Source organism: Flavobacterium orientale (assembly GCF_014638005.1).
GTDB lineage: Bacteria > Bacteroidota > Bacteroidia > Flavobacteriales > Flavobacteriaceae > Flavobacterium > Flavobacterium orientale.
In genome coordinates this window covers 1-115,343 of the sequence record NZ_BMFG01000010.1, presented here as the reverse complement: position 1 = coordinate 115,343, position 115,343 = coordinate 1, and the positions used below count along the sequence as shown (strand labels likewise).

Below are 115,343 nucleotides of genomic sequence, written 5' to 3'. Positions count from 1 at the left end.
TCTTTTTTGAACTATTTCCGTATTGGTAGGTTTTGATGGTTTTATTTATTGAAGGAATCAAAATATCTTGTTGAATACTTTGTTTATCCATTTGAAATTCCCGTTTCGGAATCTTGTGTTTTATGGGTGTTGTAAAAAGTTTTGCAGCAAATTGTGTCGCTAATTTTGGTGAAATTGCTTGCAAAAATTTAGCGGTTAAGAGAATTGGCTTCGGAATCTGCAAGGATTGATTGTCAGATTTGGGTTTTTTTGACATTTCAATAAATTTTAACGAAAGATAAGATTTAATTTTATTTTTTATAAATTTAGAGTTCATAAAAATTACTTAAAATGCAAAATCAAACGCGAATCATTATTGAAAGTGTGAAGCCTCAGTTGGATGGAGGTTCTTTTTTTATAAAGCGAATTATCAACCAAACAGTTAACGTATCAGCTCACGTTTTTGCCGACGGTCACGATGTAGTGGAGTGCTGTGTGAAATTTAAACACGAAAAGGATAAAAAGTGGAGCGAAGTGCGAATGTCTCCTACTGAAAATGATGAATGGGAAGCCGAATTCGTAGTTGAAAAACAAGGTTTTTATTCTTATTTAATTGAAGGTTGGGTTGATTATGCATTGAATTGGCAACACGGAACCGAACGAAAAATCAATGATAATCAACACGTTAAATCGGAATTGTTAGAAGGAGCAGAGTACTGCCAAGCCATTTTGAAAGAAGTTACAAAAGAAGAAAAAGTATATTTGAATGCAGCCATCAAAGCATTTCAAGATGCAAAATTATATGATTCAGCGATTGCGATTGCGTTGTCGGATGAATTACATCAAATTTTTAAAAAATATCCGACTAGAACATTAGCGAATTCATCTGCGGAGTTGAAGGTTTATGTAGATCGTAAAAAAGCGTTGTTTAGCACATGGTATGAATTTTTTCCACGTTCGGCATCAGAAATTCCCGGTAAACACGGAACGTTTAAAGATTGCGAACGATTGTTGCCGCGAGTGGTGGAAATGGGTTTTGATACGTTGTATTTTCCGCCGATTCATCCGATTGGAGAAGTAAATCGCAAAGGAAAAAACAATGCCACTACGGCTGAAAAAGGCGATGTAGGTTCGCCCTGGGGAATTGGTTCGAAGTTTGGCGGACATAAATCGACGCATCCTGAATTGGGAACAATTGACGATTTTAAAGCGTTGATTAAAAAAGCCCAATCGATGGGAATTGAAATTGCGATGGATTACGCATTGCAAGCCGCTCCCGATCATCCTTATGTGAAGGATTTTCCGCAATGGTTCAAATGGCGACCGGACGGAACCGTGCAATATGCCGAAAATCCACCAAAAAAGTACCAAGATATTCAACCGATTTATTTTGAAAGTGGCGATTGGAAAAACTTGTGGAAGGAATTGTTAGATGTCGCTTTGTTTTGGATTGAAGAATGTGGAATTAAAGTCTATCGTGTTGATAATCCGCACACGAAACCCTTTTATTTCTGGGGATGGTTGATTGGCGAGATTAAGAAGAAACATCCGGATGTGTTGTTTTTGTCGGAAGCTTTTACGCGTCCGAAAATTATGAATGAATTGGCGAAACAAGGTTTTTCGCAATCGTATACCTATTTTACGTGGCGAAATACCAAAGCCGAGTTGATTGAATATGTAACCGAATTAACTCAAACTGAACAAAAGGAATTTTTCCGTCCGAATTTCTGGCCGAATACGCCTGATATTCTGCCTTTTGCGTTGCAAACCGGAAATGAATCGGTTTATTTACAGAAATATTTTTTAGCGGCTACATTGAGTTCAAGTGTTGGAATTTATGGTCCGGCTTATGAATTTTTGGTTCATCAACCAATGGCAAAAGGAAAAGAGGAATATTTGAATTCGGAGAAATACGAAGTATATCATTGGGATTGGGAAGCGAAAAACAAATTGACTACGTTGATTACTCGCATCAATCATATCAGAAAACAGCAAGAATCCTTGCAACAAACTAATAATATTGTTTTTTGTAAAACGGATAATGAACAATTGATTGCTTATTATAAATTTAATGATGCTAAAACCGATCATACATTGATGGTTTGTAGTTTGAATGCACAAAATCCATTGCAGGCTTTGGTTCGTTTACCTTTGGAAGAAATTGGAAATCAACCGGTTAAAGTAACCGATTTAATTACCGGAAACACTTATTATTGGGATAGAGAGTGGAATTTTGTTGAATTACATCCTGCTTTACCTTTTCATTTATTTAAAATTGAACGATAATGAATACAACCAACCAAGATACTTTTACCAGTACATTTGAATTTAAAACTACGTGGGAAACTTGTTTTGATGATGATGATTTTGTCAAGGTTTTTTCTTCGGATATTTTAGAAAATTATATCATTAATAAACGATGGTATGGCGGAAAAGCGAGTACGTTAAAGTACATCGAGGTGGTTGATCAGTTTAAGATAACATCCAAGAAAAACACCTATTATGGGGTGTTGTTGGAAGTGAATTTCAAGGAAGCATTTTACCAACATTATTTTATGCCGTTGGCTTTTATGGCCAAGGAAGAATTGGATACAAGTACCGTTATTGCTCCGGTGGTGATGGGAAAGCAAACCGGTTATTTAGTTGATGCTTTACATCAAGAAGATTTTCGTAAGTTGCTGTTTGATAATATTGTAAAATCAAAAGAAACGCCCGCATTGAAATTGGTTTTTCATAAAGGTTCATCCATCGAAAAAGAAGATTATCAATCGTCTCGTTTTATGGGATTAGAGCAAAGTAATACGTCAATTATTTACAACGATTCGTTTGTTTTGAAGATTTTTAGACGTATTTATGTCAGCACAAATCCCGATTATGAAATCAGTCGTTTTTTGACAGAACGCATGCATTTTGAAAATACACCTCGTTATACCGGAAGTATTAATTTGGCTTTGGCCGAAGGAAATATTACGCTCGGTTTGATGCAAGAATTGGTTTCAAATCAAGGCGATGCGTGGAAATTTATGCTCGAACAAATTGACGGTGTTTTTGATAATTTGAAACGCAAAAAAATCAAAATTGATAAATTACCCGATATTGCGATGTTTAAACGGTTGCGAATTAATGAAATTCCGCCAGAAATTATTGATTGGGCGGGGTTGAGTTTGTTTTTACGCATTCAAACGTTGGCTTTGCGTACAGCAGAAATGCATATTGCTTTGGGTAGTGATATTCACGAAACGGCTTTTACACCAACCACTTACAACGGCGATTATACCGTTTGGTTGAAAAACAGGATGTTGTATCAGTTTCAAAATCGATTGAATATTATCGAAAATAGTTTGCATAAATTAGACGGCTTGGCCTTAGAATTGGCTCACCAGTTTATGGAAAATAAAAAGTTAGTCCGAAAACATTTTGTCGATTTTGATTGGACGAAGATGAAATCGGAACGCATTCGCATTCACGGCGATTATCACTTGGGACAAGTGTTAGTGAATGGCGATGATTTTTATATTTTGGATTTTGAAGGCGAACCAGAAAGCACTATTCGCGACAGAAAAGTAAAACAACCACCGTTGAAAGATGTCGCAGGAATGTTCCGTTCGTTTCATTATGCCATTTATGCGACGATTTTTAACAACAAAGAAAAATATCCGTTTGAACAAGAAGAGTTGTTTAAAGCAGGAGAAATTCTATATAAATATTTTGTGGGTGTCTTTTTGGAAACCTACATCGAAAAAGCTCAATCCGGCAATTTAAACATTGGTTATAATCACGAAATCGACTTTTTATTGAAATATTGTTTGTTGGAAAAAGCGGTTTACGAGTTGGGTTACGAATTGAATTCGAGACCACGTTGGGCGGTGATTCCGTTGAGGGGGATTCAGAGTATTATGAATTATTAGATTAGGATTTAGAAAATAGAAAATAGAATATAGAAAAAAGAGGACCTTTAGGGTTAAAAAATATGAACCAAGTACAACCACATTCCCTTTTCACCGATTTTGACATCGCCTTATTCAAAGCCGGAAAACATTTTAGATTATATGAAAAATTAGGAGCTCATCTCACAGAGGTCAACGGCGTAAAAGGCGTTTATTTTGCCGTTTGGGCACCGTCGGCACGTTCGGTTTCTGTCGTGGGCGATTTTAATTACTGGATTCAAGGCGAACATCAGCTGAATGTGCGTTGGGATGCTTCCGGAATTTGGGAAGGATTTATTCCAAACATTGATAAAGGAACGAAATACAAATATAAAATTCAGTCCAACAACAACGGAATTATCACTGAAAAAGCCGATCCGTTTGCGTTGTATTGCCAAAAACCACCGGAAACTGCGTCAGTTATTTGGGATTTGGAATACAAATGGAAAGACAAAAAATGGATGGATTCCCGAAAGGATAAAAATGGTTTAGACAAACCGTATTCGGTGTATGAAGTGCATTTGGGGTCGTGGAAACGCAATTTGGAGCAAGATCGTTCGCTGACGTATTTAGAATTGGCGGAAGATTTGGTGAAATATGTTAAAGAAACCGGTTTCACGCACGTGGAATTTATGCCGATTATGGAATATCCGTATGATCCATCGTGGGGTTATCAGTTGATTGGCTATTTTGCACCAACTTCCCGATTTGGAAAACCGCAGGATTTTATGTTTTTGGTAGATAAATTACATCAAGCCGGAATTGGCGTGATTTTAGACTGGGTACCGTCTCATTTTCCAGACGATGCTCACGGTTTAGGATTTTTTGATGGTTCGAATTTGTATGAACATCCCGATCGAAGAAAAGGCTATCATCCCGATTGGAAAAGTTTAGTTTTCAATTATGGTCGAAATGAAGTGCGTTCGTTTTTGATTTCCAATGCGTTGTTTTGGCTCGACCATTACCATGCGGATGGACTTCGTGTTGATGCCGTTGCTTCGATGTTATATTTGGATTATTCCAGAAAAGAAGGGGAGTGGGAGCCGAATATTTTTGGCGGAAGGGAAAATTTAGACACGATTAGTTTCTTAAAAGATTTTAATGAAGCCGTTTATGCTAATTATGAAGGAGTGCAGACGATTGCCGAAGAAAGCACATCGTTTCCAATGGTTTCCAGACCAACATCTGTTGGCGGATTAGGATTTGGAATGAAATGGATGATGGGATGGATGCACGACACATTGCAATATTTCAAACGCGAATCGATTTACCGAAAATACCATCAAAACGATTTGACTTTTTCGATGACGTATGCGTTTTCCGAAAACTTTATGTTGCCGCTTTCGCACGACGAAGTAGTTTATGGTAAAAAATCCATTTTAGGAAGAATGACAGGCGATGAATGGCAGCAATTTGCCAATTTACGTTTGCTTTACGGTTATATGTTCACGCATCCTGGAACAAATTTACTGTTTATGGGATCTGAATTCGGTCAACGTGCCGAATGGAAATTTGACGGAAGTTTAGACTGGCATCTGTTAGAATACGGTTATCACGAAGGTACACGAAAATGTATTTCAGACTTGAATGAACTCTATAAAACCAATCCGGCTTTATTCGAAAATCAATTTAGCCCCGAAGGTTTTGAATGGATTAATTATGCCGATCATCAAAATGCGGTGCTGAGTTACATCCGTAAAGGAAAAAATGAAAAAGAAAATTTAGTGGTGGTTTGTAATTTCACACCGGTTGTTCGGGAGAATTATAGAATCGGATTGCCTTCCAAAGGAAAATTGACTGAAATTTTTAATTCTGATAAAGTGGAATATGGCGGAAGTGGCATCAACAACAAAAAAGCCATTAAAATTGAAAAAGAACCTTGGAATGGAAGAGATTTTTCGGCAGAATTGACATTGCCGCCTTTGGGTGTTGCTGTTTTTAAAATATCGTAATACGATAAAATCCCTCTAACTAAGAGGGATTTCCATTTTATCCATAAACGCAAACGTTTGAGTTAATAAAACCTCAAATTAAAAAGTGATTAAAAGTTTCAACTTTGTAAATTTGACAATTATAATCCAATTACTATGATTACAAATACTGAATTAGAACATAAAGGCGATCAGTTTCCTTCCAAGATAGTATCATTCAATCAAGATGTTGACAATGTTTTTTTCTACACAGAAAATAATGTGGTGCTCAAAATCACCATTCTTCGTGATAGTATGATTCGTTTTCGCTACACAACTAAAGGCTATTTTAACAAAGACTTTTCGTATGCTATTGATAAAGGTCAATCGCACGGTTACAACGAATTGGCTGTGGAAGAACACAAAACTTTTTATACCATTACAACCAGCAAAATAGTTTGCAAAATCAATAAACAAAATGCTAAAGTTTCGATTTTTGATTTAGAAGGTTTTCAAATTTTGGATGATGAAATTGGTTTTCATTGGGAAGAAAGCTATGAATTTGGCGGAAACATCGTAAAAATGAGTAAGAAAGCCAATGATGGTGAATGTTATTATGGAATGGGCGACAAAGCTACGCATCTTAATTTAAAAGGAAAACGCGTTGAAAATTGGGCAACCGATCAATATGCTTTTCATCGTGAACAAGAGCCATTATACAAAGTGGTGCCTTTTTATATTGGCTTGCATCATAACAATGCGTACGGAATATTTTTCGATAATACCTTCAGAACATTTTTCGATTTTTGTCACGAACGCAGAAATGTAACCAGTTTTTGGGCAGAAGGTGGCGAGATGAATTATTATTTCATCTACGGTCCGAAAATGAAAGATGTGGTCACAAATTATACGCATTTAACCGGAAAACCCGAGCTTCCGCCGATGTGGACGTTGGGTTATCATCAATGTAAATGGAGTTATTATCCGGAAAGTAAAGTAAAAGAAATTACTTCGACTTTCAGAAAATTGCAAATTCCGTGTGATGCCATTTATTTGGATATCGATTATATGGAAGGATTCCGTTGTTTCACTTGGAGCAAAGAATATTTTCCCGATCCAAAACGAATGGTGGCAGAATTGGCGAAAGACGGATTTAAAACCGTTGTGATTATTGATCCCGGAATTAAAATTGATAAAGAATATTCAGTTTACACCGAAGCGTTAGAAAAAGATTATTTCTGTAAACGAGCCGACGGACCTTATATGAAAGGAAAAGTTTGGCCGGGCGAATGTAATTTTCCAGACTATACAAATCCTGAAGTTCGCGAATGGTGGGCCGGATTATTCAAAGAATTAATTTCTGATATTGGCGTAAAAGGTGTTTGGAACGATATGAACGAACCGGCAGTAATGGATGTTCCCGGAAAAACCTTCCCAATGGATGTGCGTCATGATTATGATGGTCATCCGTGTAGTCATCGAAAAGCTCACAATATTTACGGAACACAAATGGCAAGAGCAACCTATGAAGGTGTGAAACGATTTGCCTATCCAAAACGACCTTTTATCATCACTCGTTCGGCTTATTCCGGTGCACAACGATATTCATCTTCTTGGACAGGAGATAATGTTGCCACTTGGGAACATTTATGGATTGCCAATATTCAAATGCAACGTATGTCGATTAGTGGAATGGGTTTTACCGGTTCTGATATTGGCGGTTTTGCCGAACAACCTTCGGGTGAATTATATGCTCGTTGGATTCAATTAGGTGTTTTTCATCCGTTTTGCAGAACGCATTCTTCCGGAGATCACGGTGAACAAGAACCTTGGTCGTTTGGGGAAGAAGTGGTAGATATTACTCGAAAATTCGTTAACCTTCGTTACCAATTACTTCCTTACTTATATACGATGTTTTGGAAATATGTGAATGAAGGTGAAGCGATGTTGAAACCTTTAGTTTACTTTGATCAGGAAGATGTTCAAACGTTATATCGAACAGACGAATTTATTTTTGGAAATCAAATTCTAGTTTGTCCGATTTTAGAACCAAATGCTGTGGGGCGACGAATGTATCTTCCAAAAGGAAACTGGTATAATTATTGGACTAATGAATTGGTTGAAGGTAAGAGGGAGTTATGGGTCGCTACAGACTATGATCAAATTCCGATTTTCATAAAAGAAGGAGCTATCATTCCTAAATATCCTATTCAACAATTTGTAGGCGAAAAAGAATTTGAAGAAATCTCATTGGATATTTATTATAAATTCGGAAAAGAGAAATCCGTTTTATATGAAGATGCTCAAGATGGTTACGACTACAATAAAGGAAGGTTTTCATTACGAACGTTCAACCTTACCGGAAAAGATAATGAGTTAATTATTCAATTACACAAAGAAGGAGAATTTATTACAAACTATAAAAAATTCAGGATAAATTTAATTGGGTTACCTTTTTCAATAAATGAAATAGAAATTGACAATGAAATTGTATCCTTAGATTCTGTGTCGTTTAATGGAAAAAATTCGTTGTTAGTAGATAAATTTTTTACTGAATTACATATAGTTGGGAAATAATTAAATATCGTACATTTACTTAACAAAAAATATTAAACAATGAATAAAACTATTGCTTTCAGTACAATTTGCGTCCTATTACTAATAATAGGATGTGCCACTAATCCTTTGACAGGAAAAAAAACCATGGCATTAGTGGATAACAGTTCTATATTTCCTTCTGCATTTCAGCAATATGATGCATTTTTAAAGGAAAACAAAGTTCTTTCAGGAACGACAGATGCCAGAAGAGTTGAAACTGTTGGAATTAAAATTAAAGATGCAGCTCAAAAATGGTTGACAGCTGTTGGAAAACCTGATTATTTAAAAGATTATCAGTGGGAATATAAATTGGTAGAAGACAAAGCAGTTAACGCCTGGTGTATGCCTGGAGGAAAAATTGTGGTTTATACCGGAATATTACCAATTGCAAAAGATGATGCCGGTTTAGCCACCGTAATGGGTCATGAAGTAGCACATGCATTATTAAATCATGGTCAACAACGAATGAGTGCCGGAATGTTACAACAAGTAGGAGCGGTTGGTTTAGGAGTTGCAACCGGAAATTCTAGTGCAGAAACCCAACAATTAGCCATGACAGCTTATGGAGCAGGTTCTCAAATGTTTGGAATGCTACCATTCAGTAGAAATCATGAATCTGAAGCGGATAAAATTGGCTTGATTTTAATGGCTATTGCCGGATATAACCCAGAGGCCTCTATTCCTTTTTGGCAACGAATGGGTGGAGCTTCCGGAGGTCAAGCACCACCCGAATTTATGAGTACTCACCCTTCTCATAATACTAGGGTTTCCAATTTAACAAAATGGATTCCAGAGGCAAAAGCAGAAGCCGCAAAATATGGTGTAACATTTAAATAAAAAATAGTACTTTCGAAGCTGTTCTGAAAAGAGCAGCTTTTTTTATGACCAAAAATTTCAACTATGACAACACTTGCAAAAGGAAGTAAGAAATTAGTTAACGCATGGGCTTTTTATGACTGGGCCAATTCGGTTTATCCGTTAGTAATTTCATCCTCTATTTTTCCTTTGTACTACGGGTTTTTATTTCCGAAAGAAAATCCGAATATCCTTTTTTTAGGATATGAATTTAAAAGCACGGCTCTAATAAGTTTTGTTACAGCTTTTGCTTTTTTATGTGTTGCTTTTATTTCTCCAATTTTATCAGGAATTGCCGATTTTGCCGGAAATAAAAAACGTTTTATGCAGTTTTTTTGCTATTTAGGAGCAATTTCTTGTATTGGAATGTATTGGTTTACAGCGGATAATATCTATTTTGGAATAGTCTGTTTCTTTTTTGGATTGATTGGATTTTGGGGGAGTTTGGTGTTTTATAATTCCTATTTACCCGACATCGCATATAAAGAGCAACAAGACAGTTTGAGTGCCAAAGGGTATTCGATGGGTTATGTAGGAAGTGTTATTTTGTTATTGGTAAACTTATACATGATTATCGGAAAAGAGGGAGAAGAAGCTCTTCTAGCTATGCGAATGGCTTTTGCGATGACCGGAATTTGGTGGATTCTTTTTGCTCAATATGCTTTTTGGTATTTGCCAAAAGGAAATAAGAATGCCGATAAAATTACTAAAGATGTCATCTTAAACGGATTTAGAGAACTGAAAAAAGTGCAAAGTCAATTATACCAAAACCTCAGGCTTTATCGCTATTTAGTTGCTTTTTTTGTGTATAGTATGGCAGTTCAAACGGTAATGTTAGTGGCGACTTATTTTGGTGAACAAGAAATAAATTGGTCAACCGATAGTGAAAAAACAACCGGTTTAATCATAAGTATTTTAGTGATTCAATTAGTTGCTGTTGTGGGTGCTACTTTAACTTCCAAAGCTTCAGAAAAATTCGGAAATATTCCAACTTTGATTGTGATTAACGCTATTTGGGCAATCATTTGTGTGTTTGCTTACTTTGTAACCGAACCTATTCATTTTTATGTTACAGCAGGTTTTGTGGGAATGGTAATGGGAGGAATTCAAGCACTTTCTCGATCAACTTATTCGAAATTTTTACCTAAAACAGAAGATACCGCTTCCTTTTTTAGTTTTTATGACGTTGCCGAAAAAATTGGAATTGTGATTGGTATGGCAATATATGGAACGATTGACCAAATTACAGGAAGCATGCGAAATGCCATTGTTTTTCTAATGGTTTTCTTTGTAGCCGGATTGTTATTGTTGCTACGAGTACCAAAAAATACTGCTTCCGAAGTAGAATAATTTCGGAAGCAGATTTATTTCTTTTAAATCATCTTAATTTTCCCGGAACCCGCCACTTTTGTGTCGATTTTTTTAGGTTTTCCTTTGTATTCAATATCTCCCGAACCGGAAACACGAGCTTCAATGAGTTCAGTGCAATTGGTGCTAATATTTCCTGAACCTGAAACGCTCACTTTACTATTTTCTGATTGTAAATCAAAAGCTTCTATATCACCGGAACCGGATACATTGGCTTCAAGATTTTTTGTCTTTCCTTTTAATTGAATATCGCCAGATCCGGCAACATTGGCTTGAACAGAATCAGCATCTAAACTTAATTTTATATCTCCGGAACCGGCAACAGACGCTTTAAATGTTGTAGCTTTTAAAGTGAAATTGGAAACAATATCACCTGAACCGGCTAAACTGACTTTAGAAATATCCTTTACAGGAACAGTAATTTCTATTTTTTTTCCTTTAGATGGATTGAGATTGTATCCTTTTTTTGTGCGAATTTGCAAATCAGAACCTTTACTTTCAATATCTATAAATTCTAATAGATTTTCTTCTGCTTTTACGGATATTTTCCCTTCATTGCCTTCAACAAGCGTTACATAAAAAGCTCCGGCAACACTAACAGATTCGTAATCTGAAGTTGTGATTTCTTTGGTTGTAAAATTTCCGTTCCCTTTTATTTTTTCCTGACGCCATTGACCGGAAGAAAGTGTCACTACAAGAAGTAATAGAAGTGTGATTGATTTTTTCATTTTTTAAATTATTAATTGGTTAGATTTAAACTTACATTTCCGTAATTAGAAGTAATAGTTACTTTGTTTGTACCACTTTTTTTATAAAAACCGGTATACGATTTAGTTGTATTTGTTTCCACTCTAGTGTTATATTCAAGTGGTGCTTCGCTTTTGAAATTGGCATATTTTGTTATTACATCAAAATCAAAAGTATAATTTGGGCTATGATTCATTTTGATATTGGTATAACCTGATGTGATTGAAATGTTACTTGCTTTTGCTGAAACCGCATTCAGAGAAAAGTTACTGTAATTGGTTGTCAGTTTCAAATTGTTTTCAATTTCATCAATTTTAATAGAAAGATAATTGCCACTTCCCTCAATGTTGTTAACTTTTCCTGTGGCAATTTTCCCGTAATTACTAGCGTATTTCAGCGAATATCCATTTAGAACAACAACATCGGTATAACTGGAATTAATATCTAAATTTGAGAAAGAACCAATAGTTAAGCCGGAATATTTAGCATTAATAACAGCATTTTTCAAGCTTTCAATGGTTGATTTTGAGCAATAATCAATTTTAATGATATTAATAGAATTGTTTAATTTTCCCATTGCAATTTTTCCATACTTACAAACAATGTTAGTACTTCCGTTCAAATCATGTGATAGAATATTACCATATTGATTGGCAATTTTTACATTACCATTTTTAGGAATTTTTACCGTATAATTTATTTCTACACTATTTCTTCTGCTTGAACTGCTAATTTTTTCAAAAATAGTTTTGGCAGCATAAAGACTTTTCGAACCATTAAAATCGACAGAAATAGATGCTAATTTTTTATCAACCCAGCTTTCGTCATCACCACTTACGGTAATTACAACTTCTATGTCAATTTTGTCTTCGTTCCATGTGGTTACAAATACATTTCCATATTTGTTGCTAATGTCAACTGTCGCATCTGAATTTACTGCTACTGATTTTTTAGCTGTTTTTTGTTTGGTGTGTTTTCCGTTGTGCTCTGTTGCATATCCGGATAGGACAACAAAAAATAGGATTAAACTATATAAATTTTTCATTTTCAATGGTGTTTTTAAGATTAATGATTTCAATTTTTTTGATTACTTCTTCTAGAAATGAAATTCGGGTTTGAAAATTCAGAATCATGGCATGAAGCAATTGTTTGGTGTCTCCGTTTTTTTGTAATTCGCTTATGATTTTTTGATAATCCTGATCAAAAACTTTCATTTGATTTAAGGCATCGTTAATTATTTCTTCGGTTTCTGGTGTTTGTTTCGACTTTAAATCGATTAATTCTTTTTCAACCACTGACGCAAAGTAATCGTGGGTTTCTTTGGTCTGTGATGAAGCATTTTGCCATTGGTCTATTGGTTGTTCGTTTTTAAGTTGATAAAAACTTATCATTCCAACAATCAATAGGAGTGAAGCCGCTAATGATAATGGCAACCAATTTTTCTTTTTCTTTTGAATTGGTGTTGCATTCAGTTTTTTTAAAAACCGATCGGAATGACCTAACCGTGGTGTTTCGGTATCCCATTGATTTTCTAGTTGACTGAAAAGTGTTTCTAATGCATCTTTTTTCTCTTTCATAGTCTTTATTGTTTTGATGCCAGTTGCATTCGCAAACTTTCTTTTGCTCTACTCATAGTAGTTCTGCAATTGGCATAACTGATGTTTAATATTTCACAAACTTCTTCTAAATCAAAACCTTCAATGAATACTAATGTTAGAATCATTCGGTAGCTTTCCTTTAAGTTTTGAATAGCGTTTAGCACTTCCTGAACCTTTAAATTGGTATAATCAATTGACTCATCTTCGGGTTCATCTTCAATTTTATAGACTTTAGTTTCAAAATCATCGTGATTAAAAAAACTATTTTTTTTATAAAAATCAATGCTGTAATTAATAATAATTCGTTTTAACCAAGCTCCAAAAGCAACTTCATTTCTAAAGGTATCTAGTTTTTGGAAAGCTTTTAAAAATCCTTCTTGCATCACATCTTCGGCAAAATGTTCATCTTTCACAATTCGAAGAGCCACGTTATACATTGCTTTACAATAGCGAGTATACACTTCAAATTGTGCTTTTTGATTATTTTGCTTACAAAGCAAGATTAAATGCTCAATATTTTCGTTTGCTAAACTCAATTGGTTAACCGGATTTGATTTAAAGACACATCAATTTATTAAATGTTACACTTTTGTAAAAATAAAATTTAAAATCGTTCTCTAGCTGTATTCAAATTTTTATATTTGAAGAATTAAATTAACACCTAATGAAAAAGCAAACTTTATTTTCTTTCTTTATAGTTTTATGTTCTGTTCTTTTTGTCTCATGTTCGGGAGATGTTGAACCTATTGATCCGGCAATACAAATTCCAAATCCGACTGATCCTACCAATCCCAATAATCCCGGAACCGGTCCAGCATCTTTTAAAGCTGATTTTAATAATCAGACATTTGTCGCTACTAATTATTTGGCTTATGTTTCAGGAGGTTCGATTATTGTTTCAGGATTTAAATCTTCTGGAGAAAATTTTTCGTTTGTTGCTGGCGGAACAACACCTGGTACTTATCCGGCAAATTCAATGGATAATTTAATAGTTTATCAACCAGCCGGAACAGAATATGGTTATTCAGGACACCATCCTACAAACGATAATGCAAATACAGGTTCAATTGTTGTAACCAATGTTAATACACAAAATCAAACAGTTTCGGGAACATTTGCTTTTACCGGATATTGGACAGATTTTGATGATACAACAATGCTACCGATTAATTTTACAAATGGTGTTTTCACAAATATCCCTTACGTAACGGACAACCCTACAAATGATACTTTCTTTGCTAGAATTAATGGAGTAGAATTTGTTGATACTGATATTTTTACACTTGAAATAGAAATCAACAATATAGCCTTTATTTCTGTTTATGCAGATGACATTAATGATAATGGTATAACAGTAAGTATGCGTACCAATTTGAATGCCGGAACATACAACATAACCGGTAATACTAATGATGTGGTGCAACTATATTATGTCAATTCATCAGTTCCATTTACTCAATTTGCAACTTCAGGTTCAGTTACTATCACTGAAAAAACGGCAACAAGAATAAAAGGTACTTTCAATGCAAACGTAATTCATCAAGGTGTAACTTATCAAATAACGCAAGGAGCTTTTGATGTAGAATATTAAAAAAAGTTATATAAAAACAACTAAATCCCGATTGTCGGGATTTTTTTATGGCATAAGATTTGACGTTTTATAGATGGTTAGTTGTATTTCATCGTTTATGTTGTGGATTCTTATTCACAATCAAACATATACTATATATTTGCTTTCCCTTTTTTATGTTTAATGACAAAATGACCTATTAAATAACTATGTCAAATCACAAAATTTTAACCCTAGACAAATTGTCACTTCATGATTTTGATACTGAAGCCGATTTAATTCCGTTATTGACTCCCGAAGACGAGGAGGAGATGAATAAGGAAGAGCTTCCAAAGTCATTACCAATATTACCCTTACGAAATATGGTTTTGTTTCCCGGTGTTGTAATTCCGATTACCGCAGGAAGAGACAAATCAATTAAATTAATAAATGATGCAAATGCAGCCGGGAAAGTAATTGGTGTAGTTGCTCAAATCAATGAAGAAATTGAAGACCCGAAAAGAGAAGATATCAATACCATTGGAACTGTTGCTCAGATTTTAAGAGTTTTAAAAATGCCTGACGGTAATGTTACCGTAATCTTACAAGGCAAAAAACGATTTGAGATTGATAAGGTCATTTCTGAAGATCCTTATATTAGTGCTTTTGTTAAAGAAGTTCCTGAAAAAAGACCAAGTCATACCGACACCGAGTTTGGAGCTATAATTGAATCGATAAAGGAAATTGCAATTCAAATTATTAAATCAAGTCCTAATATCCCAACTGAAGCCACTTTTGCTATAAAGAATATTGAAAGTAAATCGTTTTTAATCAACTTTGTTTCATCAAATATGAATCTTTCGGTTCAAGAGAAACAAGAATTATTGATGATGAATGTTCTTAAAGAACGAGCGTTGACAACCTTGCGTTACATGAACACCGAGTTGCAAAAATTGGAATTAAAAAACGATATTCAGTCTAAAGTTCGTTTTGACCTAGATCAGCAACAACGCGAATATTTCTTGCATCAGCAAATGAAAACCATTCAAGAAGAATTGGGTGGTGTTTCCTACGAGCAGGAAATTGAAGAAATGCGTCAAAAAGCAAAATCTAAAAAATGGAACAAAAAAGTGGAAGACCATTTTGAAAAGGAGCTTAAAAAATTACAAAGAACCAATCCGCAATCGCCTGATTTTGGAATATCACGTAATTATTTGGAACTCTTTTTAGAATTGCCATGGGATAATTTTTCTAAAGATAATTTTGATTTAAAAAGAGCAGAAAAAGTGCTGGATAAAGACCATTTTGGTTTAGAAGATGTTAAAAAAAGAATCATTGAACATCTTGCGGTTTTAAAGCTAAGAAACGATATGAAATCTCCAATTTTGTGTTTAACCGGACCTCCGGGAGTTGGAAAAACATCAATTGGAAAATCCATAGCAAAAGCTCTTGGCAGAGAATATGTGAGAATGTCATTAGGAGGTTTGCGTGACGAAGCAGAAATCAGAGGTCATCGTAAAACATATATTGGAGCCATGCCCGGAAGAATTTTACAAAACATCAAAAAAGCTGGGACATCCAATCCGGTTTTTGTTTTAGATGAAATCGATAAACTTTCGGCCAGCCATTCCGGAGATCCTTCCTCAGCATTATTAGAAGTTTTAGATCCGGAACAAAATAATGAGTTCTATGATAATTTCTTGGAAATGGGTTATGACTTGTCAAAAGTGATGTTTATTGCAACGTCCAATACCATGTCAACCATTCAACCGGCATTGAAAGACAGAATGGAAGTAATTAAAATGTCAGGTTATACCATAGAGGAAAAAATTGGAATTGCCGCTAAGCATTTATTGCCAAAGCAATTAAAAGAACATGGACTTACCACAAAAGATTTGACAATTGGTAAACGTCAATTAGAAAAAATAATTGAAGGTTATACCCGAGAATCAGGTGTTAGAAGTTTGGAACAAAAAATTGCTCAAGTAATTCGAAATGCAGCGAAATCTGTTGCAATGGAAGAAGAATACAATAAAAAAGTGACAGATGAAGATATTATTAAAGTATTAGGAGCTCCACGATTAGAACGCGATAAATCGGAAAGTAATGAAGTTGCAGGTGTTGTTACCGGTTTAGCTTGGACTAGTGTAGGCGGAGATATTTTATTTATAGAATCTTTAATTTCAAAAGGAAAAGGAACCTTGACCTTAACCGGAAATTTAGGTACGGTGATGAAAGAATCGGCTACCATTGCTTTAGAATACATCAAGTCATATGCAGAAGAATTAGGTATAAATCAAGATTTATTACAAAATTATAACATTCATATTCACGTTCCGGAAGGAGCTACTCCAAAAGACGGACCAAGTGCCGGAATTGCAATGTTAACCTCTATTGTTTCTGTTTTGACTCAAAAAAGGGTTAAGAAAAACTTAGCCATGACTGGCGAAATTACGCTAAGAGGAAAAGTGCTACCTGTGGGTGGAATAAAAGAAAAAATTTTAGCAGCAAAGCGTGCTAACATAAAAGAAATCATACTTTGTGCAGATAACAAACACGATATTGATGAGATTAAACCGGAATATTTAGAAGGTTTAACCTTTCATTATGTCAAAGAAATGGCAGAAGTGCTAAAATTAGCCATCACCAATCAAAATGTGAAAAACGCAAAAAAACTATAAGTTTTATTAAAATGGCAATCAATTTTCGATTGCCATTTTTTTTCATTCTCCATTAACTTTACGATTTCAAATAAAAACTTACTCAACAAAAAATAATATCTTCGCAACTTCGTTTATAGGAGAAGTACTTCCCAAAAAATGCTATGGTTAGAAACCTGATATTTGTTTTATTTCTATTTTGTCAATTCCAACTATTTGCACAAGTGGGTGGTCAATCAGTTTATCAGTTTTTAAATTTGATGACTTCACCAAGACAAGCAGCTTTGGGCGGAAAAACAATCACTCTTTTTGATTACGATGTCAATCAAGGCCATTTTAATCCGGCTTCCATCAACAGCGAAATGCACAATCAATTAGCAGTGAATTACGGTAGTTATTTTGGAGAAATATCCTATGGAACGGCCGCTTATGCTTATACCTATGATCGTCATTTGCAAACTTTTCATGCGGGGGTAAATTACATCAACTACGGAACTTTCGAAGGGAGAGATGAAAACGGATTGGAAACAGCCGATTTTACAGGAAGTGAAGGAGCTTTGTCTTTTGGTTATTCTTATAATATTCCGTTTTCCAACTTTTATGTGGGAGTAAATGCCAAATTGATTACCTCCACTTTAGAAAGTTATACCTCTTTTGGAGGAGCGATTGATTTGGGTTGTATTTATATTGATGATAGAAATGATATCAATTATGCGTTTGTAATCAGAAATTTTGGAACTCAGTTTGTAACCTATGCCGGGACTCGTGAAAAGTTACCTCTCGAAGTGATGGCTGGAATTTCACAATTGTTAGAAAATGTACCCATTCGATGGCATTTAACATTGGAAAATCTACAACAATGGAATGTAGCTTTTTCAAATCCGGCAAGAGCAGAAGGTACTTTGGATGGTGGGCAAAATGAAGAAAAAGTATCCTTTTTTAATAACGCACTTCGTCATGTAGTTGTTGGTGCAGAACTTTTTCCCGAAAAAAGTTTCAATATTCGTGTTGGTTATAATTTTAGAAGAAGTGAAGAATTGCGAATTTTAGACCAACGCCATTTTTCTGGAATCTCTTTTGGAGTCGGACTTCGAATGAATTCCATTCGATTTGATTATTCGTATTCCAGATATACTGTTGCAGCAAATACCAGTTTATTTGGATTAATGATTAATTTGGATTAGGAATGGAGTTTGGAGAAAATATAAAATAGAGAAAAGAAAATAGAGAATGAACCTTAGTTCCTTTGTAACTTAGCACCTCAGTACCTTAGAAAAATGAACAACATCACCATCGCCATCGACGGATTTTCATCCACCGGAAAAAGCACGTTAGCCAAACAGTTAGCTAAACATTTGGGCTATGTTTATGTGGATACCGGAGCGATGTATCGTGCTGTAACCTATTTTGCAATGCAAAACAAGTTAGTTTCCGAAGATTTTTTGGATGCAGAAAGTTTAATAAAAAAATTACCAGAAGTTAAACTTCATTTTCAGTTTAATGCTGATTTAGGATTCGCCGAAATGTATTTGAATGATGTGAATGTTGAAAACGAAATTCGAACCATAGATGTTTCTCGATTGGTAAGTAAAATTGCTGAAATCTCTGAAGTTCGATCAAAATTAGTGGAACAACAACAAGCCATGGGAAAAAACAAAGCCATCGTTATGGATGGACGTGATATTGGAACTGTTGTTTTTCCGGATGCGGAATTAAAATTATTTATGACTGCCAGTGCTCACACTCGAGCCAAACGACGTTTTGATGAATTGGCTGAAAAAGGTCAGAATGTGTCGTATGAAGATGTGTTGCAAAACGTACAAGAAAGAGATTATATTGACACCCATCGTGATGATTCACCTTTAGTAAAAGCAAATGATGCTATTGAAATTGATAATTCTACACTAACCAAAAAAGAACAATTTGATTTGGTTTTAGATTTGATTCACAAGTTTTATAATTAGTAGCTATCATTTTCTTTGATAGAACAATCAATACTTTCCATTTTTACGTATATGATTTTCAGGAATCAATTTGTATTTTTGAAATTATAAAAATTCACTATGAAAATCGTTATCTCTCCGGCTAAATCATTGGATTACGAAAGTCCGTTACCAACAAATCAATCAACTGTTTCTTGTTTTTTGAAAGAAGCAAACACAATCAACCGTCAATTGAAAAAGAAAAAACCTAAGCAATTGATGGAATTGATGGACATTTCAGATAAATTGGCCGATTTGAATTGGCAACGCAATCAGGAACGCGATTTGGATAATTTTACACCTGAAAATTCACGCCAAGCGATCTATGCTTTTAATGGCGATGTCTATATAGGTTTAGATATAAAAACACTTCCCACAGAAAAATTAGAAGCTCTACAAGACAAACTCCGCATTCTTTCCGGATTGTACGGTTTGTTGAAGCCCTTGGATTTGATACAACCGTATCGATTGGAAATGGGAACTAAATTTCCGGTTGGTAAAAGCAAAAATTTATATGAATTTTGGAAAGCCAAAATTACCAAAGAACTTAATAAAGAACTCACTAAAGACGAACTTTTTATCAACTTAGCCAGTAATGAATATTTTGATGCGGTGGATGTAAAAGCGTTGAAAGTTCCTGTCATAACTCCTGAATTTAAAGACTACAAAGACGGAAAATTAAAAATGATCAGCTTTTTTGCCAAAAAGGCGAGAGGGATGATGGTGCGATATATCATTGACACAAACGCTGAAACCATAGACGATTTGAAAGGATTCAATTATGAAGGCTATGCTTTTGATGCTAATTTGAGTAAAGGAAATAAGTTGGTGTTTACCAGGTAATGAGGCCCTTTTTCGAAGCTTAGGAATACAATTCTGTGAAACTTCAATAATGCAAAATAGTAAAATATTGAATTTAAACACATTCAAAATATTTAAAAGTTTGCATTTTTTTCGTACATTAGACTTGTTGTAAAGAGTTTAATTTCAGTTTAATAGCACCTTCTGTATGTCTAAAAATTGTGATGTTATTGATTCCTCAGATGTTACTTATATTATAGAAAACCCTTGGGATGTTTCAGAATACGAATGGAATCTTCAAGACAAGAGTGATTTAGAAGGAACTCATTTGTTTATTCTTAACAAATTGAAAATAGCTTCAAACGGTGGTTTTTCCAGAATGTGGAAAACATCAGATCAAAAACCAATTGCAATTTTGGGTTGTTTAAAAATTGGGGATAAAGAATTTGAAACATTCTTTATAGCTAGTAAACATATGCAAGATCATACCTTGAAAATAAGTTTTGAAATGCGTGATATGCTCAGAGAACAATCAGTCAATTTTAAGGGATACACCTGCTATTTATACTCTATTTCAAATCATCCGAATCAAATGAAATGGTTCAAATTTCTCGGATTTATTAATAAACCTGAAAGAGATACTGGTTTAAACCGGTATTTTGAATATGTTTCACCAATAAAATAAATGAATTAACTTCTATTGTGTTCATAAATAGATGTTTGCTTCTGAAAAGTAAGAATAAATTTAATTTTTTTTGAAATTTGAATATAAACAGGAGTTTTTTTAATTAATAATTATATTTTTATCAAAATGTTTGCTTTTATTTAAAATAATAAGTTAATTTTATTAATTATTAATTAAAAAATAGCAAATATGTGTGGTAGTAAATCAGTAACAATAGTTGTTAGTGCAACAGCAGCCAGTCCATTCCCTCCAACTATTTCAGACGGAACTAGTGTAGGAAGTACGGAAGAAGGTGATGAAAACTTAACTACAAATGTAGGCTCGGGTTATACAGTAGTCATCAAAATGGCAGGAGACATCTCGTCAATAAACAACGTCTATTCAACTAACGGAGTCAATTTGTTCTCTTCCGGTCCCGCGAGACAATCAGATGGTTCATGGTCAGGTGTTATTGGAGCTTTGCCTAAAGGCACTGTTGAAACGTATAGTATTGACTATACCGTTGGAGGTAATACATATATTCAGGACCCTAAAATAATGATTAATTCATAACTCATAATTTTAATAGCTAAATATTATTTTTTTAGTAAAAATTAATCCGACATTTAATATATGTTGATTATGGGCGGAACAAACTAACCTAGAATGATGACCAATTTTTTTGTCATACTATGACTAAACTATCGATCTAACTATTTTTAATTTCTGATTAAATTACTCTCATAAATTAGTGTTTGAATTAAAAAGTGACAATCTTTTTCATCGAGATCTATTTAGATAAAAAACAGTATCCAATTTATAACGATAAATACATCTATGTCTGATAAAAGCAAAATCAAGTGTTCGTTTCTACTTTTGATTTTGCTCTGCGTGCAAATTAGTTTGGCTCAAGAACAACGTATAGCTGATAGTTTAACAAAAATTTATTCAACTGAAGCAAATATCAGCAATCTTGAAAAAATGGAGTTGCTGAGAAATTTGGCGTTTAATGAAGTGACTAACATTGAATTGTCAATCAAATATGCCAATGAACTCATTGCACTCGCAACAAAAGAAAACAATTATTTATACCTGCATCGCGGGTATTTTCAAAAAGCCAATAAATACAGATATTTAAGTGACTTAGATATAGCGTTAGATGCAGTCTTTAAAAGTTTGGACGCCGCAAAAAAAGCATCCTATATTATCGGCCAAGGCAACTGCAATGTTGCCATAGCCGATATCTATTCCTCAATGGGTAATTCTAAAAATGCCGAATACTATTATGCCCAAAGTATTGAATTACTAAGAAAAACAGATAATACCACAGCATTGGCAAGTGCCTTGTTAAATGCCGGGGATCAATACTTTAAAAATAAGAACTATACCATTGCTTTACAAAATTTTAATGAAGCGGCAATTCTTTTTAAAAAAGTTGAATATACAACTGGAACGGCCTATAGTCTTGGCAATATTGGAATGGTTTATGCCGAACAAGGGAAAGATGCATTAGCCAAAAAGTACATTGGCAACGCTATTGAGCTATTAGAAGAACTAGAAGATTACTATGCCATCTCAGATTATCTGACTTACATGTCGGACATTTACAGTAATCAAAATGATTATAAAACAGCATTAAGTTATGCCAAACGTAGTTTGGAGCTTGCCGAAGAGTTTGGGTTGAAAGATCAAATTAATAAATCAAATCTAACGCTATCAGACATCTACTTAAAACTTGGCAATGCAAATGAGTCACTCAAACATTATAAAAATCATATTATTTATCGGGACAGTGTCACCAACATTGAATCAGTACAAAAAATAGCCGATTTACGCACTGACTTTGAAGTTTCGCAAAAACAGACCGAAATTGATTTGTTAGATCAACGAAGAAAAAACCAACGAATTGTAACTTATGCCATTGGTGCTGCTTTATTTTTCATTGCTCTTCTTGCTTTTCTTTGGTATCGAAGGTATTTATTCATTAGAAAAACCAAACAAATTATCGAAAAAGAACGCGATCGTTCAGATAGTTTGTTACTCAATATTCTCCCAGAAGAAACCGCAATTGAGTTAAAATTGAACGGCAATGTAAAAGCCAAAAAACATGATGCTGTTACGGTTTTATTCAGCGATTTCAAAGGATTTACCAGTTATTCTGAAAAGCTATCGCCGGAAGAATTGGTGAAGACGGTTGATTTTTACTTTTCAAAATTCGATACAATCATGGAAGACTATGGTTTGGAAAAAATTAAAACCATTGGCGATGCTTATATGTGTGCCGGTGGTTTAAATGGTAACGAAAAAGAAGCCGCCCAAAATATGATTTTAGCGGCTAAAGATATTATAGATTTTGTTGAAAAAACTAAGAGTAACAATGCGACTCAAGAATTTACTTTTGATATCCGTATTGGAATTAACACCGGACCTGTTGTTGCAGGTGTGGTTGGAAGTAAGAAGTTTGCATATGATATTTGGGGCGATACCGTAAACATTGCCTCAAGAATGGAATCAATGTCGCAACCCGGAAAAATTAATATCAGTGAAGGCACTCATGCTTTAATAAGCGATCAATGGACTTGTGAATATCGCGGTGAAATTGAAGTTAAAAACAGAGGTTATTTAAAAATGTATTTTGTGAACGATTAAGTTTATAAGTCAACTTCTTTCAACTCCAAAACATAACCAATTCCATGTACATTCGTCAACTTAATGGAATCATCGTCACTCAATTTTTTTCGCAATTTAGAAATGTATGTATCCAAACTTCTCCCCACAAAAACACCGTGATCTTCCCATACTTTTTTGGAGAGTTCTTCTCGTTTGATGATTTTATTGGGGTTTTCTACAAAAAGTGTCAATAATTCCACTTCTTTTTTGGAAAGACTGATTTCATTTGAAGCCATAATCAATTTGCTTTCTTCAGGATAAAAATGAAATTTACCTAACGAAATAAAACGTTCGTTTGTTGAATCAAGTTGTTTTGTTTTTTTCTTTTTAGGAAAGAACACAAAAGCAGAAAGTATACTTAATGACAAGAGCACTATCCAAATGATTTTAGTACTAAAACTTTCTGTTTTTTCTAAAAAGCGTACTTCAATTGTATAGCATTTTTGTGGCATGTTTCGTCCACCACAAGGAATAATATCTTTTTCAACGCTGGCATTTTTTAGAAAACTATACGCTACTTCCAAATCTTTACATTGTTTCACTTCAAGTTGATAATGGGAGGGAAGGTTGGCTTTTTGAAAACTTTGTTGAACAACTTTTACCAAAGTATCAGGGAATATAGTAAGTTCTTTCTCAAAGGAAAGTTGGTATTTTGATGCTTCTATTTGATGAACCGGCAATATCAGCGATGTGCTGTCTTGATTGGAAAGTAAAAGTTTATTGCCCACATCTCGCAATGCTATTTTGACCAATTCTGAAAAGGTTTCGTCTTTTTTATCGGAAGTTAAAAGCATCACGGTTGCAAAAAGTGCTAAGCAAAGACTGCCGTAAAAATAAATTTTTCGTTGATTCATAAGTTCTGCAAATAACATACAAATTTGTGATTTTTTAAAACTGTTGACACTTCTTTTACATATTTTTTACATTTCAACAAATTGATTGGGGTAGTTTTACATCAAGTTTGTTTGGATGAAGCAACTTTATCTTACATACAACTTTATAATAATTATGAAATCAATAATGAAATACTTCCAATTACATAATCGTAGTATAAAAACATTTTGTCTTTCAATATATGCATTGTTTATGACATCGTGTGCCGGACAAAATGAAAATAATGCCTCACAATTAAATTTTATACCCGAACAAACGAAAATACATGCTGATAGTATAAGTTTAAAAGCGGAAACTTTACCCGAGTTTAGGGTTGATGTCCACGATAAAGACTACCAAGGAAACCAAATCAGTGGCGTGGTTCGAACTGTTTTTCAAGATAGTAAGGGAAATTTTTGGTTTGGAACACAAAACGGACTCGGTCGAAAAGACAAAAATGGACTTGTTTATTTTGATATTAAAAATCGTACTGGTCAGGGAGTAACGGTACATGTTATACTCGAAGACAAAGATGGTGCGATTTGGATTGGTTATGGCGGTGGAATTGCGAAATATGACGGAACGTATTTTACCAATTATCATGAAAAAGATATTCTGACAACTGGCGGACTTTGGAGCATGCTAATGGACTCAAAAGGAACGCTTTGGGTTGGAACTACTCATGGTGTCTTTACTTTTGATGGCAAAGCATTTACACCGTTTGAAATTCCGGAAGGAAAAGTAAATCCAAACTTTGGAGTTAGCACTTCCAAAATGATACACGCCATTACTGAAGACAGCAAAGGCCATATGTGGTTTGCCACCAATGGCGGAGCGTATAGGTTTGACGGAAATACATTAACGAACATTTCAGCGAAAGACCAATCGCTTTCCAATTTTGTAAATCGAATTATTGAAAGAGCAGATGGAACGTATTGGATTTCAACCGTAAACGGACTTTTTCTCTACGATGGGACTACGTTTAAAAGTATCACCGAAAAGTTATTGGGTAAGGATGAAGGAGTAGGCTGTATTTTTGAAGACAAAACCGGTACGATTTGGTTTATTGCGTATAAGCGTGATATCTATAATTATAACGGCAAAACATTTCAGAAAATTGAAGCTAAAATTAAAGCAAGCGATTATACAGTATTGCCCTTTGAAGTTAACCAAGACCAACAAAAGCAAGAGGGTAATTTTTCACCTTTCCCTTTTCAAATTTATCAAGACCGACAACAGCGACTTTGGTTTGTTGGGTTTAAAGGAGCGTATCGTTTTGAAAACAATGCCTTTGTGAATGTTACTAGAAACGGACCGTGGTAACGGTAAAAAATCTTTAACTAATTGACTTTAAAATTATTAATCATGAAAGCTAAATTCCTTTTAATTCATCTAGTAGCGTGTCTTTTTTTTGGCAGAGCTTTTGGACAAGTCAATACTAATAATTTTACTCCTTTATCTTTTAATGTAGATGATAATGAGAAGATAAGTTTTATCCCAAGAAAAATAGTTCAAGATAGCAACGAAAATAGTTGGTTCGGAACTTCGGAAAGGACTTTGAAAGAAAATGGAAAATCACTTTCAATTGAAGATAATCTTAAAATACAAAAAATAGATCAACTCGTAGCTACTTTTGCTCAATACGGTCAATTTAACGGAACAATACTCGTCGCTGAGAATGGAAAACTTCTCTACAAAAATGGATTCGGCATGGCTAATTTTGATTGGAATATTCTAAATCAACCCGATACAAAACTTCGCTTGGCTTCTGTTACAAAACAATTTACAGCCATGTTAATCATGCAACTCGTAGTTGAAAAAAAGTTAGATTTAAATGTTCCTATTTCTAATTATCTACCTGATTATCCAAACGCAGAAAAGATAACAATACATCATTTGCTTACACATACTGCCGGTATTCCAAATTATACCTCGTTCCCTAATTACAGGGATGTTATGAATAAATCAATGAAGCCTGCAGAGATTGTTACATTATTTGCTGATTCAACACTATTATTTACACCGGGAGAAAAACACGACTATAGTAATTCGGGATATGTGTTGCTGGGAATTATTATAGAAAAAGTAACAGGTAAAACGCTTGAGACAGTATTGAATGAAAAAATACTGTTGCCTCTTAACATGGACAATACAGGTTTTGAACAAACCGGTAAAGTGTTAAAGAATAAAGCCAGCGGATATGATAAGTTTGGCATTAGTTATCATAATACAAGTTATATTGATATGTCAATTGCTTACTCTGCCGGCGGAATGTATTCATCAGTGGAAGACTTATTGCTTTGGGATCAAGCCTTGTATACAGAGAAATTGCTTCCAAAAAAATATATGGATTTAATCTTTGCAAAACATATCCCATTTTATGGCAGACATTATGGATATGGTTGGGAAATTGGTGACATGGCAAAAGGAAATTCAAATGAACTTATTGAAGTGTATAATCACAGTGGTGTGATTAATGGATTTAATTCCTTGATCACAAGAATTCCCGGAGATAAGTCAACGATTATACTATTAAGCAATGTAAGTAATGCACCATTGCACTACATGAGCAAGTCTATTGGAGGGATACTTTATGGAAAACCGTATGACCTACCTAAAAAGTCGCTGGCCTATTCATTGCAAAGCAATATCATTGAAAATGGACTTGCAGAAGCAAAACTATTCCATCAACAAGTAAAAGATTCTGTAAACTATTATCATAACGAAAATGAAATGAATCTTGCGGGTTATGATCTTTTAAATTCCGGTATGAAGGAAGCTGCTGCTTTTGTTTTTCAATTGAATGTAAATGCATTTCCAAATTCTTTTAATGCTTATGATAGTTATGGTGAAGCTTTAATGTCGTTGGGCAAAAAAGAAGCTGCGATCGAAAATTATAAGAAATCAGTGATTTTCAACCCAACTAACGAAAGTGGTTTAAAAGTGCTACATGATTTAGGAATAGATACGGATGCTTTGAAAATAAAAACCCCAATGGAACAAGTAAAACTGCTTGTTGGGAATTACACAATTATCGATGAAAGTAGAGATTGGAAAATAGAAATAGTATATGAAATGGGCGAATTGTATGCTATCGATAAAGGTTACAAATTTAGAATGCATCCGGTAGGTGATTCAAAGTTTATCAATATTGATGACGGTGCCTCTTTAGAATTCAATTTCAAAAATAAAAATCAAATCACTTTTGTCATGTTTGGAAAATTCAATTTCAAGAAAATATAGCATTTGTTCTTAATGAAGACAAATAAGGTAAAATTTATCCGCTAAAACAGAGACAAAAATAAATTCAACTATTAATTTTTAAAATCATCAATCATGAACAACAATTTATTTTTTGGCTTAATCCTTCTTTCGTTCAATTATAATTGTGCGGAAGTCAACTCACAAGACATTGCTCAAAACACCACAGCGGTTGACAGCGTGTATGTTGGGCAAACTCATTTTAGCGATGATGTTGTGCGTGAAGATCCGCTTTACACCGCTATCGTTCGCGTTGACAAACAAAGCAACAAGGAACATTTACTTTCCATTCAAATGAATTTAAAGAATAATAGCTATTTTGTTTCGCCAACAGAACCCGGTTCTTTTACAGGAAAATTTACGATTGTACTTACTGAACCGCAACAGCTACAAACTAATGGAGCCATCATGGAAACCCCTTTATCAAAAGTAGATGAAAACGAAGGTTTTGCAAAATTGGTTCGAGACAACACACATTACAAACAATCGTTAAAAGTACTTTCTAAAGAAAATTTTGAAGTCTATGGCTATATCCAATTTACGATAGAACCGCGATGTTCATTGGAAAAAATTCCGTTTATACTTTCGTATGTGGATGGAAAGTTGAGTGTGAAGATGGATGGGTGTTAACTGTTGTCGGTTATCAGTTGTCTGTTGTAAGTTCTCAGTCGTTATAATGCATTCGTTAAATCAATAAATAATATGAAAAAAATCTTTTCTATACTTATCTTAATGTTGGTATTAGTTGGCGGACTGGTGCTTAGCTTAACTCAGTTCAATAACGACTGGGTTGCTAATCGTGAAATTAAAACGGAAACTCCTAAAAAGTCAATTCCAAAGCCACTCTCTGCTAATGAAAAGAAATCTGAACAAAAACAGACTAAAGCAGGAACGTTAGAAATCGGTAAATCAGCTTCTGAACTTCATACTAAAATTTGGAGAATATTTCAAGACTCAAAAGGAAAGTACTGGTTTGGAAGTGATGGAAAAGGTATCTATCATTTAGACGGAAAAGAGTTGAAACAATATACAACTGTAGACGGATTAGTGAACGATTCAATACGTGGTATTCAAGAAGATGCTGACGGAAATATTTACATCGAAACACACAAAGGAATAAGCAAGTTTGACGGTAAACAATTTACCACTTTAAAAGTAATAAGATCGGCTCATAATCAATGGAAACTTGAACCGAATGATTTGTGGTTTGGTTTCTACAATGCAAACGATTTATATCGTTATGATGGTGATTCACTATTTGAATTAAAATTGCCACGACAAGATTTAAAAAAAGCGTTTGGAATTGACACGTTAATCAGTCCTTTTAATCGCAATAATCCTTATTCGGTTTATGGCGTAAATAAAGACAAAGACGGAAATATTTGGTTTGGAACGTTTATAGCAGGTGCTTTTCGATACGATGGAAAATCGTTTTTGTGGTTTGATGAAAAAGAACTTTCCACACTTCCAGATGGAAGAGTTCCAGCAGTTCGCTCAATAATTCAAGACAAAGATGGGTATTTTTGGTTGAGCAATTTTAAAAGCAAATATAAAATCGAAGCAAGCGGATCAGCGTATAAAAAATTAAAGGGAATTGAAAAAGACCATCCTCACTATTTCAATTCCGGATTATCAGATAATAAAGGAAATTTATGGATGGCAACCTATAGCGGTGGTGTCTGGAAATATGATGGAAAAACACTATCAAAGTTTGAAATCTATAGTAAAATAGAAGATGTTTTACTAGTTTCAATCTACCAAGACAAAAAAGGTATTCTGTGGTTAGGAACAGATAATGATGGCGTTTACAAACAAAACGGAAATAAGTTTGAAAAGTTTAAAGTAAAAAATAAAAGCGGCCGCTAAGTAGGGGTTTGACAATTTTTTCTAAATTATTGATTTCGTTTTACAACTTCCCCAGTCGTTTGATTTATAAAAAAACCGCAAAGTCAGAGACGTTTGAGGAGCGTTCTTAGAACTTTTTGCGGAGCGGGGTTGTCAGTTTATACAAAGCATATCCTAAAATTCCGCCAAAAACAAATGAAATTAAAAAATTTGTAAAATTAGGAGCAGGATGTCCATTATCTTCTGGTCCGGCACTATAAAAAAGACTCATAAATGAGTTCATTTCATGTGTGTGGTAATAACAAACGTCGGGAATTAATAATTTATAGAGTAAAGTAAAACTTAGTACAACCATTAAAATAGCTCCTAAAACAATAAAAATCCATTTTAAGGTTTTACTTTTTTTCATTGGTAACTTTTGAATTGATTATTTAAAAAAGCTTGTTAATGTTATTTGTTGTGAAGTCAAAGAAGTTAGCAGAGCAGGATTATGTTTTCATATCTTCTAATAAGTCGATTCTATTTGTAAAATGTGACAAATTTAAGTCACCCTCACCATATCCTCTGTTTATTTTCATTAAAAAATGTAAAACATGATCTTCTGAATTTTCTTTTATTAATGAACTAATTAATGCTTTATATTCTCCTGTTAAAGTTTCTCTTTCAAATAATTTTTGTCGATTATAACTATCTTGTTTAAAATTATTGTAAACATTTATGAGTGAAATTTCAAGCCACATAAGTTGTAATTCAGTTTCTTTATTTATATTATTTTTAATAATATTTAAAAATTTCTTCTGCAATTCAATTATGGTTAGTTTTTTACTCTTTAGTTCTTCATAAAATTCATTGTCTCTAATTTTTAAGAAAGTTAGCAACATAAAAATATGGGGAGTTACGGACATGTTTGATGTAAAACTTCTTATAGCTAATCTTGAATGAGCAAATATTTTTTCTTGTTGCCTTAATGGAACATTGGCATTTGTAAATAGAAGTTTACATGTTTCAGAAAAATCTGTTCTATCTGATTTCAACATATTTGGAGAATTGAAAAAAGTATCAAATTGAAAATAATCATATAAATATTTATAAAAAACGTTTGCTTCTGGTTCTGGTATAGAATATTCTATATCGATAAACCTTCTTAAATATTCGTTTGCATCTATATGTTCACTACCATAAACTCCTCTAATTGCGTTTCCTAGCTGTTCTTTATCAATTGATAAAATAAAAACAATATTTGGAACGGAAAAAAAATGTTTAATTTGCTCTAACACTGAAACTGCATAATTAGGGCGACATCTATCTAACTCGTCAATAATAAATATTAGAGGTTTTCCTTTATTGGTGTTTGCTATAAATTCTGATAAACTTTTCTTAAAATCAGAAATACTTTTTTTCTTTATTTCATATTCATTGACTTCATTTTCAAAAACGTCAGCTAAACCTTTTGAAACTCCAATTATAGCTTCTTTAATACCTTCAGTATTTATATATTTATCAGCAATGGCTTTTACAATTATAGGTGCAATGTTTTTAGATAAAATTGCCGCATTCTTGAGAGTTTTTTTAAATTTATTCTCTGTATCTTCATTAGTAATTGTTTTTAATTCTCCCATTAATGCAATAAGGGGATTGTTCTCAAAATCGTTTTCCCAGGCATTGAAATAAAGAGTTTGGAAATAGTTATTTTTTAAATCTTGTTCCCACATTTTTATAAACGTAGTTTTACCAGCTCCCCATTTGTTGTTTAGAGCTAATACAAAACCAAAAGGATATGAATTAATAATGTTAGTTAAAACAACTGAGTATTTTTGTCTGCCTAGTTTACAATTAGAAAAAGGATTCTGTGGATCAATTTCAATTTCATGGTGTCTTATATTCATTTAAAATTAGTTTTAAATTAAGATTGTTGTTAACTAGAAAAAGATTTAACAATAATTCACTATAAGCCCAAAATTATTATAAATTCACATTATATTTTGTACTTAAGTTTCCAAATATAATCAAAAAAACAAATCAAAACCCTACCTCTACCCACCAAAAATCTCCTTCACCGCTTCCACATAACTTCTCGGATTTTGAGCTTTTTTAATCTTTTTCAACGTCTTTTGTGGGTTGGAGAACGAAGTGGAAAAGTATTCCCAAAAACCAAGCATTTTCATTTTGATAGGTGTGGGGCCGGAAAGAGCGGCATCGTATTCTTGGTAAATCGTGTCGTGAAATTCCTTGAAAATTTGCCAGCGGTTGGTTGGGTATTCTGTCGTGTTGTTTTTAATCATACTTGGCAAAAACGGGTCGGCAATTAAACCGCGACCAATCATAAAATGATCAATACTCGGGAAACGTGCTTGCATTTCACTGAACTTGGCTACCGAAGTAATGTCGCCGTTGTAATATAATTTATGTTTGGTGTTTTCAGTACAGCGTTGAAAGGCTTCTAAATTTACACCGCCGTTATACAATTGCTTACCAATTCGGGCGTGAATAGCGATATTTTTAATGGGATATTGATCCAAAATCGGAAAGACATCTAAAATTTCTTCGGGATGTTCGTAGCCCATTCGCATTTTCATGGAAACAATGACATCGGTTTCGTTGTGAACGCGGTTTAAAATATGGTCAATGCGTTGCGGTTCGCAAATTAGTCCGGAACCCATTCCTTTTTTGGTGACCATCGGATACGGACAACCTAAATTCCAATTCAGTTCTTTGTAACCCAACTCTTGAATGTATTTCACCACAAACAAAAACTCATCGGCATCATTGGTCATTACTTGCGGAATTAATTCGGACACCATATTGTTTTCCGGTTGCAAATCGCGTTGGTACGAATTTTTGATCACCAATTTGCCGTCCAAGCGAATATAAGGTGCATAAAATGTATCAATGCCACCAAAGAATTTATGAAACGCATTCCGAAATCGGAAATCGGTAAAACCTTGCAACGGCGATGAAAGTAGGGTAGGACTCATGTTTTAATTTGAACGGTAAAGATAAGAGAAAAGGAATTGGTTGTTTAATGAAACTAAAAAATCCCAAAACTTCGCTATTGATTTTTAGATGTGATTTTTCATCGTTTACTAACTTTTGGATGCTAGATGATGACTTTTAAATTTTAATTTTTAGATGATTATTTTTTATTTTTAAAATTCACGCAACCTTTTTTGAAATGGAATACTATCTAGTATAAACAAAGTTGAATAGGAACTTCAGGGTTGAATTACAGGTAAAGTTGCGGATTCCTGAGAATAATTTTTTCACCTTACAGTTGCCTTCAATACTATTTTCAAACGTAATTAAAAGTAGATAAAAAATCATGAAGAAAATTCTTAAACTAGTCCTATTTTGCTCATTCCTATTTACATTATCTTGTATCGACGACTATGATGATAATTTATTTGTTGAAGAGTTACCCAAAAATCAATTTGTAGCCGATGATGGTACTATCTATTTTACAGGATTAATAGATTTAGGTTGCAATGACGGTAATTATTCAGTAGACAATTCTAATACCGTTATCGATTTGGACATACCAAATAATTTACCACCAAGTTTAGATTTATCGCAATTTTTGCCTCCAATTGGAAATCAAGGGCAGCAAGGCTCATGTACTTCATGGGCAACTACTTACTATTTAAAATCGTTTCAAGAGAGAATCGAATCGGGTTTAGAATACAATCCAAATCGGATAATGAGTCCATCCTACACTTACAATCAAATTACCCAAGGAATCTGTGGGGGCACTACATTTGAAAGTACTCTTGAAATTTTACAAGAAAAAGGAGCAGTCACAATTGATGAATTTCCATATTTTGATTTTACCTGTAGCTCACAACCAACTGCTTTGCAAAATAGTTTAGCTGAACCAAATAAAATAAGTGGTTATAAATATTTAAGTGGTGTAAATATGGTGCTAGAAATGAAAACTTTAATACATGATCAAACACCAATTTTGATAAGTGCTTTTTTAACAAAAAACTTTGGAAAAATTGACAGTTTAGGACTAACAGCTTATAGAGAACATGCTGTTGATCCAACCCTAAAAGGAGGATGCCACGCGATGTTGGTAGTGGGTTACTCTGACGTATACAATGCGTTTAAAGTTGTTAACTCATGGGGAGAAACGTGGGGTGATGATGGATTTGTTTGGATAGATTATAAAGCTTTTGATGAGGTGCTGAACCCCAACTATAGTTTTAAAGTTATTAATAAAGCAATTGTGGTGTATGATTTTTAATATATTTAAATTGACGCAACCTTTTACCCTTTTTTGAAACTACTAAATATAAACTACTAAAGCTTTACTTATTAAAATAATGTATTTACGTTTACAAAAACAATAAACCACTTTGAATTTAAACGAGATAATAGCAGGATGTGTAAAACAAAAACGGGAAGCTCAAAAAGAGCTTTACGATAACTTTAATAAAATTTTGTTTCAAAGTTGCCTTAAATATTCAGGTAATTATGAAGAAGCAGAAGATTTATTACACGATGCTTTTATCGATATTCTTACATCAATTCATACGTATAAGTTCAAAGGTAGTTTTGAGGGTTGGATGAAAAGAATTGTGATAAACAAAGCTATAACTCATTTTAAAACAAAACCATACACTGATAGCATTGAAAAAACGGTAGGGCTGGCAGAAGAAGAAAATGAAATGGTGACGTACTCTAATTCATTAGAAGATATTTTAACTTCAATTCAAGAACTCCCCAATCAATATCAAATGGTTTTTAGTTTGTATGAGTTGGATAACTATTCACACAAAGAAATTGCGAGCATGCTTTCTATTTCTGAAAGCACTTCAAAATCTAATTTACATAGAGCAAAAGCAATATTGAGGTTGCGATTGACCGAAAAAAACAGCACTAAAAAAGTAGCAAATGGAATCTAATCAGAAATTTGAAAAACACATCAAAGATTCTTTGTCAAAATTAGATAAGGAACCAAGAATTGAAGTTTGGAATAAAATTGAAACCACTTTAAATTCTAAAAAGAAAAGAAGAGTGCTTCCATTTCTTTTTATAAGTATTGGGGTTGGAACATTGCTTTTGACTTTTTTTGGGTATCACTTTTTATCCGGAACAACAACGGGGAATGAAAAGGAAATTACTTCACCGGTCAATAATTCAAATGAAAATTTTAAAAGGAATCAGAACGAAATAATTTCTGAATCTGAAAAAAGTAATCGTACAGTTGAAGAGAGAGAAAACTCAAATTCAAACAACACGTTGAACGAATCAACTACTTTAAATACTACCAATCAAGTAAGTATTGATTTTCATAAAAATGAAAATAGCCAAACAAAAACAAACGCGTTTAGCAAAAAAAGCGGTACTAATTCTATTGCAAGCAAAAACAATAACACAAACAGCAATAGCAAAAAAAACGTGGCAAGTAGTAATTACAAAAAGGAATCAAAATCGGTAGCAAACGATAAAAATAATTCAGATGCCAATAGTGATAATTCGGAATCCTATGCTTTTAAAAATAGTAAAATTTCAGAAGAGACGATTTTAGATGCATCACCAACAGATTCATTGGTAACAGAATTAGTGAATAAACCAACTGAAATTAAAAAAGAAATAGAAAAAGAAAAAACAAAAGACAGTAGTAGTATTCATAAAAGAAATTGGTCTATTTCACTTTTTGCAGCTCCAACATTTTTTGGAACAGTTGCTAATAGTTCAATTTTGGATAAAAATAGAGATAAAAATAAAGAGGAGTCAAAAATGTCATGGAGTTTTGGAGGGTATTTCAATATTGATTCTTCAGAAAAATTTGGAATGAGAATCGGATTAGTGCATTCAAAAGTTGAGGTGACCACAAACAACATTTCAATATATGACGCATCAAATAATGTTACTTTATTCAATCAATTCTCCAATCTTCAATTAAACAGAGGAATAACGAATCAAACTATTGCAGAAAATTTTCCCAACGAGCAAGAAATAGATTTGGTGACCGAACTGACTTTTAATGAATTGCTATTTGATGTGAGATACCGATTTTTTGATAACAAATTTACAGTAGATGGATTGGGCGGTTTTGGATTTATTATGATGTCACAAAATCAAGTAAAGGCAGTAGACTCAAATCGAAACAGTTTAAAAATAGGAAGTCTCTCAACTTTTGATTCGTTGATTTTTAGTGCTAATCTGGGTGTACTATCATCTTATCCGTTGACAAAAAATACTAAAATATTTATTAATCCTTCACTGGGTTATCAATTTACAGAATTAAAATCGTATTCATTTTTACTTAAAAGTGGTCTGACTTTTTATTTTGATTAAGTAAAACTACGATTGTTGAAAAATAGGCACAATACAGGTTTGTCAAATAAATAAAATCAAAAAAATTATGAAAAAGGCATCACGTTTTTTAATCCTTTTTATCCTATCATGGTTTAGTTTTTCATGTGAAAACGAACCGGTAGATTTAAAATATGACCAAAGTTTACTCATTCAAAATGATTCTGAAATTATGGAAGCTCTTTTAAGAGTTGCAAAATTTTCAAACACTACTTTAGGCTCTGTTTGCATTGAATTTATTTATCCTTTTACAATTTTAGAGGTTAATGATTCTTCAGACGTGGTTGCCGTTCATCAAATTTTTGGAAGTAATCAATTGATTTCTTTGTTAGAAAATTTACCCCAAAACAATGGTATATCAATAAGTTATCCGTTGGTTGCTTCCTTGCCGGAGGGAGGCATGTTTACAATTTCAAACAATAGTGAATTGTTAATTGCTCTTGATTTTTGCACTCATGACGATATTGTTGCTTATTGTAGTGGTTTATTTTCAGATGCAAATGGAAATAGCTGCGTTTGGAAAATACCTTACCATTCCGGTTTTTTTGACAACAAATTTGCAGGTGCTTTTTTTGAAGCAAATTTTGATGGTAGTATTAAATTACATTATCAAAATGAAACGTATATAGGAACATGGGTCTTTTTATTTATCAATTCAGAGTTACATTTAAATATATATTTAGTAGGCAATTCAACGGTGTCACAGTATTGGAATGTTAATTTTAAAGCTGATTTTAGTTCGGTTTTAATAACTTTAAACAACGGAAATAACATCAAATTGATTAAATCTTGTGGTACAACAAGTAGCTATTCACTGGGACAGGAAGGTCCAAATGGAGGAATAATTACCTATGTAAAAACGGATTATAATGAAGGTTGGAAATATTTAGAAATTGCTGCCGAAGATCAAATTCAAGAACAATGGGGCTGTAGTAATGCGTCAGTTTTGCTTGCTCAAAATAGTGAAATTGGAGATGGTTTGATGAATTCTGTTGCAATCGCTAATTATCATGAAGGAATTAATTATGCTAGCAATCCTTTACTTTGTAGTGACGACAATAATGGTACGTTAACTGCTAAATCGGCATTACTTTCAGATTTCGCACCCAGAAACTGGCATCTTCCTACTATTGAAGAGTTAGAATTACTATACAACAACACACATTTAAACGGATTGGGAGATTTCTCAGACGCAATTTATTGGAGCAGTACAGAGGCATCTGCTAGTACCGTTTTCGGAATCAACTTCTCTGACGGAACTTTAGTTGAGATTCCAAAAAACAGTACGATTGCCAAAACTCGAAAGTGTATTTATTTTTAAATAGAGTTAAATAAGACTAGCATCACACAAATAAGGTCTTCTATTATTTGTGTGATGCTATATGTTTTTTTATTGCTTAAAGAAAAATAATCACAGCTTAAACCGTACTTACTATTTTGATTTGTTCCAAAATAGCTTCATTTGTGACAGAAAAGGGTTTGTGTTCACGAATGCACGCATACACTTCATCAAATAAACCATTAAAATTTCCTTTTTGAGAAGGAATTTGTTCTGTAATCACATTGTTATTTTCATCAACATAAGTCAATTTTCCCTCTTTGCTTTCCAATTCCAATCCAAAATCAGGATGATTCGGAGCCATTCCTGCCATCAACTGATTTTCTTGTTCGTCACAAAAATCTTTGATGAAACTTCCTTTTGTGCCGTGAATCACAATTCCCGGTAGAACATCAAGTACGTGTAAGCTCACAGTTATAAAAGCATTCACCTGATTTTCAAACAAAAGATGCACAAACGCATAATCATCTACCAAAGTGCCATTTCGATACATTCCTTTCTGCACATAATGCTTTTTTGGTTTACCGAAAATGGAAATCGCTTGGTCAATTAAATGCGAACCTAAATCATACAAAATGCCGCTTCCGGGCAATTCATTTTCTTTAAATGCTTTCGCACTAATATCGGGGCGAAAGCGATCAAAACGCAAGTGAATTTCAATGATATCGCCTAATTTTCCCGATTTTATAATTTCTTTTGCAGCACAAATATCACTGCTCCATCGTCGGTTTTGATAAATTAAAAGTTGTTTGTTCACCGATTGGGCTAGTTCCATTAACTCCGAAAATTCTTCTGGTGTCGCTGTTGCAGGTTTTTCTAACAAGACGTGTTTTTTTGTTTGCAAACATTGTTTAGCCAATTCAAAATGCGTGTTGTTGGGCGTATTCACAACTATCAATTCAATCGAATCATCAGCCAAAAGTTCTTCTAGCGTAGCATAACTTTTCACATCCGGAAAATCCTGCTTGGCTTTTTGATTATTGCGTTCTAAAACAGCATACAATTCAAAACCTTTATTCATAGCCAAAAAAGGAGCGTGAAAAATCTTTCCGGAAAATCCGTAGGCTAAAAGGGCCGTTTTGATAGGAGTCATATTCTGTTTTTCTAGTTTTTATAAGGTAGAATTGAGATTCATTTACAACACCAACTCCGCATACAATCGTTCAAAAGTACCATCCAAATCAACACTCAAACCCGAATGTGGTCTGGAAGTTTGTAAACTCGAACTCTTCACGGCAGTCAACCATCTAAATCGCTCTGCCATATCAAAAGCCGCAATCGGACCACCGTCTTTATTACCTGAACAGATTTTTAAAAAAGCGTCTACATTTATTTTTAGTTGAGATAAATCAAATTCAGTAGCTAGCAAACGAATTTTTTCATCCGGAATTTCAACCTGAATCCGTAAATATTTTTGATGTTTACAAAAAACCATCAAACCAATATTAATAAATTCCTCACGTTCCACCCTTGGTACAACGCGGATTACGGCGTACTCATATAAGTGTGGTGCGGACATCTTGTGCTTGTTTTAAAAATACGGATGCATTGGCCAATCGAATGGACAAAAATTGAAAATAAACTTCTTTTATTTCAGTCGGAGTTATTGCTTGATTTTCCCAAAGTAACCAGTCTTCCGGAATTTGATTTACAATTTCACGTAAAACAGTATCGTTTAATTTGGCTGTAAAATTGGTGTTTACTTCCTCCAAACGAGTGGCTTTAGGCAATAAAACGTGGTCTTTAATCAATGCAAACGGAGTCAACGCAGTTGTTTCCCAATTATCCCACGAATGGTGAAAATAAAACGCAGCACCGTGATCAATTAACCAAAGTTCCTTTTTCCAAATCAATAAGTTGGTGTTCTTAAAAGTGCGGTCAACATTAGTAATATAAGCATCTAACCAAACAATTTTGGAGGCTAAAAGGGCATCACAATCATTCACAGCAGCATCATAAGTTAATGCTCCCGAAAGAAAATGCAAACCTAAATTAAGACCTTGACTTCCTTGCAATAAATCCTGAATTTCCTCATCACCTTCGGTTCTTCCAAAAGCTTCGTCAAGTGATGCAAAAACCAATTCAGGAACAGGCAAACCCAAAAACTGTGCAATTTGACCACCCAAAAATTCAGCAATCAACGCTTTCACTCCGTGACCTGCACCACGAAATTTTAAAACATACTTAAAATCATCATCGGCTTCGGCCAAAGCAGGTAAAGAACCCCCTTCACGTAAAGGAGTGATGTAGCGAGTAACATTTACCGTTCGTAAATTGGTGTGCATAAAGTTGGAATTTCAATAACAAAGATAGTGAAAACTAAACCGCCTCAACGGATAACAGACAACGGATAACAGACAACAGACAACGGAAAACTACTCCTCCAATAAATCAGGCCGTCTATTCTTCGTATGCTCATACGCTTGATTCTCCCGCCATTTATCAATTTCGGCAAAATTTCCGCTTAACAGCACATCAGGCACTTTCCAACCTTTGTATTCTGCGGGACGAGTATAAATCGGTCCTGACAACAAATTATCCTGAAAACTATCTGTCAAAGCCGACGTTTCATTACTCAAAACACCGGGAATCAACCGAATTATCGCATCACTTAAAACCGCCGCACCCAATTCACCACCCGAAAGCACATAATCACCAATCGAAATTTCTTTCGTAATAAAATGATCACGAACCCGTTGGTCAACACCTTTATAATGTCCGCAAAGAATAATAATATTCTGCAACATCGACATCGAATTCGCCATTTTTTGATTCAGCGTTTCACCATCCGGAGACATATAAATCACCTCGTCATAGTCGCGTTCGCTTTTCAATTTCGCTATGCAATCGTCAATCGGCTGAATCGACATCACCATTCCGGCACCACCACCAAACTGATAATCGTCCACACTTTTCTGCTTGTTGGTCGTATAATCACGCAAATTATGCACATAAACTTCCACCAAACCCTTATCGATAGCACGTTTCAAAATCGACGCCTCAAAAGGACTTTTCAAAAGTTCGGGTAAAACAGTAATGATATCAATTCGCATGGCTTTGGTTCAAAATTTAAGTTTGTAAAAGTACTAACTTTTAATGAAGTTGCTTTTAAACAATAAAGAATAATTTTGACTTTTTTAGAAGTTCCTACTAGATAAATTGCTAGTATTTAACAGCCAATCAAACGCATTGACAATCTGAAAAAGCAAATAAAAGAGGGATGAATTATAATAATAATTTTTACTATTAAATAAACAATTATAACGATAATAGGATTTATTTAATAATCGGGAGGGTTATTTCAAGGCGGGTCAAAGCAACCTTACTAGTAGGCAAAGACATACAAACCCCATAGCTAAGCCATAGTTGTGGTACCCTTTGTTAAAACTTTATGCTAATGATAGTACAACAATAACATTCCGATGAATCACTTCAGGACGGGTCAAGTTCGATATTACTTCGACGATACTTCGACGATACTTCGACGATACTTCGACTTTAATGCGACGAAAACTTTTACGAAAATTATTGCTATCCTTATTTTAATCACACACCAAATTGTTTCAAATGATGATTTAAGTGCTTCCATTGCAAATTATCCCACTCTTCAAAAGTCATTTTCCCAAAGAAAGGATGTTTTTCAACTATAATGCAAGCCGTTCCTTCTTCCCCAAAACGTTTCACTTTTGCGATTAATTCTGCTTTGGTTTCCTCAAAATCGTAAGCTCCGGTTCTAATAAAACTGGGTTCGGTCATCGCATTTTTCTTAAATAATGGGGCAGCCAGAATTTTCTTTTTAAAAATCCTTCCCAACAGTAAAAAAACAATATTCGATTTTAATTTCACATCTCCAAAAGCCACATCAATAGGAGCTTGGCAATGTGAAAGCATTTGACCCACATTCATTTTTCCCCACCTAGGTTGCGTTTCGGGAGTTAAAGCAGTAATTCTGCTAATGAGTACTGCATTATCATTTTTATCAAAGATGGAAGCCATTTTTTTAAATTTTTGAGTTATTCAAAAGTACAATTTTAAGGTTAATCAACAATAATATCTTAAATTTGCACCTCAATTAAAATAAATCAAATCAATGGAAAACGGAATATACGCTAAATTCAATACCACAAAAGGTACCATTTTAGTAAAATTGACACACGATAAAACACCGGGAACAGTAGGAAACTTTGTTGGCTTAGCCGAAGGACAATTAGAAAACGAAGCTAAACCAATGGGAAAACCGTATTATGACGGATTAAAATTTCACAGAGTTATTTCAGATTTCATGATTCAAGGGGGTTGTCCAAAAGGTCAAGGAACAGGTGGACCGGGTTATCAATTTGATGATGAATTTCACCCTGATTTACGTCATGATACACCAGGTGTTTTGTCTATGGCAAATGCAGGACCGGGTTCAAACGGGTCACAATTTTTCATCACGCACGTAGCAACTCCTTGGTTAGATAATAAGCATTCGGTTTTTGGAAATGTAGTTGAAGGTCAAGATATAGTAGATGCTATTGCACAAGGCGATGTGTTAGAAACTTTAGAAATCCTTCGAGTAGGTGAGGAAGCTCAAAAATGGAATGCCATCGAAGCATTCAGAACTTTTGAAGGTTCTCGCGAAAAAAGAATTGCCGAAGAAAAACAAAAAGCAGAAGAAGCATTAGAGAAATTAGCAGCCGGTTTTGAAAAAACAGAAAGTGGTTTACGTTATAAATTTATCCAAAAAGGAAACGGTAAACAAGCTGAAAAAGGAAAAACAGTTTCGGTTCATTATTCAGGTTCGCTAGAAAACGGAATGGTTTTCGATTCTTCTTACAAAAGAAAACAACCTATTGATTTTACCTTAGGAATTGGTCAGGTTATTGAAGGTTGGGACGAAGGCATTCAATTGTTACAAGTTGGTGACAAAGCTCGTTTTGTGATACCATCTTTCTTGGGCTACGGTTCTCGTGGTGCCGGAGGTGTAATTCCACCTGATGCGACTTTGATTTTTGATGTAGAATTGATGAATGTAAAATAGAATAGAATAGAATAGGTAATGGGTTAACCTCACTATAATATAAAATTTTATAAAAAAAACAAAGTATTCAGAAATGATGCTTTGTTTTTTTTTGGAATAACTTTTGCTTTCGTAACTTTACAGTCTACATTTAATTATGCGTTATTTTTTATACTTTTTGCTTTTGTTTTCATTTTCCGTTAAAGGACAAGTTATAACCGGTCAACATTGTGGTTATGATTTTACTTCCTATTTGGTGGTGAAAGTAAATGAAGTGGGCAAATCGGAAACAATTAAAAATTTACGCATTTCAATCGCCGACAGTTTAGGACGTGAAGTCATCAATGTAAATAACCTATTGAGTTGGACAAAACGAAACGAACCTTTGGTTTTTTCAATGAATTATAAAATTGATAAAAACGGAGCTAAAGTTGATGCCGACACTACCGAAAGCCGATGGTTTTTTCCATTTGCCAAAGAACATTACTTACTTTCTGTTACCAATACTTTTAACGCTGAAAATTATTTTTTAAAAGTAGAAGATGTCGATGGCGATGAAAACGGTGGAAGTTTTCAAACCCAATTAATTCAGTTATATCCTTTTAATATGTATGTGCTTTGTTCGTCAGAAAATGAACGCCAAGCTCAACAATTTGGTCCCAAAACCAATCGTCCAATTGAAGTGTATTTAACCAAAAAATAGTTTATTCTCTCCATTTAATATTGCACCCAATACTCGGTTTTTGATTGGGATTGATAGTGCGGTTGTACAACAAACTATCAATGGCTCCTCTCAAATCACTGCCGCTCAACGGAATGCCGTTTCCTGGTCTTGAATCGTCCAATTGTCCTCTGTAAACCAATTTGTCTGACGCATCAAACAAAAAGAAATCTGGCGTACAGGCAGCATCGTAGGCTTTTGCAACTTCTTGCGTTTCATCATACAAATAAGGAAATTCAAAATTGTTTTCAAAGGCAAATTCGGTCATCAATTCCGGACTGTCAAGAGGTTGAATTTGAATATCGTTACTGGAAATGGCAACAATACCAATTCCTTGAACTCTATAATCATTTGCAACTCTGATGATTTCTTCCATAACGTGATGCACAAAAGGACAATGATTACAAATAAACATCACTAAAATTCCTTTTTCGCCTTTAATTTCGTCATAGCTTTTGTGAAATGCCGAATTAGTGTCTTTTAAATTAAATTTTGGAGCAAAGGTTCCAAGGGGTAACATTTTTGATTCGGTTCTGGCCATTTTTAAAACAGGTTGATTTTATGCTAAAGTTATGAAAAAGGACTTACTTTAAATTTCTTTTTTTTATAAATTTAACTTCAAATATAAAAAGAAGCAATTATGTTAACTTGGGAAGCGTTTGAAAAAGTAGAAATGCGTGTTGGAACCATATTGGAAGTCAATGATTTTCCGGAAGCTCGAAAACCGGCTTATCAATTGCATATCGATTTTGGAACCTCTCTTGGGATTCTAAAAACATCAGCACAAATAACAAAACGCTATTCAAAAGAGGAATTAGTAAACAGACAAATTGTTGCGGTTGTAAATTTTCCCAAAAAGCAAATTGGAAAATTCATGAGTGAATGTTTAGTTTTGGGTGCAGTAGGTGATGAGGGGGATGTGATATTGCTGCATCCTGATAGTAAAGTTGACAATGGTTTGCGAATAGGATAAAAAAAAATCCCCGAAACTTTCGGGGATACTTTTTTAGATATCGTCAAAATCAATATCAGTATAACTTGATTTTGTTGAGTTTTCTGAAGTTGGTTCTTCATCAGAAGCGAATTCTTTTTTAAAGTCTTTCTGATGTCTTTCAGAGATTACTTCTTCTCCTTTGTTCTCTAAAACAAAAGTGGTCATTTCGTCAAGAATTTCTTTAAACGCTGCAAAATCTTCTTTATATAAATAGATTTTGTGTTTTTTGAAATGGAATGAACCATCTTCTTCTGTAAATTTTTTACTTTCAGTAATGGTGATGTAGTAGTCATCCGCTTTTGTTGAACGTACATCGAAGAAATAAGTTCTTCTTCCTGCTCTTAAAACTTTAGAAAAAATTTCGTCTTTTTCTAACATTTCATTTTCTCTCATAATCTTTCTGTCAATTAATTTGTGTTAACCAAAAATCTAAAAAATAAATGAATAAACAAAAAATTACATTAATTCTTTTTCAGAAAGTTGTTTCATGTACAATTCATAATAATATCCTTTTTGGTCTATCAATTGATTATGAGTGCCTTGTTCGATGATTTTTCCATCATCTAACACAATAATTTTGTCTGCATTTTTTGCAGACGAAACGCGATGACTAACAATTATTGTTGTTTTATCTTCACATATTTTAAACAGATTTTGTAAAATACCCTCTTCCGTTTCCGTATCAACGGCAGATAAACAATCGTCAAAAAGTAATATTTGAGGATTTTTAATGATTGCTCTGGCAATAGAAACCCGCTGTTTTTGTCCGCCGGAAAGCGTTATACCTCGTTCGCCCAAAACCGTTTCATATTGCTTTTTGAATTTTTGAATATTCTTATGAACTTTTGCTTGTTTAGCTGCTTCAATCACTTCTTCATCTGTAGCTTCTTCTTTGCCAAATTTGATGTTGTTTTTTATAGAATCAGAAAACAAATAGGCATCTTGTGGCACAAAGCCAATACTTTCCCTTAAACTTTCCAAATTCACCTGATCGAGTTGTTTTCCATCAAGTGTAATAGTTCCTTCTTTGATATCATACAACCTACTAATTAATGAAAGTATAGTTGATTTTCCGGAACCGGTTTTTCCTAAAATAGCCAATGTTTCTCCTTTTTCAACAGTAAATGACACATTTTTAAGTGCTGTTATGGCTGTATCTTCATAAGTGTAACTTACATTCTTGAATGCAATTGAGCCGTTGATTATTGAGGGTTGTGAATTGTTGTTTTGTATTTCGGGCTCACTTTTCAAAAATTCATTTATTCGTTTTTGAGAGGCTTCGGCTTCTTGCACCAACGACGAAACCCAACCAATGGAAGCCACCGGCCATGTTAGCATGTTGACATACAATATAAATTCGGCGATGATACCAATACTGGCAATGCTGCCATTGATATACATAATTCCGCCAAAATAGATAACCACTAAATTACTCAAACCAATTAACAATAACATCAACGGACCAAAAAGCGAATTGACAACCGCCAAGTTCATGTTTTTATCCCTACTTTCCTGTGCTAAATTTTTGAATTTATCAATGTTTTGATTCTCGAGAGCGTAAGCTTTAATTACTCGAATACCTGAAAAAATTTCTTGTGAAAAGCTTGATAAATTAGACAAGTTTTCTTGATAAAGCGTACTACGTTTATTGATTTCTGTACTTAATTTATAAATAAAATAGGAGAGAAGCGGTAACGGTAATAAGGTATACAGCGTTAGTTTTGGAGAAACGTTATACATATATAGTATTACAATTCCAAAACGGATAATGGTGTTGATGGTATACATCACGGCCGGACCAACATACATTCTCACTTTTCCGACATCTTCAGAAATACGATTCATTAAATCACCGGTCCTGTTTCGTTTGTAGAAGTTTTGCGACAACTTTTCATAATGCTGAAATACTTCATTTTTTAAATCAAATTCCACATAACGCGACATAACAATAAGTGTTTGACGCATTAAAAAGGTTAAGAATCCTGCAATTAAAGTAGCTGCAATTATCAATGCCAAGCTTATAAATAATTCATTTTTTACGAGGGATATATCACCTTCCGGATTGGTAGTATACTCTTCAATAATATTGATTGAGCGACTAATCAATTTTGGTGTAAACAACGAAAAAATTTGTGCGACTATGGTGATTAAAATCCCAAGCAAAAATCGGTATTTGTATTTTACGAAATATTTATTTAAATAGTTGAGTTCCTTCATTAATTTAATGTAATTACTGTTTTAATGTGCTTCAATTTGTTAAAAATTGTGTTTTAATGTAATTGAGTATAATTTGTGTATAAGCTTAAGTTATTAACATATTGCTAAAATATAGCCGTTAAATTGTTTAATCTTAATTTAAATTATATTTTTGTGTAGACTTATTGATAAAGTCGCAATTTTATCTCTTAAATTTTTTACTATGATAGCAGAAGTAGTTTCACAAAAAGAACTTCAAAAAATGGACCCGGTTTTTGGTCAGGTTTCATTTGATAATCATGAGCAAATTGTTTTTTGTCATGACAAAGATACTGGATTGAAAGCAATTATTGGTATTCATAACACAGTTTTAGGACCTGCATTAGGAGGTACAAGAATGTGGAATTACACGAATGAATGGGAAGCATTAAATGATGTATTGCGTTTATCCAGAGGGATGACATTTAAATCGGCAGTAGCTGGTTTGAATTTAGGTGGAGGAAAAGCCGTTATTATTGGCGATGCTAAAACCCAAAAAACACCTGAGTTAATGCGTAAGTTTGGTGAGTTTGTTCATTCTCTAAGCGGAAAATATATTACTGCGGAAGATGTAGGAATGAAAACCGAAGATATGGATACCGTTCATGATGTTACACCTTATGTAACCGGTATTTCTGAATCAAGAGGTGGTTCCGGTAATCCTTCTCCTGTAACTGCATATGGCGTTTATATGGGAATGAAAGCAGCAGCAAAATTCAAATATGGTTCAGACAGTTTACGTGGTAAAAAAGTTTTGGTTCAAGGAATTGGACATGTTGGTGAAACTTTAGTTGATTTTTTGGTTAAAGAAGGAGCAGAAGTTATCATTGCCGACATCAATCAAGAACGATTGAATGAAGTTAGTGCTCAATATGGCGTAAAAATTTATGCCGGAAACGATTTGTATACCGCAGAAGTAGATATTTATGCACCATGTGCACTTGGAGCTACAATTAATGATAGTTCAGTTTACAAAATAACGGCAGACATTATTGCGGGAGCTGCTAATAATCAGTTGGCTGATGAAAATGTACACGGGAAAATTCTTCAGGAAAGAGGTATTTTGTATGCTCCGGATTTCTTAATTAATGCTGGTGGAATTATCAACGTTTATGCAGAAATCGAAAAGTATGACAAAGCTGAAGCTTTACGTAGAACGGAAAATATCTATAACACATCGCTTGAAATTTTTGACTATGCAGTTAAAAATAAGCTTACTACACACCAAGCAGCTTTGTTAGTAGCACAAAATAGAATTAACGAACGTAAAAAAGAAATGGCAAAATAGTTTTTGCTATATAATATTGTTATTTTTGTGACGCCTTTTTTTAAGAGGCGTCACTAATTTTAAAAAAGTTCTTAAAAGTGTTAAACAGAAGACATATCCGAGTAAAAGTTTTGCAAACTATATATGCAATGCATCAAAGTGGTTCTGATGATTTACAGAAAACCGAAAAGTTTTTGATAGCCAGTATGGAAAATCTTCAGGATTTGTATTTGTTGATGATTTCTACTTTAATTGAAATTAGAGAGAAAGAGCAAACGTTTTTAGATATTTCCAGAAAAAAACACTTAGCAACTGCAGAAGAAAAAGACCCCAATACCAAGTTTGTTGATAATATCGTTTTAAAATTTTTAACGGAAAATAAATCTATAGCCAATGCCGTAGAAAAACGAAAAATCAACGACTGGAAACAGAATGATGATTATATCCTTTTGTTATTGGAAAGCACAAAAAACAGTGTGGTTTACAAGACTTATATGTCCAACCGAATCAATACTTTTGAGGAAGACAGACGTTTTGTAATGGATTTGTTTTCGGAAGTAATTGCACCTAACGATAAACTATACGAATTTTTAGAGGACCACAGATTGACTTGGGTTGATGATATTCCTCTGGTGAATACCATTATTCTAAAACAATTAAAAGCCATCGATCATACCAAAGAGAGTTCGTTTAGTGTTCCGGCTCTTTTTAGAGATGAGGAAGATGAAGAATTTGCCATACAACTTTTCAGAAAAACAGCACTCCGCGAATACGAATTGGCAAAAGAATTTATAGATAGAACTCCAAATTGGGACCCGGATAGAATTTCAGAGGTGGATACTATCATGTTAAAAATGGCAATTTGTGAATTTCTTCATTTTCCATCCATTCCAATCAAAGTGACAATCAATGAATATCTTGAGGTGGCTAAAGAATATGCTACTCCAAAAAGTAGTTTGTTTATCAATGGAATTTTAGATAATTTAGTCAAAGATTTTCAACGTACAAATAAATTAACCAAATCCGGAAGAGGATTACTTTAATAATTAACTAAGACTATGAAAAAAAATGTAATTTACGCAATGTTACTTCTTTTTACAGTGGTACTTTCATCTTGCAAAAAGGAAGATGCACTTTCAAGAATTGACCCTAATAGTACCGATGTTCAAATGACAGCGGCTGGAGATCAACCAACAGCTGCAACTCCGGAACAACCAACAATTACAACAACACCTCCTCCATCAAACGGGAAATTTCCGGTGATGACTTTAAACAAAAAAGAACACAGTTTTGGAGATATCAAAGAAGGTGAAAAACCGGAAACAACATTTACCTTTACCAATACCGGAGAAGCCGATTTGATTATATCAAACGCAAGTGGCTCATGTGGTTGTACGGTTCCTGAATATCCAAAAGAGCCAATCAAACCAGGAAAAACGGGTAAATTAAAAGTATCTTTTGACAGTACCGGAAAACCGGGAATGCAACAAAAATCGGTTACAATTACTTGTAACACACAACAAGGAACAGACGTTTTGACTATCAAAGCTAACGTAATTCCAAAACCAGTATCAACAACAGAAAATCAATAAAATGGAAAACATGCAATCGTTATTACCTTTTCTTCTTATGTTCGTGGTTATTTATTTCTTTATGATAAGACCGCAACAAAAAAGAGCAAAGCAAGAAAAAGCATTTGAAAGTAATTTAAAAGTAGGAGATAGAGTAATAACCAAAAGCGGACTTCACGGAAAAGTAGCTGAATTATCTGAAGGAACTGTGGTTATTGAAACCATGGCCGGAAAATTGAAAATGGAACGCTCGGCTATTTCAATGGAAATGAGTGCTAAATTAGTAGAGAAAAAGTAGTTTTAACACTTACGATACTTATCATTTAAACCGATGTTTGCTAAAAGCATCGGTTTTATTTTTTCAAATCGGTCGTGTTTTGTTTTCTCTTGTTTTGCAGTATCAATATATTCAACAAATTCTTTTTGTTTGAAAGGAGTGAAGTTTTTAAATTTTTCCAAAAGTTCTGAATTTTCATTTAATTTGGACATAAAAAATTCAGACGGAACTACTTCCTTTTTTTCGGGTTTAATGGCTAATCCGTTTTTTTCATTTTCTATAGCTTGGTTTACATAATGCAAAACCAGCTTTTCATCAATTTCTTCTTTTGAGGCAAAACGCCACTGTCTTAATCCTTTTGTTGTGCCCTCGTTAGCATTAATTAAAACTTTTTTTTCATCAGGAAGAAAAACACCATTAAAAAACCAAATCGTGAAATAATCTTTAAAACCACCAATTCCAATGATGTTGCGATTGTTCCAAGTATAAACAATTCCGCCCCATTTTGTGGTTTCAACCAAGTCAGTTTTTACTAGAATTGATTTTAATGCTTCAATTTCCTCAAGCCATTTTTGATTTCGGTTCCAAGTTTTACTTTCTTCCATGTTTTATAAAAAATAGCAGCTGATACGCTAATTAAATTTTAAACATAATTAGTAAATCAGTGGCCAATTATAGATTAAAGTTTATTTTTTTTCGGCGGTAAGTTCTGCAATTTTCACAATAACTTCTACCGCTTTTTGCATACTTTCTACAGGAACATATTCATATTTTCCATGAAAATTATGACCGCCGGCAAATATATTAGGACATGGTAATCCTTTATAAGAAAGTTGGCAACCGTCAGTTCCACCTCTTATTGGTTTGATGATTGGTTTTATACCAATTTCTTTCATCGCTTTTTCAGCAATTTTTACAATATGAAAAACCGGCTCTACTTTTTCTTTCATATTATAATATTGATCTTTAATTTCAATTATAGCAATTTCGTCACCAAATTGTTTTCTGTATTTTTTATTGAATTTGGAGATTAATTCATGTAAAAAGTATTTTCTTTTTTTAAATAATTTTTTGCTGTGATCACGAATAATAAGTGAAACGGTACTTTCTTCAATGCTTCCTGTTATTCCTGTAACATGAAAAAAACCTTCATAACCTTTGGTTGCCTCAGGAATTTCATCTTTGGGTAGTTTAGAGATGAATTTTGAAGCCAAAAGCATGGAGTTTATCATTTTCCCTTTGGCATATCCCGGATGCACACTTTTTCCTTTAAAAGTAATTTTGGCTCCTGCTGCATTGAAGTTTTCATATTCTAATTCACCGATTTGACTGCCATCCATGGTATAAGCCCAATCAGCACCAAATTTTTCTACGTCAAATAGATGTGCACCTCTTCCAATTTCCTCGTCGGGTGTAAATCCTACTCTAATTTTACCATGTTTGATTTCGGGATTTTTAATCAAAAATTCCATAGCGGTAACAATTTCAGTAATTCCTGCTTTGTCATCAGCACCCAATAATGTTGTGCCGTCTGTTGTAATTAAAGTTTGTCCTTTATATTGTAATAAATCTTTGAAGTAACTTGGCGATAAAATGATATTTTGTTCGGCATTCAAAACAATATCTTTCCCATCATAATTCTCAATAATTTGAGGTTTTACGTTAGCTCCGGTAAAATCAGGTGTTGTATCAAAATGTGAAATGAAACCTATAACAGGCACTTCATGTTCTACATTTGAAGGTAAAGTGGCCATGATATAAGCATTCTCGTCAATTGTAACCTCTTTCATGCCAATGGCTTTCAATTCAGCAACTAATTTATGGGCTAAATCCCATTGTTTTTTTGAACTTGGCGTGGTTTCAGAATTGGGATCAGATTCGGTGTCAATAGTTACATAACTGATAAAACGATCTATGATGTGTTGCATAATTTATATTTTGAAATAAATGAAAACAAAGATACTAAATCTGAAGCAGTGGTAATAGTAACTTTTTTACTAAAATTTTTCAAAAACACCCAATCCAAACAAAGCAAAATCATATTTTACCGGATCTGTTGCATCAAGTTTTCGTAAGGAAGTGTCTAATTCTAATAAAGCTTTGGCATCGTTTTGTTTTCGGGTTAAAAGTCCTAATTTTCGGGCTACATTACCCGAATGGACATCTAACGGACATGACAATTGAGCAGGAGTGAGACTTTTCCATATTCCAAAGTCAACTTTTGCAGTATCATTTCTAACCATCCATCTCAAAAACATATTGATTCGTTTGGCAGCAGAATTATTCATTGGATCCGAAATGTGTTTCTCTATTCTGCTAAAGTGAGGAAGTTCAAAAAACACTTTCTTAAATTCAGAAATACTTATTTGTAAACTTGCTGTTTCTTGATTTTTAGCAAAAACGGCTTCCAGTCCTTTATGGTTTTTATAAATATGCTGCAACGATTTTATAAAAAACTGCAAATCTTGTCCATTGAAGGTGCGATGTACAAAGTTTTCCAGTTTTTCTAATTGATAAACATCGTGACTCATTACGAAATCAAAAGGTGAATTTCCCATGAAATCCATCATTTTGTTGGCATTAGAAATAATCATTCTTCTGTTTCCCCAAGAAATGATTGCAGTCAAAAAAGCGGCAATTTCAATATCTTCTTTCAGAGAATAACGATGCGGAATTTGAATAGGGTCACTTTCTATAAACCTTGATTGATTATAGAGTACTACTTTTTCGTCTAAAAACGATTTTAGTTCTGCTGAGTTCATGGTTTGGAAATGTCTTTTGCATAAAATCCGTCTTTCAAATCAGCTGTTTGCATCTGCGGAATTAGGTGTAACCAATACTCATAATAATCAAGTTGTACTTTATTTACACATGGAAGCGGTCCATCACCTGAAGCCCAAAAAAACTCGTTTTTGATGGGTGAATGATAAGTCAAATTACCCAATGTATGTGTTTCATACTCGGTCATTAATTTTGTTTTGGGATGCGGAATAATTATGTTTTCAATGTTGAATGTACTGTTTTTTAATAAAAATTTATTAGAACTAAATGCATTGAAATCCAACGGAACAATCAAAACTAGTAATGTGACTAAACCGGATGCAATTAAACCAAAGTAAATGATTTTAATTTTTTCATGAAAGGCAATTGCTAAACAGAACAAACTAAAAAACAAAACAAAGTTCAGGTGAAAACGATATTGAGGTGAGGTGACCAATAAAATCATTAAATGAATGACCATGATTAAATAGAGTATTCCATAGTTTCTTAATCGTTTCATTCTTAAAATCAAAAACGGACAAACTACAAGTAGAATAATACTAATTTTATTAAACAGTCCATTCAGTTTTGGCATTGAAAGCCATCGCACAAACAATTGATAGGCATTCATTGACTTGTATTCTTCAGCGGTAATATAGAAGCCATATGTTTTTAATTCTTCATAATACATGGACACTATTTTTTCGGGAACTACATGATCAAACGAATAAATGAGCGATGTCGTCATAGGAAAAACAGGCGTTCCGGTGATGATTATGTTTTTTAATAGAAATAATGCTAAGACTAAAAAAGCAATACTACTAATTCGAAATAATTTTGGAACAAAATCTTTGAAATGTTTTATGAAAAGGAGCAGCGGCAAAATTATCAAAGCAATATTCGTGTTTTTGATATACAACATGAATAAAACAAAAGTGGTAAGCAGGTTAAAAACACCAATGGTCATTTTGTTGTAATGCTCAAGAAAAATATAAAAAAGAAAAAATGTAAGTATATAAATGGGTAAATCAGGAGAAGGAGCACTTATAAATTGAAACAATAAAACCAAAAAAAGAGGTAATAAACCAAAAATCAATTGGTTGCTATCTTTTGTAGTTAAATAGTCTTGCAATCTAAAGACAGAATATGTGATTCCTAACAATAAGCAAAATGCACTCAAATCATTAAATTCATTGTATAAAAATGAAAAACTAAACGCACTTTGAGTAATATGCCAACCACTTTGTTGTCCTAAAAACAAATGCAAATTGGCTAAACCTTCAACAAAACCATAATTGTTGAGCCATTTTATAGTTTGAATATAATACGATTCATTATCTAAAATATAAGGAATACTTGCTGCTTGTGCTAAAATTAATAGCATGGAAAATAAAAGAAAACTTTTTAAAAAGCGATTGAGGTTTTTAAACGATTTAATAAATTCTATATAATTGGCTTTGATTTCTTTTTGAAAAAAATAAAAAATAAGACAGTTTAGAAAAAGAATAAAAAGATGAAATTCAATATGAATTCTGCCAAAAAGAGCCCAAATGCTGGTTATAATAGTAATAGAAAAAAGACCTAACAAAGAATTGACAATCAAATCGGATGGATGATATTTAATAAACCGACTATAAACCAAACCAAAATTGATACAAGTAAAAATGATGTAGATGAATGATAGTGCAATTAAAAACATCTGTTTGTTTGATTAATTATTCAATAATTTGTCCGTCTTTCATTACTAGTTTTCGGTCTGCCATGTTAGCTAATTCTTCATTATGTGTTACAATCACAAAGGTTTGTCCAAATTCATCTCTTAATTTGAAAAAAAGTTCATGTAAATTTTGAGCCGAAGCCGTATCTAAATTTCCCGAAGGTTCATCGGCAAAAATCACAGCCGGTTTGTTAAGCAATGCTCTAGCAACCGCAACACGCTGTTGTTCTCCTCCCGAAAGTTCAGAAGGTTTGTGATGCATGCGTTCGCCCAAACCTAAATAATTCAATAAACGTTCGGCTTCTTTTTCAATTTCTTTTGTGTTTCTTCCGGCAATAAATCCGGGAATACAAACATTTTCAATCGCTGTAAATTCAGGTAATAATTGGTGGAATTGAAAAATAAAACCGATTTTTAAATTTCTAAATTTAGACAATTCCTTGTCATTCAAAGATAAAATGGAAACAGAGTCAATAACTAGTTCCTCATTAAAATTTTTATCAGGTTTTTCTAAAGTACCTAAAATTTGTAAAAGCGTCGTTTTTCCGGCTCCTGAAGATCCTACAATGGAAACAATTTCACCTTTTTGTATAGATAAATTGACACCTTTCAGAACATGCACCTGACCAAAAGATTTATGGATATTTTTTATTTGAATCATCGTTTTCATTTTCACAAAGAAACAAAGTTTTGAAGAATTTTATGGGGTATAGTTTTTTATTATTTAAAGATAGATAATAAAGTTACGTTAAATTACATTTATTGTTTAATTAAATGCTATATTTGTTAAACAAAAATTGCTATGAAAAAGTATATCTTATTATTGTTACTTGTGTCACAAACTTCGTGTCAATCACAAGATAAAAACACTACTTTTTTAGTAGTAGACAAACCTGTAGTTATGGAAACAAAAGACGGATTAGAAATAGCAACACTTGCCGGTGGTTGCTTTTGGTGTACTGAAGCAGTTTTTCTGGAATTAGAAGGTGTAAAAAAAGTAGTGTCGGGTTACATCGGTGGGATACTCGAAAACCCCACTTACAAAGATATTGGTACTGGAACAACCGGTCATGCGGAAGCTATTCAAATCACATTTGATCCGAAAGTAATTTCATTTGGCGAATTATTGGAAATATTTTTTGCTACTCATGATCCCACAACGTTAAACCGTCAAGGTAACGATATTGGTACACAATACAGAAGTGAAATTTTTTATTACAATGACCAACAAAAAGAAATTTCTGAAGACTATATTGATTTGATGACTTCAGAAAAAACGTTTACAAAACCAATTGTAACGCGAATTTCTCCTGCATCAAAATTTTATGAAGCCGAAGAGTATCATCAAAATTATTATAACTTAAATAAAACCCAATCCTATTGTAGTTACGTAATTACTCCTAAGATTGAAAAGCTCAAAAAGAATTACAAGAGTAGATTGAAAAAATAAATTCCCAAGAGTTACCTCGATTATCGAACAGCTTATATGGAAGCATTGAAATAATTAAAAAAAAAGCTATGAATACTTTAACTGAAAAAGAATTAATTGAACTTTTGGGGGATAATCATCAAATGACTTCTGCCGAAACACCGCTGCGTCCTGATGCTTTCGTAAAATCGGATGCAGAAAAAATGGAAACTATTGAAAAACATTTTAAAATTATCATGGAGGAAATGGGTCTTGATATGACCGATGATAGTTTGAAAGGAACACCACATAGAGTTGCAAAAATGTTTATACAAGAAATTTTTAGCGGTTTGAATCCCGCAAACAAGCCAAAAATTTCGGTTTTTGAAAACAGTTACAATTATGACAAAATGTTGGTAGAAGCCAATATAAGTTTCAATTCCACATGCGAACATCATTTTTTACCAATTATTGGCAAAGCTCATATCGGTTATGTTTCTAGCGGAAAAGTAATTGGTTTATCAAAATTAAATCGAATTGTAGACTATTATGCTCGCAGACCACAAGTGCAAGAACGAATGATAATGCAGATTTTCAATGAGTTAAAAACTGTTTTGGATACAGAAGATGTGATTGTAGTTGTTGAAGCAGAACATTTGTGTGTGTCAAGTCGTGGCATAAAAGACAGTTCAAGTTATACTTCAACCATTCAATATGGAGGAATATTTAACGAAAAAGAAAACAGAAATGATTTTTTTAACTTAATGAAGCAAGATAAATAAAATGGCACTACTTTTGTCTGAATCGTGATTAAAAATACTATCGATGACAAAAGAAGTTGTTGAAAACACCTCAAAATCAAATAAAAAAAGAGATTTATTTCTAAGTCTTCTTTTTGATGGCATCGGAATGCTCTCCTATTTGGTTCCTGTTTTGGGAACGCTTTCCGATGTAATTTGGGCTCCAATTGCCGGATTACTTTTGCTACGAATGTACAAAGGAACCGTTGGAACCGTTGGTGGAATAATTGTTTTTATTGAAGAATTACTACCGGGTTTGGATTTTATTCCCACTTTTACCATTACTTGGATTTATACTTATTTGATTAAAGATAAAAAGTAGTACCAATTTAAGAATCAGTTACTTTTATTTTCAAACCATTCCGCAATGAAGCCTAATTTCATGCTGCGAAGCATCTTTTTTTCAAACCACCAAAAAAAGGTAAATTGTCCAAACAGAAAACCCGTTAAGACCAATAAAACTTGATAAATTGGAAAAATAGCAATCAATCGAATTGGTAAATAAAAATGGCCAAGATTTTCTTTTGTAAGACCAATCCAATTGGTAAACGGTTTTGATAAATAAGCAGATAATGATCCTGTAATTGCAAATACGATAAATATAATTACTAATTGAAAATTTGAGGAAATTCCCCAACGTTCTTTAAGTTTTTTCATAAAAAAAGCAGGTAATTAAAGTAGTTTTATTGTTATTAGAAATGGGTTTATTAGTAAGTAATTGGTTTTAAAATATTACAACCTTGCTTGAAAACCACCAAGTTTTTGTTTATAAGTCAATTGAAAATAAACCAAATAATTATAAAGCATATAGTTTACTTCATAACCATAATCAATGCCACGCCTGTAATCTATTTGCATTGGATAAAGATTCGGATCATAACGAGAAGATTGAAGAGCTCTACTGTTATACTCAATTACCCATAAATTATTTCGTGCTTCTAAATACGATTGAGAATAATAATCGCGAGGCATAGCTCTGCTTGCTAACCAAGCGTTAAAACCGGGTTCAATAATTATGACCTCATATTCTAATTCATCATTTGCAATTCGAATGGTGTCATTTACTCCTGTTGTAGGTTCTTTAGCAAATGATTTAGATTTATAAGAGTTACAACTAATAACTAATAAACAAAAAGCTGATATAAGTAAACTTATTTTCATTGTATAAAGATACAAAAAATAGTATCGATTTAAAATGACATTCTTCAACAAAAAAAAATCACCAAACTTGGTGATTTTAATTTATTATATCAATAAAATTTATTTTTTAAAAAATTTACCTAATAATCCCCCTAATCCTCCACCTTTTTTACTAACAGCAGCAATGGCATCTTGCATATCAACTTTACCGTCTCCATTTTGATCCAATCCAAATTGACCGCCATATTTGGTTACTGCATCAAGTAAACTGGAATTTCCTGAACCTCCTGAAATTGCTTTCACTAAATCTGCCACATCAAAACCCTTTACATTAGGATCTTTTGCTTTACCAATCAAAGAACCTAATATTTGAGGAATCATGTTTGAAGCTACACCATTAGCAGTATTACTATCAATTCCAAATTTTTGTCCTAAGTTTCCTGAAACTTGTTCTACCAATTGTTTTACAACCGGATTTGATGAAGCTCCTGCATTGTTACCCTGAAATAAACCGGCTAATTGTTCCAGTTTTCCTTCAGAAGCCATTTTTTGTAAACCTGAAAGTAATGAACTTCCGGTTTCTTTCATTACGCTATCATTTAATTCGTTTGGGATAGCATTGTTTTTTACTACAGCTTCATTTCCATATTGCTGCACTAATTGTGTTAATTGTTCAAACATAGCTTAGGCTTTTAAATTATTTTAACGAATTTATAAAATAATATCCTAAATATCAATCTATTTTGTATTATTTTTCTGTTTTTAAAAGGCTAATGATTTGTTCCGCCAGTTCTGTACCAATTCTATCTTGAGCTTCTTCAGTAGCAGCACCAATATGTGGCGATAATGAAATTTTTGGATGCATTAAAATTTTAATTTCCGGTGTTGGTTCGTTTTCAAAAACATCTAATCCGGCAAATAACACTTTTCCTTCATCTAATGCATCAATTAATGCAACTTCATCAATTACACCACCACGAGCTGCATTTACAATTCCCACATTATCTTTCATTGTTTTTAATTCTTCAGCTCCAATAACATAACCATCTTGAGCAGGAACATGTAGTGTGATAAAATCAGAATGTTTCAGCAAATCTTCCATAGGTTCTGTAACAATATCAACATTGATAAATTGATCGTTGTAAAAATCCACACGAATTACCGCCTCTCCCACATATTTGTCCGAAGCAATTACTCGCATTCCTAAACCTAAGGCCATTTTTGCTACTGCTTGACCAATTCTTCCAAAACCTATAATTCCCAATGTTTTTCCTCTAAGTTCAATTCCATTGGCATAGGCTTTTTTCAATCCGTCAAAATTGACATCACCTTCTAAAGGCATATTTCTGTTGGAATCATGCAAAAATCGCACACCCGAAAACAAATGTGCAAAAACCAATTCGGCTACTGATTCTGAAGAAGATGCCGGGGTATTAATAACATGAATACCTTTTTCACGAGCATAAGCTACGTCAATATTGTCCATTCCAACACCGCCACGTCCGATGATTTTTAAACTCGGACAATTGTCAATTATATCTTTTCTTACTTTGGTTGCACTTCTCACCAAAATAACACTAACTTGATTGGCATTGATATAATTGGCTACTTGTTCCTGAGCAACTTTAGTTGTAATTACTTCAAATCCTCCTTTTTCAAGAGCTTTTATCCCACTTGGAGAAATTCCGTCATTGGCTAATACTTTCATTTTTTAAGATTCTGAGTTGCTGAGATTCTGAGTTGCTGAGTAACTTAGATTCCGACAACGTATTTATAAATTTATTTATTTCTATTTTCTATACTTTATTTTCTAACTTCTACTCTCCAATTCCTTCATTACATCAACTAACACTTGCACACTTTCTAATGGCAATGCGTTATACATTGATGCTCTATAGCCGCCAACAGAACGATGACCTGGTAATCCTGAAATTCTGGCTTCTTTACACATAGCATCAAATAATGGAGCATGTGCTTCATCATTCAATAAAAAGGTGGCGTTCATGTTACTTCTGAATTCTGCTACTGCAGTTCCTTTAAACAAGGGATTACGATCGATTTCAGAATATAATAAATTGGCTTTAGCTTGATTTATTTTTTCAATAGCAGCAATACCACCTAAGTTTTTTAACCATTGTAGCGTTAAAAGCGAAGCATAAACAGGAAACACTGCTGGGGTGTTGTACATACTTTCTTTCTCAATATGCTGTTTGTAATCTAACATATTAGGAATAGTTCTACCTGATTTTCCTAAAATATCTTCTTTAACAACTACTAGTGTTGTTCCGGCTGGCCCCATATTTTTTTGAGCTCCGGCATAAATTAAGTCAAATTTTGAAAAGTCTAATGTTCTCGAAAAAATATCCGAACTCATATCACAAACCATCGGCATGTTTAGGTTTGGAAATTCTTTCATTTGTGTGCCAAAAATGGTATTGTTGGAAGTACAGTGAAAATAATCAGCATCCGTTGGAACAACATATCCTTTTGGGATATGGTTATAATTTTCTGATTTGGATGAAGCAACTATAACGGTTTCACCAAAAGATTTAGCTTCTTTAATGGCTGAATTTGCCCAAGTTCCTGTATCTAAATAGGCCGCCTTTCCATCAACTTTCATTAAGTTGTAAGGAATCATTAAAAACTCCAAACTGGCACCTCCATGTAAAAACAACGCTTGGTAACCTTTTCCTTCCAAACCTAAAAGTTCCAAAGCCAAAGCTCTTGCTTCATCCATCACAGCAACAAAATCTTTACTTCTGTGTGAAATTTCTAAAATGGATAACCCGGAGTTATTAAAATTTAAAACGGCTTGAGCGGATTTTTCAAATACTTCTTGTGGTAAAATACAAGGACCTGCACTATAGTTGTGTTTTTTCATTACGGAAAATTGATATCAAAGATTGAAATGCAAATTTCTGAAATTCACTTCTAAATGTACTTTGTTTAAGGGTAGTATTTATTATAGGTTATTAACAAAAACGTTGTAGTTGAAAAGTTAGGTGTCTAATATTTAATAATTTTATGGTTTTCAAAAGAGCCGTTTTCAAAAGTGGTTCTCAGTATATAAATACCGGAATGAAGATTTTCTAAAGAAATAAATGACGAATCTTTTGAAGATAAAGTGATTAATTTTCCTGAACTGGAGAAAAGTTCATATTGAGCCACTTCAAGTAAAGTTTGATTTTCAAATAAAATGTTATTTACGGTTGGATTTGGATAAACCACAATGTTGTTTTTTTCAAAGGAAGAAACGCTTAACAAATTTAAGTTAAAGGCATATGCTTTGCCGGTTGAAAGAGCAATGCCTTCTTCGGGAGCTCCGATTAAAATTTCAGCATCCTGCATGGCTATACTATTTCCAAAATAGTCATCAAATCCTGCGGCACCTTCGCCATAGAAAGTGGTTTGTAAAACCCAGCTATTTGAAATTTTTTTGTAGTACCGTATTGGAAATTTTCTTTCTACTTGGAATATGTAATTTTGATAACCTACTAACATATGAGTGCCGGAAACCGCAATTTTACCTATATAAAAGTCGTTAAAATTACCATCAACACCAGGTTCAAAAACCCAAGTATTATTCACTCTATTTAGAATCAAAACTGCATTATCCGTCGGATTCATTGGAGATACAGCTGTAATATAGAGTCGTTCTCCATCAAGCACAAAGTCTCTTAAGTCATATTCTAAGTTTCCGATATATAAAGTTGAATCGCTGAGAATCCAAGAATTGTTATAGGTAAATGTGTGATGAGCATCTAAAGCATCTATTGCTACTAATAAATTTCCTTGAACTTCAAATTTTAGGCCTAATTCTGTAGTTAAAGGAACAGTCAATTTTTGTTGGAAAGACCAATTTGTTCCATTATAAGAATAGACATAAACCGATCCTGAACTATTTGAATTTTGATCGTTTGGTGCTGAGACAAATAAAGAAGTTCCTTGTATTTTTACACATGAACCAAAATTTTTATCTGCACTAGTATCAAAAGCAGTAATTTTTTGTATAAAAGTCCAAACATTATCTATTTTTTTGTAAACATAAACCGCTCCTGAATCTGTAAATTCGGAGTCGTGAAAAGGCGAACCTACTGCTATATAATCTCCAAAAATAGCTATTGATCGACCAAATTGGTCAGTACTCACAGCATCATCAGCATATAAAACACTTTGTTGCGTTAAAACTTGATTTACTTTTGAAAAAACAAAAACTTTTCCGAGAGTACTGCTAAAAGTTTGACTTGAGACAACATAAGTGTCATCGTGTAAAGCAGTTTGCCAACCAAAACGGATTCCTGAGTTGCTATTTGATGGCAAAAACCCACTTAAATTGGTTTGAGCGGTTAATGTAAAAATAGATAAAAAGAAACTGAACAAAAGTAATTTTCTTAACATGATTGATTTGGTTTCCATCAAAGTTAAGAAAAAAATCAAATAGAAATTAAAAATTCCAAAGTATCAACACCATCAGCATAATCCCAAAGTTGGGGTTTTTGAGTTTGACCAAATGGAATACTGTGGCTGATTAAATCATTGGAAACTATACATTGAATTTGTTCCTGGTCGTTAGTCAATCTGTTTCGTAATGTTTCTAAATCTTCATAAAACTCATAAAAAACACTTGAAATAGGAGAGGAATAACTAGAATCTTCTTTTAAGGTTAAAAATCCATTGTCGAGTAATTTAAAGTTACTCATCAAGAAAACCGCTTTGTTGTAATCATAGTTATTGGCATATTTTTCATAATGAATTACGTCTTGGTAAGCAAAAATAGCATTAAAAAAATCATCAAAAGTATAACCTTCCGGAACAAAAAGTTTAGAAACATTTCGGCATCCTAAACCAAAATAACGAAAAATATCTTCTCCTAAATTTACCAAATTTTCCTGCGATTCATTCCCGTTTAAAACAGCTACAGAATTTCTGTTTTTTCGAATGATAGAAGGTTTGTCTTTAAAATAATATTCAAAATAACGTGCGGTATTGTTACTTCCGGTGGCGATTATCGCATCAAAATTTTCTAATTTCCCATCTGTAAAGGTGATGCTTTCTTCTAGTTTTTTATCAATGACAATCAAATAATTGGCTAAAAACTTGATTAAATGTTGGTCATTTGAAGAGGCTTTAACCAAAACATGATGACCTGAGATTAAAACAGATAAAAAATCATGAAAACCTACTAACGGAATATTTCCGGCCAATATTAACCCAACTGTTTTGGTTTCAACTTTTGAAAAATCATAACGTGAAAGCCACAGGTCTAAATTAGTTTCCGTTAAAGCTGTTGCCCAAGAATTGACAGCAAAATAAACTTGTTCTTTCGTAAACCACCCGTTGTGTGATTGAGACAAAGCCAACAATGTTTCAAAAGCTTCAAAAAAACGGTCATTGTGTTGTACGGCATCATTTTGTTGAGAATTATCCAATGAAAATTGAGATAAAAATTTTCCTAATTCAATAAAACTGTCTTTTTTAACGTTTTGTAACATTTGTAACTTGTTTATGTAGTGTTTTGATTGTAATTTTGCACAAAAATAAGAAATTGAAAGTTGGAAATAGCCAATAGTTAAAATGATTGAATTAGATTTTGAAAAACAAATTTTGACAATCAACTTTTAAACTCTTAAACCTTAAACTTTTAAACAATCTAAAATGGCAATCATAATAACTGACGAATGCATTAATTGTGGAGCTTGCGAACCGGAATGTCCAAATACCGCTATCTATGAAGGTGCGGACGATTGGAGATACAAAGACGGAACCAAACTAAGCGGAAAAGTAATCTTACCCGATGGAACAGAAGTGGATGCTGATGCGGCTCAAACGCCTATATCGGATGATATCTATTATATTGTTCCGGGGAAATGTACAGAATGTAAAGGTTTCCATGAAGAACCACAATGTGCCGCCGTTTGTCCGGTTGATTGTTGCGTCCCCGATGATAATCACGTAGAAAGCGAAGAAACACTTTTAAATAGGCAATCTTTCTTGCATAACGAATAAAAAAAAACCACGCTCAAGGCGTGGTTTTTGGTATTATTGATTTTGAAGTTGTTCAATTATCTTTTGGTATTGTTCCATGCTTTCGTTGAAACCTCCGGTAGCAAGAGCATATATTAACCATACTACAAATAACGCACTGATTATTAAACTGATTAAATTGACAGTTTTCCATGTGCTTAAAGAGCCAATATCATAAACTTCAGGGTTTTCAGCATATAATTTTTCGTCTTTTTTGGCAAGATGTAAACCAATATAAGCTAAAATAACACCTAGTACACCGTTAGTACAACAACAACCTACAAATGAGGTTAATCCTAGAATGATAATAGCAGTTTGATTGGGTAATTTTTGTTTTTCCATACGTTTTGATTTAGTTATATGTTGGTTAATAATAGATTACTTTATAAAAATAGGAGGTAACCATCAAAATTGCGGTTATAATGGCAAAACCAACAATTGTTTTGTGGTAGTTACGCGATTTGTCAATAAAACTCAAACCCACAAATAAAAAAAAAGGAAGTAGGGTATAAATAGCCGGATACATATAAAAAGCAGCTTCAAATTCCCCTTTTAAAAGTAAAGCAATTGCCCTCTGGATGCCGCAACCCATGCAGTCCATGCCAAAAAGTTTTTTACTCATACAGGGAATCATATAGTCTTCCATAGAATCCAAAATTAGAATACCACAAGTTTACTAAAAATATTTTTTAATTCCATTAGGTGATCGTTTTTTTATTTGTTACTACCTTTGATAAAATTTGATTCCTATGAAAAAATTACTAATCGTATTAGTTGTAGTGGCAGCTTTTTTTGCTTTGTATTTGCCAAAAGACAATTCCTTTGCTTTTTATTTTAAAATTTTAGCCATCGTTATTGTTATGATAGGAGTGATGCGTTTAATGAACAAAGTGCCAAGTAAAAATCAAAAAGACAATCAAGATGATGTTGCATAAAGGAGATAAGGTTTCAGTACTTGATGAAGCTATTGAAGGGGTAGTGGTGTCTGTTCAAAACAATGAAATTTTGATAGAAACTACTGACGGATTTTTGATGACATATTTTGTCAACGAATTAATTAAATACAACATTACCAACGATTTAAATTCATTCATATCAAGTGATAAATTACATAAGGCTTTGCATGAGAAAAAGGAACCGATCAAGCGTTCATTTGTTAAAGAAAAGAAATCTAAGAAGGATGAATTTGTACTCGAAATTGATTTGCACATTGAGAAATTGGTGCCGAATAAAAAAGGATTATCCAATTATGATATCTTAACTATTCAAATGGATACAGCCAAAAGACAGCTCGAATTTGCGATTTCAAAACGAATGCCTAAAGTGGTTTTTATTCACGGCGTTGGTGAGGGTGTTTTAAAAGCTGAGCTGGATTTTTTGTTAGGCAGGTATGAAAATGTGTCCTTTCATGATGCTAACTACCAAAAATACGGACTTGGAGCAACCGAGGTTTTTATCAAACAGCGTGTTTAATTGAAATTATGGAACGGTTTTTAAAACGCCTAATTCATACAAATCTCCAAAAGTAAAGTTCACTCCCGCACTGGTAAACACCACTTTTCTGAGTCGAACCGTGTGTTTAAATACATTTTGTTGTAGTTCGGAGTCAAATTCCTCTATTGAAGTTACTTCGATGACACCACTAACATTAGCAATTCCATCCACGCCTATCCAGTTCTCTATACGTGCTGGAGTTGTTGGAGTTGGATTAGTACAGAAAAACGATAAAGGTGTTGGAATAATAGCATTATTGGGTATTGGAATAATAGCATCATAAAGGTTGTAATTGATTGAAGTGTTGTCTTGTCCTATGATGGCTTTTCTTGGCATGTCAGCAGGTGTGTTGCTGTTTTCAAAAAGTGCCACATCAGTATATAAAGTAATAGCTTGAGTGCCCCCGTTTTTATATATAAAAGACAAGTTGTTACCACAGTTACTCAATTCAGAGCTTGCAATAATAGTAGAGGGAGGCGAGGCATTGGTTATGAAATTTCCTAATTGTAATTCTGCAAATAATTGCTGACTTCCATTGCTTTTTTCAAATGTTGTATTAATTAGTTTAATGATGTGGGTGTAGCCTGTAATCAAAGCTTGTCCTATGGTTTCGTCTATGGTTTTGTTGGCAAAAGTTTCAATTTGAATAACTCCTGAAGTAGCGGTCCATTCTTCCGAAACGGTTGGCGTTGCAGGAGGTATAGCAGTGCAAATAACTTGAGAATTTATCGTTCCATCATATACTCGATATGTTACTTGGGTTCCTGCTGCAATTGCTACAGTTCTAGGTTCATCTTCCGGTGTGATAATATTTGGAAAACTTGTAATTGGAATTTGCAACAACAAAGCTTCTCTTTGGTTTGTATAATAAATAAAAAACTGATTATTTGAGCCTGAACATGCTGATGCTGTAACGTTGCTGAAATCAAACGATTCTACATTAAAGTCACCGTCATCACAAGATTGAAAACCAAAAACTAAAAGTATAAGACCTAAAAAGCGTTTCATTTGTGTTGTTTTTAAAAAGCAAAAATAGAACTTTTAATGGCTTGTAAAAGCATTTGTTTTTAATTGGGATGATTTTAACCAATATTACTATCTTTGAAACTATAAATCAAACAAAGAAAAAACATGAACAAACTCATTGTATTTATGATATTTTCCACTTCATCTATTGCTTTTAGTCAAAACTTGCAATCACCTGATAAACAATTAAAAATGAATTTTATTATTTCTGAAAATGGCACGCCTCAATATGAGTTGTTGTTAGGGTCTGAAGCAGTAATTAAAAAAAGTAATTTGGGTCTTGAGTTAAAAAACGAACAAGGATTAACATCAGGATTTTCTGTTCGAAATACAACACAAACTACATTTAATGAAAATTGGAATCCGGTTTTAGGTGAATATAAAACCATTGAAAATCATTACAATGGTTTGATGATTGAGTTGATTCAAAATGCAACCAATAGAAAAGTGCACATGCATTTTAAGTTATACAATGAAGGTTTGGCATTTCGATATGAAATCCCTACTCAAAGTAACTTAAATTATTTTGTTGTAAGTGATGAGGTTACGCAATTTAATTTAGTTGGAAATCATAATGCTTTTTGGATTCCGGGAGATTATGATAGTCAAGAATACGCCTATAATGAAACGAAACTTTCTGATATTGATATTTTAAAGTTGGATATGAATAATGGCATTGGAATGAAAGGACCGATGACAAAAACCAGAATCCAATCTCCAGTGATGATGAAAACAAATAGCGGACTTTACATCAATATTTTTGAAGCTGCTGTTGTGAACTTTCCCATCATGCATTTGGATGTGAATACCGACACCTTTGCCATGCAATCCCATTTGGTTCCCAATGCCATTGGCGATAAAGCCTATCTTCAAGCTCCTGCAAAAACACCATGGCGTACAGTTATGGTAAGTAATGATGCTCGAAAAATACTTAGCTCTCAAATGATTTTGAATTTGAATGAACCCAATGTAATTGAAGATACTTCTTGGATTAAGCCAATGAAATATGTTGGTATTTGGTGGGAAATGCACGTTGGTAAGGCTACTTGGGATTATGCAGGTTCGCAAAATGCTCAAAATACTACTGATGGTTCGCTGAAGCCAACCGGAAAACATGGAGCAACTACAGAAAACACCAAACGCTATATAGATTTTGCTGCTAAACATGGTTTTGACGGTGTTTTAGTAGAAGGTTGGAATGTAGGCTGGGAAGATTGGTTTGGCAATTGGAAAGAGGAAGTATTTGACTTTGTAACACCTTATCCTGATTTTGATGTGGAAGAAGTGAAACGTTATGCTCAATCAAAAGGAGTACAAATGATTATGCATCATGAAACCTCAGGCTCTGTAAGCAATTATGAGCGAAGATTAGACCGTGCCTTTGATTTTATGAAGAAAAACGCTTACAACGCGGTTAAAACGGGTTATGTGGGTAAAATTATCCCAAGAGGCGAATGGCATGACGGGCAATCCATGGTCAACCATTTTAATTATGTGGTTCAAAGAGCAGCAGACTATAAAATTTTAGTCAACTCTCATGAATCTTCTCGACCAACAGGTTTGCATCGCACGTATCCCAATTATATTGCCTCAGAAGCAGCTCGTGGTAATGAATTCAATGCTTGGAGTAATGGAAACCCTCCGGCACATGAAACCATTTTACCATTTACTCGATTTTTGGGTGGACCGATGGATTATACGCCTGGCATTTTTGAAATTAAAATGAGTCATTATGATCCAACCAAAAAAGAACAAGTACATACTACGCTTGCAAAACAACTGGCGTTATATGTAACCATTTACAGTCCGTTGCAAATGGCAGCCGATTTACCTGAAAATTATGAGAAGTATCCGGATGCTTTCCAATTCATCAAAGATGTTGAAGTCGACTGGGACGACACTAAAATAGTGGAAGCAGAACCTGGAGATTATATCACCATTGCCAGAAAAGCAAAAGGAAAAGAAACTTGGTTTTTAGGAGCCATTTCCGATGAAAATGCCAGAAAAACAGAAATTACATTAGATTTTTTATCACCCGGAAAAAAATACAAAGCCACCATTTATGAAGATGCAAAAGACGCTCATTGGGAAAAAAATCCGAAAGCGTATGCTATCAGAACAGTTGAAGTAACTTCAAAATCGAAACTAAAACTGAATTTAGCGGCCGGAGGTGGTGCAGCAATCAGTTTTGTACCTTTAAATTAAAACGACTTACGAGAATTGAAATGAATAAAATATACTTGGATAATGCCTCAACTACTGCAATCCGACCCGAAGTAATTCAGGAAATGACACGTGTCATGCAGGAAGATTTTGGCAATCCTTCATCAACTCACAGTTTTGGAAGAAGTGCCAAAGTAGTTTTGGAAACAGCTCGAAAAAGTATTGCGAAACTTTTAAATGCTACAACTTCTGAAATCATTTTTACCTCCGGAGCTACAGAAGCTAACAATTGGATTATTAGCAATGCGGTAAATAAATTGCACATCAAGCGAATCATTTCATCCAAAGTGGAACACCACGCGGTGTTGTATCCCATTTTAGAATGGCAAAAAGAAGACGTTGAGGTTTCCTTTTTATCGGTTGATAGTAACGGCTGTATCGATTTAAATGAATTAGAAACATTGTTGGTAGACGAAAAACCTACTCTTGTAAGTTTGATGCATGTCAATAACGAAACAGGAGTTGTAATGAATTTAAATACCGTTGGAGCATTATGCAAAAAATACAACGCACTTTTTCATTCCGATACGGTTCAGAGTATTGGAAAACAAACCTTCAATCTACAAGAAACTCCGGTAGATTTTATTGTTGCGAGTGCTCATAAATTCAACGGGCCAAAAGGGGTTGGGTTTGCTTATGTTAAGAAAAACAGTCGTTTAGGAGCGATGTTATTGGGTGGTGAACAAGAAAAAGGTTTGCGAGCCGGCACAGAAGCCATTCATCAAATTGCAGGAATGGCAAAAGCTCTAGAACTAGCCTATGTAAATTTGGAAGCAGAAAGCAATCGAATTAAAGAACTCAAAGCTTTTGCATGGAACGAATTGCAAAAAGTTTTTCCGTTAGTGAAATCCAATGGGAATCTTGAAGAAACGTTTCATTCCTTATTGAATGTGCAATTGCCTTTTTCAGCAGAAAAAACAGCTATGCTACTTTTTGAATTGGACATGCATGGTATTGCGGTTTCTCGAGGAAGTGCTTGTCAATCCGGAACCACAAAGCCTTCACACGTTTTAGCAGAAATGCTTTCAATGGGCGAATTGCAAAAACCCAGTATTCGTATTTCGTTTAGTTATGCCAATACTAATGATGAAGTGCTACACATGATTAAAGTGCTGAAAGAGATTGAAACAAAATAATATGTAAAAGATTCTTATGGTAACTTGAAGATAATCATTAATTGAAAATATATTCTTTAATAACTTGATTATTCACAGTAAGTGTGGTGCAATTCTTTCCCGGTCACTTGTCCTAAATTTGAAATTTCTTTCCAGACTTTGCAGGCTTTTTCTTTATCCCCTGACTGAAATAGTGCTGCAGCTTTGTTGTATAAAGCATCTAAGTTTTTTGGGTCTTTTTCGTAACATTCAGAAAAAGATGCAATTGCTTTGGCATAATTTTTCTCTTGAAATGCTAGAATTCCATGCTTAAATAATTCGTCAGCTTTGACTTGTTTTGCAACGTTACGCATAGTGAACGGTTTCAAATCATTTAAATTATCTGAGAAAAAAATAATGTCTATTCCTACTGAATGTTTTATGTTTATATTTTCGACAACAAAAGGTAATGTAATAGATTCATATTCATTAAAATTTGTTAAGTCCCAATTTTTGAAAGAATTATCCAGCACTTTTTTAAGTATTTGTATTTTTGGCGAATCTTTTTTTGAGGCATAGGTGATGACTGTTTGTATTTTCTTTTCACCAGGATAAATTATTAAATGACCAATTAATTTAAAATTTCCGTACTTCATTTTGTAGGCATCAACAAGATCTTTGCCGATGTTTCCCGTGGTTTTTGGCGTACAATTTGCTGTGGCAACAATGTTTTTATTATTTTTATTTTCCTCTTTAAACCTTGCTAGTAAGGTTTCTTGTTTTACTAAATAATACCTTCTTAGTTTATCATCTTTTAAACCGGCTATTTTTTCGGTCAATTTCAAGGAATCATCCGTAATTTTTTCAATTGTATAACCTGAAGTTGGTGATGTTTTAATGAAGTCATTCTCTAGGTTAAATTTTACACAGTCTTGTGATTTTGAGTGAAAAGGATAATAATTTATGCAAAGCTGGTTAGTATTAATTTTAAATTCCACATAAGTACTTTCTTCTTCATGTCTTGAAAATAACTTACTTCCGTCTTTCATTTCGGATTTTACTTTTATCCATGTTCCATTTAGATCATGAATAGCGTTTTGTCCAGAACCAATAATAGTGTAGAGTAGTGACAGTAGTAAAAATGTTTTTTTCATTTTCTTAACGGAGTGGTTTAAGTAAAAGAATCAGGTGTTTTAGAGATTGAAGCAAAAACTAATTTAATAATATAAAATCACCCGCTGGATTTCATAAACAGGCATCTTATCAATAAGAACGGTTTTCTTGACCCAATTTCCTTTGTCATCTGTTTCAAAAAAAAGCGTGCGTTTTGAGGTTCCGTTTTGTGATGTAGTAGCAGTCTCTACTAATCGATTGGAGTCGTCATACCCTTTTGTAATGCTTTGTACTGTTGTACCGTTTTGAATAAATTCATGAGAAACAATGTTTTTCTGACTGTCATATCCAATTTTTTCTTCTGAAACTTGTTTTATGCTATTGTCAATCACTTTGTTATAAGTCAAATTATTGTTGTCGTCATACATTTTCATTTCAGAATATTGCAGTTCACCGTTTGGAAGATAACTTTCTACTTTTACCAATAAATCACCCAAATATTCATACTTTGTATTGGAAACATTGTTGTTTTGACTGTCAAAATACGACTCACTTAGTTTTTTGTTGGTATCATCATATTCATAGGTGATATAATTGGTGATGCGTTCTGTGTTTTTATAATAACTTTCTTTAATCAAATTTCCTTTTTCATCATAAGTAAAACTAATTTTACTCATCAAACGCTCATTAGCGTCAAAATTTCTTTTTTGCACTAATTTTGAATCAATAAAAGTTTGAACAATTTTATCATATTGACTGCCATCCGGATTTCTTCGGGTGATAATAATGGTATTTCCTTTATCATCACGGGTGTGTTTTGTGGTTAAAAAAACCGCATTGTTCATATATTGAATATAGTCAACAATTTGGTTTTTACCGTCATAAATGGTTTCTTCATGAAGTGCACCTGTCGAATTGAACTTCTTTTCTCGAATTAATTGCCCTTTTTGATTAAATTCCAATACAAAATCATACTCCGAATAGGTCTCTCTTTTTAAACTGCCTGAATTTCTCCCGTCGATAATTTCAAATGATTTTTCTTCAACCGATTTTACCGGACCATATAAATTATAATGGCTTAAATCGCTAAATTCAGGTTCATTGGTGACCGCTATAACTTCTTCGTCTTTGTCTTTTTTACAAGAAAATAGTAGGGTTGAAATCAAAATAAGGGTAATTAACTTTTTCATGAAAGGTGTATTAAAAAAAATCCCGAACCAAAGCCCGGGATGAATTAATTGTAATTTTTTAGTTATTGGGCTACTTGAGTTGCGTTGTATTTTTCACTGACTTTTTCCCAATTGACAACGCTGAAAAAAGCATCTACATAGTCTTTCCGTTTGTTTTGATAATTTAAATAATAAGCATGTTCCCATACGTCCAAAGCAAGAATTGGCGTTCCTGAAAGCCCCAATTTTGACATCAAAGGATTGTCCTGGTTTGGTGTTGCTACAATGGTCAATTTACCTGTTGCATCTACAACCAACCAAGCCCAACCGGAACCAAACTGTTTCATAGCGGCATCAGAAAATTGTGTTTTGAAATTTTCAAAGCTCCCAAAATCTTTAGTTATAGCTGCAGTTAAAGTGGCATCCGGACCTTTTCCGTCATTAACTTTTAGAATTTCCCAAAAGAAATTATGATTATAATAACCACCACCGTTATTTCTAACTGCTTTGTTTTCACCATCTAAATTTTTCAGAATTTCTTCAATTGAAAGAGTAGCCATTGGTGTACCCGCAATTGCTTTGTTTAAGTTGTTAGTGTAAGCCAAATGATGTTTGGAAAAATGAATTTCCATAGTTTTTGCATCAATGAAAGGTTCCAATGCATTGTAAGCATAGGGTAGTGTAACCATTTCAAAAGTACCGCCTTCGTCTGCTTTTACATCGGCAGGATCAGCAACAATAACTTCTTCAATTTCCGGACCTGCAACTTCTACTACTTCTTCTAATTTTTTAGAATTGTTACAAGAAATAAGCGAAAAAAGAACGGTCGGTAAAACGGAATAATAAATAATTTTTTTCATAGTAGTTATTTTTTTAATAAAGAATTTATAGTTTCAATATAGCGTTCTTTGGCTTCATCAGGAGTCAAATGGCTAATTTGCATCCAAGCATTGGTTTTGAAAGCATTTCTAAGATCACTATTGTTTATGTGCCTGAATCCAACGGTGCCGTGAGTGGCTTGCTTGTAATAAGCATAAATTCGCAACATCACATCCGGCGGCAAGGTTTCGGTCATGTTAGAAGCTAATTCAAAAGCTTCGTTAAATCGTCGGTCTAAATCGGTCTCACTCATGACTCGGAAGTTCAGCGATTACTGTTTCACCTCCCTTAACTTTTTGATTCAAAACTACGTTAATTGGAGTACCTAAAGGTAGGTATAAATCTACTCTTGAACCAAATTTAATAAATCCGGCATCCGTTCCTTGTTTTACTTGTGTGCCTTCTTTGGCATAGTTTACAATTCTTCGGGCTAAAGCTCCTGCAATTTGACGGTATAATATTTCTCCAAATAATCGGTTTTCTAAAACTACAGTGGTACGTTCGTTTTCCGTACTCGCTTTTGGATGCCAAGCTACCAAATATTTACCGGGATGGTATTTGCTGAAATTTACTTTTCCGTTAACCGCATATCGAGTAACGTGCACGTTGATAGGTGACATAAAGATAGAAACCTGAAGACGTTTGTCTTTAAAATATTCGTCTTCATAAACTTCTTCAATTACCACCACTTTTCCGTCAACCGGTGCAATAACGGTAGTATCATCCACATGAGTATTGCGTTTTGGATTTCTGAAAAACTGCAATACTAAAATTAACAACACCAAACCAATGGATTGAACAACCATACGTAACCAATCAATGGCAATAAAACTGTCTGCTAATAGAATCCATGCGGTTACAATAACAGTAGTAATTAAAATAAGCTTAGCTCCTTCTTTATGAAACATAATTTAAAATTTGATAGAATAAAAAAATAAACGGTGAAACAAATATAATACTATCCAAACGATCTAAAATACCACCGTGACCCGGCATGATTTTGCCGCTGTCTTTCACATTGGCTAATCGCTTGAACTTTGATTGAATTAAATCACCTAGTGTTGCAAATATACTAACTAAAATTCCGATTCCAATCCATATACCTAAATTGCTGGTTCCTATAAAATAAGTTGCAATCAAAATACTGGCAAGAACACTGAAAAAAAAGCCGCCTAAAAAACCTTCTATTGTTTTTTTAGGTGAGATGCGTTCAAAAAGTTTGTGTTTCCCAATGGATTTACCCACTAAATAAGCAAAAGTATCGTTGGTCCAAATCAAAATAAAAACCCCCAAAATAATTTTTGGATTGTACCCATTGATACCAATCGGTATTTTTGTGATGATTATAAATGGAAAAATGAGATAACCAATAACATACAACCACTTTTCAAATTTGCTAATCTTTTTATCTTTTTTGGAAAATAAAAAGAACAACAATCGAATGGAAACACAGATGCAAAGTAATAACAGCACTTGTTGATAAATCAATTCGAAATCCCATAAATAAAAAGCTCCATAGCTTAAAACGGCTAGCAATAAAGGAAGTCTGAATTTGAGTTGAATTAATTTGCAAAATTCAAGAACAGCAAGTGCCAAGAAAAGTCCAAACAATATATAAAAAGTAGTGTTGGAATAGAGTAGGCACGTTAATAAAAGAAGGATATAAACTGCACCTGATAAAGCTCTTGTAAGCGTTTCATTCATTTTAAAGATCTTCTAAAAGCAATAAATAAAGGTTTTTTGCTGCACTGCCGTAGTGTAGAAAATCCTCTTCCTTAGCTTTTTCAAAATATTTAATGGTGGTTATATTGGATGGATAATTTTTGTCATACCGTTTTTTAATCTCACGTAATCCGTCGCTTTTGTTTTCTAAAATCTGACTGGTGGTTGCAAAAATAACCATGTTTGCCGGTAACTCATGCGGTTTGTTTTGCTTGATTTGATTGGAGGTCAATAAAACCGAACCATCATCAGCAATTAAATTTTCACAAGAAGCTAACAGGAATTTGGGTGCCGTTGGATTAACGTAAGTCAACTTGTTTTCTTCTAACAAATGAAATAACTTGGGTTCGTAGCATAAAGCATGACATTCAAACCAATCGTTTTCTTCTAAAATATTTAAAAACTGTTCCCTGATTTCCTCTAATGAATCACAATATAGAAATTTACCGCCATTTTTTTTAAAATTAAAGGTAAACAATTCATCTACCGGAATTTTAATTTCCGGATTAAATTGGCTGGCTTCTTTTTCTTTATTTCCCTCAGAAGCATCATTGCCAGAACCAAACAGCTTTTTAAAAAGACTCATATTTTTGTTAGAAATGCTTGTATTCGTATTAGTAATCGTTCAAAGATAAAAAAATCTCAATTCAAATAGCGTTTTGAATTGAGATTTTTATAATTTTTAGAATAAGTTTTTGATTATTCCGCAGGAGTGACTTCAATTGGGGCGTTAAATGGTCGTTTTCCAAAAATGGTTTCTAAATCATCTTTAAAAATAACTTCTTTTTCTATTAAGATATCTGCCAATTGTAATAACTTGTCTTTGTTGTCTTCTAATATTTTAATAGCTCGCTGGTATTGATTTTCAATTAAAATAGAAATTTCTTTGTCTATCGTTATTGCGGTATCTTCTGAGTATGGTTTGGAAAAGTTATATTCACTCTGACCCGAAGAATCATAATAGGTAACGTTTCCGATTTTTTCATTCAAACCATAGACTGTTACCATGGCTCTTGCTTGTTTGGTTACTTTTTCTAAGTCACTTAAAGCTCCGGTAGATATGGTGTTGAAAATTACTTTTTCAGCAGCTCGACCTCCCATAGTAGCACACATTTCGTCCAGCATTTGATCAGGTCTAACGATTAATCGTTCTTCCGGTAAATACCACGCGGCACCTAAACTTTGACCTCTAGGAACAATAGTTACTTTAACCAGCGGAGCAGCATGTTCCAACATCCAACTGGTAGTGGCGTGACCTGCTTCGTGAACAGCAATAGCTCTTTTTTCGTCAGCTGTAACAATTTTGTTTTTCTTTTCTAAGCCACCAACAATTCGGTCAACGGCATCTAAAAAGTCTTGTTTGTCAACCGCTGTTTTGTTGTTTCTTGCGGCAATTAATGCGGCTTCGTTACAAACGTTTGCAATATCGGCTCCGGAGAATCCCGGGGTTTGTTTTGCTAAAAATTCAGTATCTAAACCTTCTTGTTTTTTCAAGGGTTTTAAATGTACTTCAAATATTTCTTTACGTTCTCTAACGTCCGGTAAATCAACATAGATTTGACGGTCAAAACGTCCGGCACGAAGTAAAGCTTTGTCCAATACATCGGCACGATTTGTTGCTGCTAAAACGATTACGTTGGAATTGGTTCCAAAACCATCCATCTCAGTTAACAACTGGTTCAAGGTATTTTCTCTTTCGTCGTTTGAACCCGAGAAATTATTTTTTCCACGAGCTCTACCCACTGCATCAATTTCATCAATGAAAATAATGGCAGGTGATTTTTCTTTGGCTTGTTTGAATAAGTCACGAACTCTTGAAGCTCCAACTCCCACAAACATTTCCACAAAGTCAGAACCGGATAGGGAGAAGAAAGGCACCTTTGCTTCACCGGCAACAGCCTTTGCTAACAAGGTTTTTCCGGTTCCCGGAGGACCTACCAGTAAAGCTCCTTTTGGAATTTTTCCTCCTAAGGAGGTATACTTTTCAGGGTTTTTCAAAAACTCTACAATTTCTTGTATCTCTTCTTTGGCACCTTCCAGTCCGGCAACATCTTTGAAACTAACTTTAATATCGTTCTTTTCGTCAAACAGTTTCGCTTTCGATTTACCGATATTAAATATCTGACCACCGCCACCTCCGGCACCACCACCTGACATACGTCGCATGATGATAATCCAAATTACAACAATGATTAGGATGGGTAATAAACTGATAAAAATTTCACTCCAATTACTCTTTACTAAAAAGTTATAATCGGCTAGTTTGTTTTCCGTTTTTGCTTCTTCCAGTTTTTTCTGAAACAACTCGTCGTTACCAATATTATCTAGACGATAATGAGGGCCTTTGTCGTTTACTCTACCAAAAGCGTCTTTTGTAACGGCTTTGTGTTTTTCTATAGTTAAAGCTTCTTTGGTTAAAAAGATTTGAGCTTCACTTTTATTGTAAACCTCCACTTTGGCAATTTCACCATTGTTCAAAAATTCATTGAACTTAGAAGTAGAAAGCTTGTTAGGTTCCTGAAAGGAGCCGCCTCCTGATATGATACTTACAAAAATAAAAATACCGGCTACCAGAAGATAGACAAGCCAAGGGTTAAATTTAAATTTATTAGGGCTGGGATTGGTTTCTTTTGACATAAATAGAGTCTCTTATTTCAGCAATTTTAATATTTATTTTGAATGGTAGTAATGCGTGCATCGCCCCATAATCCTTCAATGTTATAAAATTCTCGAACGTGTTTTTGAAATACATGAACTACAATATCCACATAATCCATTAAAACCCACTCGCCATTGTCGTTGCCTTCAACGTGCCAAGGTTTATCTTTTAATTCTTTCGATACCGTTTTTTGAACTGAGCTAACAATTGCGTTAACCTGAGTGTTGGAGTTACCGTTGCATATCACAAAATAATCGCATACCGTATTTTCGATTTCGCGTAAATCTAATATATCAATATCATTTCCTTTTACTTCTTCTATTCCTTTGATGATGTTTGCTAACAATTCATCCTTACTAATCACTTTTTTCGTCATTTACTATTATCTATATTTTTGCAAAGTTACCAAATTTTGTGTTTACATTTGAACCTTAACAGAAGATTACCACTAGTTTTTTTAACACATTCGTTATGAACCTAATCAAACTCAATGCCACAACCTCTACTAATGACTTTTTAAAGCAGTTATATGCCTCGCAAGTGGTGGATAATTTTACGGTTGTTACTGCCTTTCAGCAGACTTCCGGAAAAGGGCAAATGGGCTCCAAATGGGAGAGTGAGGCCGGTAAAAATCTCACTATGAGTATTTTAGTTAAAGATGTGTTAGTGGACGCCCAACAGATTTTTCATTTGAATGTCGCGGTTACTTTGGCCGTTGCCATGGCGTTGAAAGAATTCAAAATCAATGACGTACAGATTAAATGGCCTAACGACATTATGTCAGGAAATTTTAAAATTGGTGGCATTCTTATTGAAAACAATTTTAAATCGGATGGTGAGATCGTTTCTTTTGTGGGTATCGGGCTGAACATTAACCAACTGCAGTTTGACCAATTGCCTAAAGCTTCGTCACTGCAAATTCAAATGAAAAAAGCGTATGACATCGACAGTATTCGTGATGAAATAGTGCATCAACTGCGTATGACAGTAGCTAAAATAATCCACAACCAAGCGGAGGTTTTATGGGAGTCGTACCATTCACATCTTTTCAAAAAAGACAAGCCGATGCCTTTTGAAGACATGAAAGGCCAACGTTTTATGGGGGTTATTCAACACGTTAACAACGAAGGTAGGTTGGAAGTACGACTTGAAGACGATTCGATGGTGCGTTTTGGGGTGAAAGAGGTGAGGTTGCTTTATTAGGAGATTGGTAATAGGTAATTGGTAATAGGTAATGGGTGATGGCGAAAATAGCTCGACCACTTTAGGTAATAACTCAGCCACTTAGTAACTCAGCTACTCAGCCCCTCAAAAAAAAACATTTTCAAAACCCTACATTTTCCCTATTTTTGCAGCACAACACCACTAACCATGTACAAACTACTTATTCGTCCGTTATTGTTTTGTTTTGATCCGGAGCAAGTGCATCATTTCACGTTTGCTCTCATTCGTTTTTTGAATAGGCTACCGGGATTTGGGAAACTCTTTCAAAGTCTTTATGAGGTGAAACACCCCAAATTGGAACGGGAGGTATTCGGATTGACATTTAAAAATCCTGTTGGTTTGGCTGCAGGTTTTGATAAAGATGCCAAATTGTACCGTGAACTCGCCAACTTCGGATTTGGTTTTATTGAGATTGGTACATTAACACCGAAACCTCAGGAAGGGAATCCCAAAAAACGATTGTTTCGCTTGAAAGAGGATGCTGCTATTATTAACCGAATGGGGTTTAACAATGGCGGGGTGATAGAAGCGGTGGAACGATTGAAGAAGAACAACGGCGTTTTGATTGGAGGGAACATCGGGAAGAACAAGAACACTCCCAATGAAGAAGCGACTTCTGATTATGAGGTGTGTTTTGAAGCCTTGTTTCCGCATGTGGATTATTTTGTGGTGAATGTGAGTTCGCCCAACACGCCGAACTTACGAGCGTTGCAAGATAAAGAACCGCTGACTCAATTGTTACAGACCTTACAAAACTTGAACGTTGCTAAAAGCAAACAAAAACCGATTCTTTTAAAAATTGCTCCTGACTTAACTGATGAGCAATTGTTGGATATCATCGCGATTGTAAAAGAAACCCAAATAGCAGGAGTGATTGCTACCAATACGACACTTTCTCGTGAAGGGTTGCAGTCGGAGAATAAATCGGAAATGGGAGGATTGAGTGGGAAGCCGCTAACGAACCGTTCTACGGAAGTGATTCGTTTTTTGAGTGAGAAAAGCAATAAAGCGTTTCCAATCATTGGGGTGGGAGGTATTCATACGGCGGAGGATGCTCTTGAAAAACTTAATGCCGGAGCCAGTTTGGTACAACTTTATACCGGATTTATCTATGAAGGACCTCGTTTGATTAAGGCAATTAACAAAAGGTTGTTGCAAAACGCCTAATTTGTACCATTCCATTCGTAATTCCTAAAAAGTGTCATTAATTCCTTTTCTTATCGCATCTGTAGCTTTAACGGTTTCTCCGGGACCGGATATTTTATACGTGATGACGCAGAGTATTTCCAATGGGAAAAAGTATGGCATTGCCACAGCAGCAGGTTTGGTGTTGGGGATATTGGTGCATACAAGCTTGATTGCGTTGGGTGTTTCGGCTTTGTTGAAGCAATCGGAAGTGGTGTTTATGGGGATTAAGATTTTAGGTGCGGTGTATTTACTTTGGATAGCATATCAAGTATATCGGGCTCCTGCTACCGTGGCTGTGGCTCCTGATGCGGTGCCTACTAAGTCGCCCATGGCTTTGGTGCAACAAGGTTTTATCATGAACGTGTTAAACCCGAAAGTGACGCTTTTTTTCTTGGCTTTTTTTCCCGGGTTTATTGATGAGAAGTTGGGGAATGTGACGCAACAGATTTATATCCTTGGGTTGGTGTTTATGGTGCAGGCCTTTTTAATATTTGCGGCTGTCAGTATTGTGGCGGACCGCTTGACGGGGTTTCTTCGCACAAGCGAAAGGTTTGCTTTGTTTTTGAAAGGTTTGCAGGTTGTGGTGTTTGTGGGGATTGCGGTGTTGATTTTGTTGTGAGTTTGACTGATTTTTATTGCTTTTGTTTTGGGGGGTGTAGATTAACCATATACATAGTATTCTGTGACGTTTGAGACGCTTCGCTCAATTACAGAAAAATAAAGCAATGCGAAACGGGTTTATTTCTAACTTGTTGACTTGTTTGAACAAAGGGTATCATTGGAATAAAATTTTAACATAGGGTACCACAACTACGGCTTTGCTATGGGGATGCTATGGCTTTGCCTCCTAGTAAGCACTTTTATGTTTCTTTTAATAGTTTTTGTTTCTTTTATGGATGGAAAAAGACTTCAATTGTTCACTATATTGTTACCATAACATGCAGATAACCTGCGGATTGGTTCGGAAAAGGATGTATTTTTGAAAAACAGATTGGAATAAGTGAGTAACAAGGGGTACCACAACCCCGAACCAAACCCGAAGAGAACCGGAAAGATTTAATATTGGTGTAGGTGATTTGACTTCGAGAATTGAGTGTATTGGCTTTTGATGATTTTTTAGTTTTTTTGATTATTTGTTATTTTTGATTTAATGATTTTTTAGTTTTTTGATTGTGAGGTTATTGATTTGTGTTTTTTGTAATATTTATGGGAAAAAGCTTGGTAAATTTTGAATTGGATGGGAAAGTTTTTTATATTTGAAGGTATTAACCAGTTGAAAGCAATTTAAAAACTAGGAAGTGTTTTGCTGCGAAGTCAGCGACATTCGCAGAGCACAGTGCTATTTTTGAAGGGACAACTCTGGGTGGAGGGAAAGGTTGTGCGATATACTTGAAAAACAGAACAGAAAACAGAACAAAATGAAATTTTACAAAATTATAATCTTAATATTTCAATTACTATTTTTGAATTCTTGTGCTCAAAATGAAGCGTATTATGATACAAAACAAGACCAGTTCACATTCATTGTTCTAAATAAAAATTCTGTAGATGATTTCTTCAAAAACAATAAAGAGTTAAATTTTAATAACCCTGAATTAAAGAAAATGATAATTGACAGTTTATATAATGGAACCAACAATGAAAGAATAAATATTAAAAATTATGATTTTTTAAAAAACACAAAAGAACCTAATCAATATGAATATCAGCTTTCGCAAAACGTAATAAAAGCAACATATTTTGAAAATCAAGAAGAATATTTTACAGGTTCTTTGGATTATTTTTTTTATTTTAAATGTTTGCCTAAAGAGTTCAAGTATAAATGGACTCAAACGAGTTTAGGAAATTTTCAATTCAATTCAACTTTTTTTTCAATATTAAGAGATAATAGTCCTGAACTTGATAAAATTATTTATGGAGATATTGGAAACTATGACGAAAATCTAAAGAAAATTTTTCAGGATCCGTTAATCTTTAATGAAATAACACCTGAAAATGCAAAAAAAATGAAACAGACAATTTTAAGTAATGTAAAATTTAACGACAAAAGATTTAAACAAGACAAGCTGAATTTTTTATATTTTTTAAACCAAACTATTGAAGAAAAATGGCGTTTAATTTTAATAGATTGGAATTAGTACATCGCACAACAGCTGGTGGAAAATCAGTATTGGAAATGATAATAATACTAGAAATAAAGCAGGGAAGAATGTTATTATAGACGCAAATGTCTATAACTTAGAAGGCAAAAACATAGCGTTATCAAAAGAAGAATTTGCCACTAAAATTTATAGTGATGAAATTTTTATCTCTGAAACTAGTTGGAAAAATTTCAAACATATATTTTTAAAAATTTCCGATTTTACCAGTAAATAAGTACTGTGGCTAGCAACAGTTTCTAACATTTGCTAGACTTGGGATGATACCGAATTTTCTCGGAAAATTCAAGGCCAATTTTGTACTTGGAATCATTAGTAATAAATCGTCCAATCTATGGCAAGCAGTTAAAACATACTAAAAACATAAAAAAAACAGTGTTCCTATGAAGCCCTTTATTTCAGTCCTTTTCTTTTTTTTATTATTTGCTACCTATGCCCAAGATCAAAAAGCGGTAGGCTGGATTAATGAGCATGCCATTACAATTGAAGATGCCAATCCGGATACCAACCTGAAGCTATTTCATACTAACATTCCTCAAAAGTTTGCTGCAGCAAAAATTTTCGGATTTGGTGAAGCTACGCATCAAGGGAAAGAATTTTTTGATATCAAGGCTAAATTCTTTAAATATTTGGTTACAACCCAAGATGTCAAAGTGTTTATTATGGAGGATTCCTATACTTCAGAAGCGGGAATTAATGAGTGGATTAGCGGTGGAAAAGGAGACGCAGCCACTATTGCCAACAATTTTAGTATTGGATTTTGGTATTGCAAAGAAGTGGTGGACCTTTTGGAATGGATGCGAAATTATAACCTTACTAAAAGTAGCGAAGAGCAAATTCGCTTTTATGGGATGGACATTCAAGATGTGAAAAATAGCAATCAAGAAATACGTGATTTAGTTGAAAAATATGCTGTTCCTGTAAGTGAAGAGCTTCTTGTTGTAGTTGACAGTTGTGTAGCAAAGGAAGTAAAATATGCAGCAAAAACGGATTGGGCAACGATTCAAATTCCTAAACTAAATGAAGTGGAGCGTATTTTACTTGATTTTAGAGCAGGTGTTACAAACGAGGCGATTGAGGAGTTCAATGCTGCAATAAGAGCCTTGAATTATTTGATACAATATACCTATTACGTACAAAATCATTACAGTCAAGATAGGGATTTGAAAATGTTTGAAAATGTGAAGTGGATCTTAGAAAATAAATCAAAAAATGGAAAGGCTTTTATTAGGTCGCATAACGAACATATTAATAACAAGCAATTTGGAAATTATAGCGGACGAAACATTTACAATCTAGGTAGGCATTTGAAAGAATATTTTAAAAACGATTATTATAGTGTTGGGTTTGATTTTGGTACAGGTACCTTAGCCGGTTATTTTTCTGATTCGGACGAAAAACCGAGTTGGAAAAAAGTGGAATTAAAGGAACCCTTTGCTAACACGTATGCCAAAACACTTTTTGAAACAAAAGACGACATTTATTTTATTGATATGTTTAGTGCTTTAGGAGGTGATGCCTCTGATTTCTTTAAAAAGAAAACGAAACAACTAGTGGCAGGTGGTGGAGGGTTTAATCCCAATAAAAATCATTTGTATCAAAAGAAGTTTTCAGCGATGTATGATGGATTGATCTTTGTAAAAAATATCAGGCTTCCGACTAATGATTTGATTGGGGAGTGAATATAAAGAAATTGAATTGACAATAGAAAAAGACATCGATTTCTATTTAAATCACTAAAGGAATGGATTGAATCTACAATAAAACAATAAAATCGGCCCTACATCTCTATCGAAGATATGGTTTTTATGAGATTGAGTTGGAAATCGGAATTTATGAAAGAGCGAATATGAAAATGGAAAAACGGATTGTATAACATTTACCGCTAAGGGCTGGGAACGTTTTACAACCCTTCCAAAAAAAATACTATTTTTGACGCACCATTCACAACCCCAATGAAATGATTTTATTATTTGGAATCGGAAATTCAAAACTGAAACAATTCTATTTAGACGATTGCACTTGTTCGAACTGCAATCAAACACTACAACACCGCTTTACGGTGAAAGGTCATTATTTTTCGTTCTTCTTTGTGCCGGTGGTGCCGTTGTATAAGAGTACGACCGCTGAGTGTATTCATTGCCGAATCGAGCTACCCAAAAGCCGATGGAATGTCAATTTAAACGAAAAATTTAATAGAGCCATGGCTTTTAAACCCGCCAAAAGACCTTGGTGGCATTTTTTTGGTTGTATGGGCGTGCTAGTAGTGCTGTTGGGCTTTGCGGTATTGGTGGGTTATTATTATAACGACTTGAAAGAAGACCCTGAAATACAATCACGAGTTCAAGAACTTAGGGATGTAGGGGAGAATGACGAGCTGATTTATGAGGATGGTGATGCAGCCCTGAATGAGGATGTAAACGTGGAGCCCATCGATTCGATTACTACTTTTTTTAAAAACTAAAACACCAAGCAAATCATGATAGTAGGCGTGTTTAAACGAGAATTAACGACCCAAAAGTTAGCCACTGTGGCTTGTGAAAGCTGTGGGGAGGAACAATTGTATGTGACGGTATATTCCAAGTTTTTTGTGTTGGGACTTCCGGTGTTTCCCACCGAAAAAGCAATTGAGGTACATTGTAAGCATTGCAAGAAGCAAAACCACATCAATGCAAAAACGCAACGAAGTGCCGCCGATCGCATCCAGCGTGTGGTGGAACAAACCAAACACAAATGGTATACCTACCTATTGTTAATTATCTTTGGAGTGGGTTCGGTGTATGTGATGCTCACGCAATTTGATGAATTCAAACAGGAGATGGGCATAACACCCGAAACGAACGCTCCTGTAATTTATGAAACGGAGCTTTCGGCTACCGATGAGGTTTTGGATGAAATTGTTGTGGCGGAAACTGTTTCTGAAAGCAATTATGAAACGGCAGAAAGACAGTTTTTGCAGCTCACATATCGCACTTCTGATACGCCCGAGCATGAAGCCGCGGTTTACTTACAGTCACTTTTGAATAGCGAGATTAAAACAAGCAATGCGAAAGGCTACGAACTGGAAGCCGCGAATAACGGACAACGGGTGCTCTTAGTGGCGTATGTACCCAACATCCATAAAAGCACGAAAGCCGCTAAAGAGGAATTACTTGCACGTACCGAAAAAGTCCTTCGAAAGCAATTTGGTTATACGGAATTTTATTTGGCCTTTTATGGGTATGATACTAATTTATATGCTATGAAAGCAGGCGATTATACACAAGTGGCACAACACAATATCGAACCGGAAGAGGAGGAGCGTTTGCATGTGTTTTATGGGGAGTAGTTCAGTCTAATTAATGCATAACAATGGTAGTACCCAATTTTAGAGGTAAACTGATGTTGCAAGTATACTTAGTTGAACAGGTAACTATAGTTACATTTTTTCTGCCACTATTGAATTGGTAATTCTATTATACGTATAATAATATTTTGTGGCGGTACACAGTACTTTAAATTCATCCATTCCGCATAATTCACCATACAAGCGAAAAGTGCAGATATCTGTAGCTGTAATATGAGGTGTCGTTTTTAAATGAGAGTGAATAGCTGAAATCACTTTTTCACCATTAGGCCCTTTTGATTCCGCCGGAATCATTCTGGAATGAAATTTCTTCCAGTTTACAATTGTACCGTCGGCATCGGTTGTAAAAAGATAATCATTGCCAAAGGGAATAACGCCTGATTTTGAAGTACCCATTATGATATATAATTTGTAACTGCTTTTATCTTTTATCAGCACAAAATTGGGATTGAATCCATCAGGAAACCCTATTTGGTAGTCCGGATTTGATAATTGATTTAAAATTTTTATTTTGATGTTTATTAATTCCTGCTCAATTGGCGTTAGTTCCGATTTTTGAGTAGTAATCTCGAAAGGGTTAGTAAGATTTGAACCCTTGTAACTATACAAAGCTAATCGTTGTTTTAAATCTTTCGTCATGTAACAAACAGATACAGTATCACCGGAATGATGAACTACATAGCCTCCATAGTCTTTTTTTAATTTTTTGTCAGCCATCAATCGATCTGTGGAATTCCAAACCGCTTTCTCATAACGATAGAGTAAATCAGCTTCTTGTATAATAGAATCAAACACGCGTTCAAAGTGTTCTTCTTGTGCTTGACCATTTGAAATTAAAAAAAGGAATACGACTAAAAGGCTACATTTTTTCATAAGGTTCTATTTTTGTTTGTTGGTTTTAAACAGCTACTGACTACTATATTCCGGTGATTCGTCCCTCTATTTCTAAAGAATAGTCCAACCATTTCTTTTTATTTAAAAAATAAATACGCTGGTTTAAATATTGAAAATAATGGGTCATTTCATAAAACAATTCTAAGTTTGATTCCAAGTACTTTTCGCCGTCAAAATAGGTGTGTCGAGTAGTACTAAATTCACTGATTTTATTTTGTGTGGCTTCCGGAAGTTCATCGGTCAAGGCTATTCGGGTCAATAATTGCTGTAAAGCCTCTTTAAATTGTTTTTCAAAAGGGTTGAAATTAACAAAATTCATGTAGATTTTATCATGAGGATTTTGATCATTGGTAAAAGCCAATCGTTCAAAAAGAGTGGTGTATAATGCTAAATTAGCATCATAGGTAGCATCAAAGTCCAGATAGGTATCACACACCGCTTTATAATCATTCAATTTGCCTTGTTCTTGAGCTTTTGTATAAAAATAAATGTAAATCTCTTGGTCATTTTTTTTGAGTTTATCCTGAAGTAATGCTATGTTTTCTTTAATAATAGCTATAGTATGAGGTGCCTCTTTGGCTTTGTGTTTAATGCCTTCGTAGTCATAGTTAGCGATTGCTACGGTTTTGTTTTTTATCGCTTCCAAGAGTTGTAAATCACTGTTAAGAATGGCTAATTCTTTACTCCATGAGCAAGCTTCCTTTGAGAATAGCCTATCAAAAGTAGCCAAAGAATGGGGCGGATCATTTGTTGTAAAAGCTACAGGACTGTGTTGGTCATAATAACCATTAAAATCTTCATGAAAAGTTTCTTTGGTATAGAAAGCAGTAAACGTTTCTTGAAATGCTTCAAGAGAATGTTTTTGTGGAGTAATAGCATAAGTAACCGAAGCAAATAATTTATGGGTTAATGCCTGTTGAGTTTGCTCAACATCCATAAAAATAGTGGAAGCAGGCTGGTTGTTTGGATTGCTTTTTTCTATGTTTAATCGCTCTAATGCCGAAATTCGATCGGTCAATTCCGGGTGTGAGGCCCACTGGTTTTTAACCACCAACTTTGAGCTGTTAAAATGGGCGATGTGTTTCATTTGAACATCAGGAAATTGATTCACAACCGGTATCCCTTGTTTTGCTGCCAAAAAGTGAACAACAAATTCTTGTTCTTTAAAAATGTTGGAACTGACAAGAGCATCGGCTTGTTTTCCATCATAAAAGTTCAAAACGTTATGATATCCTTTCTCTGCTAAATCCAACCGCAATAGCGAGTTTTTTAAGGGTAAATAGCCCGTAACATTGGCGGCTACTTCATCCGCATGAAACTCCATTTCTCGTGATAATGCCAAATAACTGGTATTGACTATTCCATACATTTTCTGTAATAACCACTGAATACCTTGAATTATTTTTTGAGCAATAGCTACGAAAAAAGCAAAATAATTACTTGAATTTGCAACTTTTGACATGAGGTTGTAATAGGATTCATTGTCATACAATAAATTGTAAATAATTTGATTGACATTGTAAACATAACTGCCCACCTTCATTGATTTTTGAGAAAAATGACCAAATTCATGAGCTACTATGGCTTTCAATTCATCGTGCGTGATTGAATTGACCAATCCCATGCCAATATGTAAATTCTTTCGAATTGGAAAAAACATACTCCAAAAACTGGAATCATAAAAAACACTGGCATTTACCTCAGACGACAGATAGACTTTTTTTGGGAAATCAGTTCCCGTAGTAGCTACAATTTCATCTATAAAAGAAAAGAGTCGTGGTTCATCGTTTCGGGTTACTTCCATGTAATTAGACAAATCGGTCTTGTTTCTTTTAAATAAAAATTTAAATAAAAAAACCGTTATCATACAACCTAAACCGGCCAAACCAATTCCTATAACCAAGGTGAAAAACATCGGTTTTATTACAATTAAACTTATTCCGGCATAAAAACAACCTATAGTGATTGCTATGACAAGTAGGACTAATACGAGGTAAAAAACAACAAACAAAAAAATTGCAGCTATAGCTTTGGCAGTTTGTTTTTTAAATTCCGGAGAGATTTGAATGGTCATAGTGATACGTAGCTTTTTTTTAAGGGAATACCTAAACACACAAATTGATTGTAAGCGGTTCCGGAAAAGGTACGACTCTGTTTTCAGAACCCTCCAAGCTGTAGAGGATAACTTACTTTACAAACCTAAGAATTAATTGTAGGAATAAAAAAAATAATAGGGTCATTTTTAGCAATTGGAAAACTACAAAATGATTTGTACGATAGCAACGGATTAAAATGTGTTGCTACAAGATGTGTCGTCCCTCCGGGACTTTGACATGGGGCGGGTGGAAATGAGGGATTGAATTTAGCAAAATTGTATTAGGTTACTGACTTTAGGGATGCATTTACCAGAGTCGTAGGTTCAAATTTATTATACGGCTTTTTAATAAAGCTAAACACCAATCAAACCTTTAAAAGGCTTGTTTGAACGGGAATGAGCAACCTTATAATTAGCTTTTTTTAAAGTTTTAATCAGTTACTCTAAATTGTAAATCATTGACTATAACGGAAGAGGTATTTGAATTATTAGAGGCTATAAAAACTTCAATGTAATCCCCTAAAACTAAATCCACCTCGGTATTCAATGTAATTTGAAAGGATTGGTTATTGCTTGCCGCAGCCATAGAAGCTATGGGTGCTGTAATCATAGTTCCATTTTTTGCAATCCCGATTGAAAAGTCTGAATTATTGGCGGGTGCTTTAGCTCCAATAGTTACAACTATTTTACCGGTGATGGGTTCAACGTCATTGTAAGTCATCCTGCTATTGGCAGTTATAAACCTTTTTTGATTTACAATTGTTGCTGTTCCGGCAATTTTATAAAAAGTGCCTACTGTTGTAAGTGTGGTAGGTGTTTCATTATTGTTGAAATAAATGAAACTAAATGCTCTGGAGTCTGGTATGTTGGTGTTTTGTCTCATGCTCCATCCTTTTGAATACGAATCAATACCTTGCAATGGAGTGGTAACGCCCCTAAACATATTTGTGGTTAATCGTCCTCTGTCAATCGTTGCTCCTGCATTTACCTTAATACCGGTTTGTCCGTTGTAAATGAAATAGTTGTTTGACAAATCGATATCATCGATGATTAGACCTGATAAAAATTCAATGGCGGACCCGTTTGTTATGTTTTCAATAAAACAATAGGCAACTGCAAATTTACCAACATTCCCTGTTATTTTTAATCCATCTGTAACTTTCCAAAAGTTTTTAGTAAAGGTAATGGCTTTAAATCCTGAAATTTGACCAACTCCTAATGATGGCATAATTTCCACTACTGAAGATCCTGAAAAAACATTACAATACATATTTCCGGTACTGTCTGAAAAATCATAGGCTTTGGTGGAAGCACTAAAGGGAACGACCGCTAAATTTTCGATAAATATACTGGTATCCGTACTTCTCAGTACGGCACCGCTGACATTGGAAACTATCATGTCTTTTTGGGGGTCAGTTCCACGAAGTCCTGCACCATTTATAATAATAGCATTGGGACTGATATCAACAAATCCGGAAAAGACATACATTTTAGTGGCATCCAAGGTGATAGTAGTGCCTACCGGCGAAGGTAAATCTGCAAGTGAGTAAACATAAACCAAGTTGGAGTTCACTGAAAAGGAAAAGGATTTCCAATCGCCACCGCTAAATATATCGGAGGAATTGTTAGTCAGATTATAAATTTGTAACCCTTCCGCAGGGGCAATGATAGCATCCCTTTCAGCTTTACTCATCCTGGGTAGTAGAAGACCTTGTGATATGGATTCAATGTGTAATATGGAAGAACTATGTGGTTCAGTGGTGCCGATTCCAATTTGGGCATTGGAAAAAAATTGTATAAAAAAAATTGCACAAAAAACAATAGTTTTTGTTTTCATAGGTAGTAAGATTGGGGATAGTAAAGATACAACTAAATCAGATATAAATGCTATTTTTAATCCCCAAGGGATTGAAATCCCTTTTAACAATATTATTTGAACGATACCAACGGATTAGAATCCGTTGCTACAATATGTGCCGTCCCTACGGGACTTTGACATGGGGGGGGGTGTAAAGCTGGATTGAATTTTTGGATAATAGTATGCCATTTCCCAGAGCCGTAGGCTCGAATTTATTGTAGGGCCGGATTTCAATCCGGTTGTATCGTAATAATTTGACGGATTTTATTCGGTTGTAACGGAATGATATGTCGGATTTCAATCCGACTGTTTTAGCCACCGACAGTAAACCATTTCAATCTAATTTTTCAATAAAGTATATTGAAAATAGGAATGATAAATAGAAAGTAAATTTTCAAAAATCATATTGATTGAAGGTGTTTTGTAACGGTGTTGTAACACGAGATAGTTTTCTTCTTTCTTTTGAATTTCATACATGAAATCATACTCTTTATAGAAAAAATAGGACAAGGTATAATTGGGTTGGTTGATTCCCTCTTCTACGTTGGGATAGGCTTCAAGAAGTTTTTTAAAATCGGCGTATTCTTTAAGAAAGGTAACTTGTTTAGTTGTTGGGTCCAATTGGTAGGTAAAGAAGGTGCTGTTGCGAGTTGATTGATAAAATAACACATAATGTTCCCCTTCTTTTTGAGCAAAGATGGCTTTTTGTTGAAATTCTTTTTCTACAGCCTCAATCTGCTTTTTGATTTCCTTATCATCAAAACCAACCGATACCAATGTTAGCGGTAAGGAGGATTTTTCTTCTGTCAACTCACCATTTTTATTTTTTGCAGCTACCAAAGCTGTTCCGGCTTTCGTTTTTTGATTGATTCGGTTAAATAGAGCATCAATTTGTTGGTCAAGAAGGCCAATTACTGAGGTGTACTTTGAATGTCTGCGAAGCACTGTTGAATCCCGATGTATCATGGCATTGGTAGCTACATGATAAAATATAGTAAATTGTAGGTCATGAGGCACGTCATTCATTATTTCGGTCGAATTAATACTTTTAGCAACTTCATTGCTTAAATAGGACGTAAAACATCTTTTAAGTTCGGGAAAATTGTTGGTTGTTTTATCGGCACAACTTTTTAGGGTAACCGGACTTGATAAATTAACAGGGTTTTGAGAAAACAAAGAAAAACTGAGGCACAAACAGCTTAGTACAAATACTTTTTTCATGGAAAAAGGGTAGTTTTGAATTTATAGTTCACCTATCTTCCAAAACTACACTTTTTTTAAATTGTAAGAAGGTGTTTTTACATTATATTTTGGTTACACCAACGGATTGAAATCCGTTTTAACAATATGATTTGTTCGATGCCAACAGATTAAAATCAGTTGCTACAAGATCATTTGTACGATACCAACGGATTAAAATCCGTTGCTACAATATGTGCCGTCCCTACGGGACTCCTACATGGTGGTGAGGTGGAAAGAGGGATTGCATGTTTTATAATAGCAACAATCGAATTATCCAACAATCAATAATTCACCAGCATCCCCACACCAAAGCCCATATCGCTGTCGTAATGCGTTCGGAATCCTATGTTTTTTCCGGCGATATAATGCATGCCAAACATGTATTCTTTGTCGGTATTTATCATAAAGGCGGCTCTGATTCTTTTTGAAATAGGGATATCTTCCCGTCGTAGTTGTATCCTAACGTTGCCATCATGGTAGAGTTCCGATTGAATGATGACCAGGAGAGGTAAGGTATAAGCGACACCCAAACTGACTTGCGTGCGACTGTCTTTGGTGTTTTTTTGTCCGAAGAGGTTTTTTTCTACGGCATTATGTCCTAGTTTTCGGTACCGCCAATCAAAACCAATAAAAGGCATTAGCCATTGCATTTTGCCAATGTATCGCCCAATGTGGGTTTCGCTTTCATAACCGTGGTCATTGTGATAGCCCAAACGCCATTCGGTTCCCAAACTCCAGCGGGTGTTTTGCAACATCGCCATACCGTCATTTCCGTTAGTAGCAAAGTCATTTTGAATCATGAAATGCATTTCGTTGCTTTCCCTTTGTAACTTTTTGTAGGCCCATGCTTTATTAGGCAAAAGCGGATTGGGTGCTTGGTCTTCCGTACTGAATACGCGGTTCATTCCTGCCATCATGTGGTAGAGAATGTGGCAATGAAAAAACCAGTCGCCTTCTAAATTGGCATTGAATTCAATGACGTTGGTTTCCATCGGCATAATGTCTATCACGTTTTTTAAAGGTGCATAATCGCCTTGACCGTTGATTACTCTAAAATCATGACCGTGTAAATGCATCGGATGCCGCATCATGGAATTATTGAAGAGCGTGATACGAATGTTTTCTCCTTTTTTTATCAGGATTTTATCGGATTCTGCCAGTACTTTATTGTCCATGCTCCAGACATAACGGTTCATGTTTCCGGTGAGTTCAAAACGAAATTCCCTTACAGGAGCTGCTTCCGGCAGATTGGTTTTGGTTGGCGATTTCAACATCGCGTAGTTTAGCGTCACGATTTCAGAGGCATCCATGTTGTGATTCGAATGGTCGGAATGGTTGGATTCCATCGGTTTCTTTTTATCCGTGATTTCGGGATACATCACCGCATTCATGTCCATTTGTTGTAAGCTCATTTTCATTCCCATATCGTGCATGTCGCCGTTCATTTTCATCATGTCATTCATCATTTTCATGCCTTCAAAATAGTTCAGCTTGGGCAACGGACTAATTAATTGTTTGATTCCGCCACCCAAATAGATGGAAGCCGATTTGGTTCGGTCTTCAGCAGTGGCTAAGAATTCATAGGACGTATTTTCTGCCGGAAGGGTAACCAGAACATCATAGGTTTCGGAGACACCAATAAGCAATCGGTCCACTTCTACGGGTGCTACATCATTGCCATCATTGGCTACAACGGTGAGTTTACCTCCGGCATGCCGCAACCAAAAATAGGAGGAAGCACCCGCGTTTGAAATTCGCAGCCGAATCGTTTCACCTGCTTTGAATTGGGAAAGCTGACTTTCGTTTTTTCCGTTGATTAAAAATTGATCGTAATAAATGTCGCTCACATCCATTGCCAACATGCGTTTCCATTCGTTGGTCAGTTTGGTTTTAAAATGCCCCGCTCGGAGAGCTTCGGCATAACTTTGTGTCGTTCCTTTTTTTATCGCAAACCAATCGGAAGCATTGTGCAACATGCGATGCACGTTTTCCGGTTTGTAGTCGGTCCATTCGCTGAGAATAATGGGAACGGCAGGGATATCATCAATACCTTTTCGAAAGGTTTTATCATCAGGTCGTTTGAGCAAAATGAGCGAACCATACATGCCGATTTGTTCTTGCAATCCACTGTGACTGTGGTACCAGTGCGTACCGTTTTGAACGATTGGAAATCGGTAAATATGTGTCGTATTGGGTGCAATTGGCATTTGCGTTAAAAATGGGACACCATCTTCTTGGTTGGGTAAATAAATGCCATGCCAATGCATAGAAGTACTTTCTTTGAGTTGGTTATGCACATGTATTTCGGCAATATCCCCTTCTGTAAAGGTAAGGGTAGGCATCGGAATTTGACCGTTCACAGCAATGGCTCGTTTTTGCTTTCCCGTATAATTGACAAGGGTGTCTTTTACATAGAGGTCATAGCGGACAACTTGTTGGCCGACTACGATATTTCCAAATAAAAGAAATAAAAAAGCGTAAATTATTTGTTTATTTCTCATTTTCCAATCGTCTAATCATTGTTTTCATTTCTTCAATTTCTTTGCGTTGGGCTTCTATAATTGCCTCTGCCAATTGCTTAACCTCAGGATCTTGGATAGCTGCTCGTTCACTCGTCAAAATAGCAATTGAATGATGTGGAATCATTGCTTTCATCCATAGTAGATCTCCAATAAATGGTTGCTGTGCTCGGACTAAACCCAATGCACTCACAAAGATCGTAAAACTAACCACGAGTATCGCAATGTTTTTTTTCTTATTTTTATACATGTGTCGCATAAAAAACCACATAATGACTGCCATTGTCGAAATTCCTAAACAAGTCATATATAAGCGTGTGAGGCTAAAATAGACATGGTCTATGGCATAGGTATTTAAATACATTGTAATGTACATTGCCACAAATGAGCAAGCGAGCATAACAAAGAATGTACTGTAATTGCTGTTTAAATGTTCCTTTTTATTTTCCATAATTAAATTTTAATAGTTCGTAATCGTAAAGCATTGACTATAACAGAGACCGAACTAAAACTCATGGCCAAAGCAGCAATCATCGGCGACAATAAGATGCCGAAAAACGGAAATAGCAATCCTGCTGCAATAGGAATACCCAATGTGTTGTAAATCAGTGCGAAAAATAGATTTTGCTTGATGTTTCTCATAACCGCTTTACTGAGTTTTTGTGCTTTTACAATACCTTGTAAATCGCCTTTTATCAGCGTTATCATGGCACTTTCTATGGCAACGTCAGTACCTGTTCCCATGGCGATACCTACATCGCTTTTGGCTAAAGCAGGGGCATCATTAATGCCATCGCCCGCCATTGCTACAATCTTGCCTTGCAGTTGCAGTTTTGCTACTTCTTTCATTTTATCTTCAGGCAGCATACCGGCTTTGAAATCAGACAAATGGAGTTCGTCGGCTACAGCTTTTGCCGTGTCTTTGTTATCGCCGGTAAGCATGATTACTTCGATGCCGTTTTTTTGAAGTTCGGCAATCGCTTTGGCACTTGTGGGTTTTATTTTATCGCCAATAACTACGTAACCAACAACTGCTTTATCTACTGATAAATAGGATACGGTCTTACCTTGTTGTTGGAATTTTTTTGCTTCCTCTTCCAGGGTAACATTAATTGCGGCATTACTGTGTTCCATCATTTTCGGATTTCCTAAGGCTATTTTTTTACCGGCAATAATCGCTTCGACACCTTTACCGGTAACAGCACTAAATTTTTCCGATTTTAAAAGGGTAGTATTTTGTTCTTTACCAAATTTTACCGTGGCTTCCGCTAAAGGATGCTCGCTGTTGCTATTTAAGGATACGATAAATTGAAGCACTTCACTTTCATTATAAACAGTACCAAAAGTCCCTATTTTTTCGACTGTAGGTTTTCCTTCCGTAATTGTTCCTGTTTTATCGATGATTAAGGTAGTTACCTTGTTCAATTTCTCGAGAGCTTCGGCATTTTTAATCAATATACCATTTTGAGCCCCTTTTCCAACGCCGACCATAACCGACATGGGTGTTGCTAATCCAAGGGCACAAGGACAAGCAATTATTAAAACGGCAATAGCATTCACAAACGCAAAAACATAAGCGGGTTCCGGTCCCCAAATAGCCCAAACGGCAAAAGTGAGCAAGGAAATAAGCACCACTACGGGAACAAAATAGCCAGATACTTTATCTGCTAAATTTTGTATTGGAGCCCGACTTCTGCTGGCTTCATTTACCATATGAATAATTTGAGAGAGCAACGTTGCACTACCTACTTTTTCGGCTTTCATTAAAAAAGACTGGTTGCCGTTGATGGTTCCACTACTAACCGAATCACCATTGGCTTTGTTTACCGGGATGGGCTCACCTGTAATCATCGATTCGTCAACAGTAGTGTCACCTTCGGTTATGGTGCCATCTACCGGAATTTTTTCACCCGGTTTTACTTTTAAAATATCGCCTACTTCAATTTTATCAATAGTTACTTCTACTTCTTCGCCATCGACAACTTTGATGGCTTTGTTTGGAGCTAATTTCAGAAGTTCTTTTACGGCAGAATTGGTTTTGCTGTGAGCACGAGCTTCTAATAATTGACCTAAAAGAACCAACGTTAAAATAACGGTAGCAGCCTCAAAATAAACATGAACCGCACCTGAATCGGTTTTGAATTGTTCGGGAAATACATCAGGAAAAAGCATGCCAAAAACACTAAATAACCAAGCTACACCGGCACCAATTCCAATCAGTGTAAACATATTAAGTTGCCACGTTTTGATACTTCTGTAAGCCCGTTCAAAAAACATCCAGGTCGCGTAAAAAACTACGGGAATAGACAAAAAGAACTGTATCCAATTCCAATATTTTTGTTCAAATAGCTCATATAACGGATTATTAGTAATCATTTCACTCATGGCAATTATAAAAATAGGCAAGGTGAAGGCACTAGCTATCCAAAACTTCCGCAATAATTTTGTATATGTTTTTTCTTCTGAGGAAAGCGAAGCCTGTAAGGGTACTAAATCCATACCACAAAGCGGACAAGCACCTGCTTCGTCTTTTACGATTTCAGGATGCATGGGGCATGTCCATTGTTCTGATGAAGTGTAGGAGAGATTTTGTTGTGCTACCAAATCCATACCACAAACAGGACAATCTCCGGGTTTGTCATACGTTTTTTCTCCTTCACAATGCATCGGGCAGTAGTATTTTCCGTGAGGAATGTGTACTGCTTTTTTTTCCGTTACAGAAGGTGTGGCACAACAGGATGTTTTGGTAGTTGATTCGGTGTGGCATGAGGCAGAAGTCTTCCCATTATTCATCGCAATGGTATAGGGCCCAACTGCTGATAAAGCTGCTTGTAACCGTTCCGTTGCCACATGATTTTGCATCGTTATGGTAGCCAAAGGTGGATGCAGAGAAACTTGAACATCAATTCCTTCGATGCTTTGCAGTGCTTTTTCGACTTTTGAGCGACAGCCGTCGCAAGTCATTCCGGTAATGTGATAGGTATGTTTCATTTTTGTCTTTTTATAGTACAAATTTCTAACAATCCCTTGTCTTGCACTTGTAAAATTATGGGTTTGATTTGTAAAATTTATAAATCTTCAATTTGTTTTCTTTTTACAACTTTTAAATTTTTAAAATGAGTAGGTGAAAAGCCCGTCACTTTTTTAAACTGATTACTCAAATGAGCTACATTACTGTAATTTAAACTATCCGCAATTTCACTGAGTGAGATTTCGTCATACAGCAGCAACTCTTTTACCTTTTCAATTTTTTGATGGATATAAAATTGCTCAATTGTGGTAGCCGTAACTTCTGAAAACAAATTGGATAATATACTGTAATCTTGATGTAATTCTTGCGATAAATAATCGGACAGATTGGTTTTTAACGGTATATTTTGATTATGGACTAACGTTATGATTAGTGTTTTAATTTTATCAATCGTTCTGCTTTTTTTGTCGTTGATGATTTCAAAACCAAAGGCTTTCAGCTGTTCGGCAATGGCTTTTTTTTCATCATCTGTAACTGGCATGGCTAATTCTACTTCACCCAAATCTACTGCAAGCAGTGAATGTCCGAGTGTTTCTAACGCGGACTTCACTACCATTTTGCAGCGACTACAAACCATGTTTTTAATGTAGAGCTTCATGTTATTCTATCCATATACTAGATTACCTTGTACTACTACTCCAGAACAGCTGTCAAATCCATACCGCATTTTGGACAGGTTTCACCTGAATTTCCGTTAACTTCAGGATGCATGGGGCAGGCATAGGCCATTTCTTTTGTTTCCTGTGTTTCAGCACTACTATTGACACTTGTGGTATCCGATTCCAATAAGACAACACCCTGATTTTCGTCGTTGTTTTTTTGATTGCAGGCCATAACAACCAGCACCATAACGATCATTGAAAAGATTGATTTTTTCATAATTTAAATACTATTTAGTTTACAGTTTATTTACTGCAGCTAAAGTTACAAAATGACTATAGCATTGATTTACACTACTTCCTTTTTAAATTACAGCATTCACAGTTATTTTTTTAAAAGAATTTCATATTCCTTTATTTTTTCTTCCAACGATTTAATAGCCCCTTTGCTGTTTTTTTCCTTAGCTAAAGCCAACGCTTTTTTGGAAGCTTCCAAAGCTTCTGAATATTTTTTTTGTTCACCCAAAAGCTTTTGCCTTAAATTGGGATAATAAAAATTTTGTGCATCATATTTTTCCGCTTGTACCAGCCAACTAATCGCTTGATTTTTATCTCTATTAGTGGTTATATAATAATTTGCCGCCTGAAAAAGTAAGTTAGCATCTGTCGTTTGATTTTGGAGGATATGGTTTTGAATCAAAGTCATACTACGTTCATCAGCTGTGCTTTTAATGGGTATTTGAACCATGGTATGCTCCCAAATAATTTTTAAAAAGCCTTCCCCTCGTGAGTTGATATCGTTGATTTCGATGGTAAATGTTTCATAATAATGGGGTGTTTTTTGAACGGGTACTGTAAATCGCATAACATCCTTCGCTTGATCATAACCGGAGTCACCATGTAGTGATGTATCATTATTGACAATTATAGTCCATTCTTTTTCACCAGGAATGGAGAAAAGTGAATACGACCCCTTGGTTAAAATAGTACCGCCAAAAACTATATCTTCGTCCGTAGTGAAAGTGGTACAATCACTCGCACCTGTTCGCCACAACTGATTATAGGGAACCAGATCACCCATAATTTTTCTGTTTCGGGCTAAGGGGCGACTGTAGGCTACTTTTACTAATGCACTTCCTATTTCTTGCTCAAAGGAAGCAGCGGGACTGGGTGAAGTGGTTTTGATTTGAATTTTATCTTGTGCTAACACCTGAATGGTGCAAAAAAATAAAAGGCTTAAGGTAATTAAATGTTTCATTTGGCTAGGTTAAAAAAGGTATATTCAAGATTTAAATAAAAGCCGTTAGGTGCGGTTCGCAACATAGAACTTAATACTTCATAACGGTAGGCCACATCAATTCGGGCTTGACTGTTAATGATAAACTGCACCGCAGGCACCACATCTAAATAGGATTTTCCGTTGGTGTTGATGGTTTGACCTACAAACTCCAACATCAAATTGATATTGGTCTGTTTGTAACTGGTGTATACCTTCGGATGCATTAGTTTACCTAATGAGAACGTGTAATTGGTGGCATGGTTCCCAAACTGCGAAGGGAAAGGATGATCGGGTTGGTTGTCCAACGCTTTTTCAAAACTCACGGAAGAGCTTATTGCTACTTTTTTTATAAGTTTGGTGGCGACAAAACCTACTTCATAGCCCGTATTGTGTCCCATAATATCAATTTGTTCCTGATGGATATCGGCACGGTTCATACTGTATCGCCCATAAGCGGCTAATCGGAAATGACTGTTGAGATCATCCGTAGAAAAAAAACGGTACTTGGCATACACACTGCCTCCTTCGGCATACAATGCATTGCTTCGGTCACTGAGAAAAGCAGTGCCGCGTAACATCAAATTTTTATTCATACCCCAAGTTACTTCGGGCATTAAATGGTAATTGTAGCCGGTTGCTAAAGCCTCTTTAAAAAGCGAGTTGCTTAATCGTACACTCAGCGAGTTGGCAGGAACATTACTTGCCGGGTCGGTAACTACAAACAGTTCTTGAGCCTTACTTTGTGATGCGAAAACAAAAAGTAAGGCGGTCAGAAGTAACTTTGGCATTAGTTGTTGAATTTATAATGATACACTTCTTCATTTACACCACTGTAGGAAGCCACTTTGGCGTATTTCTTTTGTAATTTTTTGTATTCTTTTTGTGTGACATAGCCTTTGTCTAAAATTCTGATAGCAGCTTCATTTGATGATGTGACTGTTTTATCTTCCAGTGCAATGAATTGATTGGTGTTCGACTGAAGATAAGAGTTATCCAGCGTTACTACCATAGTCCCAATAAAAAAACCGGCTTTTTCCACACTATCTTTAAAGGTTTTAGGTGTAAAAGTGTTGTTCGGCTTCAGAAACACTACAAAAGTGTTCGTATTTAAGTCGGTCGTAACATTTTCAACGTCCGAAAGGCTTTTCAATTGCTTGTTGATGGCATTGGAACACATGGAACAAGTCAAGCCGGTAGCTTGAATTTCGATTTTTGAAATTTGAGCCGTAGTTGACAGACTCATTAACAAAAGAAGGATATAAATTGGAATTCTCATGATTTATTGATTTAAATGTTTTTTAATTTGTTCTTCAGTAGGATTAATGGCAATTAGAATGCCGTTGGCATCAAACAGAAAAGAGGCAGGAAGTTGTTCCACACCAAACTGTATCGCAGTGGGAGCATCAAACCCTTTTGGATCGATGACTTGCATGTATTTGATATTATCTTTTTCAATGGCTTTTTTCCACAGCTCCGGTTTTACATCCAAAGAGATGCCAATAATTTCAAATTGCTCTCGGGAAGTGGCGTTATATAATTTCACTAATTTTCTATTGGCTAATCGGCACGGACCACACCAGGCAGCCCAGAAGTCAATTAAAACTACTTTGCCTGAATACGTTGCAATACTTTGATTGACATCTGTAGTGTTTTTCAAAAACACAGCAGGTAATGGGTCACCTAAATTAAGTTGGGCATTTGCCTGCGTCAAGCAAAACAAAAAGAGACAAGAAAGGATACTATTTTTCATACTACTTATTTAAGGGTTTCAACAGTACTACCACAGGTCATCATTTTTGAACCGTAATAGGGGTTTTTAATGGTGTTTTGTTTGCTTAACCAATTCCCACCTTTACCATCATTCGCCATGGGGCAATGTTGGTTATAAATTGCAAAGTCCCACTTCGAAACCTTTGCTAAGTTAAGCATGTTTTTAGAAAGGAGATCCAATTGACCGCGTTGTGTACCAATGTTTTTAGTCTCGCTTATTTTTTGAACAGTTTGTTTTAATGGACGGAGAACTTGCATCCAAACGTCGTGTTCTTTGGCTCCGAGTTGGTTCATATCAACCTTTTCAATCGCTGCCAGTAACAGTTTTCCTTTTGTAGCAGTTGCCGAGCCGTCCGATTGTATCATGGCATCTTTTACACTAAAATAAGCTTCAAAAACAGGCAATAACATATTGGTTTTTTGAATTTTGGTTACCACTTTTGGTGCAGGAGCAACGTGCTTGGAATGATCCTTAGGTGCTTCAGGTGTGGTAACAACCGCAGTTGCTTGTTGTTCTTTCTTGGTTTCTGCTTTTGGTGCAGTTACAACGTGCTTGGAATGATCCATTGGTGCTTCAGGAGTGGTAACAACCACAGTTGTATGATGCTCATGAGGTTTTACCGCAGTTTTAGCTTCTCGCTCATACTGACAACAACCGTGTAAGTTAGCATAAACATCATCGGGAGCTAAAAACTGTTCGTTGTCATAACCGGCCAAAGCAATGCGTTTCAAAATGGCATCTTGGTTGGTTTTTTTACTGTCAAAAGTGAGTGTTGCCATTTTCGTATTGACATCCCAAACCACAGTCGCTTCCTTATTAATTGTTCCTGCTTTTTCAATAGTTTTTTTACACATGCCACAGTTGCCATATACTTTAGTTGACGCTGTTTCTGTGTTTTTTATTTGTGCTTGTGTGGTAGCCGATAGCACGAAAAATGTGGCTATCAGTACGTTTATGATTGTTTTTTTCATAATGTAATAAATTGTTATCAAAGCGTAAAACTTTGAAGAATGAATAATAAATTAAATTGATTTAGTAAAATGGCCTACTAGTTATCGAACACTTTAAATCACAGTTGACACTAGTTGACGGTAATGATTATAGTTAAAACTATATAATTTTGACACACGTAGGGCTGTCAAAAAAGGGTTTTAGCTTATTTTAGGAATTAGCCAAATGGACGAAAAACCTTCAGAAAGGGAAGGTGTAGTATATAAAAATTTTACTTTTTTATAACCGGGGAAAACCACCGGATTGTAGTCATAATCAAAAGTTGTAATAAAGCTTACCGGTGTAACAGAGCACGTGGCAAAACAGGTGCAAGTTCCATTGTTGCAGGAGTTATCACATCCTTTGGAATCAGAAGCACAACAGGAGTCAGAAGAAGCTTCTTTTGTGGAGCAACAAGTTGACGTTTCCGTAGTTTCTTTAATCGATTCAATACAACACGATTTTTTCGCCTTCATCTTCACACATGCCATGGCCGTATCAGGAACCAAAAGGAAGCTGATCAGAACAATGCAAAATGTGAATAAATGTTTCATTAGTAATGAATAAGTTACAAACTTACTAAGAAATTGCTGTTTCTTAATTAATTTTATGTTAAAACCTGAAAATGGATGTTTTGGTTATTTTAGCAATTGATTGAAATCATAGCATTTGTTTTGTTTGTTTCGCAACGGATTAAAATTCGTTGTTGCAATATTATTTGAACCATTCCAACGGATTGAAATCCGTTGTTGTAATATGATTTGTTTTTATTTACCAACGGATTGAAATCCGTTGTTGTAATATGATTTGTTTTTATTTACCAACGGATTGAAATCCGTTGCTACAATTTGTTTGATTATTTACCAACGGATTAAAATCCGTTGCTACAATATGTTCCGTCCCTACGGGACTCCTACATGGGTGGGTGTTGTTGGAGTAAATGTTTTTTAGTATTAAAACAATCCAATAATCTAACAATCCAACAAATAATCTAAATTACACATCCCTTCCCCAATTTCCCAAAATAAAACACTAAATGTAATTTTGTACCACCTAAATAGCATAACTTTGTTACAATCTAATGGTTTTTTCTTTTCGCAGCCATTATAAATTTGATGTACGATTCTTATGTTATGTATCTTATGGGAGCATACATTACTCTTAACCTGAAAGAATTATTTCACATCTAAAATTTTTTACTATGAAAACAATTGATACAATGAAGCCGATTGTAAGATCGCTTGCTATCTATCTGGCTGATGATGATGAAGCCGATTGCCAGCTTTTTGAAAAAGCGTTAAACGAGTTGCCTGTAACGGCAAACCTCACCACGTTTATGGATGGGGAGGAACTATTATACACAATGTCACAAGCAGGACACATCATGCCCGATGTGCTTTTCCTTGATCTTAATATGCCTCGAAAAAATGGTTTTGTTGCTTTAGGGCAAATCAAACGCGATGAAAAATTGTATGACCTGCCGGTTATTGTTTTTTCTACAGCGAATGATCAGGCAAAAGTGAAAACGGTTTTTAGAGATGCGGCACACTATTACATTACTAAGCCCGCTAAATTTTCAGACCTCAAAGAAGTAATTTATAAAGCTCTTACCATTATTGCAGAAGGAAATATCCAATTGCCAAAACAAGAGAATTTTGTGATTGCAAGCGACAAAAAAGCAGCAAAAGATGAAATCTGAATCTTCAAATAACAAGCATCTTAAAAAATTAATTAAATCAGAAAATCTGTTTCCTGTTGTAGGGATTGGTGCTTCGGCGGGAGGATTGGATGCATTTAAAAAATTAATAAAAGCCATTCCTTTGGATAGTGGTATGGCCTATGTATTGGTACAACATTTACATCCTGAATATGAGAGTCAATTGGCCGAAATATTACAAAAGGTAACGCCTATTCCTGTGCTAACCATTGAGGATGATATTTTTGTTGAACCGAACCACATCTATGTCATCCCAAGTAACAAAGTTATGGTGGCCTCCGATGGGGTATTGCAATTAGCTCCACGTCCGGAGAAAAGTGAAAACGAACGCAATTTGCCCATTGACCTTTTCTTTACTTCTTTAGCTATCATTCACCAAACCCATGCTATTGGTGTGGTGCTTACCGGTACCGGTGCTGATGGAACATTAGGTTTGAAAGCCATTAAAGACCATGGCGGTATTACCTTTGCTCAGGATGAAGCGTCTTCTGCCTATCCGGATATGCCTTCCAGTGCTATTCAAGCAGGCGTGGTTGATTTTGTTATTTCACCTGATGAAATACCTGAGAAACTTCTGGAAGTGGTTAAAATTTTAAATACACCCACCACAGTGGAACAAAATTTAGCTATGGAGGATGAAGAAGTGTTTAAACAAATCAATGCTTTGCTTCACATTCGTAAAGGAACTGATTTTACCTATTACAAGCAAACCACCATTCGCAGAAGAATCCTCCGTAGAATGGCGATTAATAAAAATACACATCCTGCGGATTATTTACAACACCTTAGAGATAACCCTTCGGAACAAGATATTTTATACCAAGATCTTTTAATACCGGTAACCTCATTTTTTAGAGACAGCCACATTTTCGAAAATTTATGTGCCAATGTTTTTCCGGTTCTTTTAAAAAATAAGCAAGTAGATGAACCCATCCGTATTTGGATAGCTGGTTGCAGTACCGGTGAAGAAGCCTATTCAATGGCCATTTGTATAAAAGAATTTTTAGGCAGTCATGCTTCCATGTATTTAGAAGAACGCGTACAGCTTTTTGCCAGTGATTTAAGTGCACCGGCCATTTTAAAAGCACGTAGTGGTGTCTATAAAAAAGAGGAGATGTCCGGCATTTCACCGGAACGCTTGACTGCTTTTTTTACAAAAACCAATGGGAATTACCAGATAAACCGCCAAATTAGAGACATGTGTGTTTTTACCACGCACAACTTTCTGAAAGACCCGCCATTTGGAAAAATAGACCTGTTGAGTTGTCGCAATGTGCTGATTTATATGGAGCCTTATTTGCAAAAAAAAGCCTTGACTACTTTTCATTATGCCCTAAAACCAAAAGGGTTCTTATTGCTTGGCAATTCTGAAACAACAAGTGGTGTACCACAACTCTTTGCTACAGTAAAAAAGAGTGAGAAATTGTATGTTCGCAAGGATGTACCAAGCAGTTTTAAACATGTGGTAAGTCCACGAGCAGAAATAAATTTAAAGGGTAGGAATGAGAAGCCCAAAACCGAAACTATGCGTTCTGATTTTCAAAAAACAGCCGATGAAATTTTACTAAGCAATTACACACCAACCGGTGTTGTGATCAATGAAGCAATGGACATTGTGCAGTACCGCGGGAGTACCAGTCGTTATTTAGAGCAATCATCCGGCAAACCGAGTCATAATTTATTGGTATTGGCAAAGAACGGATTGGCTTTTGAACTGCGAAGCCTCTTACACAAAACAAGAAAAGCAAAAGAAGCGGTGAAGAAAGATAATGTACCGGTTGAAATTAATGGACAACTAGTGAATACTACTATTGAAGCAGTACCATTGCCTAATATGATTGAACCCCATTATCTAATTCTTTTTCATGATACCGGTGGATCGAGTGCTTTGGATACACCGATTAAAAATAGTCCATCAAAATCCAAATCAACTTCGGATGCAAAGGATAGTCGCATCAAACAGTTGGAACAGGAGCTCACCCAAACTCGTGAAGACATGCGAGGGATAACGGAGGACCAGGATGCGGCCAACGAAGAACTGCAAAGTGCCAATGAAGAATTGCTTAGTGGAAGTGAAGAGCTACAAAGTTTGAATGAAGAACTGGAAACGAGCAAAGAAGAACTGCAAAGTACCAACGAGGAACTAATGGTGGTGAATCACGAAATGATTAGCTTGAATGAACAAATTGCGGCAGCCAGAAATTATGCTGAATCTATCGTCGCAAACATTCGGGAACCTTTATTGGTATTAGATAAATCATTGCGAATAAAAACCGCCAATAAATCGTTCTACAGCACATTCAAGTTAAACGAGAAGGAAACCGAAGGTCATTTGATTTATAATTTGGGTGATAAACAATGGGATATTCCCGAGTTGCAAATCTTATTGGAGAAAATCCTACCGGAAAAATCCTTTTTTAATGATTTTCAAGTAACGCATACCTTTCCAAGTGTTGGCAGGATGATTATGTTGCTGAATGCTAGGGAGGTAATCAACCAAAATGATTCAGAAAAGTTAATTCTGTTATCTATTGAAGATATTACCGAACAAGCTCTTGCCCGCACTAAGATTGAAGAAAGTGAAAAGCGATTTACCATGATGTTCATGCAGTCTCCCTTTGCTTTTGCTGTTTTAAAAGGAAAAAGCATGGTGATAACGATGGCGAATGACAGTATAAAAAATATTTGGGATAAAGGAAATGATATCGAAGGCAAACCTTTGTTGAAAGTATTACCCGAGCTGAAAAATGGAACTATTCCCGGTTTGCTTACAACTGTTTTTGAATCAGGCAATCCGTTTTACGGCTATGAAGTATTGGTGCCTTTAAAACGTAAAAGGAAATTAGAAGACGTCTATTTTAATTTTGTATTTCAACCTTATTTAGAAGCCGATGAAACGATTTCGGGTGTAGCTGTTATTGCCTATGAAGTAACTACCGAAGTTAGTGCTCAAAAAAGGATTGAGGAAAGCGAAAACAAATTCCGATTAATGGCCGAGTTAATGCCACAAAAAGTGTGGACCTGTGATGCAGCAGGTAACAAGAATTATTTTAATACTACTTTGTTCAACTACACCGGAATGTCTTTTGAGGAGTTAAAAGGCGAGGGGTGGGAAAAGATCATTCATCCGGAGGATTGGGCAAAAAACAAAAAACGATGGAAGGAATGCATTAAAACCGGAGCCGATTATGAATCGGAGAACAGAATGCTTCGTAAAGACGGTAAATACCTATGGCACCTAACCAGGGCCATAGCTTTGAAAAATGAAGACGGTAAAATAAAAATGTGGGTAGGCTCTAAAACAGAAATACAGGAACAAAAAGAACAAAAAGAAGAATTAGAAAAAGCAGTATCAAAAAGAACGACAGAATTACTTGAAGTAAATAAAAAGTTGCTTTTTGAAAGTGCTGAAAAAGAAAAGCGGTCGGAAGAGTTAACCAAGAAAAACAAAGAGTTGGAAGCGTTTGCCTATGTGTCCAGTCACGATTTACAGGAACCTTTGCGGAAAATTCAAACGTTTGCCGATTTAATAGTAGAAAATGAAAAATTATCAGATGACGGACAGAAATACTTTCATCTCATTGAAGATGCAGCCCAACGGATGCGAACGCTAATTGAGGACTTGTTGAGTTTTTCAAGCTTAAACACTACCGATATTAAATTTGAATCGACCGACTTGAATACCATCATTGATAAGGTGAAAACCGATATCAAAGAGATGATTGACGAAAAGCAAGCCACATTCGACACCGATAAACTGTGTGATGCCAATGTGATTGTGTATCAATTCAATCAATTGATGCAAAACCTAATTTGTAATGCTCTGAAGTTTTCAAAACCGGATGTCCCGCCTCACATTGTAATTAAAAGCACCAAGGTAAAAGGGGCAAAAATACAGCATAAGGAAATTGAAGCGGACAAAAAATACTGTCACATTAGTATTTCAGACAATGGGATTGGATTTGAAAAAGAATACTACGATAAAATTTTTGAAGTATTCCAAAAACTACACGGAAAAGAACAATATGCCGGAACAGGGATTGGATTGGCAATTGTGAAAAAAATAGTGGAAAACCACCAAGGGATTATCACCGTTACAAGTGAAATAAACAAAGGAACAACATTCGATATTTATATACCGGCAGACAAAAAATAACACCAATGGAAAACGCAACACTTCGTATACTTCTGGCCGATGACGATGAAGGCGACCGCTTACTATTTAAGGTAGCGTTTCAAGATTTGGAAATAAAACACACCATTCACATGGTGAATAATGGGTTGCAATTGATGGAGTATTTAAAAACAAATACGGAGGCATTGCCCCATCTTATTTTTTTGGATCTCAACATGCCTTGTAAAAATGGCTTGGAATGCTTGAAAGAAATAAGAGGAGAAGGGAAGTTTAAAGAAATTTCGATTGCTGTGTATTCCACATCAGCTTTAGAAAAGGATATAGAAGAAACGTTTAGCCATGGAGCAAATCGGTACATTAAGAAACCTTGTAACTTTGGAATGCTCAAGCAATTATTAAATAAAGCGGTTACTAATTTCAAGATACCTCAAATGGAATCTTGTAAAAGATCCGATTTTTTGTTATCGATAAAGTAAAGGAGTTACGTTACTAAATAAGGAAGAAGAGGAAATCAAAAAAGCGTAGTAAATTTTTGGCTATTTAAAATAAGAATATACTACCTAACCATTAAGACATAATGAGATTATTTATACGAAATATGGTAAGCTTACGCTGCAAGATGATGGTGAAGTATGAGTTGGATAAACTCGAACTCAAATACACCATTGTTGAATTAGGCGAAGTGCATATTGTTGGCAATATGTCACCGGAAAAACTCAGTCAATTCAAATTGGCTTTGATTGAAATGGGACTTGACCTCATTGACGATAAAAAAACACAATTGGTTGAAAAAATAAAAAATGTAGTGATCGAAATGATTCACTATGCTGAAGAATTACCTCGTACCAATTTTTCCGATTATTTGAGTGAAAAATTAAATATGGATTATACCTATATGTCTAATGTATTCTCGCAGACAAAAGGTATTACTATCGAACAATACATCATGGTGCATCGCATTGAAAAAGTAAAAGAGCTTCTCATTTATGATGAATTGACCATTAAAGAAATTGCCTATAAAATGAATTATAGCGGTACGTCACACCTTTCCAATCAATTCAAAAAAGTAACCGGCATCACGCCATCCTTCTTCAAAGCCATGAAAACCTTCCGAAGAACCGGATTGGAAGAGTTGTAAATCTTTCCATTTTCTAACTACCGGTACTTCTCTTTTCTCATCTTCGTCATCTCAAAAATCGAAGAATCCAACAATCGAACAATCCAACACTTAGTGCCTTCTTTGCTTAGTGGCAAAATCTTGTGCACCGCTGTGAAACAAAAAAGAGCAAAGCTCCAAAAAAATCCCCTCACCTCAAAATAATGCAAGTCTTCCCAAAAATTATGTTACACTAAATCAGGCCAATATGCCAATCTTTACATTCTAGCAATTCAGCTATAATTTAATTCGCATTAACATGGAAAAAAATCAAAACGACAATCGCAATCAGCAAAATGATGGCAAGTCAAGAGGAGCAGCAGAAAAGGATTTAGGCAGAACACCGGGTAAATCAGATCAAACGGATGACAAAAAAAGACGGGAATCGGAGAAAGAAGAGTCAGATAACAGAGGGAATAATGTTAAGGCTACCGGCAAACAAGAAAACGACAAGGGAAACAATGACAATCGCGGTACTAATAAACGCGATAACGAAAAACAAGAAAAAGAAGAAACCAACAAAAAGCGTTAAGTAAAAAGAACAACCCGCTCTAACTAAATCTGAAAGAAACAAATAAAGTAGGGGTTGTCCAATACCTTTTAAAACAAACCTTTTGTTCCGGCAGAAGGTTTGTTTTCAATACAAAAATAAATACACAATGAAACAAAATGCCTTTTATAAAACAGCGGCGATGCTTATGTTGGTGACTGTTATGAGTTCGTGTGATGCCATAGTTGGCATATTTAAAGCCGGAATGGGTGTCGGGATTTTTTTTGTCATCGCAATCATAGTAGTCATCGCTTATGTAGTCATGAGATCAAGAAGAAATAAGTAATAAAGTAAAAAAAAGTCATTAAGGACAAACGAAATGGAAAATTATTTTAACACCAACTATAAAATTCCAACTACCACAAGTGGGAAAACATCACAATTGATGCAACTGTTTGAAGAAGGCTTAAAGGATATCTTTTGGGCTGAAAAAGCATTGATAAAAGAAATTCCGCTGTGGATACAAAATGCCACCTCAGTAGAATTGATTGAAGTACTGATGAATCATTTGGAAGAAACCTACCAACAAGTAGACCGTTTGGCAGTCATCTATCGAAGTATCGATAAAAAAGTGGAAGTGAAATTATGTGAGGCAATGGAAGGTTTAATTGCAGAAGTTGGAAAACGCATTGCATCTTGCGAACCCGGAGCCATGAAAGATGCACGCATTGTTGCGTCCACTCAAAAAATAATACACTACGAAATAGCGGCCTACAGCACCTTATACCAATTTGCTGAAACATTAGGACTCAACGAAGCAGCGGAACTGTTATTAGTAACGCTTTATGAAGAAAAAACGACTGACAAAAAACTCGCTGAGGTCTCCGGTGCATTCATCCAAACGGAAACAACCACATAAAAACAAAAACCCAACCACCAAATATAAAACCCTTCTGCTAAACCTCACTGACTCGACTAATTACTAATCACTAATTTCTAATCACTAATCCCTTCTAACTCATGAAAAAACTCCAAAACAAAACCCTTTTCATCACAGGTGGTTTATCCGTTATAGGAAAAGCTTGTGCGATTGCTGCTGCAAAAGAAGGGGCAAATATAGTAGTGGCAGCTAGGAAATCAGTAAACGTAGACAGAGCCATGGAAGAAATAAAAGAGGACAACCCCAAAGCTATTTTTATTGATTGTGATGTGTCTGTTGAAGCTGAGGTACAAGCGGCTATTGAAGCAACCATTCGTGTTTTTGGGTCACTTGATGTAGCGTTGAACAATACGGTTTTTAGAGGTAAACCCAACAAAGTAGGTGAAGTTGCCGAAAAGGCATGGTTAAAAGTAGTGGATAGTAACCTGAATGGCGTACACTATGTCATGCAACAGGAATTAACGCAAATGGCCAAACAAAAAAATGGTGTTATCGTTAACATGGCCGCCATTTTTGGTACGATGGGTTTTGAATCGTCACCACAAGGTGTGGCAGCAAATCAAGGAGTTATGGGACTTACACTTACTTCCGCCTTGGAATTTGCTACGTTAGGAATACGGCTTAACTCAATTTGTCCCGGTTTTTTTGATACACCACCACAAGCAAAAGGAGGTATTACCGGCTTGGAAGAAGTGAAACAACACGTTAACAAAGCTGTACCCATGACTCGAACAGATAAGGCAGAACAAATAATTAACAGCTTTATTTTTCTTTCCTGTGCAGACAGTTCTTTCGCCACCGGAAATATCATCGAAATAGGGGGTGGCTATATCGTTTTGTAACGAACTTTAATTATTATTTCACTATTTTTTTAATTAGAATAATCGGTCTCCCGATAGCCCGATTGTGGCCAAAAAATCCAAAAATCCAAAAATCCAAAAATCCAAAAATCCAAAAATCCAAAAATCTAATAATCTAATACTCGAACAACCTAACTTCCCCAAGAATGATTCTCCAATTAAAACCGTCAATCCTTGTAGAAACCCCAATGGGTAGTGGACAGGCCTTATTCATCATTGATTACGGCATGCATCAAAACACCTGCTGGGTTGTTGCATTAGTAGAAGATGGAACAATCAAACACTTTGATTGTAACGATGTAATCCTCTCCACAAATTACACCTACGGATTAAATCTTATGAAAAATAAAGGAAACGGAGAAGGCGATATTTTATAACGCATCAGAAATGAATTCTGCACCTATTTTTCTTCCAATTTTCTACTGGCTGAATTCTTTTTCTAATCTTCCATCATTCAAAACCGCCCTGCTAACCGGCAACTTCGTGCTAAAAAATCCAAAACGTAGCACCTTCTTTTTGGCAAATGTCCACCAAAAATAATAGGGTGATTAATTACGCTCCATAGTTTTTGGACTATTCACTAATCACTATTCACTCATTCTAATTCCCAACATCAAACAATCATGCAACCATTCCAAATAATTATAATACAGCAGGCTTCTAATTTTGTACGGTAGCTCTCTTACTTGTAATCCTTTATTGTATTGTAATAGGAAAGGATGTGCCAAGTACCATTTATACGGATGACCTACTTAAGTATATTTTGTCGATGGTACATTCTTTTTAATAAAAAAGGAGACTACAAAACTGAAAATATTGATCGTCAATATTTTTTAATTCTAAATGTTTATGTATGAAAACAAAATTAATTTGCTACTTACTTGTAAGTATGTTTTTTGGAATTTTGCAATCTTCCGCACAAAATTGTAACGGCTTTACCACCTTTACAATGGGAGGATATGGGACCCAATGCAATGGAGGGAATCCCGGCTGCTATCGCGACGCCAATTTTAATGCGGCGTTTCCTAATGGTGTAACCATTGGTGGCACAGCAAATTCTTTGACATTGACTTCTTCCACTGCGGTAGAAGAGTTCTTGCCATCCGGCACACAGCCCAGAGCCTTAAATGTAGGCACAATGGTCGATCCGGGCGGAAATTACAAAAATGTGTTAGCCGGACAATTGGTGGCACTGACATTATCTGTTGGATTTGACGCTTATGATCCTAATTTTTCTTCAAACACCCAATCGTTTGGAAGTTTAGTGATCACAAGTGGCACGTTTGCAGGGATGACGGTGACCGAATTTCTGGCACTGGCTAATGCCGCTATTGGCGGTACACAAACAGGCTATTCGTTTTCAGCTTTTAATAGCACGGCTACGGCCATTAATGAAAACTATGTTGGTGGTTCAACGAATCAGGGATTTTTAGCTTGTGCTTCAACTGAAATCGCAATTTCAGTTATTATCTCAGATCTGCTTTGTTATGGAGATCTTACCGGTGAAGCAATTGTAACGGTTACCGAAGGAACGGCACCGTTTACCTACACTTTATCTAATGGAATGACGCAAACAAGTTCGCAGCAATCGGTTACTTTCACAGGCTTAGCGGCCGGAACGTATACGGTTACAGTGACTGACTCACAAGGTCAAATTGCAAGTGCGACGAGCACCTTCACTATCTCGCAACCTCCTGTTTTAGTAGTTACAACCACACCAACTCATGCAACTTGTTGTACCGGGAATAGTGGATTTATAGTTACAACACCAACAGGTGGAACAGCACCTTACACCATTCTTTGGTCGAACGGAGCAACAACTTTCACTATTGATGGTTTAACAGGCGGGACTTACACGTATGTGTTAACAGATGCCAGTGGTTGTACGGCTAATGGTTCTGTAATTGTGCTTTCTGTTCCGGTTTTAGCAAGTACGGTTACTAGTACTGCTCTTACTTGCGTGAATAATGACGCAACGGCAACAGTTACTGCTTCAGGCGGTACTTTACCTTATACCATTTTATGGTCAAACGGAAGTACCAATTTTACGCTGAATAATTTAACAGCAGGAACGTATACGTATGTTGTTACTGATGCTAACGGTTGTTTGACAAATGGAACGGTAACTATTGATAGTGTTTCGATTTTAGTAGCCACGACTACGCAAACCAACGTAACTTGCTTCGCAGGTAACAACGGAAGTATCACAGCTACAGTAACAGGCGGACCTTCTCCATACACGATCTTATGGTCAAATGGAAGTACAAGTTTCACCCTAAACAATTTAGTGGCAGGAACGTATACAGGTGTTGTAACAAGTGCTAATGGATGTACAGCAAACGTAAGTGCTACAATCACACAACCTGCAACTGCTTTAGTAGCAACAACTACTCAAACCAACGTAACTTGCTATGCAGGTAACAACGGAAGTATTACAGCTACAGTAACAGGCGGACCTTCTCCATACACGATCTTATGGTCGAATGGAAGTACTAGTTTCACCCTAAACAATTTAGTGGCAGGAACGTATACAGGTGTTGTAACAAGTGCTAATGGATGTACAGCAAACGTAAGTGCTACAATCACACAACCTGCAACTGCTTTAGTAGCCACGACTACGCAAACCAACGTAACTTGCTTCGCAGGTAACAACGGAAGTATCACAGCTACAGTAACAGGCGGACCTTCTCCATACACGATCTTATGGTCGAATGGAAGTACTAGTTTCACCCTAAACAATTTAGTGGCAGGAACCTATACAGGTGTTGTAACAAGTGCTAATGGATGTACAGCAAACGTAAGTGCTACAATCACACAACCTGCAACTGCTTTAGTAGCCACGACTACGCAAACCAACGTAACTTGCTTCGCAGGTAACAACGGAAGTATCACAGCTACAGTAACAGGCGGACCTTCTCCATACACGATCTTATGGTCGAATGGAAGTACAAGTTTCACCCTAAACAATTTAGTGGCAGGAACCTATACAGGTGTTGTAACAAGTGCTAACGGATGTACAGCAAACGTAAGTGCTACAATCACACAACCTGCAACTGCTTTAGTAGCAACGACTACTCAAACCAACGTAACTTGCTATGCAGGTAACAACGGAAGTATCACAGCTACAGTAACAGGCGGACCTTCTCCATACACGATCTTATGGTCAAATGGAAGTACAAGTTTCACCCTAAACAATTTAGTGGCAGGAACCTATACAGGTGTTGTAACAAGTGCTAACGGATGTACAGCAAACGTAAGTGCTACAATCACACAACCTGCAACTGCTTTAGTAGCCACGACTACGCAAACCAACGTAACTTGCTATGCAGGTAACAACGGAAGTATTACAGCTACAGTAACAGGCGGACCTTCTCCATACACGATCTTATGGTCAAATGGAAGTACAAGTTTCACCCTAAACAATTTAGTGGCAGGAACCTATACAGGTGTTGTAACCAGTGCTAACGGATGTACAGCAAACGTAAGTGCTACAATCACACAACCTGCAACTGCTTTAGTAGCAACGACTACTCAAACCAACGTAACTTGCTATGCAGGTAACAACGGAAGTATCACAGCTACAGTAACAGGCGGACCTTCTCCATACACGATCTTATGGTCAAATGGAAGTACAAGTTTCACCCTAAACAATTTAGTGGCAGGAACGTATACAGGTGTTGTAACCAGTGCTAATGGATGTACAGCAAACGTAAGTGCTACAATCACACAACCTGCAACTGCTTTAGTAGCCACGACTACGCAAACCAACGTAACTTGCTATGCAGGTAACAACGGAAGTATTACAGCTACAGTAACAGGCGGACCTTCTCCATACACGATCTTATGGTCGAATGGAAGTACAAGTTTCACCCTAAACAATTTAGTGGCAGGAACCTATACAGGTGTTGTAACAAGTGCTAACGGATGTACAGCAAACGTAAGTGCTACAATCACACAACCGGCAACGGCTTTAGCTTCTACGAACACTACTACCAACATATCTTGCTTCGGCGGAACTACAGGTAGTACAACAGTAACAGCTACAGGTGGAACAGCTCCTTATACCATTTTATGGTCTAATGGCGGCACTACATTTACAGCTAACAATTTAGCAGCCGGTACTTATACCGCAGTTATCACAGATGCTAACGGATGTACTTCAAACGTAAGTGTAACAATCACGCAACCGGCAACGGCTTTAGCTTCTACGAACACTACTACTAACGTATCTTGCTTCGGCGGAACTACAGGTAGTACAACAGTGACAGCTACAGGTGGAACAGCTCCTTATACCATTTTATGGTCTAATGGTGGCACTACATTTACAGCTAACAATTTAGCAGCTGGTACTTATACCGCAGTGATCACAGATGCAAACGGATGTACTTCAAACGTAAGTGTAACAATCACGCAACCGGCAACGGCTTTAGCTTCTACGAACACTACTACTAACGTATCTTGCTTCGGCGGAACTACAGGTAGTACAACAGTAACAGCTACAGGTGGAACAGCTCCTTATACCATTTTATGGTCTAATGGTGGCACTACATTTACAGCTAACAATTTAATAGCCGGTACTTATACCGCAGTTATCACAGATGCTAACGGATGTACTTCAAACGTAAGTGTAACAATCACGCAACCGGCAACGGCTTTAGCTTCTACGAACACTACTACTAACATATCTTGCTTCGGCGGAACTACAGGTAGTACAACAGTAACAGCTACAGGTGGAACAGCTCCTTATACCATTTTATGGTCTAATGGCGGCACTACATTTACAGCTAACAATTTAGCAGCCGGTACTTATACCGCAGTTATCACAGATGCTAACGGATGTACTTCAAACGTAAGTGTAACAATCACGCAACCGGCAACGGCTTTAGCTTCTACGAACACTACTACCAACATATCTTGCTTCGGCGGAACTACAGGTAGTACAACGGTAACAGCTACAGGTGGAACAGCTCCATATACCATTTTATGGTCTAATGGTGGCACTACATTTACAGCTAACAATTTAGCAGCCGGTACTTATACCGCAGTGATCACCGATGCAAACGGATGTACTTCAAACGTAAGTGTAACAATCACGCAACCGGCAACGGCTTTAGCTTCTACGAACACTACTACCAACATATCTTGCTTCGGCGGAACTACAGGTAGTACAACGGTAACAGCTACAGGTGGAACAGCTCCATATACCATTTTATGGTCTAATGGTGGCACTACATTTACAGCTAACAATTTAATAGCCGGTACTTATACCGCAGTTATCACAGATGCAAACGGATGTACTTCAAACGTAAGTGTAACAATCACGCAACCGGTAATGGCTTTAGCTTCTACGAACACTACTACTAACGTATCTTGCTTCGGCGGAACTACAGGTAGTACAACAGTAACAGCTTCAGGTGGAACAGCTCCTTATACTATTTTATGGTCTAATGGTGGCACTACATTTACAGCTAACAATTTAATAGCCGGTACTTATACCGCAGTTATCACAGATGCAAATGGATGTACTTCAAACGTAAGTGTAACAATCACGCAACCGGCAACGGCTTTAGCTTCTACGAACACTACTACTAACGTATCTTGCTTCGGCGGAA

Annotated in this window: 110 protein-coding genes and 1 pseudogene (1 of these 111 running past the window's edge); 55 read left to right on the top strand and 56 right to left on the bottom strand. The window is 35.1% G+C overall.

Annotation, left to right across the window (positions count from 1 at the left end):
* Positions 1 to 256 carry the 5' end (the start) of an alpha/beta fold hydrolase gene (locus IEV15_RS12470; RefSeq protein ID WP_188362860.1) on the bottom strand. 608 nt of this gene lie to the left of the window's left edge, so 256 of the gene's 864 nt are visible here — the first part of the coding sequence; the start codon lies at positions 254 to 256; its stop codon lies off the left edge, out of view.
* A gap of 74 nt (positions 257 to 330) precedes the next feature.
* On the opposite strand from IEV15_RS12470, the gene IEV15_RS12465 reads away from it, so the two are divergent.
* The 6 genes from IEV15_RS12465 to IEV15_RS12440 all read left to right on the top strand — a co-directional run bounded on the left by IEV15_RS12465 (position 331) and on the right by IEV15_RS12440 (position 10,618).
* Positions 331 to 2,265 carry an alpha-1,4-glucan--maltose-1-phosphate maltosyltransferase gene (locus IEV15_RS12465; protein WP_188362859.1) on the top strand — a complete coding sequence of 645 codons (1,935 nt, stop codon included), beginning with the start codon at positions 331 to 333 and terminating at the stop codon, positions 2,263 to 2,265.
* A complete protein-coding gene (locus IEV15_RS12460) occupies positions 2,265 to 3,887 on the top strand; it encodes a maltokinase N-terminal cap-like domain-containing protein (protein WP_188362858.1) in 1,623 nt (540 codons plus the stop codon). Before IEV15_RS12465 ends, IEV15_RS12460 begins: the two co-directional genes overlap by 1 nt.
* A 62-nt stretch (positions 3,888 to 3,949) precedes the next feature.
* Positions 3,950 to 5,857, top strand: a complete 1,908-nt coding sequence (gene glgB, locus IEV15_RS12455; protein WP_188362857.1) for a 1,4-alpha-glucan branching protein GlgB — start codon at positions 3,950 to 3,952, stop codon at positions 5,855 to 5,857.
* Positions 5,858 to 5,992: 135 nt separating this feature from the next.
* Positions 5,993 to 8,392: a glycoside hydrolase family 31 protein gene (locus tag IEV15_RS12450; RefSeq protein WP_188362856.1), complete on the top strand. Its 2,400-nt coding sequence runs from the start codon at positions 5,993 to 5,995 to the stop codon at positions 8,390 to 8,392.
* A gap of 39 nt (positions 8,393 to 8,431) precedes the next feature.
* Positions 8,432 to 9,250 (top strand): M48 family metallopeptidase, encoded by an 819-nt coding sequence (locus tag IEV15_RS12445; protein WP_188362855.1) that lies wholly within the window; start codon positions 8,432 to 8,434, stop codon positions 9,248 to 9,250.
* A 63-nt stretch (positions 9,251 to 9,313) separates the two neighbouring features.
* Entirely contained in the window at positions 9,314 to 10,618 is a 1,305-nt protein-coding gene (locus IEV15_RS12440; RefSeq protein ID WP_188362854.1) for an MFS transporter, read from the top strand.
* 23 nt (positions 10,619 to 10,641) lie between these two features.
* Here IEV15_RS12440 and IEV15_RS12435 read toward each other — a convergent pair whose 3' ends face one another.
* The 4 genes from IEV15_RS12435 to IEV15_RS12420 are packed head-to-tail and all read right to left on the bottom strand — an operon-like array spanning position 10,642 to position 13,517.
* Entirely contained in the window at positions 10,642 to 11,364 is a 723-nt protein-coding gene (locus IEV15_RS12435; RefSeq protein WP_188362853.1) for a head GIN domain-containing protein, read from the bottom strand.
* Positions 11,365 to 11,375: 11 nt separating this feature from the next.
* The gene (locus tag IEV15_RS12430) at positions 11,376 to 12,428 is read right to left on the bottom strand and encodes a hypothetical protein (protein ID WP_188362852.1); all 1,053 of its coding nucleotides are present in this window, start codon (positions 12,426 to 12,428) and stop codon (positions 11,376 to 11,378) included.
* The gene (locus IEV15_RS12425) at positions 12,412 to 12,960 is read right to left on the bottom strand and encodes an anti-sigma factor (protein WP_188362851.1); all 549 of its coding nucleotides are present in this window, start codon (positions 12,958 to 12,960) and stop codon (positions 12,412 to 12,414) included. The genes IEV15_RS12430 and IEV15_RS12425 overlap by 17 nt, the downstream gene beginning before the upstream one ends.
* A 5-nt stretch (positions 12,961 to 12,965) precedes the next feature.
* Positions 12,966 to 13,517: an RNA polymerase sigma factor gene (locus IEV15_RS12420; RefSeq protein WP_188362850.1), complete on the bottom strand. Its 552-nt coding sequence runs from the start codon at positions 13,515 to 13,517 to the stop codon at positions 12,966 to 12,968.
* 128 nt (positions 13,518 to 13,645) lie between these two features.
* Between IEV15_RS12420 and IEV15_RS12415 the strand changes: the two genes are divergently transcribed.
* The 8 genes from IEV15_RS12415 to IEV15_RS12380 all read left to right on the top strand — a co-directional run bounded on the left by IEV15_RS12415 (position 13,646) and on the right by IEV15_RS12380 (position 23,286).
* On the top strand, positions 13,646 to 14,572 hold the full coding sequence (locus IEV15_RS12415; RefSeq protein ID WP_188362849.1) for a DUF6252 domain-containing protein: 927 nt from the start codon (positions 13,646 to 13,648) through the stop codon (positions 14,570 to 14,572).
* Between the two features lie 188 nt (positions 14,573 to 14,760).
* The gene (gene lon, locus IEV15_RS12410) at positions 14,761 to 17,211 is read left to right on the top strand and encodes an endopeptidase La (protein WP_188362848.1); all 2,451 of its coding nucleotides are present in this window, start codon (positions 14,761 to 14,763) and stop codon (positions 17,209 to 17,211) included.
* Positions 17,212 to 17,354: 143 nt separating this feature from the next.
* A complete protein-coding gene (porQ, locus tag IEV15_RS12405) occupies positions 17,355 to 18,374 on the top strand; it encodes a type IX secretion system protein PorQ (protein WP_188362847.1) in 1,020 nt (339 codons plus the stop codon).
* A gap of 93 nt (positions 18,375 to 18,467) precedes the next feature.
* Positions 18,468 to 19,154 carry a (d)CMP kinase gene (cmk, locus tag IEV15_RS12400; RefSeq protein WP_188362846.1) on the top strand — a complete coding sequence of 229 codons (687 nt, stop codon included), beginning with the start codon at positions 18,468 to 18,470 and terminating at the stop codon, positions 19,152 to 19,154.
* Between the two features lie 99 nt (positions 19,155 to 19,253).
* The gene (gene yaaA / locus IEV15_RS12395) at positions 19,254 to 20,015 is read left to right on the top strand and encodes a peroxide stress protein YaaA (RefSeq protein ID WP_188362845.1); all 762 of its coding nucleotides are present in this window, start codon (positions 19,254 to 19,256) and stop codon (positions 20,013 to 20,015) included.
* A 166-nt stretch (positions 20,016 to 20,181) separates the two neighbouring features.
* Positions 20,182 to 20,658: a hypothetical protein gene (locus tag IEV15_RS12390; protein WP_188362844.1), complete on the top strand. Its 477-nt coding sequence runs from the start codon at positions 20,182 to 20,184 to the stop codon at positions 20,656 to 20,658.
* Positions 20,659 to 20,847: 189 nt separating this feature from the next.
* A complete protein-coding gene (locus IEV15_RS12385; protein ID WP_188362843.1) occupies positions 20,848 to 21,210 on the top strand; it encodes a hypothetical protein in 363 nt (120 codons plus the stop codon).
* 264 nt (positions 21,211 to 21,474) lie between these two features.
* Positions 21,475 to 23,286, top strand: a complete 1,812-nt coding sequence (locus IEV15_RS12380) for an adenylate/guanylate cyclase domain-containing protein (protein WP_188362842.1) — start codon at positions 21,475 to 21,477, stop codon at positions 23,284 to 23,286.
* 2 nt (positions 23,287 to 23,288) lie between these two features.
* On the opposite strand, the gene IEV15_RS12375 is transcribed toward IEV15_RS12380, so the two are convergent.
* Positions 23,289 to 24,161, bottom strand: a complete 873-nt coding sequence (locus IEV15_RS12375; RefSeq protein WP_229734152.1) for a winged helix-turn-helix domain-containing protein — start codon at positions 24,159 to 24,161, stop codon at positions 23,289 to 23,291.
* Positions 24,162 to 24,393: 232 nt separating this feature from the next.
* Between IEV15_RS12375 and IEV15_RS12370 the strand changes: the two genes are divergently transcribed.
* The 4 genes from IEV15_RS12370 (at position 24,394) to IEV15_RS12355 (ending at position 29,307) form a co-directional block, all read left to right on the top strand.
* Positions 24,394 to 25,503 carry a ligand-binding sensor domain-containing protein gene (locus IEV15_RS12370; RefSeq protein WP_188362840.1) on the top strand — a complete coding sequence of 370 codons (1,110 nt, stop codon included), beginning with the start codon at positions 24,394 to 24,396 and terminating at the stop codon, positions 25,501 to 25,503.
* A gap of 42 nt (positions 25,504 to 25,545) precedes the next feature.
* Positions 25,546 to 27,423 (top strand): serine hydrolase domain-containing protein, encoded by a 1,878-nt coding sequence (locus IEV15_RS12365; protein WP_188362839.1) that lies wholly within the window; start codon positions 25,546 to 25,548, stop codon positions 27,421 to 27,423.
* Between the two features lie 93 nt (positions 27,424 to 27,516).
* Positions 27,517 to 28,071, top strand: a complete 555-nt coding sequence (locus IEV15_RS12360) for a hypothetical protein (protein ID WP_188362838.1) — start codon at positions 27,517 to 27,519, stop codon at positions 28,069 to 28,071.
* A gap of 72 nt (positions 28,072 to 28,143) precedes the next feature.
* The gene (locus IEV15_RS12355) at positions 28,144 to 29,307 is read left to right on the top strand and encodes a ligand-binding sensor domain-containing protein (protein ID WP_188362837.1); all 1,164 of its coding nucleotides are present in this window, start codon (positions 28,144 to 28,146) and stop codon (positions 29,305 to 29,307) included.
* A 106-nt stretch (positions 29,308 to 29,413) separates the two neighbouring features.
* Here IEV15_RS12355 and IEV15_RS12350 read toward each other — a convergent pair whose 3' ends face one another.
* The 3 genes from IEV15_RS12350 to IEV15_RS12340 all read right to left on the bottom strand — a co-directional run bounded on the left by IEV15_RS12350 (position 29,414) and on the right by IEV15_RS12340 (position 32,261).
* Positions 29,414 to 29,695, bottom strand: a complete 282-nt coding sequence (locus tag IEV15_RS12350; RefSeq protein ID WP_188362836.1) for a hypothetical protein — start codon at positions 29,693 to 29,695, stop codon at positions 29,414 to 29,416.
* 79 nt (positions 29,696 to 29,774) lie between these two features.
* Positions 29,775 to 31,172, bottom strand: a complete 1,398-nt coding sequence (locus IEV15_RS12345; RefSeq protein WP_188362835.1) for a KAP family P-loop NTPase fold protein — start codon at positions 31,170 to 31,172, stop codon at positions 29,775 to 29,777.
* Positions 31,173 to 31,319: 147 nt separating this feature from the next.
* Positions 31,320 to 32,261 carry a tRNA dihydrouridine synthase gene (locus IEV15_RS12340; protein ID WP_188362834.1) on the bottom strand — a complete coding sequence of 314 codons (942 nt, stop codon included), beginning with the start codon at positions 32,259 to 32,261 and terminating at the stop codon, positions 31,320 to 31,322.
* A 344-nt stretch (positions 32,262 to 32,605) separates the two neighbouring features.
* Between IEV15_RS12340 and IEV15_RS12335 the strand changes: the two genes are divergently transcribed.
* The 4 genes from IEV15_RS12335 (at position 32,606) to IEV15_RS12320 (ending at position 36,925) form a co-directional block, all read left to right on the top strand.
* Entirely contained in the window at positions 32,606 to 33,526 is a 921-nt protein-coding gene (locus tag IEV15_RS12335) for a C1 family peptidase (protein ID WP_188362833.1), read from the top strand.
* A 112-nt stretch (positions 33,527 to 33,638) separates the two neighbouring features.
* The gene (locus tag IEV15_RS12330) at positions 33,639 to 34,187 is read left to right on the top strand and encodes an RNA polymerase sigma factor (RefSeq protein ID WP_188362832.1); all 549 of its coding nucleotides are present in this window, start codon (positions 33,639 to 33,641) and stop codon (positions 34,185 to 34,187) included.
* Positions 34,177 to 35,586, top strand: a complete 1,410-nt coding sequence (locus tag IEV15_RS12325) for a hypothetical protein (RefSeq protein WP_188362831.1) — start codon at positions 34,177 to 34,179, stop codon at positions 35,584 to 35,586. Before IEV15_RS12330 ends, IEV15_RS12325 begins: the two co-directional genes overlap by 11 nt.
* Before the next feature lie 67 nt (positions 35,587 to 35,653).
* On the top strand, positions 35,654 to 36,925 hold the full coding sequence (locus IEV15_RS12320; RefSeq protein ID WP_188362830.1) for an Lcl C-terminal domain-containing protein: 1,272 nt from the start codon (positions 35,654 to 35,656) through the stop codon (positions 36,923 to 36,925).
* A 97-nt stretch (positions 36,926 to 37,022) separates the two neighbouring features.
* Here the strand turns inward: IEV15_RS12320 and IEV15_RS12315 are convergent, their stop codons facing one another.
* The 5 genes from IEV15_RS12315 to IEV15_RS12295 form a co-directional block, all read right to left on the bottom strand.
* A complete protein-coding gene (locus IEV15_RS12315; protein WP_188362829.1) occupies positions 37,023 to 38,036 on the bottom strand; it encodes a Gfo/Idh/MocA family protein in 1,014 nt (337 codons plus the stop codon).
* A gap of 42 nt (positions 38,037 to 38,078) precedes the next feature.
* Entirely contained in the window at positions 38,079 to 38,462 is a 384-nt protein-coding gene (locus IEV15_RS12310) for a DUF3037 domain-containing protein (protein ID WP_188362828.1), read from the bottom strand.
* Positions 38,440 to 39,228, bottom strand: coding sequence for a HipA family kinase (locus IEV15_RS12305; protein WP_188362827.1), 789 nt, complete (start codon positions 39,226 to 39,228; stop codon positions 38,440 to 38,442). Before IEV15_RS12305 ends, IEV15_RS12310 begins: the two co-directional genes overlap by 23 nt.
* Before the next feature lie 90 nt (positions 39,229 to 39,318).
* Complete coding sequence (trmD, locus tag IEV15_RS12300; protein ID WP_188362826.1) at positions 39,319 to 39,996, bottom strand: tRNA (guanosine(37)-N1)-methyltransferase TrmD; 678 nt, start codon at positions 39,994 to 39,996, stop codon at positions 39,319 to 39,321.
* Between the two features lie 493 nt (positions 39,997 to 40,489).
* A complete protein-coding gene (locus tag IEV15_RS12295) occupies positions 40,490 to 40,939 on the bottom strand; it encodes a DUF1569 domain-containing protein (protein ID WP_188362825.1) in 450 nt (149 codons plus the stop codon).
* A 94-nt stretch (positions 40,940 to 41,033) separates the two neighbouring features.
* Here IEV15_RS12295 and IEV15_RS12290 point away from each other — a divergent pair, with 94 nt between their 5' ends.
* The gene (locus tag IEV15_RS12290) at positions 41,034 to 41,966 is read left to right on the top strand and encodes a peptidylprolyl isomerase (RefSeq protein ID WP_188362824.1); all 933 of its coding nucleotides are present in this window, start codon (positions 41,034 to 41,036) and stop codon (positions 41,964 to 41,966) included.
* Positions 41,967 to 42,102: 136 nt separating this feature from the next.
* Entirely contained in the window at positions 42,103 to 42,648 is a 546-nt protein-coding gene (locus IEV15_RS12285; protein WP_188362823.1) for a hypothetical protein, read from the top strand.
* 1 nt (position 42,649) lies between these two features.
* Here IEV15_RS12285 and IEV15_RS12280 read toward each other — a convergent pair whose 3' ends face one another.
* Positions 42,650 to 43,207, bottom strand: a complete 558-nt coding sequence (locus tag IEV15_RS12280) for a thioredoxin family protein (protein ID WP_188362822.1) — start codon at positions 43,205 to 43,207, stop codon at positions 42,650 to 42,652.
* A gap of 99 nt (positions 43,208 to 43,306) precedes the next feature.
* Between IEV15_RS12280 and IEV15_RS12275 the strand changes: the two genes are divergently transcribed.
* The gene (locus tag IEV15_RS12275) at positions 43,307 to 43,639 is read left to right on the top strand and encodes a tRNA-binding protein (RefSeq protein ID WP_373282168.1); all 333 of its coding nucleotides are present in this window, start codon (positions 43,307 to 43,309) and stop codon (positions 43,637 to 43,639) included.
* A 33-nt stretch (positions 43,640 to 43,672) separates the two neighbouring features.
* On the opposite strand, the gene IEV15_RS12270 is transcribed toward IEV15_RS12275, so the two are convergent.
* Entirely contained in the window at positions 43,673 to 44,053 is a 381-nt protein-coding gene (locus IEV15_RS12270; RefSeq protein ID WP_188362821.1) for a PUR family DNA/RNA-binding protein, read from the bottom strand.
* 63 nt (positions 44,054 to 44,116) lie between these two features.
* Positions 44,117 to 45,877, bottom strand: coding sequence for an ABC transporter ATP-binding protein (locus IEV15_RS12265; RefSeq protein WP_188362820.1), 1,761 nt, complete (start codon positions 45,875 to 45,877; stop codon positions 44,117 to 44,119).
* A gap of 202 nt (positions 45,878 to 46,079) precedes the next feature.
* Between IEV15_RS12265 and IEV15_RS12260 the strand changes: the two genes are divergently transcribed.
* From IEV15_RS12260 to yajC, 4 genes are all read left to right on the top strand, one after another.
* Positions 46,080 to 47,183 (top strand): Glu/Leu/Phe/Val dehydrogenase dimerization domain-containing protein, encoded by a 1,104-nt coding sequence (locus IEV15_RS12260; RefSeq protein ID WP_188362819.1) that lies wholly within the window; start codon positions 46,080 to 46,082, stop codon positions 47,181 to 47,183.
* Between the two features lie 77 nt (positions 47,184 to 47,260).
* Positions 47,261 to 48,205, top strand: a complete 945-nt coding sequence (locus tag IEV15_RS12255) for a transcription antitermination protein NusB (protein WP_229734151.1) — start codon at positions 47,261 to 47,263, stop codon at positions 48,203 to 48,205.
* A 15-nt stretch (positions 48,206 to 48,220) separates the two neighbouring features.
* Positions 48,221 to 48,754 (top strand): DUF1573 domain-containing protein, encoded by a 534-nt coding sequence (locus tag IEV15_RS12250; protein WP_188362818.1) that lies wholly within the window; start codon positions 48,221 to 48,223, stop codon positions 48,752 to 48,754.
* A gap of 1 nt (position 48,755) precedes the next feature.
* Positions 48,756 to 49,031, top strand: coding sequence for a preprotein translocase subunit YajC (gene yajC, locus IEV15_RS12245; protein ID WP_188362817.1), 276 nt, complete (start codon positions 48,756 to 48,758; stop codon positions 49,029 to 49,031).
* A gap of 2 nt (positions 49,032 to 49,033) precedes the next feature.
* Here yajC and IEV15_RS12240 read toward each other — a convergent pair whose 3' ends face one another.
* From IEV15_RS12240 to IEV15_RS12220, 5 genes are all read right to left on the bottom strand, one after another.
* Positions 49,034 to 49,615 carry a YdeI/OmpD-associated family protein gene (locus IEV15_RS12240; protein ID WP_188362816.1) on the bottom strand — a complete coding sequence of 194 codons (582 nt, stop codon included), beginning with the start codon at positions 49,613 to 49,615 and terminating at the stop codon, positions 49,034 to 49,036.
* A gap of 81 nt (positions 49,616 to 49,696) precedes the next feature.
* Positions 49,697 to 50,938, bottom strand: coding sequence for a peptidase T (gene pepT, locus IEV15_RS12235; RefSeq protein ID WP_188362815.1), 1,242 nt, complete (start codon positions 50,936 to 50,938; stop codon positions 49,697 to 49,699).
* A 69-nt stretch (positions 50,939 to 51,007) separates the two neighbouring features.
* A complete protein-coding gene (locus tag IEV15_RS12230) occupies positions 51,008 to 51,772 on the bottom strand; it encodes a TIGR02757 family protein (protein ID WP_188362814.1) in 765 nt (254 codons plus the stop codon).
* On the bottom strand, positions 51,769 to 53,469 hold the full coding sequence (locus tag IEV15_RS12225) for an LIC_10190 family membrane protein (RefSeq protein ID WP_188362813.1): 1,701 nt from the start codon (positions 53,467 to 53,469) through the stop codon (positions 51,769 to 51,771). Before IEV15_RS12225 ends, IEV15_RS12230 begins: the two co-directional genes overlap by 4 nt.
* A gap of 16 nt (positions 53,470 to 53,485) precedes the next feature.
* Positions 53,486 to 54,148: an ABC transporter ATP-binding protein gene (locus IEV15_RS12220; RefSeq protein ID WP_188362812.1), complete on the bottom strand. Its 663-nt coding sequence runs from the start codon at positions 54,146 to 54,148 to the stop codon at positions 53,486 to 53,488.
* A gap of 141 nt (positions 54,149 to 54,289) precedes the next feature.
* On the opposite strand from IEV15_RS12220, the gene msrA reads away from it, so the two are divergent.
* The 3 genes from msrA to IEV15_RS12205 all read left to right on the top strand — a co-directional run bounded on the left by msrA (position 54,290) and on the right by IEV15_RS12205 (position 56,017).
* Positions 54,290 to 54,937: a peptide-methionine (S)-S-oxide reductase MsrA gene (gene msrA / locus IEV15_RS12215; protein WP_188362811.1), complete on the top strand. Its 648-nt coding sequence runs from the start codon at positions 54,290 to 54,292 to the stop codon at positions 54,935 to 54,937.
* A 68-nt stretch (positions 54,938 to 55,005) separates the two neighbouring features.
* On the top strand, positions 55,006 to 55,677 hold the full coding sequence (gene folE / locus IEV15_RS12210; protein WP_188362810.1) for a GTP cyclohydrolase I FolE: 672 nt from the start codon (positions 55,006 to 55,008) through the stop codon (positions 55,675 to 55,677).
* 43 nt (positions 55,678 to 55,720) lie between these two features.
* The gene (locus IEV15_RS12205) at positions 55,721 to 56,017 is read left to right on the top strand and encodes a hypothetical protein (RefSeq protein WP_188362809.1); all 297 of its coding nucleotides are present in this window, start codon (positions 55,721 to 55,723) and stop codon (positions 56,015 to 56,017) included.
* A 14-nt stretch (positions 56,018 to 56,031) separates the two neighbouring features.
* On the opposite strand, the gene IEV15_RS12200 is transcribed toward IEV15_RS12205, so the two are convergent.
* The 7 genes from IEV15_RS12200 to IEV15_RS12170 all read right to left on the bottom strand — a co-directional run bounded on the left by IEV15_RS12200 (position 56,032) and on the right by IEV15_RS12170 (position 62,327).
* Positions 56,032 to 56,352: a DUF6787 family protein gene (locus IEV15_RS12200; RefSeq protein WP_188362808.1), complete on the bottom strand. Its 321-nt coding sequence runs from the start codon at positions 56,350 to 56,352 to the stop codon at positions 56,032 to 56,034.
* Between the two features lie 75 nt (positions 56,353 to 56,427).
* The gene (locus IEV15_RS12195; RefSeq protein ID WP_188362807.1) at positions 56,428 to 56,856 is read right to left on the bottom strand and encodes a DUF6146 family protein; all 429 of its coding nucleotides are present in this window, start codon (positions 56,854 to 56,856) and stop codon (positions 56,428 to 56,430) included.
* A 99-nt stretch (positions 56,857 to 56,955) separates the two neighbouring features.
* Positions 56,956 to 57,516: a hypothetical protein gene (locus tag IEV15_RS12190; protein ID WP_188362806.1), complete on the bottom strand. Its 561-nt coding sequence runs from the start codon at positions 57,514 to 57,516 to the stop codon at positions 56,956 to 56,958.
* Positions 57,517 to 57,583: 67 nt separating this feature from the next.
* Positions 57,584 to 58,543, bottom strand: a complete 960-nt coding sequence (locus IEV15_RS12185) for a D-2-hydroxyacid dehydrogenase (RefSeq protein ID WP_188362805.1) — start codon at positions 58,541 to 58,543, stop codon at positions 57,584 to 57,586.
* Between the two features lie 102 nt (positions 58,544 to 58,645).
* Positions 58,646 to 59,716, bottom strand: coding sequence for a 3-phosphoserine/phosphohydroxythreonine transaminase (serC, locus tag IEV15_RS12180; protein WP_188362804.1), 1,071 nt, complete (start codon positions 59,714 to 59,716; stop codon positions 58,646 to 58,648).
* A 125-nt stretch (positions 59,717 to 59,841) separates the two neighbouring features.
* The gene (locus tag IEV15_RS12175; RefSeq protein WP_188362803.1) at positions 59,842 to 61,233 is read right to left on the bottom strand and encodes a T9SS type A sorting domain-containing protein; all 1,392 of its coding nucleotides are present in this window, start codon (positions 61,231 to 61,233) and stop codon (positions 59,842 to 59,844) included.
* A gap of 35 nt (positions 61,234 to 61,268) precedes the next feature.
* Entirely contained in the window at positions 61,269 to 62,327 is a 1,059-nt protein-coding gene (locus IEV15_RS12170) for an acyl-CoA reductase (protein ID WP_188362802.1), read from the bottom strand.
* Between the two features lie 163 nt (positions 62,328 to 62,490).
* On the opposite strand from IEV15_RS12170, the gene IEV15_RS12165 reads away from it, so the two are divergent.
* Positions 62,491 to 62,841: a 4Fe-4S dicluster domain-containing protein gene (locus IEV15_RS12165; RefSeq protein WP_188362801.1), complete on the top strand. Its 351-nt coding sequence runs from the start codon at positions 62,491 to 62,493 to the stop codon at positions 62,839 to 62,841.
* 33 nt (positions 62,842 to 62,874) lie between these two features.
* Here IEV15_RS12165 and IEV15_RS12160 read toward each other — a convergent pair whose 3' ends face one another.
* Positions 62,875 to 63,201: a CCC motif membrane protein gene (locus IEV15_RS12160; protein ID WP_188362800.1), complete on the bottom strand. Its 327-nt coding sequence runs from the start codon at positions 63,199 to 63,201 to the stop codon at positions 62,875 to 62,877.
* 25 nt (positions 63,202 to 63,226) lie between these two features.
* Positions 63,227 to 63,505 carry a DUF2752 domain-containing protein gene (locus IEV15_RS12155; RefSeq protein WP_188362799.1) on the bottom strand — a complete coding sequence of 93 codons (279 nt, stop codon included), beginning with the start codon at positions 63,503 to 63,505 and terminating at the stop codon, positions 63,227 to 63,229.
* A 103-nt stretch (positions 63,506 to 63,608) separates the two neighbouring features.
* Between IEV15_RS12155 and IEV15_RS12150 the strand changes: the two genes are divergently transcribed.
* The gene (locus IEV15_RS12150) at positions 63,609 to 63,794 is read left to right on the top strand and encodes a hypothetical protein (RefSeq protein ID WP_188362798.1); all 186 of its coding nucleotides are present in this window, start codon (positions 63,609 to 63,611) and stop codon (positions 63,792 to 63,794) included.
* Positions 63,784 to 64,332 carry a Smr/MutS family protein gene (locus IEV15_RS12145; RefSeq protein WP_188362866.1) on the top strand — a complete coding sequence of 183 codons (549 nt, stop codon included), beginning with the start codon at positions 63,784 to 63,786 and terminating at the stop codon, positions 64,330 to 64,332. Before IEV15_RS12150 ends, IEV15_RS12145 begins: the two co-directional genes overlap by 11 nt.
* Positions 64,333 to 64,338: 6 nt before the next feature.
* On the opposite strand, the gene IEV15_RS12140 is transcribed toward IEV15_RS12145, so the two are convergent.
* Entirely contained in the window at positions 64,339 to 65,361 is a 1,023-nt protein-coding gene (locus IEV15_RS12140; protein ID WP_188362797.1) for a hypothetical protein, read from the bottom strand.
* Between the two features lie 123 nt (positions 65,362 to 65,484).
* On the opposite strand from IEV15_RS12140, the gene IEV15_RS12135 reads away from it, so the two are divergent.
* Both IEV15_RS12135 and IEV15_RS12130 read left to right on the top strand, forming a co-directional pair.
* A complete protein-coding gene (locus IEV15_RS12135; RefSeq protein ID WP_188362796.1) occupies positions 65,485 to 67,584 on the top strand; it encodes a glycoside hydrolase family 97 protein in 2,100 nt (699 codons plus the stop codon).
* A 20-nt stretch (positions 67,585 to 67,604) separates the two neighbouring features.
* The gene (locus IEV15_RS12130) at positions 67,605 to 68,738 is read left to right on the top strand and encodes a cysteine desulfurase family protein (RefSeq protein WP_188362795.1); all 1,134 of its coding nucleotides are present in this window, start codon (positions 67,605 to 67,607) and stop codon (positions 68,736 to 68,738) included.
* Positions 68,739 to 68,806: 68 nt separating this feature from the next.
* On the opposite strand, the gene IEV15_RS12125 is transcribed toward IEV15_RS12130, so the two are convergent.
* The 9 genes from IEV15_RS12125 to rsfS form a co-directional block, all read right to left on the bottom strand.
* Positions 68,807 to 69,850: a tetratricopeptide repeat protein gene (locus IEV15_RS12125; RefSeq protein WP_188362794.1), complete on the bottom strand. Its 1,044-nt coding sequence runs from the start codon at positions 69,848 to 69,850 to the stop codon at positions 68,807 to 68,809.
* Between the two features lie 63 nt (positions 69,851 to 69,913).
* Complete coding sequence (locus IEV15_RS12120) at positions 69,914 to 70,999, bottom strand: hypothetical protein (protein ID WP_188362793.1); 1,086 nt, start codon at positions 70,997 to 70,999, stop codon at positions 69,914 to 69,916.
* Between the two features lie 62 nt (positions 71,000 to 71,061).
* Positions 71,062 to 71,838 (bottom strand): superoxide dismutase, encoded by a 777-nt coding sequence (locus IEV15_RS12115; RefSeq protein WP_188362792.1) that lies wholly within the window; start codon positions 71,836 to 71,838, stop codon positions 71,062 to 71,064.
* 5 nt (positions 71,839 to 71,843) lie between these two features.
* Positions 71,844 to 72,110 (bottom strand): acyl-CoA-binding protein, encoded by a 267-nt coding sequence (locus tag IEV15_RS12110; protein ID WP_188362791.1) that lies wholly within the window; start codon positions 72,108 to 72,110, stop codon positions 71,844 to 71,846.
* The gene (locus IEV15_RS12105; protein WP_188362790.1) at positions 72,103 to 72,765 is read right to left on the bottom strand and encodes a phosphatidylserine decarboxylase family protein; all 663 of its coding nucleotides are present in this window, start codon (positions 72,763 to 72,765) and stop codon (positions 72,103 to 72,105) included. The genes IEV15_RS12110 and IEV15_RS12105 overlap by 8 nt, the downstream gene beginning before the upstream one ends.
* On the bottom strand, positions 72,755 to 73,561 hold the full coding sequence (locus IEV15_RS12100; protein WP_188362789.1) for a phosphatidate cytidylyltransferase: 807 nt from the start codon (positions 73,559 to 73,561) through the stop codon (positions 72,755 to 72,757). The genes IEV15_RS12105 and IEV15_RS12100 overlap by 11 nt, the downstream gene beginning before the upstream one ends.
* A gap of 1 nt (position 73,562) precedes the next feature.
* Positions 73,563 to 74,165, bottom strand: a complete 603-nt coding sequence (locus tag IEV15_RS12095) for a lactate utilization protein B/C (protein WP_188362788.1) — start codon at positions 74,163 to 74,165, stop codon at positions 73,563 to 73,565.
* 113 nt (positions 74,166 to 74,278) lie between these two features.
* Complete coding sequence (gene ftsH / locus IEV15_RS12090) at positions 74,279 to 76,216, bottom strand: ATP-dependent zinc metalloprotease FtsH (protein ID WP_188362787.1); 1,938 nt, start codon at positions 76,214 to 76,216, stop codon at positions 74,279 to 74,281.
* Positions 76,217 to 76,242: 26 nt separating this feature from the next.
* Positions 76,243 to 76,614, bottom strand: coding sequence for a ribosome silencing factor (gene rsfS, locus IEV15_RS12085; protein ID WP_188362786.1), 372 nt, complete (start codon positions 76,612 to 76,614; stop codon positions 76,243 to 76,245).
* Between the two features lie 95 nt (positions 76,615 to 76,709).
* Between rsfS and IEV15_RS12080 the strand changes: the two genes are divergently transcribed.
* From IEV15_RS12080 to IEV15_RS12050, 7 genes are all read left to right on the top strand, one after another.
* Positions 76,710 to 77,441, top strand: coding sequence for a biotin--[acetyl-CoA-carboxylase] ligase (locus tag IEV15_RS12080; protein WP_188362785.1), 732 nt, complete (start codon positions 76,710 to 76,712; stop codon positions 77,439 to 77,441).
* 168 nt (positions 77,442 to 77,609) lie between these two features.
* Complete coding sequence (locus IEV15_RS12075) at positions 77,610 to 78,629, top strand: quinone-dependent dihydroorotate dehydrogenase (protein ID WP_188362784.1); 1,020 nt, start codon at positions 77,610 to 77,612, stop codon at positions 78,627 to 78,629.
* Positions 78,630 to 78,660: 31 nt separating this feature from the next.
* The gene (locus tag IEV15_RS12070; protein WP_229734150.1) at positions 78,661 to 79,269 is read left to right on the top strand and encodes a LysE family translocator; all 609 of its coding nucleotides are present in this window, start codon (positions 78,661 to 78,663) and stop codon (positions 79,267 to 79,269) included.
* Positions 79,270 to 80,068: 799 nt separating this feature from the next.
* The gene (locus tag IEV15_RS12065) at positions 80,069 to 80,788 is read left to right on the top strand and encodes a hypothetical protein (RefSeq protein ID WP_188362783.1); all 720 of its coding nucleotides are present in this window, start codon (positions 80,069 to 80,071) and stop codon (positions 80,786 to 80,788) included.
* Positions 80,789 to 81,192: 404 nt separating this feature from the next.
* Positions 81,193 to 82,491 carry an erythromycin esterase family protein gene (locus tag IEV15_RS12060; RefSeq protein ID WP_188362782.1) on the top strand — a complete coding sequence of 433 codons (1,299 nt, stop codon included), beginning with the start codon at positions 81,193 to 81,195 and terminating at the stop codon, positions 82,489 to 82,491.
* 278 nt (positions 82,492 to 82,769) lie between these two features.
* Positions 82,770 to 83,273: a zinc-ribbon domain-containing protein gene (locus IEV15_RS12055; protein ID WP_188362781.1), complete on the top strand. Its 504-nt coding sequence runs from the start codon at positions 82,770 to 82,772 to the stop codon at positions 83,271 to 83,273.
* 15 nt (positions 83,274 to 83,288) lie between these two features.
* Complete coding sequence (locus IEV15_RS12050; RefSeq protein ID WP_188362780.1) at positions 83,289 to 84,137, top strand: hypothetical protein; 849 nt, start codon at positions 83,289 to 83,291, stop codon at positions 84,135 to 84,137.
* 90 nt (positions 84,138 to 84,227) lie between these two features.
* Here IEV15_RS12050 and IEV15_RS12045 read toward each other — a convergent pair whose 3' ends face one another.
* From IEV15_RS12045 to IEV15_RS12035, 3 genes are all read right to left on the bottom strand, one after another.
* Complete coding sequence (locus tag IEV15_RS12045) at positions 84,228 to 85,028, bottom strand: hypothetical protein (protein WP_188362779.1); 801 nt, start codon at positions 85,026 to 85,028, stop codon at positions 84,228 to 84,230.
* Positions 85,029 to 85,071: 43 nt separating this feature from the next.
* Entirely contained in the window at positions 85,072 to 87,123 is a 2,052-nt protein-coding gene (locus IEV15_RS12040) for a M48 family metallopeptidase (protein WP_188362778.1), read from the bottom strand.
* A 451-nt stretch (positions 87,124 to 87,574) separates the two neighbouring features.
* Positions 87,575 to 88,864 carry a phage tail-like protein gene (locus tag IEV15_RS12035; RefSeq protein ID WP_505661211.1) on the bottom strand — a complete coding sequence of 430 codons (1,290 nt, stop codon included), beginning with the start codon at positions 88,862 to 88,864 and terminating at the stop codon, positions 87,575 to 87,577.
* Between the two features lie 16 nt (positions 88,865 to 88,880).
* On the opposite strand from IEV15_RS12035, the gene IEV15_RS12030 reads away from it, so the two are divergent.
* On the top strand, positions 88,881 to 89,081 hold the full coding sequence (locus tag IEV15_RS12030; RefSeq protein WP_188362776.1) for a hypothetical protein: 201 nt from the start codon (positions 88,881 to 88,883) through the stop codon (positions 89,079 to 89,081).
* A 260-nt stretch (positions 89,082 to 89,341) separates the two neighbouring features.
* On the opposite strand, the gene IEV15_RS12025 is transcribed toward IEV15_RS12030, so the two are convergent.
* The 12 genes from IEV15_RS12025 to IEV15_RS11970 all read right to left on the bottom strand — a co-directional run bounded on the left by IEV15_RS12025 (position 89,342) and on the right by IEV15_RS11970 (position 100,987).
* Entirely contained in the window at positions 89,342 to 90,223 is an 882-nt protein-coding gene (locus IEV15_RS12025; RefSeq protein WP_188362775.1) for a hypothetical protein, read from the bottom strand.
* A 302-nt stretch (positions 90,224 to 90,525) separates the two neighbouring features.
* Positions 90,526 to 92,745: a multicopper oxidase domain-containing protein gene (locus IEV15_RS12020; protein ID WP_188362774.1), complete on the bottom strand. Its 2,220-nt coding sequence runs from the start codon at positions 92,743 to 92,745 to the stop codon at positions 90,526 to 90,528.
* Positions 92,735 to 93,214 (bottom strand): DUF305 domain-containing protein, encoded by a 480-nt coding sequence (locus tag IEV15_RS12015; protein ID WP_188362773.1) that lies wholly within the window; start codon positions 93,212 to 93,214, stop codon positions 92,735 to 92,737. Before IEV15_RS12015 ends, IEV15_RS12020 begins: the two co-directional genes overlap by 11 nt.
* A gap of 2 nt (positions 93,215 to 93,216) precedes the next feature.
* The gene (locus tag IEV15_RS12010) at positions 93,217 to 95,754 is read right to left on the bottom strand and encodes a heavy metal translocating P-type ATPase (RefSeq protein ID WP_188362772.1); all 2,538 of its coding nucleotides are present in this window, start codon (positions 95,752 to 95,754) and stop codon (positions 93,217 to 93,219) included.
* 77 nt (positions 95,755 to 95,831) lie between these two features.
* Complete coding sequence (locus IEV15_RS12005) at positions 95,832 to 96,392, bottom strand: helix-turn-helix domain-containing protein (protein ID WP_188362771.1); 561 nt, start codon at positions 96,390 to 96,392, stop codon at positions 95,832 to 95,834.
* Positions 96,393 to 96,427: 35 nt separating this feature from the next.
* On the bottom strand, positions 96,428 to 96,673 hold the full coding sequence (locus tag IEV15_RS12000; protein ID WP_188362770.1) for a heavy metal-binding domain-containing protein: 246 nt from the start codon (positions 96,671 to 96,673) through the stop codon (positions 96,428 to 96,430).
* A 105-nt stretch (positions 96,674 to 96,778) separates the two neighbouring features.
* On the bottom strand, positions 96,779 to 97,651 hold the full coding sequence (locus IEV15_RS11995; protein WP_188362769.1) for a DUF2911 domain-containing protein: 873 nt from the start codon (positions 97,649 to 97,651) through the stop codon (positions 96,779 to 96,781).
* The gene (locus IEV15_RS11990; RefSeq protein ID WP_188362768.1) at positions 97,648 to 98,460 is read right to left on the bottom strand and encodes a hypothetical protein; all 813 of its coding nucleotides are present in this window, start codon (positions 98,458 to 98,460) and stop codon (positions 97,648 to 97,650) included. Before IEV15_RS11990 ends, IEV15_RS11995 begins: the two co-directional genes overlap by 4 nt.
* Positions 98,460 to 98,948: a heavy-metal-associated domain-containing protein gene (locus tag IEV15_RS11985; RefSeq protein WP_188362767.1), complete on the bottom strand. Its 489-nt coding sequence runs from the start codon at positions 98,946 to 98,948 to the stop codon at positions 98,460 to 98,462. The genes IEV15_RS11990 and IEV15_RS11985 overlap by 1 nt, the downstream gene beginning before the upstream one ends.
* A gap of 3 nt (positions 98,949 to 98,951) precedes the next feature.
* Positions 98,952 to 99,422, bottom strand: a complete 471-nt coding sequence (locus tag IEV15_RS11980) for a TlpA family protein disulfide reductase (RefSeq protein ID WP_188362766.1) — start codon at positions 99,420 to 99,422, stop codon at positions 98,952 to 98,954.
* Positions 99,423 to 99,427: 5 nt separating this feature from the next.
* Entirely contained in the window at positions 99,428 to 100,414 is a 987-nt protein-coding gene (locus tag IEV15_RS11975) for a DUF3347 domain-containing protein (protein ID WP_188362765.1), read from the bottom strand.
* A gap of 180 nt (positions 100,415 to 100,594) precedes the next feature.
* Positions 100,595 to 100,987, bottom strand: a complete 393-nt coding sequence (locus IEV15_RS11970; protein ID WP_188362764.1) for a hypothetical protein — start codon at positions 100,985 to 100,987, stop codon at positions 100,595 to 100,597.
* Positions 100,988 to 101,634: 647 nt separating this feature from the next.
* Between IEV15_RS11970 and IEV15_RS11965 the strand changes: the two genes are divergently transcribed.
* From IEV15_RS11965 to IEV15_RS11920, 10 genes and pseudogenes are all read left to right on the top strand, one after another.
* Positions 101,635 to 102,132, top strand: a complete 498-nt coding sequence (locus tag IEV15_RS11965) for a response regulator (RefSeq protein WP_188362763.1) — start codon at positions 101,635 to 101,637, stop codon at positions 102,130 to 102,132.
* On the top strand, positions 102,122 to 106,306 hold the full coding sequence (locus tag IEV15_RS11960) for a chemotaxis protein CheB (protein WP_188362762.1): 4,185 nt from the start codon (positions 102,122 to 102,124) through the stop codon (positions 106,304 to 106,306). Before IEV15_RS11965 ends, IEV15_RS11960 begins: the two co-directional genes overlap by 11 nt.
* Positions 106,307 to 106,311: 5 nt before the next feature.
* Positions 106,312 to 106,761, top strand: coding sequence for a response regulator (locus IEV15_RS11955; RefSeq protein ID WP_188362761.1), 450 nt, complete (start codon positions 106,312 to 106,314; stop codon positions 106,759 to 106,761).
* Positions 106,762 to 106,862: 101 nt separating this feature from the next.
* Positions 106,863 to 107,423 (top strand): helix-turn-helix domain-containing protein, encoded by a 561-nt coding sequence (locus tag IEV15_RS11950; protein ID WP_188362760.1) that lies wholly within the window; start codon positions 106,863 to 106,865, stop codon positions 107,421 to 107,423.
* Positions 107,424 to 107,700: 277 nt separating this feature from the next.
* Entirely contained in the window at positions 107,701 to 107,973 is a 273-nt protein-coding gene (locus tag IEV15_RS11945) for a hypothetical protein (protein ID WP_188362759.1), read from the top strand.
* A gap of 127 nt (positions 107,974 to 108,100) precedes the next feature.
* Entirely contained in the window at positions 108,101 to 108,277 is a 177-nt protein-coding gene (locus tag IEV15_RS11940; RefSeq protein ID WP_188362869.1) for a hypothetical protein, read from the top strand.
* Positions 108,278 to 108,310: 33 nt separating this feature from the next.
* Positions 108,311 to 108,850, top strand: a complete 540-nt coding sequence (locus IEV15_RS11935; protein WP_188362758.1) for a DUF892 family protein — start codon at positions 108,311 to 108,313, stop codon at positions 108,848 to 108,850.
* A 101-nt stretch (positions 108,851 to 108,951) separates the two neighbouring features.
* On the top strand, positions 108,952 to 109,713 hold the full coding sequence (locus IEV15_RS11930) for an SDR family NAD(P)-dependent oxidoreductase (protein WP_188362757.1): 762 nt from the start codon (positions 108,952 to 108,954) through the stop codon (positions 109,711 to 109,713).
* A 164-nt stretch (positions 109,714 to 109,877) separates the two neighbouring features.
* Positions 109,878 to 110,108: a hypothetical protein gene (locus IEV15_RS11925; RefSeq protein ID WP_188362756.1), complete on the top strand. Its 231-nt coding sequence runs from the start codon at positions 109,878 to 109,880 to the stop codon at positions 110,106 to 110,108.
* Between the two features lie 476 nt (positions 110,109 to 110,584).
* Positions 110,585 to 115,343 (top strand): annotated as a pseudogene (locus IEV15_RS11920) (SprB repeat-containing protein); the annotation flags it as partial.

Bases quoted from the DNA above. Each gene is read 5' to 3' on its own strand.
- IEV15_RS12465 (WP_188362859.1), top strand. From the start codon at position 331: ATGCAAAATCAAACGCGAATCATTATTGAAAGTGTGAAGCCTCAGTTG.
- IEV15_RS12460 (WP_188362858.1), top strand. From the start codon at position 2,265: ATGAATACAACCAACCAAGATACTTTTACCAGTACATTTGAATTTAAA.
- glgB (WP_188362857.1), top strand. From the start codon at position 3,950: ATGAACCAAGTACAACCACATTCCCTTTTCACCGATTTTGACATCGCC.
- IEV15_RS12450 (WP_188362856.1), top strand. From the start codon at position 5,993: ATGATTACAAATACTGAATTAGAACATAAAGGCGATCAGTTTCCTTCC.
- IEV15_RS12445 (WP_188362855.1), top strand. From the start codon at position 8,432: ATGAATAAAACTATTGCTTTCAGTACAATTTGCGTCCTATTACTAATA.
- IEV15_RS12440 (WP_188362854.1), top strand. From the start codon at position 9,314: ATGACAACACTTGCAAAAGGAAGTAAGAAATTAGTTAACGCATGGGCT.
- IEV15_RS12435 (WP_188362853.1), bottom strand. From the start codon at position 11,364: ATGAAAAAATCAATCACACTTCTATTACTTCTTGTAGTGACACTTTCT.
- IEV15_RS12430 (WP_188362852.1), bottom strand. From the start codon at position 12,428: ATGAAAAATTTATATAGTTTAATCCTATTTTTTGTTGTCCTATCCGGA.
- IEV15_RS12425 (WP_188362851.1), bottom strand. From the start codon at position 12,960: ATGAAAGAGAAAAAAGATGCATTAGAAACACTTTTCAGTCAACTAGAA.
- IEV15_RS12415 (WP_188362849.1), top strand. From the start codon at position 13,646: ATGAAAAAGCAAACTTTATTTTCTTTCTTTATAGTTTTATGTTCTGTT.
- lon (WP_188362848.1), top strand. From the start codon at position 14,761: ATGTCAAATCACAAAATTTTAACCCTAGACAAATTGTCACTTCATGAT.
- porQ (WP_188362847.1), top strand. From the start codon at position 17,355: ATGGTTAGAAACCTGATATTTGTTTTATTTCTATTTTGTCAATTCCAA.
- cmk (WP_188362846.1), top strand. From the start codon at position 18,468: ATGAACAACATCACCATCGCCATCGACGGATTTTCATCCACCGGAAAA.
- yaaA (WP_188362845.1), top strand. From the start codon at position 19,254: ATGAAAATCGTTATCTCTCCGGCTAAATCATTGGATTACGAAAGTCCG.
- IEV15_RS12390 (WP_188362844.1), top strand. From the start codon at position 20,182: ATGTCTAAAAATTGTGATGTTATTGATTCCTCAGATGTTACTTATATT.
- IEV15_RS12385 (WP_188362843.1), top strand. From the start codon at position 20,848: ATGTGTGGTAGTAAATCAGTAACAATAGTTGTTAGTGCAACAGCAGCC.
- IEV15_RS12380 (WP_188362842.1), top strand. From the start codon at position 21,475: ATGTCTGATAAAAGCAAAATCAAGTGTTCGTTTCTACTTTTGATTTTG.
- IEV15_RS12375 (WP_229734152.1), bottom strand. From the start codon at position 24,161: ATGAATCAACGAAAAATTTATTTTTACGGCAGTCTTTGCTTAGCACTT.
- IEV15_RS12370 (WP_188362840.1), top strand. From the start codon at position 24,394: ATGACATCGTGTGCCGGACAAAATGAAAATAATGCCTCACAATTAAAT.
- IEV15_RS12365 (WP_188362839.1), top strand. From the start codon at position 25,546: ATGAAAGCTAAATTCCTTTTAATTCATCTAGTAGCGTGTCTTTTTTTT.
- IEV15_RS12360 (WP_188362838.1), top strand. From the start codon at position 27,517: ATGAACAACAATTTATTTTTTGGCTTAATCCTTCTTTCGTTCAATTAT.
- IEV15_RS12355 (WP_188362837.1), top strand. From the start codon at position 28,144: ATGAAAAAAATCTTTTCTATACTTATCTTAATGTTGGTATTAGTTGGC.
- IEV15_RS12350 (WP_188362836.1), bottom strand. From the start codon at position 29,695: ATGAAAAAAAGTAAAACCTTAAAATGGATTTTTATTGTTTTAGGAGCT.
- IEV15_RS12345 (WP_188362835.1), bottom strand. From the start codon at position 31,172: ATGAATATAAGACACCATGAAATTGAAATTGATCCACAGAATCCTTTT.
- IEV15_RS12340 (WP_188362834.1), bottom strand. From the start codon at position 32,261: ATGAGTCCTACCCTACTTTCATCGCCGTTGCAAGGTTTTACCGATTTC.
- IEV15_RS12335 (WP_188362833.1), top strand. From the start codon at position 32,606: ATGAAGAAAATTCTTAAACTAGTCCTATTTTGCTCATTCCTATTTACA.
- IEV15_RS12325 (WP_188362831.1), top strand. From the start codon at position 34,177: ATGGAATCTAATCAGAAATTTGAAAAACACATCAAAGATTCTTTGTCA.
- IEV15_RS12320 (WP_188362830.1), top strand. From the start codon at position 35,654: ATGAAAAAGGCATCACGTTTTTTAATCCTTTTTATCCTATCATGGTTT.
- IEV15_RS12315 (WP_188362829.1), bottom strand. From the start codon at position 38,036: ATGACTCCTATCAAAACGGCCCTTTTAGCCTACGGATTTTCCGGAAAG.
- IEV15_RS12310 (WP_188362828.1), bottom strand. From the start codon at position 38,462: ATGTCCGCACCACACTTATATGAGTACGCCGTAATCCGCGTTGTACCA.
- IEV15_RS12305 (WP_188362827.1), bottom strand. From the start codon at position 39,228: ATGCACACCAATTTACGAACGGTAAATGTTACTCGCTACATCACTCCT.
- trmD (WP_188362826.1), bottom strand. From the start codon at position 39,996: ATGCGAATTGATATCATTACTGTTTTACCCGAACTTTTGAAAAGTCCT.
- IEV15_RS12295 (WP_188362825.1), bottom strand. From the start codon at position 40,939: ATGGCTTCCATCTTTGATAAAAATGATAATGCAGTACTCATTAGCAGA.
- IEV15_RS12290 (WP_188362824.1), top strand. From the start codon at position 41,034: ATGGAAAACGGAATATACGCTAAATTCAATACCACAAAAGGTACCATT.
- IEV15_RS12285 (WP_188362823.1), top strand. From the start codon at position 42,103: ATGCGTTATTTTTTATACTTTTTGCTTTTGTTTTCATTTTCCGTTAAA.
- IEV15_RS12280 (WP_188362822.1), bottom strand. From the start codon at position 43,207: ATGGCCAGAACCGAATCAAAAATGTTACCCCTTGGAACCTTTGCTCCA.
- IEV15_RS12275 (WP_373282168.1), top strand. From the start codon at position 43,307: ATGTTAACTTGGGAAGCGTTTGAAAAAGTAGAAATGCGTGTTGGAACC.
- IEV15_RS12270 (WP_188362821.1), bottom strand. From the start codon at position 44,053: ATGAGAGAAAATGAAATGTTAGAAAAAGACGAAATTTTTTCTAAAGTT.
- IEV15_RS12265 (WP_188362820.1), bottom strand. From the start codon at position 45,877: ATGAAGGAACTCAACTATTTAAATAAATATTTCGTAAAATACAAATAC.
- IEV15_RS12260 (WP_188362819.1), top strand. From the start codon at position 46,080: ATGATAGCAGAAGTAGTTTCACAAAAAGAACTTCAAAAAATGGACCCG.
- IEV15_RS12250 (WP_188362818.1), top strand. From the start codon at position 48,221: ATGAAAAAAAATGTAATTTACGCAATGTTACTTCTTTTTACAGTGGTA.
- yajC (WP_188362817.1), top strand. From the start codon at position 48,756: ATGGAAAACATGCAATCGTTATTACCTTTTCTTCTTATGTTCGTGGTT.
- IEV15_RS12240 (WP_188362816.1), bottom strand. From the start codon at position 49,615: ATGGAAGAAAGTAAAACTTGGAACCGAAATCAAAAATGGCTTGAGGAA.
- pepT (WP_188362815.1), bottom strand. From the start codon at position 50,938: ATGCAACACATCATAGATCGTTTTATCAGTTATGTAACTATTGACACC.
- IEV15_RS12230 (WP_188362814.1), bottom strand. From the start codon at position 51,772: ATGAACTCAGCAGAACTAAAATCGTTTTTAGACGAAAAAGTAGTACTC.
- IEV15_RS12225 (WP_188362813.1), bottom strand. From the start codon at position 53,469: ATGTTTTTAATTGCACTATCATTCATCTACATCATTTTTACTTGTATC.
- IEV15_RS12220 (WP_188362812.1), bottom strand. From the start codon at position 54,148: ATGATTCAAATAAAAAATATCCATAAATCTTTTGGTCAGGTGCATGTT.
- msrA (WP_188362811.1), top strand. From the start codon at position 54,290: ATGAAAAAGTATATCTTATTATTGTTACTTGTGTCACAAACTTCGTGT.
- folE (WP_188362810.1), top strand. From the start codon at position 55,006: ATGAATACTTTAACTGAAAAAGAATTAATTGAACTTTTGGGGGATAAT.
- IEV15_RS12205 (WP_188362809.1), top strand. From the start codon at position 55,721: ATGACAAAAGAAGTTGTTGAAAACACCTCAAAATCAAATAAAAAAAGA.
- IEV15_RS12200 (WP_188362808.1), bottom strand. From the start codon at position 56,352: ATGAAAAAACTTAAAGAACGTTGGGGAATTTCCTCAAATTTTCAATTA.
- IEV15_RS12195 (WP_188362807.1), bottom strand. From the start codon at position 56,856: ATGAAAATAAGTTTACTTATATCAGCTTTTTGTTTATTAGTTATTAGT.
- IEV15_RS12190 (WP_188362806.1), bottom strand. From the start codon at position 57,516: ATGTTTGAACAATTAACACAATTAGTGCAGCAATATGGAAATGAAGCT.
- IEV15_RS12185 (WP_188362805.1), bottom strand. From the start codon at position 58,543: ATGAAAGTATTAGCCAATGACGGAATTTCTCCAAGTGGGATAAAAGCT.
- serC (WP_188362804.1), bottom strand. From the start codon at position 59,716: ATGAAAAAACACAACTATAGTGCAGGTCCTTGTATTTTACCACAAGAA.
- IEV15_RS12175 (WP_188362803.1), bottom strand. From the start codon at position 61,233: ATGTTAAGAAAATTACTTTTGTTCAGTTTCTTTTTATCTATTTTTACA.
- IEV15_RS12170 (WP_188362802.1), bottom strand. From the start codon at position 62,327: ATGTTACAAAACGTTAAAAAAGACAGTTTTATTGAATTAGGAAAATTT.
- IEV15_RS12165 (WP_188362801.1), top strand. From the start codon at position 62,491: ATGGCAATCATAATAACTGACGAATGCATTAATTGTGGAGCTTGCGAA.
- IEV15_RS12160 (WP_188362800.1), bottom strand. From the start codon at position 63,201: ATGGAAAAACAAAAATTACCCAATCAAACTGCTATTATCATTCTAGGA.
- IEV15_RS12155 (WP_188362799.1), bottom strand. From the start codon at position 63,505: ATGGAAGACTATATGATTCCCTGTATGAGTAAAAAACTTTTTGGCATG.
- IEV15_RS12150 (WP_188362798.1), top strand. From the start codon at position 63,609: ATGAAAAAATTACTAATCGTATTAGTTGTAGTGGCAGCTTTTTTTGCT.
- IEV15_RS12145 (WP_188362866.1), top strand. From the start codon at position 63,784: ATGTTGCATAAAGGAGATAAGGTTTCAGTACTTGATGAAGCTATTGAA.
- IEV15_RS12140 (WP_188362797.1), bottom strand. From the start codon at position 65,361: ATGAAACGCTTTTTAGGTCTTATACTTTTAGTTTTTGGTTTTCAATCT.
- IEV15_RS12135 (WP_188362796.1), top strand. From the start codon at position 65,485: ATGAACAAACTCATTGTATTTATGATATTTTCCACTTCATCTATTGCT.
- IEV15_RS12130 (WP_188362795.1), top strand. From the start codon at position 67,605: ATGAATAAAATATACTTGGATAATGCCTCAACTACTGCAATCCGACCC.
- IEV15_RS12125 (WP_188362794.1), bottom strand. From the start codon at position 69,850: ATGAAAAAAACATTTTTACTACTGTCACTACTCTACACTATTATTGGT.
- IEV15_RS12120 (WP_188362793.1), bottom strand. From the start codon at position 70,999: ATGAAAAAGTTAATTACCCTTATTTTGATTTCAACCCTACTATTTTCT.
- IEV15_RS12115 (WP_188362792.1), bottom strand. From the start codon at position 71,838: ATGAAAAAAATTATTTATTATTCCGTTTTACCGACCGTTCTTTTTTCG.
- IEV15_RS12110 (WP_188362791.1), bottom strand. From the start codon at position 72,110: ATGAGTGAGACCGATTTAGACCGACGATTTAACGAAGCTTTTGAATTA.
- IEV15_RS12105 (WP_188362790.1), bottom strand. From the start codon at position 72,765: ATGTTTCATAAAGAAGGAGCTAAGCTTATTTTAATTACTACTGTTATT.
- IEV15_RS12100 (WP_188362789.1), bottom strand. From the start codon at position 73,561: ATGAATGAAACGCTTACAAGAGCTTTATCAGGTGCAGTTTATATCCTT.
- IEV15_RS12095 (WP_188362788.1), bottom strand. From the start codon at position 74,165: ATGAGTCTTTTTAAAAAGCTGTTTGGTTCTGGCAATGATGCTTCTGAG.
- ftsH (WP_188362787.1), bottom strand. From the start codon at position 76,216: ATGTCAAAAGAAACCAATCCCAGCCCTAATAAATTTAAATTTAACCCT.
- rsfS (WP_188362786.1), bottom strand. From the start codon at position 76,614: ATGACGAAAAAAGTGATTAGTAAGGATGAATTGTTAGCAAACATCATC.
- IEV15_RS12080 (WP_188362785.1), top strand. From the start codon at position 76,710: ATGAACCTAATCAAACTCAATGCCACAACCTCTACTAATGACTTTTTA.
- IEV15_RS12075 (WP_188362784.1), top strand. From the start codon at position 77,610: ATGTACAAACTACTTATTCGTCCGTTATTGTTTTGTTTTGATCCGGAG.
- IEV15_RS12065 (WP_188362783.1), top strand. From the start codon at position 80,069: ATGAAATTTTACAAAATTATAATCTTAATATTTCAATTACTATTTTTG.
- IEV15_RS12060 (WP_188362782.1), top strand. From the start codon at position 81,193: ATGAAGCCCTTTATTTCAGTCCTTTTCTTTTTTTTATTATTTGCTACC.
- IEV15_RS12055 (WP_188362781.1), top strand. From the start codon at position 82,770: ATGATTTTATTATTTGGAATCGGAAATTCAAAACTGAAACAATTCTAT.
- IEV15_RS12050 (WP_188362780.1), top strand. From the start codon at position 83,289: ATGATAGTAGGCGTGTTTAAACGAGAATTAACGACCCAAAAGTTAGCC.
- IEV15_RS12045 (WP_188362779.1), bottom strand. From the start codon at position 85,028: ATGAAAAAATGTAGCCTTTTAGTCGTATTCCTTTTTTTAATTTCAAAT.
- IEV15_RS12040 (WP_188362778.1), bottom strand. From the start codon at position 87,123: ATGACCATTCAAATCTCTCCGGAATTTAAAAAACAAACTGCCAAAGCT.
- IEV15_RS12030 (WP_188362776.1), top strand. From the start codon at position 88,881: ATGGAAGAACTATGTGGTTCAGTGGTGCCGATTCCAATTTGGGCATTG.
- IEV15_RS12025 (WP_188362775.1), bottom strand. From the start codon at position 90,223: ATGAAAAAAGTATTTGTACTAAGCTGTTTGTGCCTCAGTTTTTCTTTG.
- IEV15_RS12020 (WP_188362774.1), bottom strand. From the start codon at position 92,745: ATGAGAAATAAACAAATAATTTACGCTTTTTTATTTCTTTTATTTGGA.
- IEV15_RS12015 (WP_188362773.1), bottom strand. From the start codon at position 93,214: ATGGAAAATAAAAAGGAACATTTAAACAGCAATTACAGTACATTCTTT.
- IEV15_RS12010 (WP_188362772.1), bottom strand. From the start codon at position 95,754: ATGAAACATACCTATCACATTACCGGAATGACTTGCGACGGCTGTCGC.
- IEV15_RS12005 (WP_188362771.1), bottom strand. From the start codon at position 96,392: ATGAAGCTCTACATTAAAAACATGGTTTGTAGTCGCTGCAAAATGGTA.
- IEV15_RS12000 (WP_188362770.1), bottom strand. From the start codon at position 96,673: ATGAAAAAATCAATCTTTTCAATGATCGTTATGGTGCTGGTTGTTATG.
- IEV15_RS11995 (WP_188362769.1), bottom strand. From the start codon at position 97,651: ATGAAACATTTAATTACCTTAAGCCTTTTATTTTTTTGCACCATTCAG.
- IEV15_RS11990 (WP_188362768.1), bottom strand. From the start codon at position 98,460: ATGCCAAAGTTACTTCTGACCGCCTTACTTTTTGTTTTCGCATCACAA.
- IEV15_RS11985 (WP_188362767.1), bottom strand. From the start codon at position 98,948: ATGAGAATTCCAATTTATATCCTTCTTTTGTTAATGAGTCTGTCAACT.
- IEV15_RS11980 (WP_188362766.1), bottom strand. From the start codon at position 99,422: ATGAAAAATAGTATCCTTTCTTGTCTCTTTTTGTTTTGCTTGACGCAG.
- IEV15_RS11975 (WP_188362765.1), bottom strand. From the start codon at position 100,414: ATGAAAAAAACAATCATAAACGTACTGATAGCCACATTTTTCGTGCTA.
- IEV15_RS11970 (WP_188362764.1), bottom strand. From the start codon at position 100,987: ATGAAACATTTATTCACATTTTGCATTGTTCTGATCAGCTTCCTTTTG.
- IEV15_RS11965 (WP_188362763.1), top strand. From the start codon at position 101,635: ATGAAAACAATTGATACAATGAAGCCGATTGTAAGATCGCTTGCTATC.
- IEV15_RS11960 (WP_188362762.1), top strand. From the start codon at position 102,122: ATGAAATCTGAATCTTCAAATAACAAGCATCTTAAAAAATTAATTAAA.
- IEV15_RS11955 (WP_188362761.1), top strand. From the start codon at position 106,312: ATGGAAAACGCAACACTTCGTATACTTCTGGCCGATGACGATGAAGGC.
- IEV15_RS11950 (WP_188362760.1), top strand. From the start codon at position 106,863: ATGAGATTATTTATACGAAATATGGTAAGCTTACGCTGCAAGATGATG.
- IEV15_RS11945 (WP_188362759.1), top strand. From the start codon at position 107,701: ATGGAAAAAAATCAAAACGACAATCGCAATCAGCAAAATGATGGCAAG.
- IEV15_RS11940 (WP_188362869.1), top strand. From the start codon at position 108,101: ATGAAACAAAATGCCTTTTATAAAACAGCGGCGATGCTTATGTTGGTG.
- IEV15_RS11935 (WP_188362758.1), top strand. From the start codon at position 108,311: ATGGAAAATTATTTTAACACCAACTATAAAATTCCAACTACCACAAGT.
- IEV15_RS11930 (WP_188362757.1), top strand. From the start codon at position 108,952: ATGAAAAAACTCCAAAACAAAACCCTTTTCATCACAGGTGGTTTATCC.
- IEV15_RS11925 (WP_188362756.1), top strand. From the start codon at position 109,878: ATGATTCTCCAATTAAAACCGTCAATCCTTGTAGAAACCCCAATGGGT.